This window comes from Spirochaetota bacterium (assembly GCA_017999915.1).
Lineage (GTDB): Bacteria > Spirochaetota > UBA4802 > UBA4802 > UBA5550 > RBG-16-49-21.
This window is the reverse complement of record JAGNKX010000020.1, coordinates 1-90,700: the sequence shown is the minus strand read 5'-3', so window position 1 is coordinate 90,700 and position 90,700 is coordinate 1. Positions and strand designations below refer to the sequence as shown.

At 56.9% G+C, this 90,700-nt stretch carries 68 protein-coding genes; 33 read left to right on the top strand and 35 right to left on the bottom strand.

Annotated features, from left to right (window positions below; translation table 11 throughout):
- Positions 1 to 711: 711 nt before the first annotated feature.
- Entirely contained in the window at positions 712 to 2,067 is a 1,356-nt protein-coding gene (locus KA369_22135; GenBank protein ID MBP7738691.1) for a butyryl-CoA:acetate CoA-transferase, read from the top strand.
- Positions 2,068 to 2,202: 135 nt separating this feature from the next.
- On the opposite strand, the gene KA369_22130 is transcribed toward KA369_22135, so the two are convergent.
- Positions 2,203 to 4,029 (bottom strand): long-chain fatty acid--CoA ligase, encoded by a 1,827-nt coding sequence (locus KA369_22130; protein MBP7738690.1) that lies wholly within the window; start codon positions 4,027 to 4,029, stop codon positions 2,203 to 2,205.
- Positions 4,030 to 4,476: 447 nt separating this feature from the next.
- Between KA369_22130 and KA369_22125 the strand changes: the two genes are divergently transcribed.
- The 7 genes from KA369_22125 (at position 4,477) to KA369_22095 (ending at position 14,866) form a co-directional block, all read left to right on the top strand.
- Positions 4,477 to 6,540 carry a SpoIIE family protein phosphatase gene (locus KA369_22125; protein ID MBP7738689.1) on the top strand — a complete coding sequence of 688 codons (2,064 nt, stop codon included), beginning with the start codon at positions 4,477 to 4,479 and terminating at the stop codon, positions 6,538 to 6,540.
- Positions 6,541 to 6,847: 307 nt separating this feature from the next.
- Positions 6,848 to 8,677 (top strand): AMP-binding protein, encoded by a 1,830-nt coding sequence (locus KA369_22120; GenBank protein MBP7738688.1) that lies wholly within the window; start codon positions 6,848 to 6,850, stop codon positions 8,675 to 8,677.
- Positions 8,678 to 8,824: 147 nt separating this feature from the next.
- Positions 8,825 to 10,651 carry an AMP-binding protein gene (locus tag KA369_22115; GenBank protein MBP7738687.1) on the top strand — a complete coding sequence of 609 codons (1,827 nt, stop codon included), beginning with the start codon at positions 8,825 to 8,827 and terminating at the stop codon, positions 10,649 to 10,651.
- Positions 10,652 to 10,927: 276 nt separating this feature from the next.
- Positions 10,928 to 11,152, top strand: coding sequence for a hypothetical protein (locus tag KA369_22110; GenBank protein MBP7738686.1), 225 nt, complete (start codon positions 10,928 to 10,930; stop codon positions 11,150 to 11,152).
- 171 nt (positions 11,153 to 11,323) lie between these two features.
- Positions 11,324 to 12,301, top strand: coding sequence for a WYL domain-containing protein (locus tag KA369_22105; protein MBP7738685.1), 978 nt, complete (start codon positions 11,324 to 11,326; stop codon positions 12,299 to 12,301).
- An 88-nt stretch (positions 12,302 to 12,389) separates the two neighbouring features.
- Entirely contained in the window at positions 12,390 to 14,393 is a 2,004-nt protein-coding gene (locus KA369_22100) for a cation:proton antiporter (GenBank protein MBP7738684.1), read from the top strand.
- Positions 14,394 to 14,437: 44 nt separating this feature from the next.
- Positions 14,438 to 14,866, top strand: coding sequence for a DUF3124 domain-containing protein (locus tag KA369_22095; protein ID MBP7738683.1), 429 nt, complete (start codon positions 14,438 to 14,440; stop codon positions 14,864 to 14,866).
- Between the two features lie 22 nt (positions 14,867 to 14,888).
- Here KA369_22095 and KA369_22090 read toward each other — a convergent pair whose 3' ends face one another.
- Positions 14,889 to 15,641, bottom strand: a complete 753-nt coding sequence (locus KA369_22090) for a DNA methylase (protein ID MBP7738682.1) — start codon at positions 15,639 to 15,641, stop codon at positions 14,889 to 14,891.
- Between the two features lie 166 nt (positions 15,642 to 15,807).
- On the opposite strand from KA369_22090, the gene KA369_22085 reads away from it, so the two are divergent.
- On the top strand, positions 15,808 to 18,006 hold the full coding sequence (locus tag KA369_22085; protein ID MBP7738681.1) for a hypothetical protein: 2,199 nt from the start codon (positions 15,808 to 15,810) through the stop codon (positions 18,004 to 18,006).
- Between the two features lie 183 nt (positions 18,007 to 18,189).
- Here KA369_22085 and KA369_22080 read toward each other — a convergent pair whose 3' ends face one another.
- Positions 18,190 to 18,813, bottom strand: coding sequence for a hypothetical protein (locus KA369_22080; protein ID MBP7738680.1), 624 nt, complete (start codon positions 18,811 to 18,813; stop codon positions 18,190 to 18,192).
- A gap of 224 nt (positions 18,814 to 19,037) precedes the next feature.
- On the opposite strand from KA369_22080, the gene gatA reads away from it, so the two are divergent.
- Together gatA and gatB are read left to right on the top strand one after the other, a co-directional pair.
- A complete protein-coding gene (gene gatA, locus KA369_22075; protein MBP7738679.1) occupies positions 19,038 to 21,926 on the top strand; it encodes an Asp-tRNA(Asn)/Glu-tRNA(Gln) amidotransferase subunit GatA in 2,889 nt (962 codons plus the stop codon).
- A complete protein-coding gene (gene gatB / locus KA369_22070; protein MBP7738678.1) occupies positions 21,923 to 23,692 on the top strand; it encodes an Asp-tRNA(Asn)/Glu-tRNA(Gln) amidotransferase subunit GatB in 1,770 nt (589 codons plus the stop codon). Before gatA ends, gatB begins: the two co-directional genes overlap by 4 nt.
- On the opposite strand, the gene KA369_22065 is transcribed toward gatB, so the two are convergent.
- From KA369_22065 to KA369_22030, 8 genes are all read right to left on the bottom strand, one after another.
- Positions 23,670 to 24,311, bottom strand: a complete 642-nt coding sequence (locus tag KA369_22065) for a hypothetical protein (GenBank protein ID MBP7738677.1) — start codon at positions 24,309 to 24,311, stop codon at positions 23,670 to 23,672. The genes gatB and KA369_22065 overlap by 23 nt on opposite strands.
- A 257-nt stretch (positions 24,312 to 24,568) precedes the next feature.
- On the bottom strand, positions 24,569 to 25,795 hold the full coding sequence (locus KA369_22060; GenBank protein ID MBP7738676.1) for an aminopeptidase P family protein: 1,227 nt from the start codon (positions 25,793 to 25,795) through the stop codon (positions 24,569 to 24,571).
- An 11-nt stretch (positions 25,796 to 25,806) separates the two neighbouring features.
- Complete coding sequence (locus KA369_22055) at positions 25,807 to 26,205, bottom strand: SCP2 sterol-binding domain-containing protein (protein ID MBP7738675.1); 399 nt, start codon at positions 26,203 to 26,205, stop codon at positions 25,807 to 25,809.
- 111 nt (positions 26,206 to 26,316) lie between these two features.
- Positions 26,317 to 26,961, bottom strand: coding sequence for a hypothetical protein (locus KA369_22050; GenBank protein ID MBP7738674.1), 645 nt, complete (start codon positions 26,959 to 26,961; stop codon positions 26,317 to 26,319).
- 371 nt (positions 26,962 to 27,332) lie between these two features.
- A complete protein-coding gene (locus tag KA369_22045; protein MBP7738673.1) occupies positions 27,333 to 28,964 on the bottom strand; it encodes a hypothetical protein in 1,632 nt (543 codons plus the stop codon).
- Between the two features lie 304 nt (positions 28,965 to 29,268).
- Positions 29,269 to 31,275 (bottom strand): Ig-like domain-containing protein, encoded by a 2,007-nt coding sequence (locus tag KA369_22040; GenBank protein MBP7738672.1) that lies wholly within the window; start codon positions 31,273 to 31,275, stop codon positions 29,269 to 29,271.
- A gap of 408 nt (positions 31,276 to 31,683) precedes the next feature.
- Complete coding sequence (locus tag KA369_22035; GenBank protein MBP7738671.1) at positions 31,684 to 32,397, bottom strand: ubiquinone/menaquinone biosynthesis methyltransferase; 714 nt, start codon at positions 32,395 to 32,397, stop codon at positions 31,684 to 31,686.
- Between the two features lie 125 nt (positions 32,398 to 32,522).
- On the bottom strand, positions 32,523 to 33,869 hold the full coding sequence (locus KA369_22030) for a M20 family peptidase (GenBank protein ID MBP7738670.1): 1,347 nt from the start codon (positions 33,867 to 33,869) through the stop codon (positions 32,523 to 32,525).
- Positions 33,870 to 33,929: 60 nt separating this feature from the next.
- On the opposite strand from KA369_22030, the gene KA369_22025 reads away from it, so the two are divergent.
- On the top strand, positions 33,930 to 34,130 hold the full coding sequence (locus KA369_22025; protein MBP7738669.1) for a hypothetical protein: 201 nt from the start codon (positions 33,930 to 33,932) through the stop codon (positions 34,128 to 34,130).
- 32 nt (positions 34,131 to 34,162) lie between these two features.
- On the opposite strand, the gene KA369_22020 is transcribed toward KA369_22025, so the two are convergent.
- A complete protein-coding gene (locus KA369_22020) occupies positions 34,163 to 34,642 on the bottom strand; it encodes a hypothetical protein (GenBank protein MBP7738668.1) in 480 nt (159 codons plus the stop codon).
- Positions 34,643 to 34,705: 63 nt separating this feature from the next.
- Entirely contained in the window at positions 34,706 to 36,052 is a 1,347-nt protein-coding gene (locus tag KA369_22015; GenBank protein ID MBP7738667.1) for an MFS transporter, read from the bottom strand.
- A 214-nt stretch (positions 36,053 to 36,266) separates the two neighbouring features.
- Here KA369_22015 and KA369_22010 point away from each other — a divergent pair, with 214 nt between their 5' ends.
- The 3 genes from KA369_22010 to KA369_22000 are packed head-to-tail and all read left to right on the top strand — an operon-like array spanning position 36,267 to position 40,506.
- The gene (locus KA369_22010; GenBank protein ID MBP7738666.1) at positions 36,267 to 36,704 is read left to right on the top strand and encodes a hypothetical protein; all 438 of its coding nucleotides are present in this window, start codon (positions 36,267 to 36,269) and stop codon (positions 36,702 to 36,704) included.
- Between the two features lie 54 nt (positions 36,705 to 36,758).
- Complete coding sequence (locus KA369_22005; GenBank protein MBP7738665.1) at positions 36,759 to 38,780, top strand: glycoside hydrolase family 127 protein; 2,022 nt, start codon at positions 36,759 to 36,761, stop codon at positions 38,778 to 38,780.
- Positions 38,770 to 40,506 carry a hypothetical protein gene (locus KA369_22000; protein ID MBP7738664.1) on the top strand — a complete coding sequence of 579 codons (1,737 nt, stop codon included), beginning with the start codon at positions 38,770 to 38,772 and terminating at the stop codon, positions 40,504 to 40,506. Before KA369_22005 ends, KA369_22000 begins: the two co-directional genes overlap by 11 nt.
- Before the next feature lie 21 nt (positions 40,507 to 40,527).
- Here the strand turns inward: KA369_22000 and KA369_21995 are convergent, their stop codons facing one another.
- On the bottom strand, positions 40,528 to 41,298 hold the full coding sequence (locus tag KA369_21995; GenBank protein ID MBP7738663.1) for an IclR family transcriptional regulator: 771 nt from the start codon (positions 41,296 to 41,298) through the stop codon (positions 40,528 to 40,530).
- Between the two features lie 158 nt (positions 41,299 to 41,456).
- Between KA369_21995 and KA369_21990 the strand changes: the two genes are divergently transcribed.
- Genes KA369_21990 through KA369_21965 form a run of 6 tightly spaced genes read left to right on the top strand, consistent with a single transcriptional unit; the run spans position 41,457 to position 48,892 of the window.
- The gene (locus KA369_21990; protein ID MBP7738662.1) at positions 41,457 to 41,852 is read left to right on the top strand and encodes a cupin domain-containing protein; all 396 of its coding nucleotides are present in this window, start codon (positions 41,457 to 41,459) and stop codon (positions 41,850 to 41,852) included.
- Between the two features lie 7 nt (positions 41,853 to 41,859).
- Entirely contained in the window at positions 41,860 to 44,010 is a 2,151-nt protein-coding gene (locus tag KA369_21985; GenBank protein ID MBP7738661.1) for an acetate--CoA ligase family protein, read from the top strand.
- Positions 43,998 to 44,834, top strand: coding sequence for a 3-keto-5-aminohexanoate cleavage protein (locus KA369_21980; protein MBP7738660.1), 837 nt, complete (start codon positions 43,998 to 44,000; stop codon positions 44,832 to 44,834). The genes KA369_21985 and KA369_21980 overlap by 13 nt, the downstream gene beginning before the upstream one ends.
- A 22-nt stretch (positions 44,835 to 44,856) precedes the next feature.
- A complete protein-coding gene (locus tag KA369_21975; protein ID MBP7738659.1) occupies positions 44,857 to 45,486 on the top strand; it encodes an RpiB/LacA/LacB family sugar-phosphate isomerase in 630 nt (209 codons plus the stop codon).
- A gap of 9 nt (positions 45,487 to 45,495) precedes the next feature.
- Positions 45,496 to 47,367: a thiamine pyrophosphate-binding protein gene (locus tag KA369_21970; protein MBP7738658.1), complete on the top strand. Its 1,872-nt coding sequence runs from the start codon at positions 45,496 to 45,498 to the stop codon at positions 47,365 to 47,367.
- A gap of 31 nt (positions 47,368 to 47,398) precedes the next feature.
- Positions 47,399 to 48,892: a Gfo/Idh/MocA family oxidoreductase gene (locus tag KA369_21965; GenBank protein ID MBP7738657.1), complete on the top strand. Its 1,494-nt coding sequence runs from the start codon at positions 47,399 to 47,401 to the stop codon at positions 48,890 to 48,892.
- 38 nt (positions 48,893 to 48,930) lie between these two features.
- Here KA369_21965 and KA369_21960 read toward each other — a convergent pair whose 3' ends face one another.
- Both KA369_21960 and KA369_21955 read right to left on the bottom strand, forming a co-directional pair.
- Positions 48,931 to 49,281, bottom strand: a complete 351-nt coding sequence (locus KA369_21960) for a hypothetical protein (GenBank protein ID MBP7738656.1) — start codon at positions 49,279 to 49,281, stop codon at positions 48,931 to 48,933.
- 60 nt (positions 49,282 to 49,341) lie between these two features.
- Entirely contained in the window at positions 49,342 to 50,091 is a 750-nt protein-coding gene (locus KA369_21955; protein ID MBP7738655.1) for a hypothetical protein, read from the bottom strand.
- 160 nt (positions 50,092 to 50,251) lie between these two features.
- On the opposite strand from KA369_21955, the gene KA369_21950 reads away from it, so the two are divergent.
- Complete coding sequence (locus KA369_21950) at positions 50,252 to 51,526, top strand: MiaB/RimO family radical SAM methylthiotransferase (protein ID MBP7738654.1); 1,275 nt, start codon at positions 50,252 to 50,254, stop codon at positions 51,524 to 51,526.
- A 142-nt stretch (positions 51,527 to 51,668) separates the two neighbouring features.
- Here the strand turns inward: KA369_21950 and KA369_21945 are convergent, their stop codons facing one another.
- From KA369_21945 to KA369_21935, 3 genes are all read right to left on the bottom strand, one after another.
- Positions 51,669 to 53,261 carry a sodium/solute symporter gene (locus KA369_21945; protein MBP7738653.1) on the bottom strand — a complete coding sequence of 531 codons (1,593 nt, stop codon included), beginning with the start codon at positions 53,259 to 53,261 and terminating at the stop codon, positions 51,669 to 51,671.
- A 51-nt stretch (positions 53,262 to 53,312) separates the two neighbouring features.
- Entirely contained in the window at positions 53,313 to 54,698 is a 1,386-nt protein-coding gene (locus tag KA369_21940) for an aldehyde dehydrogenase (protein ID MBP7738652.1), read from the bottom strand.
- 78 nt (positions 54,699 to 54,776) lie between these two features.
- Positions 54,777 to 56,732: an APC family permease gene (locus KA369_21935; protein ID MBP7738651.1), complete on the bottom strand. Its 1,956-nt coding sequence runs from the start codon at positions 56,730 to 56,732 to the stop codon at positions 54,777 to 54,779.
- A 451-nt stretch (positions 56,733 to 57,183) separates the two neighbouring features.
- Here KA369_21935 and KA369_21930 point away from each other — a divergent pair, with 451 nt between their 5' ends.
- Positions 57,184 to 57,354, top strand: coding sequence for a hypothetical protein (locus KA369_21930; GenBank protein ID MBP7738650.1), 171 nt, complete (start codon positions 57,184 to 57,186; stop codon positions 57,352 to 57,354).
- Positions 57,355 to 57,714: 360 nt separating this feature from the next.
- Positions 57,715 to 58,077, top strand: a complete 363-nt coding sequence (locus KA369_21925; protein MBP7738649.1) for a hypothetical protein — start codon at positions 57,715 to 57,717, stop codon at positions 58,075 to 58,077.
- 18 nt (positions 58,078 to 58,095) lie between these two features.
- On the opposite strand, the gene KA369_21920 is transcribed toward KA369_21925, so the two are convergent.
- Positions 58,096 to 59,376 carry a response regulator gene (locus KA369_21920; protein ID MBP7738648.1) on the bottom strand — a complete coding sequence of 427 codons (1,281 nt, stop codon included), beginning with the start codon at positions 59,374 to 59,376 and terminating at the stop codon, positions 58,096 to 58,098.
- A gap of 177 nt (positions 59,377 to 59,553) precedes the next feature.
- Between KA369_21920 and KA369_21915 the strand changes: the two genes are divergently transcribed.
- The gene (locus tag KA369_21915; protein MBP7738647.1) at positions 59,554 to 60,018 is read left to right on the top strand and encodes a C40 family peptidase; all 465 of its coding nucleotides are present in this window, start codon (positions 59,554 to 59,556) and stop codon (positions 60,016 to 60,018) included.
- A gap of 48 nt (positions 60,019 to 60,066) precedes the next feature.
- Here KA369_21915 and KA369_21910 read toward each other — a convergent pair whose 3' ends face one another.
- Positions 60,067 to 60,690: a TetR/AcrR family transcriptional regulator gene (locus KA369_21910; protein MBP7738646.1), complete on the bottom strand. Its 624-nt coding sequence runs from the start codon at positions 60,688 to 60,690 to the stop codon at positions 60,067 to 60,069.
- Between the two features lie 734 nt (positions 60,691 to 61,424).
- Between KA369_21910 and KA369_21905 the strand changes: the two genes are divergently transcribed.
- The 4 genes from KA369_21905 to KA369_21890 all read left to right on the top strand — a co-directional run bounded on the left by KA369_21905 (position 61,425) and on the right by KA369_21890 (position 67,845).
- On the top strand, positions 61,425 to 62,969 hold the full coding sequence (locus KA369_21905) for a hypothetical protein (GenBank protein MBP7738645.1): 1,545 nt from the start codon (positions 61,425 to 61,427) through the stop codon (positions 62,967 to 62,969).
- Between the two features lie 183 nt (positions 62,970 to 63,152).
- Positions 63,153 to 64,340 carry a galactokinase gene (locus KA369_21900; protein ID MBP7738644.1) on the top strand — a complete coding sequence of 396 codons (1,188 nt, stop codon included), beginning with the start codon at positions 63,153 to 63,155 and terminating at the stop codon, positions 64,338 to 64,340.
- Positions 64,341 to 64,448: 108 nt separating this feature from the next.
- Positions 64,449 to 66,461: an alpha-galactosidase gene (locus tag KA369_21895; protein MBP7738643.1), complete on the top strand. Its 2,013-nt coding sequence runs from the start codon at positions 64,449 to 64,451 to the stop codon at positions 66,459 to 66,461.
- A 79-nt stretch (positions 66,462 to 66,540) separates the two neighbouring features.
- Complete coding sequence (locus KA369_21890; GenBank protein MBP7738642.1) at positions 66,541 to 67,845, top strand: glycoside hydrolase family 1 protein; 1,305 nt, start codon at positions 66,541 to 66,543, stop codon at positions 67,843 to 67,845.
- Between the two features lie 5 nt (positions 67,846 to 67,850).
- On the opposite strand, the gene KA369_21885 is transcribed toward KA369_21890, so the two are convergent.
- The gene (locus tag KA369_21885) at positions 67,851 to 68,795 is read right to left on the bottom strand and encodes a hypothetical protein (protein MBP7738641.1); all 945 of its coding nucleotides are present in this window, start codon (positions 68,793 to 68,795) and stop codon (positions 67,851 to 67,853) included.
- A 151-nt stretch (positions 68,796 to 68,946) separates the two neighbouring features.
- Positions 68,947 to 70,281: an MFS transporter gene (locus KA369_21880; GenBank protein MBP7738640.1), complete on the bottom strand. Its 1,335-nt coding sequence runs from the start codon at positions 70,279 to 70,281 to the stop codon at positions 68,947 to 68,949.
- A gap of 133 nt (positions 70,282 to 70,414) precedes the next feature.
- On the opposite strand from KA369_21880, the gene KA369_21875 reads away from it, so the two are divergent.
- On the top strand, positions 70,415 to 71,122 hold the full coding sequence (locus KA369_21875) for a DUF2459 domain-containing protein (GenBank protein MBP7738639.1): 708 nt from the start codon (positions 70,415 to 70,417) through the stop codon (positions 71,120 to 71,122).
- Positions 71,123 to 71,161: 39 nt separating this feature from the next.
- Here KA369_21875 and KA369_21870 read toward each other — a convergent pair whose 3' ends face one another.
- Entirely contained in the window at positions 71,162 to 72,793 is a 1,632-nt protein-coding gene (locus tag KA369_21870) for an alpha-glucosidase (GenBank protein MBP7738638.1), read from the bottom strand.
- Positions 72,794 to 72,903: 110 nt separating this feature from the next.
- On the opposite strand from KA369_21870, the gene KA369_21865 reads away from it, so the two are divergent.
- Entirely contained in the window at positions 72,904 to 74,349 is a 1,446-nt protein-coding gene (locus KA369_21865) for a serine/threonine-protein phosphatase (protein ID MBP7738637.1), read from the top strand.
- Positions 74,350 to 74,612: 263 nt separating this feature from the next.
- On the top strand, positions 74,613 to 75,809 hold the full coding sequence (locus KA369_21860) for an iron-containing alcohol dehydrogenase (protein MBP7738636.1): 1,197 nt from the start codon (positions 74,613 to 74,615) through the stop codon (positions 75,807 to 75,809).
- A gap of 98 nt (positions 75,810 to 75,907) precedes the next feature.
- Here the strand turns inward: KA369_21860 and KA369_21855 are convergent, their stop codons facing one another.
- The 7 genes from KA369_21855 to KA369_21825 all read right to left on the bottom strand — a co-directional run bounded on the left by KA369_21855 (position 75,908) and on the right by KA369_21825 (position 82,738).
- Positions 75,908 to 76,666 carry an enoyl-CoA hydratase/isomerase family protein gene (locus KA369_21855; protein ID MBP7738635.1) on the bottom strand — a complete coding sequence of 253 codons (759 nt, stop codon included), beginning with the start codon at positions 76,664 to 76,666 and terminating at the stop codon, positions 75,908 to 75,910.
- A gap of 303 nt (positions 76,667 to 76,969) precedes the next feature.
- On the bottom strand, positions 76,970 to 78,094 hold the full coding sequence (locus tag KA369_21850; GenBank protein ID MBP7738634.1) for a M48 family metallopeptidase: 1,125 nt from the start codon (positions 78,092 to 78,094) through the stop codon (positions 76,970 to 76,972).
- Positions 78,095 to 78,112: 18 nt separating this feature from the next.
- Positions 78,113 to 78,502 carry a hypothetical protein gene (locus KA369_21845; GenBank protein MBP7738633.1) on the bottom strand — a complete coding sequence of 130 codons (390 nt, stop codon included), beginning with the start codon at positions 78,500 to 78,502 and terminating at the stop codon, positions 78,113 to 78,115.
- A gap of 55 nt (positions 78,503 to 78,557) precedes the next feature.
- On the bottom strand, positions 78,558 to 79,127 hold the full coding sequence (locus KA369_21840; protein ID MBP7738632.1) for an indolepyruvate oxidoreductase subunit beta: 570 nt from the start codon (positions 79,125 to 79,127) through the stop codon (positions 78,558 to 78,560).
- Between the two features lie 10 nt (positions 79,128 to 79,137).
- Positions 79,138 to 80,697, bottom strand: coding sequence for an indolepyruvate ferredoxin oxidoreductase subunit alpha (locus tag KA369_21835; GenBank protein MBP7738631.1), 1,560 nt, complete (start codon positions 80,695 to 80,697; stop codon positions 79,138 to 79,140).
- A gap of 179 nt (positions 80,698 to 80,876) precedes the next feature.
- On the bottom strand, positions 80,877 to 81,308 hold the full coding sequence (locus KA369_21830) for an ACT domain-containing protein (GenBank protein MBP7738630.1): 432 nt from the start codon (positions 81,306 to 81,308) through the stop codon (positions 80,877 to 80,879).
- Positions 81,309 to 81,433: 125 nt separating this feature from the next.
- The gene (locus tag KA369_21825; protein ID MBP7738629.1) at positions 81,434 to 82,738 is read right to left on the bottom strand and encodes a phenylacetate--CoA ligase; all 1,305 of its coding nucleotides are present in this window, start codon (positions 82,736 to 82,738) and stop codon (positions 81,434 to 81,436) included.
- Between the two features lie 501 nt (positions 82,739 to 83,239).
- Here KA369_21825 and KA369_21820 point away from each other — a divergent pair.
- Entirely contained in the window at positions 83,240 to 84,280 is a 1,041-nt protein-coding gene (locus KA369_21820; protein MBP7738628.1) for a glycerophosphodiester phosphodiesterase, read from the top strand.
- Positions 84,281 to 84,404: 124 nt separating this feature from the next.
- Here KA369_21820 and KA369_21815 read toward each other — a convergent pair whose 3' ends face one another.
- The 4 genes from KA369_21815 to KA369_21800 all read right to left on the bottom strand — a co-directional run bounded on the left by KA369_21815 (position 84,405) and on the right by KA369_21800 (position 90,429).
- Positions 84,405 to 85,892, bottom strand: coding sequence for an OmpA family protein (locus KA369_21815; protein ID MBP7738627.1), 1,488 nt, complete (start codon positions 85,890 to 85,892; stop codon positions 84,405 to 84,407).
- Between the two features lie 261 nt (positions 85,893 to 86,153).
- Entirely contained in the window at positions 86,154 to 87,710 is a 1,557-nt protein-coding gene (locus KA369_21810; protein MBP7738626.1) for a helix-turn-helix transcriptional regulator, read from the bottom strand.
- Positions 87,711 to 87,712: 2 nt separating this feature from the next.
- Entirely contained in the window at positions 87,713 to 89,935 is a 2,223-nt protein-coding gene (locus KA369_21805; GenBank protein MBP7738625.1) for a penicillin acylase family protein, read from the bottom strand.
- Positions 89,936 to 90,000: 65 nt separating this feature from the next.
- Entirely contained in the window at positions 90,001 to 90,429 is a 429-nt protein-coding gene (locus KA369_21800; protein ID MBP7738624.1) for a hypothetical protein, read from the bottom strand.
- Positions 90,430 to 90,700: the final 271 nt, after the last annotated feature.

Genomic DNA, 90,700 nt, shown 5'->3' with positions numbered 1-90,700 from the left:
TCTTCATCGTGGGGAGCAAAAAGGTATCTGAATATGGATCATCTCAAAGATTTGCTTATTGATATAGCATAGGAAGTAACGTCAGTTAGAGGAAAAAGAAAAAAGCGAAAGATTATTGACACTATCCCCCGCCGGGCAGGAGGCCCGGCGTCGCGAGGATGGCCCAGGATGGGCCTTCCGGAGCGAAAGGCGTAAGGCTCTTATGGTCATCGCCTTAAAACGAGAAATCAACTCAATCTTCCAAAAACAGAAAAACCTGAAAACCATAACAGGCATCAAAAGTTAGCCCGTCGCGGCATTTGAGCGACCCGGAGGGGGGAGCGCGAGGCCGCCTTTTTCTCGACCTCCTGTCGAGTGGCGGCAGGGGAGCATCCTGCTCCCTCGATGTCGGCCGGGGGGGCGCCTGACAGGATGTCAGTAGTGCCGGCGATTACACGGATGTAGTATCGCCGGCCCTTCCCCCTCGCACAACCCCGCCCCGGTACGGGGCGAATCCCCCTGCCCTGGAAGGGCATAAATAAAACACAGCCCCGGTCCGGGGCAATATGCCGACCCGCTCCGGATCAATCTGCCCCCTCCCTGAAACAGGGCATTAAAATGAAACATCATCCCGGTTCCCGGGATGCCTCTAATAACAAATTCCCAGCCTTGACATCATTCAGAATCGCTATATCTTGAAGACAGGCACTAAAACAAAAAGGAGGCACCGCCATGCAAAGGATCCCCCAGAAACTCCTGGACGAATACAAGAGCAAGCTGGCAACCCCGTCCGAGGCAGCGTCAAAAATCAAATCCGGCGACAGGGTCTTTTACGGCGAGTTCGCCCTCTTCCCCGAAGCCGTTGACGGGGCCCTGGGCGACCGGGTGGGCGAACTGGAGCGCGTAGACATACGCAGCATCTGCTTTACCAGGGTCCCCAAAGCGGTGGAAAAGGACCCGGAGCGGCGCCACGTGATCATGAACGACTGGCATTTCGGCAAGGCTTCCAGGAAGCTCCACGAGCGCGACCTGTGCAACTATATACCCATCTCGTACCACCAGGGGCCGCGCATCACGCGCAAGTACCTGGACATCGACGTCACCGTCATCACCACGGCGCCCATGGACAAAAACGGTTATTTCAATTTCGGCCTGGCCAATTCGGTCACCGGGGCCCATCTTTCAAAATCGAAAAAGATCATCGTCGAGGTCAACGAGCACGTTCCCTATTGCCTGGGCGGCAACTTCGAATCGATCCATATCTCCGGGGTCGATCATATCGTCGAAGGGAAAAACAATCCCCTGGTGGAGGCTCCCCCGGCGCCCCCCGGCGGCGTGGACTGCCAGATAGGAGGCCACATCATGAAGGAGATTGAGGACGGGTCCACGCTCCAGCTCGGCATCGGCGGTCTGCCCAATACCATCGGCCAGCTCATCGCCGAGAGCGACCTGAAAGACCTGGGCATCCACACGGAAATGCTCGTCGATTCATGCGTGGACCTGTACAGGGCGGGGCGCATCACCGGCCGCTACAAGACCGTGGACCGGTACAAGATGGCCTACACCTTCGCCCTTGGCACGCAGAAACTCTATGATTTCCTCCACATGAACCCGACCTGCGCGTCATACCCGGTCAACTACGTGAACGACCCGCGCGTGATCGCCTTCCAGCCGAAAATGGTGGCCATCAACAACGCCGTGGAGATAGACCTCTTCAGCCAGGTCTGCTCCGAGTCGGCGGGGACGCGGCAGATATCGGGCACCGGCGGCCAGCTTGATTTCATCCTGGGGGCGTTCCAGTCAAAGGGCGGCAAGGGGATCATCTCCCTCAGCTCGACCTATACCAACGGAAGCGGCGCCGTGCGCTCCCGCATTGTGCCGACGCTCCAGCCGGGCTCCATCGTCACCGTGCCCCGCTCCATCGTGCAGTACGTAGCCACCGAATACGGCATCGTCCAATTGAAGGGATGCTCCACCTGGGAGCGGGCCGAGCGGCTAATCAGCATCGCCCATCCGGACTTCAGGGATAGCCTTATCCGCCAGGCCGAGGAGATGAGGATCTGGGTCAGGAGCAATAAAATTCCCTGAGTTGCCCCTCCGGTGACCGGGACCATGACGTGCGTTTACCTGTGCAGGCGAATACCTTTTTGGCCGGGGATGCGGAAAGCATGGGGAAAAACGAGGGCGGGGTTACGAAACCCCGCCCTCGTTTTATAATTGGGTTTATTCTTTATACAATCCATCGATCGTATCCTTGTAGTTCTTCAACACGATCTTTCTCTTGACCTTGAGGGTCGGCGTGAGCTCGCCCGATTCCTGGGTGAAGGGCTGCTCAAGAAGCGCGAAGTTCTTGATCTGCTCGACCCTGCCGAGGGGCCTGTTCAGTTCGTCCACGATTTCCTTGAACTTTTTCAGAACCTCGGGGTTCTTTATAAGCTTGCCCGGTTCGGTATCGGCGATGCCCTTCGATTTCGCCCACTTCGCCACCTCGGGGAAGCAGGGAACGATGAGGGACACGAGGAACTTCATCTGGTCCCCGATTACTGCCATCTGCTCGATAAAGGGATGGGCGATGAACATGCCCTCGATCACCTGCGGGGCCACGTTCTTGCCGCCGGCGGTGATGATGATGTCCTTTTTGCGGTCGGTGATCTGGAGATAGCCGTCCTCGTCGATGAGGCCGATGTCGCCGGTGTGGAACCAGCCGTCCTTGGTCAGGACCTCCTTGGTGTCGGCGGGCCTGTTGTAATATCCCTTCATGACCTGGGGTCCGCGGATCATGACCTCGCCGTCATCGGCGATCTTGCACTCGGTCCCCGGGAAGGCCGGGCCGCAGGTGGGAAGTTTTATCGGCTTGATGTAGCTGAAGGTGTTAAGGTGCGTCACCGGCGTGGTTTCGGTCAGGCCGTAGCCGAGGTGCACCTCGACGCCGATGGCCTGGAAGAACTCATTGATGTTGACGGCCAGCGGCGCGCCGCCGACGCCCAGGACGACCATCCGGTCAAGGCCGAGGGCCGCCCGGAGCTTGGAAAAGATCACCTTGTCCGCCAGCTTGTACGTCACGCTGTTGGGAAAGGGTATGGGCCGGCCGGAAATCTTGTACGGTACCGCCTTCCTGCCCGCCTTCATGGCCCAGTTGAAGAGCTTCTTCTTGCTCTCCGGCGCCTCCCGCAGCTTCGCCATGATCCCTTCGTGGAGCTTCTCCAGCACCCGCGGGACGTATACGCAGGCGTAGGGCCTGATGTCGTTGAGGTCGGCCACGAGGGTATCAGCGCCCTTGGTGTAGGCGATCGTGCCGCCCTCATGGATGAAGGAGTTATACCCGATGGTCCGCTCCAGCGAGTGCGACAGCGGCAGGAGGGAGACGCAGAGGGCCTCGAAGTTTTCCTTCGGGAAGGGATGGTGCTCCAGGAACTGCTTCACGTTGATGACAAGGTTGTTATGGGTGAGCATGACCCCCTTGGGATTGCCGGTGGTGCCGGAGGTGTAGATCAGGGTTGCGGTCTCTTCAAGGTTGATCTTTCTCAGCCGCTTGTCGATCTCCTTCTGGTTCAGGTTCTTCCGGCCGATGGCGAGGGCCTCGGAAAACTTGGTCACCATCTTGTCCTTGTAATCGAGGTTGTCGAAAACGATGATCTCCTTGAGGTTTTTCAGGTTCTTCTTTTCGCCCAGGAGGTTGTCAACCTGGAACTTGCCGGAACACATGCAGATTTTCGCCTTTGAATCGTTCAGGATATAGGCCGCTTCGGGGCCGGAGTTGGTCGGGTAGATCGTGGCGTCCGCCGCGCCGATGGCGAGCGATGTTATGTCTGAAATGCACCATTCGGGCCTGTTATTTGAATAGATGGCTATTATATCTTTCGGCTTGATCCCCTTCTTGATGAAGTATGACGCAAGGGCGTCAACCTGCTCATTGGTATCTTCATAGGTATAGTCTTTCCAGTCTTTACCTTCCCGGATCTTTGCGAATACTTTTTTAGGATGTCTTTCCACCCTGTTCTTGAAAATGCCAGGGATAGTCGTTTCATCATAAGGCTTAAATGCACCCATAGGGGACCTCCATTTTTTATTTATAGATATATATCATCCAGCGATTTACACCGTGGAATCGGCCAGCACTATCAACATGAATAGTCCTGTAACCATTTTTGACATTGGCAATAGTATTGTCAATGAACAACCGGCCTGATTCAGGAAAAGATTGATCATAAATCAAAATTTCTTACGCCTGTTCAATGAAATCCCGATTTTACGAGGGACCCTTAATTGTATTGACAAGCCTGAAACTTTTAACATAACCTGTTTACGATTATCCATCTTACCAATAAATATATATATTTTCTTAAAATAACTGTCCGAATCTTAAAAACATGATGCGTAACAGCCATCCCGCTCCCGGGAAGGCCCTGCAGGGGTAGTATATGTTTCTTCGCCCCTTGATTAAAGCATACAGAGAATAATGCGCCAGGCCCATATCTCATCGAAAGGACTGTCTTAATGACCAAGCTCGCACCGCCAATTCTCTGCTTTATCATCATGGCGCTCCAGGCTCCGGCTTTCGCGCTGAAGCCCCTCGGCATCGATGGTCCCCTTTCGGGAATATCGATGGGTAGGCATATTGAATACTACGAGGACAGGACGAAAAATTTCACCATAGGCGACCTCACGGCACCGGGAAACAGGATACAATGGACCGCGTCAGACAGGACAGCCCAGGGCTTCGGATATTCCCGGAGCGCCTACTGGATCCGTTTCACCGTGAGGAACGGGGCAGGCCATGATATTACCTGGCTCCTTCAGCAGCGGTATCCCCTGATCCACCACCTCAGCCTCTATATGCCGGCCGGACCGGCGCGGCAGGGATACCGGGAAACCAGGACAGGCACTCTCGCCGCCTTTGCCGTCAGGCCCCTCCGGCACCGGACCTTCGTGTTCCCCATTACAACGCCGGCCAATTCCGTTGAAACCTATTACATGAGATATGAAAGCGAAGGGGCGGTGAACGTCACCCTCCATGCCTTTTCCCGGGATGAGTTCCAGAGGAAGTGCGAGAACGAATCGATATTCATATGGATACTGGTCGGCATCTTCCTGATCATGATCGTGTATAACTTCATACTCCTTATCTCGTTCAGGGACATGGGCTATCTCTACTACGCGCTCTATATCGCGTCGTTCCTGGCCCTGTTCATGTCCCTCGAAGGGATCGCCTATCAATACCTGTGGCCGGACGCGATATGGTGGGGCACCTATAACAGGCCCATATTCGTCGGCATGACCCTCGGCAGCTTGGGTCTTTTCATGCGCCGTTTCGCCGACACGAAAAATTCTTTTCTATATATCGATCGTGTTTTCAAGGCATTCATCGCGACGGCGGCTCTGGCCGCGGCGGTATCGCCTCTTATCGGCTTCCGCCTGAGCATGTCCGGCATGGCCTTGCTTACCGCCCTGTACGCGGCCTTTTCCCTCGGGGCAGGCATCTACCTGTCGATACGAGGGTCGCGCCAGGGACAGTTCATCCTCGCGTCGTTCTGCCTCCTCATGGTCGGGGCCTTTCTCTACGCGCTCAAATCCTTCGGGTTTCTGCCGGACACTCCCGTCACCAACTACAGCGTCGAGTTCGGCGCGGTCATCCAGATCACCATACTCTCCCTGGGACTCGCCGACCGGATCAACTCCATGAGGAAGGAAATGGAGGGGCTCACGCGGACCATGGACGACAAGGTGAACGAGCGGACCGAGGAGCTCCTCTCCCTCAACGACGAGATGGCGGCCATGAACCAGGCCCTCATCAACGCCCGCGACGAGATATGGGGCGAGATGGAGCTCGCGAAAAAGATCCAGACCGTCCTGCTCCCGGTCAATCCTGTTGTCCGGGGCTACGAGATCTCCACCTACATGAAACCCGCCCAGGAAGTCGGCGGCGATTATTTTGACATCATAAACATCAGGGAGAGCGACTGGATCGTGATCGGCGACGTGTCCGGCCACGGTGTGCCGGCCGGCCTGATCATGATGATGGTCCAGACCGCCATTCACTCCGTCCTCGAGCTGCGGCCAGACGCGAGCCCCTCGGAGCTCCTGGTGCATTTGAACAACGTCATCTCGGAGAACATACGGAAGGTCGGCGGCGACAAGTACATGACCATAACCGTCATGGCCTGCATCAGGGACGGCAGGTTCTTCTACTCGGGCCTTCACCAGGACATCATGATTTACCGGCTGCAGAGCCGCTCCGTTGAGATCTGCGAAACGGACGGGATGTGGCTTGGCATTTACAGCAACATCCAGGGCATGGTGTCCGACAGCACCCTGACCCTCGGCGTGGGCGACACTCTCCTCCTGTTTACCGACGGCATCACGGAGGCGATGAAGGCCGACAGTCCGGCCGGCCCGTCGCCATCGGAAAGCAACATGTTCGGCCAGGACAGGCTCCGGGAGATATTCTTGCGGCTCGGAGACCGCGCCACCGGGGAGATCAAGGCCGGCATTCTGAAGGAATTATCATCCTATACCACCTACGACGACGTTACCATGATGATTCTCAAGCGAAGGGAATAGAAACCTGTACAAAGCAGCGCGCCATGTCGTGGTGGACATCGCTATGGTTGATCACAAAGAGCGGCTACCATCACGGAAATTAATTAGCAAAAATTGGCGATATACTATTCACAGCCTGTTGCATATTATTATATTTGGATATATTAGATTTGTTGCGTAACTGCGTCTCGCGCTCGCGGTCCCGACTAGTCAGGATGCGGGGGCTTGCAAGGGCTTTGCCCCTTAACCCCGATTATACGATTATGATTTGCAACAAGTCTATCAAGATACATCAGGCAACCTATAATACGATACAAGGGAGGTCCCCATGATTCAATTCACGAAGGAACAGATCGAGCAGCTTGATAAATATTTCTACGAACCGAGGAACCTGGTGGACCTCTTTGAAGGAACCGCCGCGAAATGGGCGGACCGGCCCTCGCTGGGCCAGAAAGATCCGAAAACCAAGGAATTCATATTTCTCACCTACCGTCAGCTGGCGGAGCGGATCAACAACATGAGGGGCGCCCTGAAAAAGCTGGGCCTTCAGAAGGGCGAAACCGTGGGGGTCATTCTCGGCAATTCCGTTGAATGGTTCATTCTTGAAAACGCGACCCACGGCCTGGGGGGCCGCTTCATCCCCATGTACGAGAAGGAGCTGGTGAACAAATGGCGCTACATGATAAAGGACAGCGAGGTCAAGTTCCTGTTCGTGAGAAACCAGCCCATCCTGGACAAGGTCAAGGGCTTTACCGCCGACTGCCCCGCGCTGAAGGAAATTTTCCTTGTGTACGGCGAGGGCGACAGGGCCATGGAGTCCCTGGAAAAAATGGGCAGGGCCAATCCGACCCCGCCCTACAAGCCCCACTGGAGCGAGGTCGCCGTCATCATCTATACGTCCGGCACCACCGGCGACCCCAAGGGCGTGGTGCTCACCCACGGGAACCTGACACACTGCTCCCAGGCCGGGTATAAAGTCTATCCGGAGCTGAACGAGACGTCGGTGGCCCTTTCGATACTCCCCTGGGCCCACTCCTACGCCATCAGCGGCGAGCTGCATAATTTCATCCAGTTCGGCGGCTCCATAGGCGTCATGGAGTCCCTGGACACCCTGTCACAGGACATCAACGCGGTGCGGCCGACGCACCTGATAGCTGTGCCCAGGGTGTGGAACAAGATCTACAACGGGATACAGATGACCATGGAGGAGGCGGGGGGCCTCAAGAAGAAGCTCTTCGACGCGGCCTGCGCCGAGGCAAAAAAATGCCGCGGCAAGCGGAAGAGCCTGAAGCTCACCATCCTCGACAAGCTGGTCTTCGACAAGGTCCGCGCCCGCTTCGGCGGCAGGCTCATCGGCTCCCTGACGGCGAGCGCGGTCATGAACCTGGACATCGCCCTCTTCTTCCAGGACATCGGCGTGAAGATATACGACTGCTACGGCCTCTCGGAGACCTCTCCGGCCATCACCATGAACGCTCCCGCGTGGGGCAACAGGATCGGCAGCGTGGGCAAGCCCCTCATGGACTGGCTGGTGAAGATCGACAAGTCCCGCGTCGGCGAAGACTCGAAAGACGGGGAGATCCTCGTCTACGGTCCCCAGGTGATGATGGGGTACCTCAACAAGCCGGAGCAGAACGCGGCCATCTTCACTTCGGACACGTGGAACGGCTTCCCCGGCATCAAGACCGGCGACCTGGGCCGCTTCGACGAGGACGGCTTCCTCTACGTGACGGGACGGTACAAGGACGAGTACAAGCTCTCCAACGGTAAGTATGTGCACCCCGAATCGATCGAGACGGACATCAAGCTGGTGCCCCACGTGGCCAATGCCTTTGTGTACGGCATGGGCAAAGAATACAACGTCGGCATTCTCATTCCCGATTTCGCGACCATTCGCAAGGATCCCCACACCGCGCAATGGGCCTCTCTGAGCCCGGCGGAGCTGGTGAACAACCAGGATTTCAAGGACTTCCTGATCATCGAGGTGAACGATCAATTGAAGAAGAGCTTTGCCAGTTACGAGATTCCGAGAAAATACGTCATAACCGACCAGGATTTCACCCTGGAGAACGGCATGCTTACGCAGACCCTCAAGGTCGTCCGCGGCGAAGTTGAAAAAAATTACAAGGGCACGCTGGACAAGCTGTATACCGAGTAGATCCCGTGTTCCCTGCCGGCAACCGGCAGGGAACACCCATCTCATGCCAATCGCCGTTCCCGGGAAGCCGGTTTTGAAACCGCGCGATTCGTCGAAATGACAGTGTTTGAGTAAATTCATTTTATTATACATATTAGGGAGCACACTATGATCAAGTACACGCAGGAACAGATCAAGCAGCTGGATCAGTATTATCCGGCGCCGAACAACCTGGTCGACCTCTTCGAGCAGGGAGCGGCAAAATTCGCCGGAAGGAACGCCATCGGCCAGAAAGACCCCGTCACAAAAGAATACCGGTGGACGACCTTTGCCGGGCTGGCGGAGCGGATCAAGAACGTCAGGGGCGCCCTGAACAGGCTGGGCCTGGCGAAAGGGGAATCCGTCGGCGTCATCCTGAGCAATTCGGTGGAATGGTTCGTCCTTGAGAACGCGACCCACGGCCTGGGAGCCTGCTTTGTCCCCATGTACGAAAAGGAGCTTGTCAACACCTGGAGGTACATCATCAGGGACAGCTCCCTGAAATTTCTCTTCGTCCGGGACAGGGCCATCTATGACATGGTGAAGGGATTCAAGGACGAGATCCCCACCCTGAAGGAGATATTCCTTGTCTACGGCGACGGCGACTCGTCGCTGGCCGCGCTGGAAGCGATGGGCGCGAAAAACCCGGTGCCGTCTTACAAGCCCCACTGGTCGGAGATCGCCGAGCTCATCTACACCTCCGGCACCACCGGCGATCCCAAGGGAGTGCTCCTCTCCCACGGCAACCTGACCGCCTGCACGAAATCGGGCGTGTATGTGTTCCCCGAGCTGAATGAAAACACGGTGCTCCTCAACATCCTCCCCTGGGCCCACTCCTACGCCCTCTCCGCCGAGCTCCATGCCGTCATGGTTTTCGGCTGCTGTGTCGGAATCATGGAATCGGTCGACACCCTGGGCCAGGATTTTCTCGCCATACGGCCGACCTATATCGTCGCCGTCCCGAGGATCTTCAACAAGATCTACAACGGCATACAGCTCACCATGGAAGAGGCGGGGGGCCTCAAGAAAAAGCTCTTCGACGCGGCCTGCGCCGAGGCCAAAAAGCGCCGGAACAGGAGGAAAAGCCTGAAGCTCATCATCCTGAACAAGCTCGTCTTCGACAAGATCCGCGCCCGCTTCGGCGGCAGGCTCGCCGGCGCCATGACCGCCAGCGCCCTCATGAACCCCGGCATAGCGGAGTTCTTCAGGGACATAAGCATCCCCACCTACGACTGCTACGGCCTCACGGAAACAGCCCCGGCCATCACCATGAACTCCATGCGCCTGGGCAACAGGTACGGCACCGTCGGCAAGGTCGTGCCCAACATGCACGTGAAGATCGACAGGTCGCGCACCGGCGAGAACAACCGCGACGGAGAGATCGTGGCCTACGGCGCCCACATCATGATGGGGTACCACAACAAGCCGGAGCAGACGGCGGCGATCATGGTGGAGGACACCTGGAACGGCTTCCCCGGGATCCGCACCGGCGACATGGGGTGCTTTGACGACGACGGGTTCCTCGTCATCACCGGAAGGTTCAAGGACGAATACAAGCTCGCCAACGGCAAGTACGTCCATCCCGAATCGATCGAGACCGACATGAAGCTCATCCCCCTCATAGCCAACGCCTTCGTGTACGGGGATGGAAAGGAGTTCAACGTCAGCATCGTGGTGCCGGACTTCCAGGTCATAAAAAAGGACCAGCGCACGGCGAAATGGGCCCAGATGAGCCCGAAAGATATCATCGCGGACAGTGATTTCCAGGCCTTCATGACCGGCGAGATAAGCAACCATCTCCGGAAAACCTTCGGCGGCTACGAGATACCCAAGAAAACCCTTTTCATCGAAGAGGACTTTACCAGGGAGAACGGCATGCTCACCCAGACCCTAAAGCTTATACGCCGCGAGGTGCTGAAAAAATATGGCGATGAGCTGTCGAAGCTCTACAGCTGATGAAACATGCCCGCGGGAAGGCGCCGGACGCAGTCCCGCGGGCCCATGTTTTCCCCGTCATAATCCGGCATCCTCAGTCATATGACATAATTAACATCTCAATGCACACACGGCAAAAATAACCCCATCACAACTAAGAAATAGTCCTACGGCTGCCTGCGAATTTTTCTTACAAGAAATTAGGATGCTCTCCCTATTTATTTTTTTTTGATTTATATGTATATTATCAATACATTATGTCTATGCCACATAAAAAGAATTTCGGGGGTGCGGGATATGGGCTACTATATTGATTTCATAGAAGCATTGCGAGCGGACAGGCTACTGGCCAGGGAATTCAAGAAAATGATAAAGGACCATTCGTCCGAAGAATTGAATCTCTGGTTCGAGACCAAGGGCTACGAGGTGGGCATCGAGGAATGCAATATCATCATTCAGAACAATAAACCCAATTTTTATGTAATGGAAGAGGCCATACCGTATCTGTTTCTCACCCACTGACTCCCTTCAGGGCAGAAGCGCGCTTTATTTTACCCGGCATACCGATAGCATAGAGCAGAAAACCGCTTAAACCTTCATGAAATCCCGGTTGACATCTCCTTCCGGCGACGGTAGATGCATAAAAGTGAAGGATTACAATCATCCGCTCCCCGGGGCGCCGAGGTTTAAGCCATGTCAAAGTTCAAACCGCAGTTCGGGAGGCTCCTCTTCATCGATAAAAAGCTGAGGGCCGGCCTCTACCCCAACAGCACAAGCCTTGCACGCGAGTACGAGGTGAGCCCGCGCACCATCCTGCGCGACATCGACTTCATGCGCGACATGCTCGACGCGCCCATCGAGTATGACGCCGAGAGGCGGGGCTTCCATTACACGGAGGAGAGCTATTCCCTTCCCAACATCGCCATCAGGGAGAGCGACCTCTTCGCCATCTGCATCGCCGAAAAGGCCCTGGAACAGTACGCCAACACGCCCCTCTATGACAAGCTCTCGTCCGTGTTCGAGAAGCTGCGGTCCTTCCTGCCGGACAGCGTGACCGTGCGGCCCGGGTGGATCGACAACCGGTTCACCTTCCTCTCGGAAAGCTTCACCGCCATCGACCCGGCCATATGGGAAACCGTGGCGGAGGGTCTCCGCGCCTCGCGGCGCGTCGTCATCACCCACCGGAAGGCCGGCGGCGAGGCGACCACGCGCGCCGTGTCCCCCTATCACATGGTCAACTACCGCGGCGAATGGTACCTGGTGGGCCGCTGCAGCGTCAGGGAATCCGTCCTCCGCTTCGCCATGTCCCGCATCAGGAGCGCCGTCCTCACGGACCAGGCCTTCGACATCCCGGCGGACTTCGACTTCCGGACATACCTGGGGTCCCATTTCGGCATCATGACCGAGGACGAGGACCGGAGGGTCACCATTGAATTCTCCCCTGCCCAGGCGCCCTACGTGGAGGAGCGCACCTGGCACAGCGGCCAGACCGTGACCAGGAGGGACGACGGGTCGATCCTGCTTTCCTTCACGACCAATTCGCTCTTCGAGGTGAAGCGCTGGGTCCTTTCCTGGGGCGCCGGCGCCCGCGTGATCGAGCCTGAGTCGCTGGCGCGCCAGGTCCGGGAGGAAATGGAATCCGCCCTGCGCCGCTACGATCATCAGCCGTGACAGACACCCGCTGTCAGGCGCCGCCGTTAAAAAATATTTGACATTACCCCTTCCGCCGGTCACCTTCAGATGAGGCAACGCACGCATCATGGGAATCGCCGAAGACATCATCATCATAATCATCGCGGGTCTGATCGCGGCCTATGCGGCGCACCGGATGAGGCTCCCCCTCCTCGTTGGATACATTGTCGCCGGCATCATCATCGGCCCCTTCACCGGCGGCGTCACCGTGACCAACGCGCACCAGATCGAGCTCCTGGCGGAGATCGGCGTGGGGCTCCTCCTCTTTTCCATCGGCCTGGAGCTCTCTTTCAAGGAAATACAGGAGGTGCGCGCCATCGCCCTCATCGGCACGCCCCTGCAGCTGCTTATCACGATCCTCTTCGGTATCGGCATCGGCTACTGGATGGGGCTCCCCTGGACGGCGTCGATCCTCCTCGGAACGGTGATCTCCCTTTCCAGCACCATGATCGTCATCAAGACACTCATGAGCCGGGGATTCATGGGGACCCTGTCCAGCAGGGTCATGATCGGAATGCTCATCGTCCAGGACCTGGTGGCGGTGCCGATGATGGTCATCATACCTCAGCTAAACAATATCAGCGGAAGCCTTCCCCTGGTCGGCATCACCCTGCTTAAAGGCGTGCTGGTCCTCGCAGTGGTCATGATCGCCGGCACCCGCGTGATCCCGTACATCATGAAGCAGATTGCCCGGCTCAATTCGCCGGAACTTTTCCTGCTTTCCATCGCGGCCCTGGGCCTCGGCACCGGCTACGCCACCTACCGGCTGGGCCTCTCCTTCGCCCTGGGGGCCTTTGTGACGGGACTGGTCCTGAACAGGTCGGATTACGGCCACAAGGCTCTCCATGACATCATTCCCCTCCGCGATATCTTCGGCCTCATCTTCTTCACCTCCGTGGGAATGCTCATCGACCCATCGTACCTGATCGGCCATTACGGCACGGTCCTTCTCCTCGGCGCCGTCATCATGGCCGGCAAGTTCGTCATCTTCGCGCTCCTGTCGCGGGCCTTCGGCTATTTCAACATCGTGCCGATCGCGGTGGGACTGGGCCTGTCCCAGGTGGGGGAATTCTCCTTCGTGCTGGCGCGCCTGGGCCTCGGCGCCGGTGTACTGACCGGCGAAATATACTCGCTGATCCTCACCACGTCCGTCGTGACCATGGTGGCGTCGCCCCTGCTGTCGATGCTGACCACGCCCCTCTATTCCCTGAAAAGCCGCTTCTTCAGGAAAGAGCGGTTCCGGGTCGATAATATTCCCCGCGAAGGCCTGCGGGACCATGTCATCATCGCCGGCGGCGGCCGCGTCGGCAATGCCATCTCCTCCGTCCTCCACCGCCTGGAGTACCGGTTCGTCATCCTGGAGCAGGACTTCGGCAGGTTCGAGGCGTCGAAGCGGAGCGGCTACCCGGTCATCTACGGCGACGCCTGCCAGGAACCGCTGCTGGCGGCTGCCAGCGCCGGATCGGCGCGCCTTCTCATCATCACCGTGCCGTCCCTCATGGTGGCGCGGGGAATCATCGGCATCGTGACGCGGGTCAATCCGTCGCTGAAGATCGTGGCGCGCGGCAACAGCATGGAAGAGATGGAGGAGCTCCGCGCCCTGAACGTGCACGAGGTGGTGCAGCCGGAATTCGAGGCCGGCCTGGAGATACTGCGGCAGGCCCTGCTCCATCTGGACATCCCGGCCCTCTCGATCCTGAAATACACCGACGACATGCGCCGGCTGAGCTACTCCCCCGCGCCGGGAGAAGGAGACGCCGGCCGGCTGCTGGCGAACCTGAAAAGCGCCTCCTACCTGCTGGAGATGGAATGGTTCACCGTCATCCCCGATAGCCCCGTTATCGGGAAATCAATCGCCGATCTGAAAATACGGACCGCCACCGGCGCCACCGTGGTGGGCGTGTTCAGAAACGACAGATTCGAGCCGAACCCGGAATTCAACTTCACTTTCATGCGGGGCGACGTGGTGGCCGTCATAGGCCAGTGCGAAAACAGGAAGAGATTCGAAGAATTGATAGATCCCGCCGCCCGTCGCGGCGAAACATGCGACAATCACGGAGGTATGGTATGATGCAGAAAAAAAACCTGGCGCTCTGCGCCCTCGTCCTCGCCCTCATGGCAGGCCCGGGCGATCATGCGGCATCAAAGATCATGTTTAAGACAGGGCAAACCGTTTACGTCCCGGCATACTCGTCCATATATCACGGCGACAGGGAGCGGGAATTCAATCTCGCCGTGACCCTAAGCGTCAGGAACACCGACGTGTCCAATGCCATCATACTTGAAAAGGTCGACTACCATGACACGGCGGGTAAAATACTGAAACGGTACCTGCCGGTGAAGCAGGTCCTGAAGCCCCTGGAATCGACCCAGTACGTGGTGGCGGAATCGGACATCAAGGGCGGGTCAGGGGCCAACTTCATTGTAATATGGCATTCCGCTAAACCGGTGAGCGAGCCGGTCATCGAAGCCATCATGATAGGCACCGGCGGGCAACAGGGGATTTCCTTCACGTCCCGCGGTGTGGCGATCAGGGAGAAGTAACCTCCCGCGGCCCCGGCCGCCGTCAATACGATTCGATCAATCCGCGGACCTCGCCGCCGTCCCTCCGGTCCGCCGCCGGCTTCCCGCCGGCTTTCGCCTTGCGCATGATGAAGAGATAATGGAACCCCCGCAGGAAATAATTGTGCTCGATGGCCGCGGTATGCCAGTTCCGCTTCTGGAGCTTCGCGTTATGGCGCTTCACGGCGATAATATCCACCGGCTCGAATTGCTTCTCCATGATGGAAAAGAGCCTGAACCCGATCGGCATGAAGGGCTTCCCCTTTTCAAAAGAATCGGACACGTAGAGGGCCATGAAGCGGTCCGGCCTGAGGATGCGGTGGATCTCCCGTATCACCCCCTCCATGGCGCGGAAGTATTCATCGCCCCGTGCCGAGAGCTCGCCGATGCACTCCGGCAGGCCGCTGTAGCGGATATGGTTCGAATAGGGCGGATCCACGAAGACGAAATCCGCCTTTTCAGACTCCAGGGGGAGCTTCCGGGCGTCGGCCCGAAAGATATCGTCCCGTATCGGCGCAAGATCATAGCCGAGGGCGCGGCGCCCCAGGTCGCGGGCCACCTCAAGGGTGGTGCCGCTTCCGCACATGGGGTCCACCACCAGGTCCTTCGGCTTCGTGTACCGCGCCAGGAGGTTCCAGATGATGTAGGCCGGGGTCGCTCCCTGGTAATCCTTATGCGATTCCATTTTACGATCATACTGCTGGGAAGGATAGTCCCAGAAGGTCGTTGTCTGCGGCTTCAGTTCCGGTTTTGCCATAGGTTCCCGCCTCGTGTCGGTGAAATTAGTTGCCACCCCTCGGCGCAAGAAGTCAAGAGTATTTCAGAACTGCCCCGGTCAGTGGGCCTGACTATTTTGTATTGACAGCATGATTGAAATGATATATTGCATATCGTTATGGTTCAATAGCTAACGGGGGTAGAACATGACACGCCAATACGACCGTTCCCTTCTTCTGGGTCTTCCCCGACGGATGTTTCTGACCACGGATTTCATCACCTACTTCGTGACCATCCCCTTTACCTCGATAATGTCATACCTGATGATCGATATCACAGGCACACAGACGATCATCTATTTCTCAGCCATACTCCTGATCATCGGCGCGGCCTGCACGGTGACCCTGGTGAGCTACCGGAAGCTCTTTTCACCCATCATGGCCTATTTCAAGGGGGCCCTGGAGTCAAGCGATGTGAGCGACGAGGTCTTTTACAGGGCCAAGAAGAGCTTTTTCTCGCTCTCACGGAAACGCTCCCTGGAAGCGCTCATATCGTGGTGCGTTCTCATGCCCGCGGCGATGCTCCTGGTGGCGCTCCTGTTCAATCCGACCCTGAAAGCCATCGTTGTCATCACGTCCCTCTTCTTCATAAGCGCCATGACCATGTCGTGCATCTATTATCTCACCATCGAGCACCACACCCGGCGCATCGCCCGAACCGGCATCTTTTCCCGCATGGCCGAGGGAGAGGAGAAGATGAAAACGCGCATGAGCACCTCCCTCTCCCTGGTGATCATAGCCTTCGTGGCGGTCTTCTGCGGCCTCCTGGTGCCGATATCCTTCACCATCATGAACAATACCATGTACCGGGACCGCCTGGAGCAGATGAAAAGCGCCCTGTCCCTCATCAGCGGCCGCGCCGCCGCCATCTATGACTACGAGGGCGACGATATCACCCGCCTCCAGGCCGGCCTGAAAGAGGCCATGGCCGAGGTGAAGCGGGACGGCCGGTACGCGGTCATCATCGAAAAGGACGGCACCGTCATCGCCCACCCGGTCGATTCCATGGTCTACCGCAGGGCCTCCGAGTTCTCCTGGGGCCCCGGCGTCCTTTCCCGGGACAGCGGCTGCTTTGAATTCAAAGATGGGAAAAGCGGCGCTCCCATGATAGCCTGCGCCTTGACGAACAGCGCCTACGGATTCAGGGTCGCCTACATGACCGGCCGGGCCGAGATCGACAACGCCGGCAGGACCATCGCCGTCTTCATGCTGGCCTTCGCCGTCCTCTGCCTCGCCCTGATGGGATTGGGCATCTACCGCCTCGTGGCCTACCGCCTGGCCCCCCTGGAGGAATGCCGCGCCGTGATCCAGGAAACCGGACGCGGGAACCTGAGCCAGGACGTCATCAGCTACTCGACGGACGAGCCGGGAAGCATACTTCTGACCATGAGCGCGTTCCTGGCCCAGCTGCGCTCCATCATATCGAACAACCAAGGGGTATCGAGCAACCTGGCCAGCGCCTCCCTGCAGATGTCCACCACGGCGGAATCCTTCTCGACGAACGCCCAGCACCAGGCGTCGACGGCTGAAGAGGTCACCGCCACGGCCGAGGAGGTGTCGGCCGGGGTGGACAAGGTCGCCGACGACACCCAGCGGCAGTACGAGGGGATCACCCAGCTCCTCACCCTGATCAGGGAGCTCGACCGGAGCATCAACGAGACCGCGGCGATGATACGGGAGACGGCGGAAGCCTCGTCCCGGATTTCCCAGAAGGCGCGGGAGGGGGAGCAGTCCCTCACCGGGATGAACGACGCCATGACCAGGATCAACCAGAGCTCCGACGAGATGACGGGGATCGTCAAGATCATCAACGACATATCGGAGCGGATCAACCTTCTGTCGCTGAACGCGGCCATCGAGGCGGCGCGGGCCGGCGATGCCGGCCGCGGCTTCGCGGTCGTCGCCGACGAGATATCGAAGCTCGCGGACCAGACCGCCACCAGCATCAAGGAGATCGACCGCCTCATACAGGCCAACACGGAGCTGATCCGGAACGGCATGGTATTCATCGGGCAGACGACGCAGAACATCGGCGCCATCATCGACGGTGTCACCACCATCACCGGCCGCATGGGAACCCTCACGGAAAACATTCGCCACCAGGTGGAGATAAAGGACTCCGTCACGACCGAGGGGGACGCGGCCCAGGGGCGCTCCGACCAGATCCGGCTCGCCACAGACGAGCAGAAGCGCGCCATGGAGGAGATTGTACGGTCCATAACGCGTATCAACGAGCTCACCCAGTCCATTGCGGCCGGCTCCGAGCAGATGACGGCGAACCTGAAGGACATTGAGCAGATGGCGGAGACGCTGAAGGAAGGGATCGAGTATTTTAGGATTAATTAGCAGGCGCGGTCACGTGACCGCGCCCTCTGTTTAAATTACCCTCACCTCGCCTCCGGCGCGCCCTCTCCTATGAAGCTTGGGCATAAGGAGAGGGCTCCGCAATAAATACCTTTGTCTTTTCTCCCCTCTCCTTTTTTCAACTTTTAATGGGAGAGGGGCCGGGGGTGAGGGCGCAAGTAAGGTCTACGAAAAATACCCATGTATCCGGTGAAGCTCCCGACGCGCGGCGACACGATCCTCCAGCTCCCGGTAAAAAACCTCGCGCTTCGACGGAGGTACCCGCTTCGGAGCGGGGATTTCCCGCATCAATCCGCGGAGCAGTTCCGGCTCATGGATAAGGATGCCGTAATAATACCAGTCACCGGCAAATTGCGCCGCGTAGAGGACTTCCTCATCGGCCAAGTCATCCCGGGCCGGGCAGGTAAAAATCTTTCCCCTGTAATTGAGAAAGCATTCCTGGCGAAGGTCCGGCGGCTCCTCTTCCCGGCCAAGAAGGCACCCGGCGATTCTTTCCCTGCTGATAAATCCGACGAAGGGACAGCGGGGACAATCCTGGAAGAGCGCCGGCGTTGTAATATGAAAAAGCGCGTGAGAAGGATCGACATAATAAGATCCGGTCATGGCGCTCCGGTAGGCGATCATTTTTCTTATCAGGAAATCCCTGCTGTAGGCCTTCATAATCCTGGCGCGGCGGATGAAGAGCCCTTCAATTTCCTCCCGGCTTGCCCGGTAGTTGTGGCTGCCGCAGCAGAGGGAGCATGAGGCCCCGAAGCCGGGCCTGCAGATGTTGATAGATGGAGTTATCATTTCGAATTAATGCACAATCGTTTCATCTGCCTGTCAACAATCTTCCTCGCAGAAAAATATTATTAGCAACACTAAACAATGAGGGTAAAAATGTTAAGTCCGTGTAAAATAACTCTAATAATTACCATCATCAATGAAACAGCTATTGACAGCATAACGCCATAATAATTATTTTACCTTTGTTCATGGGTACGTCGCCAAATTAACGATAACGAGAATCGCCGATGATTGACCTGAGCGGAAAAACATCTGAAGAGATCATAGGATTGGTGGAAAAACGGGAACTCTCCTGCGAAGAACTGGTAAGGAGCAGCCTTTCTCTCTATGAAACATACGATCCGGTGCTGGGGTGCTTCATCTCGGTATACCCGGAAGATGATCTCATCAACCAGGCCAGGGAAAGCGACCGGCGCAGGGGATCCGGATCCCACCGGGGCCCCCTGGACGGCATTCCCGTGGCGATAAAGGACAACATGCACTCCCGGGGCATCGCCACCACCTGCGCGTCGGAAATACTGGGGGGATATCTCCCTCCCTACGACGCCACGGCCGTGGCCCGGTTGAAAGAGAGCGGCGCCGTCATTTTCGGCAAGACGAACATGGACGAGTTCGCCATGGGCTCCACCTGCGAGAACTCGTCGGTAAAGATAACGCGCAATCCCTGGGACACGAACCGCGTTCCCGGCGGCTCCTCCGGAGGATCGGCGGCGGCCGTGGCGGCCGGCATCGTGCCCCTTGCCCTGGGCAGCGACACCGGCGGCTCCATACGCCAGCCCGCGTCCTTTTGCGGCATCACCGGGCACAAGCCGACGTACGGCCTGGTCTCCCGCTACGGCCTCGTGGCCTATGCCTCCTCCCTCGACCAGATCGGGCCCCTGGCCCGCGACACCTACGGCTGCTCCCTGCTGCTGAGCGCCATCAGCGGCTTTGACCCCCATGATTCAACGTCCCTGTCATCCCCTGGGTCCGGCGGAACGGAGACTCCCGGCGCGACCCTGAAGGGAGCGCGGATCGCCGTCCTCCCGGAGCTTTACCAGGAAGGTATATCGCCGCTCGTGCGCGAACAGTTCGAGCACGCCCTCATGGTCCTGAGCGGCCTCGGCGCGGCCGTAGAGCAGGCGCCCATGCCGTCGCTCCATTACGCCATATCGGCGTACTACTTCATCGCCTGCGCCGAAGCGGCCTCCAACCTGTCGCGCTACGACGGCGTGAAGTACGGGTACCGGGGCGGCAGCCAGCGCGACTACCAGGAAATGCTCTTCGACACGCGTTCCCGCGGATTCGGCAGGGAGGTGAAAAAGCGGATCCTCCTCGGGAACTTCGTGCTCTCGTCGGGCTACTACGACGAGTATTACCGCAAGGCCCTGAAGGTGCGCGCCTACATCAGGGACGAGATGATGAAGCTCCTGAAACAATACGACGCCATCGCCATACCGACGACGCCGGACATCGCCTTCCCCCTGGGGGAAAGCCAGAGCGATCCGATGAAGATGTACCTCTCGGACGTGACCACGGTCATCGCGAACCTGGGCGGGCTCCCGGCCCTGTCGGTGCCGGCGGGCCTGGTCCACTCCATGCCCATCGGCCTCCAGCTTATCGGCCGTCCCCTGGACGACGGCAGGCTTCTCGCCATGGCCGGCCTTTACGCGAAGGAGCGAGGCCCCCTCGCCGCGCCTCCCCTTGATAAGATACTGGACAGCGACGCACCATCCGGTGAAACGGCGAAAAAAGGGAACGGCCGCGAAACCCCGTCGGTGTCCGCCTACACGACTGAATTCATAGGCTCAATTTCGAAATCATACATGAACCGCGAAAGCACAATGGAGGACCGCGTCTTCTGCAGCGGTCTCGCGGGCCACCTGGACAGGCGCGTCACCATCGGAGGATGGATCCACCGTAAAAAGAGCCTGGGCGGCATCGAGTTCTACGAGCTCCGCGACCGCACCGGCTTCACCCAGCTGGTCCTCGAGGGCGGAAAACAGGACGAGCGCATCGGCCTCGAGACCGTGGTGGAGGTCACCGGAAAAGTGACGAAGGAGGAGCGGAGCCCCTTCGGCAACATAGAGATAAAGGTCGAATCGTTCCGCATACTGGGCAAAGCCGATGCGGCCCTGCCGGTGCCGTTGAACCGGCCCCCGGCGAACGTCAACCTGCCGACCATCCTGGACAACAGGACCGTATCCGTGCGCAACCCGGACATCCTCAGGGCCTTCCGCCTCCAGTCGGAGATCGTCAGGCTCTTCACCACGTATCTACACGGCCACGGCTTCACGGAGATCAAGACACCGAAGATCATCTCCTCCGGGACCGAGGGGGGCACCAACATCTTCAAGGTAAACTACTTCGGCCGCACGGCCTTTCTCGCCCAGTCGCCGCAGTTCTACAAGCAGATCATGGTGGGAAGCGGCCTGGAGCGCGTCTTCGAGGTCGGGCCGGTGTTCCGCGCCGAGCACCATGACACCATCCGCCACCTGAACGAGTACATCAGCATGGACTTCGAGATGGGCTTCATCAGGGACGAGCAGGATGTAATCGACATGCAGGAGGCCCTCCTCCGCGCCATGTTCGGCGAGCTGATCAGGACCTGCGGCGACCTCCTGGACGACGGGGGCGCGTCCCTCACCTTCCCCGGAAGGATCCCCCGCATCCACTACCTGGACGCGCTGGAGATCATCCGCTCCGCCGGCGGCCGCCTCGAAGAGGGAGACATCTCGCCGGAGGGGGAAAAGATCCTCTGCAGCCATTTTGAGAAGGAGAAGGGATCCCAGTTCCTGTACGTTATCGGCTACCCGGTCAAGAAGCGCCCCATGTACACCATGCCTGACGAGCGCGTGCCCGGCTACACCCGGAGCTTCGACCTCCTCTACCGCGGCATCGAGATCACCACCGGGGGCCAGCGGATCCACGACTACGAGATGCTGAAGGAAAACATGAAGATGCTCGGGTTCAACCCTGCGGAATTCCGTCCCTACCTGGAGACCTTCCGCTTCGGCATGCCGCCCCACGGCGGCCTCGGCCTCGGCCTGGAGCGCCTTACCATGAAGATCATGAATCTGAAGAACATCAGGGAAGCGAGCCTCTTCCCCCGTGACATCAACAGGATAACGCCATGACAGACAAGACCCCCGTTAACATAGACCGTCTCATAGACCTCGGGTCCTTCGAGGTGACCGGCGCGGAGAAGCAGCAGTTCCAGGGCGAGCTCGCCGATTTCCTGGAATACGCCCGGGTCATCAACGGCGCGCCGCAGCACCTGCCGCCGGCGAGCCACGCCGTGGACAAGGAACAACACCTTCGCGACGATACGGCGGCGCCATGGCTGGACCGGGAGGTCCTCCTCGGCAACGCCCCAGCGCTCCAGGGCACGAGCTACCTGGTGCCGCCCCTGGGGGGAAGCTCCGGCACCGAAAAGGAGCAGGAGCCCCGCAAGGCAAGAGCGGGGAGCGGGGACTACGAGGTCGTCATCGGACTGGAGGTGCACGCCCAGCTGAACACGTCGACCAAGCTCTTCTGCTCCTGCCCGACCTCTTTCGGGAAGGACCCCAACAGCAACACCTGCCCGGTCTGTTCCGGGCAGCCGGGAGCGCTCCCGGTGATGAACCGCGAGGTTGTGACCATGGCCATCATGGCGGGCCTCGCCATGGGATGCGCCATCAACAGGCGCTCCCTTTTCGCGCGGAAGAACTATTTCTACCCGGACCTTCCCAAGGGCTACCAGATATCACAGTTCGAGGAGCCGATCTGCAGCGGCGGCTCCGTGGAGATCGAGGTTGACAAAACATCGAGAACAATCCGCCTCAACCGGATACACATGGAGGAGGACGCGGGCAAGCTGGTCCACGTCGGGGCCCCGGGGATCTGGGGATCCAAGGCCAGCGCGGTCGACTACAACCGTTCCAGCGTTCCCCTGATCGAAATCGTTTCCGAGCCGGATATAACATCGCCGGCGGAGGCCCGCGAATTCATGGTGATGCTCCGGGCGATACTGGTGACCCTGGGGATCTGCAACGGCAACATGGAGGAAGGAAACCTCCGGTGCGACGCCAACGTGTCCCTGCGCGAACGGGGCGACACCGAGCTGGGCGTCAAGGTGGAGATCAAGAACATGAACTCCCTGAAGGCGATCGAGCGCGCCCTGGCCTACGAGATCACGCGCCTGGAGCAGATGAAGCGTACCGGCACGCCCATCGAGCAGGAGACGAGGCTCTGGGACGACAGCTCACAGAAGACGGCCCTCATGCGGAGCAAGGAGGAGTCCCACGACTACCGCTATTTTCCCGATCCGGACCTGCTGCCCCTTACCGTTACCGATGAATGGATCGAGTCCGTGCGCGCGAAACTGCCTTCCATGCCCCTGGAAAGAAAAATGCGGTTTGAGCGCGAATTCTCCTTCACCGAATCGGAGGCGCGCCTCTTCATGGTCAATCCAGCTTACGCGGATTTCTTCGAGAAAACGCTTGAGCACTACGGTAACGCGCGCAACCTCGCCAACTGGCTCTTCTCGGAGCTCCTCTCCCACGAGGACGATTTTGAAAAGCTCCATATCACCCCGGATGACTTCGCCCGGTTCCTCGCGAAGATAGACAGCGGCGATATCAGCGGACGGCAGGGGAAGGATATCCTCCGCAAGGCCTTTGATGGCAGGGTAACACTGCAAGAGATCCTGGAAGGAGAGGATCACGCCCAGATCACCGACCGGGCATCGATCGAGAAGGCGGTGGAAGGGGTCATGGCGTCGCACCCCGGCCAGGTTGGGGAGTACCGGAACGGCAAGACCAGGGTGCTGGGTTATCTTGTCGGCGCGGTCATGAAGGCCACCGGCGGTAAGGCCAACCCCGCCCTGGTGAACGAAGTTCTCACAGATAAGCTGAAAGGCTGACCTTTTCCTCCCGCCCGATCTCCCGCGACACCGTGTGGATATAGACACCCACCCATCCATACACGAAGGGAAGCCACGACGGCGCGCGGCCGAATAGCTCCTTGTGAGCAAACTCATAGTACCCGACGGACGGGGCCAGGAGCAGCGCCTCGGCGAAGGTCCCCGCGTAACCCACCAGCAGAAAAGCCGTTACAGAATGACCTGAATAGTAGAGCGCGACATACAGGAGCGACGCGGTATAGAGGGTAAAAAAAACCGTCGGCTGATGCTCGTAACCGAGAAGGGCAGCGGAGAGGAAGTATCCACCCGAAACCATTATGATGGCAAGGATGATGGTTATCCAGTCCGGTATGCGCCGGCCCTTTTCCGCGCCCAGCAGCCGGTCTGCTACCAGCATCCTGAATATTACCCATAAAACAAGCACACCCATTCCGATGCAGGCCATCTGCAGGGGCAGATACCAGGGCCAATTCGCGTCTGTTATGGTGAAGTTGCTGATGAGATAACGTTCGACCCCGGTCCAGGCATGGAACAGATTAAGGGGCCCGATAAGAATCGCCCCTGCGGCGGCAGCGGCGAGGAGCGGTTTCTTCCACTGTTTCATGGTCAGGTTAACCATACAAATCCCCCATTGTGTTCAGCTGAATATTGCTCTGACCCCTATGGGGCCGATAGTTATCGGTACATCCGGAATTCTGAGGCTTTGATGTAAAATCCCGACAATCCGGGCTCTGACCCAGTAATAAAAATATACCGATAACAATCGGTATATATAATACTTATCAAGACCAGATTTACTCTGACACTGTAAAAAAGACAGATAGTTATCGGTGCCAGAGCAACCTTATGCTTACTCTGGCACCGGTCAGTACCGCATCAGGACACCAATTCAATCCCCAGGGGATATTTCGACAGCTCCTCACAGCCATCCTTACCGATAACTATCGGGTTTTCATAGCGGAACCCTATGTTTTCCTCAGGACAGGCGTACTGCATGGCGCAGATAAGGACTTCATTCTCACGGTAGACATGGTCCGGGTTGGTCCAGTAGGGGAAGGGCCCGTCGTTCAGGCCGATACGCCACTCATCTCCCATCATGCCGATGCCATGTTCAAAGCCGGGTACCATGTAATCGGAAAAGCCGCCTTCCTCGGCCAGGGCCATCATCTTTTCGGCCAGCTGCGACGGCGATATGCCGGCCCGGTAGGTAGCCAATGTAGCCTTCACGATCTTCAGGAAATTATTGGCGTGCCACCATTGCCGGTCCGTGGCCTTACCTATGAAATAGTTGTGCGAATGATCGCCCAGGCCCAGCTTGAACATGGCGTGGATATCCACCATGAGGGGTTCTCCTTCGGCGAGCTTTTTCCGGGTCGCCGGTGTGCAGGCGCCGCCGGCAAGGCCGGTTCGGTAGCCGCAGGCGATCTCGTTGCCGCCGGTGAAGGACCACTCCCATTCGCTACCGGCGCGGCGCATCGCCAGGGCGGCAATGCCGGCAATCTCGGTCTCGGTCAGACCTTTCCATCCGCCCTTCTCAAGGGCTGCCCGGACGGCCCTATGGCCCTCGTCGACGATGCGCGAAGCCTCCCGGAAACGATTGATGGTACCCTTGTCCTTGATGAGGGCCAGGGCGTCGATGATGGTATGGGCATTGACCAGCTCCGACCCTGAAAGGGCGTCACGGTACTGCTCGTATTCATAGTGGGTGAGCCACCCTTCCGGCAGGTAGTTGGACATGCCGCTCTCGATGCCGACCCTCCCCTTTCCGCCTGGGATATGGTCCCTGATGAAATCGGCTATCTGCTCGATCTGGTCCTGGCCCCCCATGGGCGCGAAACCGCGCACATGGTCCTCGTCGACCCAGGTATCGTCGGCCACGCGGGCAGCGTCGATGACGAAGGTGAATGCCGTGGGCATCCCCTCGGCCGGTATCACGACGAAGCTCCGCCAGGGGCAGAAGGCATCCAGGGTCCAGGAGAGGGTGCGGAGGCGCGAGCCGAGGTAGCAGTCGATCTTCTGCTTCGCCATCTCGGCCTGGATGTCCCGAATCCGCTTCGGGAAATCGATGTAATAGGGATCATTGGGATTCAGTTTTGTCGTCATGGCCCCCTCCTTTAATATTCCGCTTCGATCGTGGCGATGACCTTGTTCAGCCGGTCGACCACCGACGCGAGCTTCAGCGCCTTCACCATGTTTCCCTTCAGCTTGAGCTTGCCGGTCATGAGGGCCTTCTGCGCGCCCAGCTCGGCGCGGGATATTTTCGCGAAAACCTCGTAATCGCCGGTGATCACGAACTCCGCTTCCGGGGGCGTTCCCTCCCCCACCTCGACCGCGGCAAGGGCCCCGTCGGCGAATTTGACGTGGAAGAAACGGTCCTTCCCGCCGGGGCAGTTCTTGTAGATATTGGACATGGATGAGGAGATACGGTTCATCTTTTCAGGAGAGAGCTCCGCCGCAAGGAGCCTCTTCGCCTCATCCCGCCATTCGGGACTCAGATATTTGACTTTAGCCATGCCAAACCTCCTGGTGAATTATAAATGAATTATTGAAGATAATATTCATTTATTCATTTAAAAAATCAGGGTGCTATTTTGTCAAGAGATTAATACCGGGCCCGAGAACCGCTATTTGCCCTCGGCCCGCTTCTTGACGCCCTTCATGTATCCTTCCAGTCCCTGCTTGGCCAGGAGCCGCTCGATCCATTCAGGAACGCCCCGGGCCTCGATTACGGGCGCATAGTAGTAGAGGGTTCGCGACCCGCCGCCATACGGTTCAATATATTCGAAACCCTCGACATTTTTTATATTCCATGCCGGCATCTTAAGAGGTATACCCTTATCATTATAGGCCTTGATTTCTTCGGGACTTATAAAACTCCACTCCTGCGTAAGCCTGGCACGGTCAAACTTAACGCGAAGCGTATAGAGTATCTTCATGAGACCGGCCTTTACCACGCCCTCGATGAGCAGGTCGTCCCTGGTGATCCGGTGCATTACCTTATAATACTCGAGACCGGGCACAAAGGCGGGCATCGCCTCCCAATCTTCCAGAATCTTCCACACTTTTGCCGGGGGAGCGTCGATGACCACAATGCCGATAACGCGCTTCTTCACGGCGCCGGCCGTTGTCTTCAGTTCGGTGATCCGGGTCTGCAATTCCCCCTTATCAAGCTTTGCCTGGTCGACATTGACCGTGATTTTACTTACCTCTGCCACAGCGGTGAATTGAACCAGGAACAACAGAACAAACAATACGCTCAATCGTTTCATAATCCGTACTCTCTCCATGAATATAGTGCAGCCATAAAAAGCCATCTCCATAATAGCAGATAATGATCAAACCTGCCATTGCGAGGATTCCCGATTCCATCGGGATAACGAAACATGCCCCGGCTTCCCCTCGACTACGCTCGGGGCGAGCGCCCGGCAGCCAGTTGGTCCCCGAGTAAAGCGATGCGGTGAGCCCTTCGACGTCGCTCAGGACAAGCCTGTCGAACCGTCGAGGGGCGCTTCGCTTTGCTCGCGATGACATATCCATAAATATACTGCATCACCTCGGTAAATATTCAAGTATAATTATAAAAAAAGCCCCTCGTTAAAACAAGGGGCCTCACATGGATACAATCAAGTTAAAAGCGTGTTTACTGATAGTTATACGGGATTTGTGTCTCGGCGCCGCCATTCTGGCTCACATAGTAATAACCGCCTGCCGGCTTTCCGCTCTTGATGACCAGGTCATAGCGGACGTAACCGGTATAAACGCCGGCAACGTCAATCTGGCAGCCGGAGAGGGTCCCGTTCTGCGACAACACGTCTGTAATGACCGTATGCTGGCTGCCATTCATGGTCATATAGAGATCGCAATAATCGGTATAGGCGATCAATATATCAGCGCCCGAAAGTCCTCCTGAGGCGGTATAGACGCAGGTGCCGCCGCCGTTAATGTCGGTGATGGTCTGGTTGCCGAGACTGCCCATCTTCGTGAGCCGCTTCGACGTGTAGTTAATGGATGTCATGAATTCCGTGAAGAATTCATGATCGGTCACGGAACGATAGCCCTGGTCCGGATCGCTGTGAACGCCTTCAAGGGTGTCGGCGAAGGGAACCACCTTGTATTTGAACGCGCCGGCGGGAACGCCGGTATCCTCGCAGGAAGTGCCGGTGATATCGCCTCCCACCTGGACAGAGGCGTTATTCCAATCCGTGCGGAACACCCTGTACTTCGTGGCCCTGTCAACGGCGGTCCAGGCAATTGAGACCCTGTCCGCATAGGAGCCGTCACTGGCGGTGACGCCGGTCACTTTACCCGGCGCGTTCGGGTCAGCGGAGAATCCTTCGTCAACGGCGCTGTACACGCTTTCCGCGTCATTCTGATCGATGGCTGTGACAGCGTAAAAATAATGTGTCCCGACGGTTATGTCTGTATCGGTAAAACAATAGCCGGATTGCTCGGTGCTTCCGCCGTCTCCGGCGCCGCTGCCGTCATCGCCATCATCTTCGCCGTCATCCACTACAACCGGCTCAACGGTGATAACCGTGGATTTTGTCGCGTCGCTTTTCAGGAGATGCTTCAGGGGCACATAGATGAGTGGATCGTTATCGTTTTCCAGGGTGATGGCGCCCCCGGTGCTCACTATCTTGACATATTTCGCGTCGCCATCGTCAACGGCATAGCAGACCGTTGTGCCGACCGCGGCATTGATCAGATCGACCACTTCGTCCTGGGTATAGAAACTCCCCCAGGTATGGCCGGAAAATTCCACCACCGTGTCAATGGAATCGCCGATAACGATATGTATCTTGCAGGTGGAAAGCCCTATGATATAAACGCCGATGTTGCCGAACCAATCCGCGGCACCGAGGTCCACATCGGACTGGAACACGGCCTGTGTCGTTGCGGTGGAATCGGACGAATAGAGGGGCTTAACCGCGACAATGGACTTTTTGCTGGATACCTGGGTCGCTGCCAGGTCGGCTGCAAGGACGGTGCCGATTGATGTAAAGGTCCCATCCTTTGTATCGGAACGATATACCTTGTAGCCGGCCGCTCCGTCCACAACTTCCCAGGTTATCCCGATCTTATCTGAGTGGACGCCATCCGTTGCTGTCACGGACGCGGGCGCGTCTATCGACGCTCCTCCGATTCCCGAATCCCCGGTTAACAGGCCCAGGAGTGACGAATTCTTTTTTGAGTTGTCACCGCCCTGTTCGCAGCCCAGGGCCGCGCCAAGGCAGGCGCATAGCAGTACAGTCAATAATACTGATTTCTTCATTCAGCCTCCGATAATACTTCTTTGAGATTAGACTTGTTCCAAATCTGGCGTCTCGGCCTCGCAGGGAACCCCTGCGGGGCTTATAAGGGGCTTCACCCCTTATACCCCATAAAAAATAATTTTAAAACAAGTCATTTATTTATTTGTTCCGGATGTCAATAAAGGAAACTATTAACTCCTCTATCATGGGCCGGAATTAATGCACAATATAATTGTAGAAACCAAAACAGCTATAAGATAAAAACCGGGGCGCGCCGCAGCGCGCCCCGGGCAGTTATTCTATCTCGTTCAATACAACCGATAATTAAGGCACGTAATCATAGGGGATCGTGGTCGCAGACCCGCCGGTCTGCGTCACCGTATAAGTGCCGCCGCTGGCGTTTTGGTTTGTAAGCGACAGATTAAAACCCACAGTCCCGGAGTATAAACCGGTTACGGTTAACGTACCCGTAATTGTTCCCGTTCCTGATGAATTTGCCACAGTGGTTTGAGTACCGTTAAGCGTTAATAAGTAATCAGAGTAATTGGTGAAGGTTATGAGCACGGTCGCCTTATCTGACCATAAGTCATAGGCGGCATTGTAATTGCAAGTGCCATTACTACCCTCTGCTAAATCGTTAACGGTTTCAGTTCCGATCATATCAAGTCCGCTCGCCTGCAGTTTGCTTATCCTGCTCAGAGCCGATTCCTCTTCCATATAAACCAGATCAAAGAATTCGTATTCAGTGGCGGCCCGATGCCCCTGGTCAAGACCGCTGCTGCCGCCCGCCCCGGAGGAGTTATAGGGCGTCACTTTGTAAGAGTATACGCCAACATCAACCGTTGTATCTGTATAGGAGGTGCCGGTAATATTGCCGCCTACCTGGACCTGAATGGAAGAAGAGTCGACACGGTACACCCGGTAATAATCCGCGCCTGTCGCCTCTCCCCAGGTAACCGTTATTCCGCCGGCCTGACCCTTGGAAGCGGAGCAGATCGCCACCTTGGAAGGCACATTGTCGTTGGCCTTGGTGGATCCCTCTTCACCCAGCGTGGGCATGACGCTTTCATTGCCGTCGGCATCGACGGCGGTGATAGCGTAGTAGTAGATGCCGCCCTGGGAAACATCGGAATCAATATAATAATATGACACGGAGGAACTGGAGGAAGCGGCGCAGGTAGTGAATTTCCATACGTAATCTGATTCAAGGTGATTCCCGGCCAGGTCGGTCACGGCAGTGGTTATGGTGGCCGTATACTCCGTGCTTGGCGCCAGCGCAGCCGATGGCGTAAAAACGCCGGTGTTGGAAACCGTGCCCGCCACAGCGGTTTCGCCCGCAGAGAGTGTAAAGCTTGAGCTGTTCATGGTGGCTGTGTCAATGGCCTCGCTGAAGGCGACGGAAACTTTCGCGTTCAGTGCGATATCCGTGGCGCCGTTTTTAGGGCTCACTTCCGATACAGTGGGGCTGGTGAGATCGCCGCAGGAGATCAAAACCGGATTGGCCGTTACCACAGTGGAAGAATTGGAGCTTTCATCAAGAAAATCGAGACCGACCCAGAGGATATTACCGGGCAAATCATAATCGCTGGAAAGAGTAATTGCATAAGAGCTTACAATCTTGATATACTTTTTCCCATTGACAGTGACAGCATAACAGGTGCCGTAACTGCCCAGGGCATTGTTGAATTCCGCCACAATCATGGTCTGGGTCCAGGTGGTTCCTGTGAACAAATTTTTACCGATAAACTCAATTACGGTATCAACTACACTGCCCACCCGCAATCTCACAGAATAGTGCTCAGATGTATAAGTCCAGCCCACTCCAGGCAACCAGATTCCGGTTGTATAAGGAATGTGTATTCCATCGCCGATATCTCTCGCTGACTGATACGTGGCCTGATATACCGGATTGTCGCAGTCGCCGCCGGTGGCGGTGGTCGTAACAGTGCCCGGGTCAGTGCTGGTCGGCGTGGTGGTGGTCACAACGGTGGAATCTGCATTGACCAGGTTATCGGCATCAACGGACCCGATCTTGGCGGCGAAGGGACCCCCTATCTTATCGGAACGGTATACATTATAGCTCACGGCCTTGTCAATGGTGGACCAATTAATACCGACCTTGTCTTTATAATCCGCGTCAGTGGCCTCTACGGTGGCCGGACCATGGAATGTGTTCGTGGCATTATCGGTATCTGCACCATCTGTCGTAGAATCTGTAGAAGTGCTATCAGAAAAAGGCCATACTCGTTTTTTGTTCCCATCGTCGCCGCAGCCGGTCATGACAGCAAGGCAGCTGATGAAGATCACCATTATCATGCCAAGTCGTTTCATAATACCCTCATTAAAATAATGTCGGTTATTTACTTAAACACGCACTGATCCATCAGGAACCAGCTATGATGTTTAAAAAATAGAATTATTGTGGAACTACCGTTGGCCATCCTGCCGGATTCTTAAGAATCATTGCAAAATGACAAACATCTAAAAGAGGCAACCCCCCGGAAAACTCTTAAATATCCTTATAATTGGATATAATTCCACAATAACTCAATACTATTTTATATTTTGCTGTCAGTATTGCTGAAATATATACTATAATTAGAATTATTAATCTGGCCATAATCTGATATGTCAAAAAGTGGCCATGAAAAAGGAGTGAATTTATACAAATAATTTAACAAAACTATTGCATGTGTCTACTTTTTAATTCCCGATTTATAAATCACTATTAATTTGCGATCATTTATATGCTATATGCAAGGCTGCGACCCCGCCAAGGAGCGGGTGATGTTCAACCCTGCTGAAGCCGGCGGATCTGAGCAGATCCGACAACTCCTCAGGACCGTAAAAATTAACAGCAGAATGGGCAAGATAGTTATAGGCTCCCCTCTGGCCGGAGACAATACCGCCGATGAAAGATACGACAATCTTTGTATAAAGATGAACCAGTGCCCTGAAGATGCCTGAACGAGGCTGGCTACTCTCAACGATAACAAACCGCCCTCCAGTTTCGAGGACCCTGAGGATTTCCGCCAGGTACCGGTCCCTGCCAGGATTCCGGTAGGTAAGGTTTCGGAATCCGAAGGCGATGGTTATGACGCCGAAGGCGCCATCTTGAAAGGGAAGCTCTGATGCGTCCCCGGCCGCGAAAAGGGCCGGCACGCCGGCGCGGGCTGCCTTTACCCGCGCATACTCCAGCATCGCCATGCTGAAATCGACGCCGTACACATCGGCCCGCTTTCCCGCAGCTGAGGCGACCCTCACCGCCAGGTCGCCGGTGCCTGTGCAGAGGTCCAGGACCCTCGCCGCCCCCGCGGCCAGGCATGCCTCAGCGGCCCTGCGGCGCCACCTCTCGTCGAGGCGCAGGGTGAAGAGCCTGTTGATCAGATCGTAACTCTCCGGCACTTCCGAGAACATCTTCTGCAGGGGTCTGTTCTTTTTACTGATGCTCAACGATTTCCTCCGGCGGACAGGGTCAACGGCGAGGCGCCCGATCTTTCCGGCGCTTCTATGTGTCAGATAGAATATTATCGCGGGGGACGCAATTATTTTTTTTGCGGCCCTCCCGTACCCGGGACTTACAGGGCCGTTTTTCTTATAAGGGCGGCGTAAAAGGCGATGATGTCGGCGAAATTGTCGATGCATATCCTCTCGTCAATGCCGTGGACCCGTCCCATGTCGTCAGCGCCGATCCGGGCCGGCGTAAAACGGAACACCTGCCTGCTCACCGCGGCGAAATGACGTGAGTCTGTGGCGCCCACCATGAGAAAGGGGGCCACGACGATGCCGGGGAAGAGGGAGATGATGACATCTCTCAGTGCGCCATATTCCGGAGATCCCGTATCAGACACCGGCGACGGATCGCTTGAATTCTCCCGCGCCGCGATTTCCACGTCCGGATCTTTGATGACGGCTCTCACCCGCGACAGGACACCTTCCCTTGTTTCACCCGGAAGGACCCGGAGATTCACAACCGCCATGACCCTTTGTGGCATTACGTTCTCTGTCTCGCTTCCCTCAAGCATGGTAGGGGCGATGGTGGTACGTATCATGGCATCCGTCTGCGGCGACGCGGCAAGCATTTTCAGAAAGATCTTTCTGAAAAGCCCGATGTTCCTGTAAAAAATTCGGAAGGGCTGAACGGCTTCCGATCCCAGGGTCCGAAACATCGCCTGCACCGGCCCGGTAAGGCGCGGGGGGAACGGTTTTTTCTCGAGGCGGCAGAGAGCCCTGGCTATCCTGCCTGCCGCGGTACGGCGCGGCGGCATCGACGAATGGCCGCCTGCGTCGCGGGCCGACAGTTCCAGGCTCAGATATCCCTTTTCAGCAATCCCCACCAGCGCTGCCGGCTTTTTCAATCCCGGCATGACGGCATCACGGATAAAACCGCCCTCGTCCAGGGTAAAGGCGAGCCTGACGCCACGGCCGGCGAGGACCCGGCTGATTTCCGCAGCACCCCGGTTGCCGAGAACCTCCTCGTCGTGGCCGAAGGAGATATAAACCGTCCGCTTCGGCTTGAAACCATCGGCAATGAGGCCTTCCGCCGCCTCCATGATGCCGATGACAGCGTCCTTGACATCCAGGGCCCCCCGCCCCCATACGAACGCCCCGTCCATGTCACCGCCAAAGGGGGAACGGGTCCAGGTCTCCCCGACGCCGTCCTCGGCCGGAACCACATCAAGATGGGCCATGAGAAGGATCGGTTCCGCCTGTCTGTCCGATCCCGGCCATGTATAGAGAAGGCTCAGTTCATTGATGGTCTCGCGCTTCATCACGTGGTGAACCTTGGGATAGGTCTTCTTCAAATATCCATGGAGGCCGAGAAATGCCTTCCGGTCTGTCTGTGCCGGGTCCCGTTGGGATATGGTCTTAAAGCGTATGGCCCCGGCAAGGTGCTCCGCGGCTAAATCTTTGTTGATTTTCATGTAACCTCTGTGAATCCTGTATCACTCAGGTATTACCAGTTATATAAGGAGCTTTTTGATATGATAAAATTTCTGCTCTGGCTCATTCTCCTCGTCTTCTGCTGGCCCCTGGCCATAATCGCGCTCATACTCTATCCCATAGTGTGGCTTCTGCTCCTGCCGTTCAAGATCCTCGGCGTAGCCGTTGAAGGTGTTCTGGGACTGGTTAAATCAATTTTTATGCTCCCGGCGCGGATTCTGCGCGGGCCGGGTAAATTCTGACAAACCGGAGCGGTTAATGCCGGGGAGCCTGATCACACCCTGAAAGCTTCCCGGTAATTCCCGATATGATTGGTTTTGATCTGCAGCCATTCGGGGATATCGCCGCCCCGTGTCGTCGCGGGCTCTATCCTTACAACATCATCCCCGATGAATGATATGTTCTTTATTTCAATGTTGAATGATACATATTCTTTTTTCCCGTCTCCCGGCCCGCCTGATGATTTGCCCGGAACCGTTTCGTAATATACCACATATTTAAGCAGGTGCTTCCGCTTACCACCGAGACCGATCACGATCCGCTTGTTCGTCACTCGCAGAAAAACGCTTGTCATCGGCTCCGTGGACGACCCGGCCGGAAGCTCGACGCTGCAGGTATCATCATCGAAGATCATCTTTTCCCCATAATGAAGGCCGAGATCCTCCACCGTCGTCTTTTTAAACCATTTGAAGAAGACAAAGGCGGCAGCGATAATGATCGCTACCACAAGCACCAGCAATCCAAACGCTTCCATAAAGGACAATCCTCCCGATAGTGCTAATTAGAGCCGGCTCGCGGCAGCGGCAAGGCCGGCTGGTTATTTCTTCTTTTCCATTTCGGCTATCTGCGCAATGATCTCGTTATATCGCTTTTCATTGATGGGGTAGAGATAGAGGACAACGACCCCCAGAACAAATATAACAGCAGTTATTGGTCCAACCAGAAGCCGTATGCCCAGCTGCGCCTCGGCGCTCTGGACCGCGTCTGGCACATAACCGACCAGGGAGAGCACGGCGCCGGTGATCGCCAGGGCTATGGCCTGGCCTATTTTTATGCCGAAGGTCCAGATGCCGTAAAAGGCTCCCTCGGTGCGCTCTCCCGACAGAAGATAATCGTACTCAACCGCGTCCGGCACCATCGCGTAGGGCATGACATAGGTGAATCCGAGACCGATACCTGCGGAGCACATCAGCGCTATGGAAAAACCGACCGGATACAGGTGCCCGAGGAAAAACAGGATCATTATATTAAGCGCGAATATCAGCATACCCGCGCCATAGACTATCTTTTTCCCGAATTTCTTTGACAGGATGACGCTCACCGGGATGAACACAAAGGCCGTAACCAGGAGCACCAGCATGGCCGTGGTCGTGGCCTGCTCATCGTTATGGATATACTTGAAGTAATAGGCTGCAACGCTCATGATAATGGTAAGGGCCGTCACGTGCAGAGCGTATGCGCCGAGAATAAGGAGGTACGGCCTGTTCATGAAAACCTTTCGGTACGTCGCGAAAAATCCCTTGCTGAAAGGCTCGCGCTCTGTCGACGGCTCCCTTACTGAAAAAAAGGTTATAAGAGCGGTTATCAGCATAACACCGCCGAAGACCGCTCCCATGGCGGAAAAACCCGCACTCTTTGTTTTAAAGAGACTGACGAGGGGTAGCGCCAGGCCGGCGCCGGTCAGCGTGCCGACAACGGCGAACCCGAACCGATACCCGTTAAGGCTGGTGCGCTCATGGTAATCCTGGGTCAGCTCGGGGGTCAAAGAATTATAGGGGATATTGACCGCCGTATAGGCCGTATTGAGAAGGCAGAAAGCGACAACCCCCCATATGAACAGGGCTGCCTGGCTTTCCAGGTGGGGATTGGTGAACATGATAATCATGGTTACAAACAGGGGAAATGACCCGAAGAGCATCCAGGGCCTGCGCCGTCCCCAACGAGTTTTGGTGCGGTCGGAAAGGAATCCCGCGACAGGATCGGTAATGGCGTCCCATATCTTCCCGATCGCCACCACAATGCCTGCAAGGCCGGCCGCTATACCGACAGTATCTGTCAAATAGATCATGAGCCAGAGACCGATTGCAGTGAAGAACAGGTTGCCTCCCAGATCGCAGATTCCGTATCCGATCTTGCTTCTCATAGACATTCCTGATCCTGCCATGAACAACCTCCCTGGATCGCTTGTTAGGTACAAATTGTAAATTGCATGTTATCACCGACCGATTAAAATTGCAATACATTTCAAGCAGTAATATAAAAATAATGATCATTGTCAGCCCTAATGAGTGACATCATCATTAATTAAAAATTTTTTTATATCAATCAGGATCATTCGTTTAATTCATTAGAACCGATCAATCAAGGATGTGATCTGGATGGAAACAACTCTCAATATCGATAAAGACATACTGAATAAAATGACACGGGCGGCGCAATTGAAAAGAATTTCCCGAACAGAGCTTATAGTCATTCTGATGAATAAAGTCATGGGGGAAACAATGAATCCTTTTTTCTTTGGGAGGATGGTACAGTATCAGGAAAAAAGAGACCCAGGAGAGTGGCACAAGTTTCATATTATCCTGAGGCCGGATGAGTATGAGTTTTTTCTTGATCTGAGGAAGCTTCTCAAAATGTCTGTTTCGCATATTCTCGCCTTTGCTGTTGAGAGATATTTGAGCAAATTGATTAACGAGGTTATAACCGATAACTATCTTTATAAAAACTATGTGATGATCAGAGAATTGATTAATAATATACAAAGCTGGAAATTAATCTGGGGGTACCCACCCGACATTAAAAAACATGTCACATAATTTAATACTTGAAGTATTTCCATCACCCTGATTCCCTCATACAAGGAGGTCCCAATGCCTCACACTCCTTCAACCTATGATCGCATGAAAGAACTGCCCCTTTCAAAGGTGAAGGTCACGGGCGGATTCTGGGGAAGCCGGTGCGCCATGAACCGGAACAATGCCATACTCTACCAGTGGGACCAGCTGGAGCAGACAGGGCGCATTGACAATTTCCGCATTGTTGCCGGGACAAGGCAGGGATTCCGTAAAGGCTTTTTCTACAATGACTCCGATGTTCACAAGTGGGCCGAAGCTGCCGCTATAATTCTGGATGAAGGCCCCCATCATCGTCTTAAGAAACTCCTTGATGAATACATTGACATCATCCGCGGTGCCCAGGCAGAAGACGGCTACTTGTTCACCTATAACCAGTTCCATTTCCCCGAAGACCGTTGGAAAAATCTGCAAATAGAACACGAGCTCTACACCCATGGCCACCTGATTGAAGCAGGCATAGCACATGGGAATGCAACCGGTGGGAATAACCTCATGGAAATAGCGTGTAAAGCGGCGGACCTGGTAGTAAGCGATTTCACCAGCGCAGGGGCCGCCATGACGCCGGGTCATGAAGAGGTCGAGATCGCCCTGATACGTCTCTATCGCGCAACGGGAGAAAAAAAATATCTTGAAACGGCCCGTCATTTTCTGGAACAGCGCGGCAGGACGAGCTTTTTCGGCCTGCGGCTGATAGGACAGTTCCTGAGCCAATCCCGGCGCGCGGGCTTTATCAGGAAGCAGGAAAATGAAATCAACGGCAGGGCATCAACACCGGCTGGATTTGATTTCACGGAGAACCTTACGGCAACGGAGCCGCCCTTCCTGAAGTTGCGGGCCCACTGGTCCTTTCTCACCGGAAAATTCTTCCAGCAGCATCGCCCCATCAGGAAGCAGCGCATTCCCGAGGGGCATGCGGTCCGATGGGGATACCTTGCCACCGCCATGGCGATGCTCTTCCGGGAAACCGGCGACCGGTCGATCATCGGGACCCTGACGGCGGCATGGGACCGCATGGTCCAACGCCGCATGTACGTCACCGGCGGCATAGGGTCCCTTCCGGTCATTGAAGGTTTCGGCAGGGATTACGAGCTGGACAATCGCTACGCCTACTGCGAAACCTGCGCAGCCCTGGCAAGCATTTTCTGGAGCCATGAAATGCTCATGGCCACCGGTGAGGCCCGCTATGCGGACCTTATCGAATGGCAGCTCTACAACGCCGCCTCCGCGGGCATAGCCCTTGACGGCCGCTCCTACCTGTACCGCAATCCCCTTGAATCGGAAGGGCAGAAACGCAGGCCCTGGTATGCCACCGCCTGCTGTCCGAGCAATGTGTCCCGTACCTGGGCTTCTTTGGGCAAATATATTTATTCAATTAACAACAGCAATATTTGGGTGCACCAGTACTTCGACAACAAAGCAGAGATCGATCCCCAGGACGGTTTCCCGGCGGCAGCACAGATCATAATCGACTCTAAACTGCCCTGGGAAGGCCCCGTATCGATTAAAATTGAGATCGACAATCCTGATGAATTCACATTACATCTCCGCATTCCCTCATGGTCCGGAAATCCTTCTATTATGATCAACGACAATCAGGAGAAGATAGTTATCCCCCCAAGGCCTGAAATTGTCTCAGCCTCAGGATATTTTCCCTATCATTCATGGTATATTTCCATAAAAAGAAATTGGGATAAGAATTCCACAATCGAAATCTCTTTCCCCATGGCCATCGCGATTCACCGGTCACATCGCAAGGTCAAATCGAACCGGGGGAAGATCGCCCTGTCCCGGGGCCCCCTGGTTTACTGTCTTGAAAGCATTGATAATCCGGCCACAAAAATTCCGGGAGCGGCTATTGATATAACTAAAGAACTAAAGCCGCGTTTTTCAGAAAAGCACTTCGGCGGTACCTGGGTCCTTGAAGGTTCGGACCCGGCAGGGAATCCTCTCACCTTCATCCCCTACTTCTGCTGGGCCAACCGGGGTCTATCCAACATGGAGGTGTGGGTGCAGGAGGTTACAGGCGATGCCAGATAAACACCACCCGCGGCCTGACATGGCCCGCGACCATTGGCTTTCCCTTGACGGAACATGGGAGTTCGAGTTCGGGGCTGATGGAGCGGACAGCGATAAGATTCTCCTCCGGGAAACCCTGGGCGGCTCTATCACCGTCCCTTACTGCATCGAAAGCGAGGCAAGCGGAATCGGCATAAAGGACCCGCCACCGGTCTCATGGTACGCCAGAAGCTTCCGCCGCCTGGACCTGCCCCCGGGCAAGCGCTTTTTCCTCACTTTCGGCGCCGTGGATTACGAAGCAATGGTCTGGCTGAACGGAGCGTTCCTCGGATCCCACCGAGGAGGCTATACATCCTTCACCTTCGAGATAACTGATCATATCGCGGATAACAATCGCCTCGTTGTAAAAGTCCTAGATCCCCGGTCGCGCAGAACCCTCCGGGGGAAACAATATGTATGGAAAAAAATGAGCCCCATCTTCTACACGCCGGTGAGCGGCATCTGGCAGCCGGTCTATATCCACGCCACGGGGAATTCCAGCATTGAAAAGATCATGATATCCACCAACACGGATACCATTTCTATTTCATGGACCATCGACCATGGCGCCCGCCTGGTCATAGAGGCCGCTGGTCCGGACGGGACCGCCACGGCAGGAGCAGACATTGCGGACCCCGCCCGGGACAGCGCCATATCACTCACCATAAAGGAACCCCGCCTCTGGTCAGTGGACAATCCATCTCTTTATACCGTGACGGTATCGCTCCATGACGGCGACGGAATCAGCGACCGTGTTGTCACATTCGTCGGCCTTCGCAGCATCGAAGCCAGGGAGGGAAAGATCTTCCTGAACGGCGATCCGCTTTGTCTCAAGATGCTCCTGGTGCAGGGCTACTATCCGGCGGGGCATTACACGCCTGTTAATGGCCTGGAAGGATATGAACGGGACATTCTGCTCATCAAGGCCATGGGATTCAACGGCATCAGGATCCACCAGAAGATCGAGGACCCGCGCTTTCTCAACCTTTGCGACCGCCACGGCCTCCTGGCATGGATCGAGATGCCCTCGCCGTTCCTCTTCAGCATCGTAGAGGAAAAGCAATTTGAAAACGAGCTATGGGACGTCCTCGACCGGGACTGCAGTCATCCCTCGGTAATGGCCGCGGTGCTCTTCAACGAGACCTGGGGCATCGCCGACCTCCTTTGGAGCCGCGGGAGAAAAAAATATATACGAGACCTCTACCGCCGCGTGAGGGAACGATATCCCAATCTCCTCGTGGTGGACAATTCCGGATACGACCATATCATGACAGACATCGTCGATATCCATCATTATCTTTCAGATGAAACAAAGATCCGAAAGCTCTACGAAAGCCTGGGGAACCCAAAGAAAATGACTATGCGCTTTTTCAGTATCCCCCGCGCCATAGCCTACCTTGTTCTGACCCACCGGGTGGCGCGCAAGCCCTATCTTGCAGGCGGGACCTACCGGAGCTTCGAACCCTTCATGGTGAGCGAATTCGGCGGCGCCGGATTCTATAAAACCGAAAAAAGTATACTGGAAAGCTTCGAGGACAATCTGCGAATCATGAAGGAATACCCGGCAATCGCCGGCTACTGCCTGACCCAGGCCTACGACGTGGAGGGAGAACAGAACGGCCTCCTCACCTTCCAGCGCGAATCGAAGTACGGCATTGAAGAGATCGCGGAAGTCAACTCACTATTACAAACCAATCTTCCAAAATAACCCGGTCCTTTTTCCCGATGATTATTCCATGCCGCCGGTGTATCCGTATTTCGAAGAAGCTTCGATCCCCGCGTCCCGGACGATCCGGGCAAAATCATCGATGCGCGGCATCATCAAACCGGACGGCCCCGATATGCCGATCGAATACAGGGCTTCGCCGCGATAATTGACGACTGGCGCCGCGATGCACACGATGCCGCTTTTGTATTCCTCCCGGTCAAAGGCTATCCGTTCTTTCCTCGCCCTGGCAAGTTCATCGAGCAGGGTTTCTTTCGAGAGGATGGACCGCTCCGTGTATGGCCGCAAATCGGCGCCATCGAGGAGAGTCGACAGGCTTTCGCCATCTCGAAAGGACAGAATGGCCTTGCCGAGGGCCGTGGCAATCGCAGGCTCACGGGTTCCCACCGCGATGTTAACGCTGATGCTCTCACGGGGCTGCTCCACGGCGAGAAACACCACGTCGGCGCCTTCGAGAACGGCCAGGTGGGTGTTCTGTTTCGTGGCGGCGCATATGCGCGATATGATCGGCCTGATGACGCTTTCGATTTTTGCCTGTTCGTTGAATGAACCGGCAAGCTCCATGAACCTGAAACCGAGGGTGTATTTCTTGGTTTCCGCGTCCTGCTGTACAAAATTATTTCGCACAAGGGTTGATATCAGCCTGAATACCGATGAGCGGTCGATGGTAAAATGGCCCGCAATTTCATTTAGCGATAGGGGCTGATCGGACGAGCCAAGGATGGTTAGAATCTTCAGGCCCCGGTCAAGGGATTGTATTGTATTATTTGCCATTGTGATTATATTTATTTCAGATATATAAAGATTTTTATTAAATTAAAGATTCTTATATACTATGATATAAAAATTTTTAAAAAAATCAATTAATTTATTGCAAATTATGCAATAATATTGTATATTATACATATAAAATTAACCAAAGGGAGGTTATCATGCCCTTTATCGATTTTTCCGAAATCAATGGATCAAAAATTGATAGGCCCTTTGAACGGGAAATAAAATTCCTCCTCTCTCCCGACATCGACCCGTCTGTAAAGGGCTTCACGTTCCTTCTTTCCACCCTGGCCCCCAACGGCGGCTGCACTGATTTTCATACCCACGCTGAAGCGGGGGAACTCATGATTTTCATGTCAGGCAATGGAAAGGCATGGCTTGACGGCGTCGAGCATGATCTTAAACCGGGCGTCGCCATGTACGCTCCTCCCGGGGTCCTTCATAAAACCATGAACACCGGTTCGGAACCACTGCAGATAGCATGCGTATTCGTCCCGGCCATTTCAACCGATTACATCAGGCAGAACATTGAAGACGCCCGGAAAAAAAAGTGAGCAGCCAATGAATAACAGCGCCAGGCAGGCATTGGATAATATATGCGGGGAATCTCTCTCGGCCGGAAGCGTCATACTTCCCGAGCCGGTGATGAAGGATATGCTCCGCCAGTACGGAATACCGGTCCCCTCCGGCCGTCTCTGCCTCTCTCCGGGTGAGGCTGTCCGCTTCAGCAAAACCGTTCGGCCACCCTACGCCATGAAACTGGTCTCCGACATGGTGCTCCACAAGACAGAGCTGGGCGGCGTCCGCCTCGGCGTCGAAAGCGCGTCCCGCCTGAAATCGGAATTCGCCGCAATGGACACTATCTTTAAAAAGAAAAAAGTCGCCGGGTACGCGGGGATACTCGTGGAAGAGCAATGCCCGCCCGGTGTTGAGATGATCGTCGGCCTCCAGCACGACGAGGTATTCGGCCCGGTCATGATGATAGGACTGGGCGGCGTCTATACGGATTTATTCAAAGATGTATCCTTTCGCCCCCTCCCCGTTTCAAAGAAAGACATCACCGCCATGATAGATGAGCTGAAAGCCCGTCCCCTCCTGGCCGGCTTCAGGGGATCCGAACGGATCGACATGAAGGCCCTTGCCGGTACAATCGGCGCCATCGGCCGGTTCGGCGCGGACGCCGCTCACTGGTATGAATCGGTCGATTTCAATCCGGTCATCGCGCGGCCCGACGGCTGCGTCGTCGTTGACGCGAAAATGGTCCTCCGCCGGGGCCGTGACCCTCACAGCGCCGCCGGGGGAACGATCAGGACCGGCCACCTGGAGAATTTTTTCAGGCCGAAGAGCATCGCCGTCCTGGGAGCTTCGGCGACGCCGGGAAAGATCGGCAACATCATCCTTGACTCGCTGACGTCCGCGCCGGGCGAGAGGACCATATATCCCGTCAATCCCAACGCGCGGGAGATCCTCGGGATGACCTGCTATCCGTCCCTTGACGCGCTCCCCGCGGCTCCGGACCTGGTCATTGTCATCGTCGACCTGGCCATGCTTCCCGATGTCATCCGCGCCATGGCCGCCCTGGGCTGCCATAACGCCATCGTCATTTCCGGGGGCGGGCGGGAACTGGGCGGAGGCCGCGCGAAGCTCGAAGAGGAAATCCGCTCCCTGGCCCGGGAGCACGACGTGAGGATCATCGGGCCCAACTGCATCGGATGCTTCGACGGCGCGAGCCGCTTTGATTCCTTCTTCTATCCGAAAGAACGGCTGGAGCGCCCGCCCCGGGGAGCCGTGAGCTTCATCACCCAGAGCGGGACCTGGGGCTGCGCCTTCCTTGAAAAGGCCTGCCGCACCGGCATCGCCAAGATGGTAAGCTACGGTAACCGCGCCGACGTCGATGAGGGAGACCTCATTTCCTTCCTCGCCGGTGATCCCGACACGTCGGTGATCGGCAGCTACATCGAGGGGCTCTCCGACGGAAATAAATTCCTCGCAGCGGTCAGGGAATCTGTCGCCCGGGACAAGCCGGTGGTTGTGTTCAAGACCGGCAGGAACCCGGTTTCGGCGCGGGCGTCGGTGTCCCACACCGGCGCCTACGGCGGCACCTATCACGTCTACAGGGGCGCCCTCGGGACCGCGGGGGCAGTCCTGACCGACAGCTTCCATGAATGCTTCGCCGCCTGCGAGGCCCTGTCTCTTCAGCCGGCCGCCCGCGGCAACCGCGCCGCCCTCGTATCAAACGGGGCCGGTCCGATGGTGAACGCCATCGACCTCTTTCCCGACAGCGGCATCGAGCTGGTGAAGCTCTCCCGGGCCTCGGTGGACCGGATGCGCAGCCGATTCAGCTTCTTTTACCTGGTGGAAAATCCCGTTGACGTCACCGGCTCGGCCACAGCCGCCGATTACCGGCTCGTCTTGGAAACCCTGGCCGGCGACGATAACGTCGACATCATCATGCCTTTTTTCGTTTTTCAGAATTCGCCCCTCGACGAGACTATCGTGGACGTCCTCGCCTCCCTGAGCTCCGCCCGGGCAAAGCCGATCGTCTGCTGCGCCGCCGGCGGTCCCTACACGGAGCTCATGCGCGGGCGCCTCAACAGGGCGGGCGTTCCCCTGTACGATTCCGTGATCGAGTGGGTGGCGGCGGCCCGGGCCCTGGTGCGCTGGGGAGCCGTCAGAAAATCCAGGAGGAACCCTCTGCCATGGAAAAACTGATCATAACGGCCGCCCTGACCGGCGGCATACACGGCAAGGAGGCCAACCCGGCCCTTCCGGAGCAGCCTGACGAGATAATCAAAGACGCCGTGGCCTGCTATAACGCCGGCGCCGCCATCGTGCACCTTCACGCGCGCGACCGGCAGGGCAAAGGCGTGGGCGACCCGGCGATATTCTCGGAGATAAACAGCGGCATCCGGGCCCGTTGCCCCGTCGTCATACAGAACACGACCGGCGGGCCCGGCATCCCCATCAAGGAGCGCCTTTCAGGCCTGGACGCTGCCCCGGAGATGGGATCGCTCAACATGGGATCCATCGTGTTCTTCACCGGGAAGGAAAAGGCGGAGCTGCCGTTCATGAACCACAGGCCGGAGATCGAGGCCTTCGCAGCGGAGATGCTCAAGCGCGGAATCAAGCCGGAGATGGAGGTGTACAACCCGTCGATGTTCGGCGAAGTCGAAAACCTTATCGCGAAGAACCTGCTGGCGAAGCCGTACTACATCAACTGCGTCATGGGCGTCGACGGCATGGGCGGATACAAGGGTACGCCGAAAAATCTGATCACCATGATCGGGCACCTGCCGGAAGGGTCGGTATTCAACGTCACCGGCATCGGCCGGTGGCAGATGGGAATGAACGTGATGGCCATCCTGACCGGCGGCCACGCGCGGGTAGGGCTCGAGGATAACGTCTATTTCCGGAAGGGTGAGCCGGCGTCAGGCAACGCGCAGTTCGTCGAAAGGCTTGTAAAAATATCGAGGGAGATCGGCCGCGACATCGCGACACCCGATGAAGCGCGGGCCATCCTCGGCTTGAAGCGTTAATTATACTATAAGGAAAACAGCCATGAACATCGCAGTCGTAAATGAAATCAGCGCCGTGGCGCAAAACCCCGCCATCGTGGCGGCCCTGGAGGGGCGGGGCCACAGGATAATCAACGCCGCCATGAAATCGGCGGACCAGAAGCCGGAGCTCACCTATATCAACACCGGCTTCCTGGCCGCCCTGCTCCTTAACGCGGGCCGGGCCGATCTCGTCGTGGGCGGCTGCGGCACCGGCGAGGGCTTCCTGATATCGGCTTCCCAGTATCCGGGCGTATTCTGCGGCCTCATCGCAAGCGGCCCTGACGCCTGGCTCTTCGGCCAGATCAACGGGGGCAACTGCATCTCCCTTCCCCTCCTGTACGGATACGGATGGGCCGGGGACGTGAATCTCCGTTTCATCTTCGACCGGCTCTTCAGCGTTGAATTCGGGGCCGGATACCCGGCGCACCGGAGCGAATCCCAGAAAAAAAGCAGGGCCCTGCTCGCCGCCGTATCAAAGACGGCGCACCGGCCCTTTCCTGAGATCGTGGCCGGCATCGACGAAGCGGTCATCCGGCCGGTGCTGGAATTTCCCGGCGTCATGGAAACCATCGGTCTCGACACCCTGGCCGATGCCGCCCTCAGGGACGCCATTAGCTCACGGTTGAAATAAGGAGGACCCATGGAGATATCCGCACGCATCGAACGGGCCCGCGCCCTCGCCCGTTACGGCACGATAGACGCCGCGGTGAAGGCCGGCGCCATGAGCCAATTCGCTGACATCAGCGTTTCCGAGGCGATCGTCCTCGGCCTGCACCGCCAGGGCGTCACCCGGTACTGCGCCATATTCGGCCACGGGAGCACTGACATCGCCGAGGTTCTTCGCGTGTACGAAGCGGAGGGAGTCGTGCGCACCTTCAACTTCCGCCACGAGACAGCCGCGTCCCACGCCGCCACGGCACTGAAACTGCGCACCGGCGAAACCGCCGCGGTCATCACCTCCATCGGGCCCGGAGCCCTCCACGCCTTCGCGGGCTCCCTCTGCGCCGCCTCCAACGGCGCCGGCGTATACCACATCTACGGCGACGAGACGACCCACGGCGAGGGCTTCAACATGCAGCAGGTGCCCAGGGAGGAGCAGGGACTCTTCCTCAGGCTCTGCGGCGTCATGGGTGACGCCTACTCCCTCTTCGAGCCCTGGAGCGTAGTCGCTGCCCTCCGCAGGGGAGCAGCGGCGACCGGGAACCCCGGTTTCGGCCGTCCCTTTTTCCTCCTCGCGCCAATGAACGTCCAGCCTGTGTTAATGAAGAGCTTCAATATACTCGAGCTTCCTGAGGCCCCGGCGCCGCAGCGGTTGGCCTGCGCGGACGAAGACTTGTTCCGGCGCGCCTCGGAAGCTGCGGAACACGGGCGGCGCGTCACCATCAAGATCGGCCAGGGAGCCAGGGGCTGCGGCGCCGAAATAACCGAGCTCGCGAGGCTCCTCGACGCGGCCATCGTGGCCGGTCCCAACGCCAGCGGCATCGTCCCCTACTCCGAGCCGCGCCACATGACAGTGGGCGGCTCCAAGGGGTCCCTGTCGGGGAATTTCGCGATGAACGAGGCCGACCTCGCCGTCATCATCGGCGCCCGCGCCGTGTGCCAGTGGGACTCTTCGGGCACGGCATGGAGGAACGCCCGATCCGTAATCAACTTCAACACCGAGCCGCTCCACGCCGGGCACTACAACAGGTCGGTGAGCATAATCGGTGACGCCAAAACGAACCTGCGTCTCTGGATCGAGCGCCTGAAGGGCCTCGGTCGCGTGCAGCGGGACGGCTCGTCCCAATGGGCCAGCGAGCTTTTTTCAAAACGCGCCGAGTGGGAGCGCTTCAAGAAGGCCCGCTATGAATGCCCGCCCCTGTACGACGAGGTCTGGAAAAAAGAGATACTCACCCAGCCGGTCGCCATCAAAACCGTGTGCGAACACGCTGACGCGATGGGCGCACTCAAGCTCTTCGACGCCGGCGACGTGCAGGCCAACGGATTCCAGATCGTCGAGGACGAGCGCGAGGGCATGACCATGACCGACACCGGCTCCTCCTACATGGGGTTCGCGTCTTCCGCGGTCTTCCTCTCGGCCCTCTGCGACGTCTATCCGGTCGCCTTCTGCGGCGACGGCAGCTTCATGATGAACCCGCAGATCCTCATCGACGCTTCCCAGCACGGCGCCCGCGGCTGTATCGTGATATTCGACAACCGCCGGATGGCGGCCATCACCGGCCTCCAGCTGGCACAGTACGGGAGCGAATACCGCACCAGCGACGCCGTTGCCGTGGACTACGCCGCCATGGCGAGCGCGGTCGGCGGCGTCCGGGGGATATACGGCGGCGACACCGTCGCCGCTCTCCGCGCGGCCCTCGCCGAAGCGGCCTCGCACCGCGGCCTCTCGGTGGTCCACGTGCCGGTGTACGCGGGGCCCAACGAGCTTTCGGGCATGGGCGTCTTCGGCGACTGGAACGTCGGCAACTGGTGCGAACGGGTGCAGGCCGAGCATCACCGCATCGGCCTGTAATCGGTTAAATAACGCCAATGGAGTCACGGATATGAAAAAAATACGGGTGGGATTCGCCGGTGCGGGAAGGATCGCCGATGTGCATTTTCCCGGTTATGTGAAAAACCGCGACGCGGTACTCCTCGCGGTGTGCGACACCGACGAGGGAACCGCCCTTCGCAGAAAAAAGGAATGGGCCGTGAAAAAGCATTACACGTGTTACGAGGATATGCTGGCGGACCCGGCCATCGACGCCGTTGAGATACTCACCCCGACGATGTTCCACGAGGAGATGACGATCCAGGCCCTCAGGGCCGGCAAGCATGTGGCGGTCCAGAAGCCGATGGCCAACACCCTGGAGAGCGCCGACCGGATGATCAGCGCCGCGAAAGCCGCGGGCAAAGTGCTCAAGGTGTCGGACAACTACGTTTTCTATCCGCCCATCGTTGCTGCAAAGCGCATGATCGCCGAAGGGCAGATCGGGACGCCCACCAACATCCGCATAAAGCTCATCAGCGGCACCGGCGGATGGCTAATACCGCCGTCAGCGTGGGAATGGCGGGTGCGCGAAGCCCAGGAGGGACGCGGGCTCCAGACCTTCGACCACGGTCACCACCTCTGGGCCACGGCGTGGTTCCTCATGGGCGCGGCCGAGCGTGTCACCGCCTGGATCGAATCCCTGGACGGCGTCGTGGACAGCCCTGCCGCGATCATGTGGAAATACCGTGATACGGCCGCCTTCGGGATGTGCGAATACTGCCACGAACCGGACCTTGCGATCCCTTCACATTATTATGCCAATGACGAATGGATAGAGATAACCGGCACACAGGGGATCATCCTGATCAATCGCTGCACCGGGAACATAAAGAAATGCCCGGCCATCAGCTATTTCAACGGGAAATGGAAAGATATAGCGGTGCCTGGCGACGATTGGGTCGAAGGTTTCAAGGGATCGACGCGCAACTTCATCGGGGCGATACTGGGCAGGGAAGCGCCGAGCCTTTCGGCCGTTGAGGGGCGGGAGATACTGAAATTCTCCCTGGCAGTTCAGAAATCGAACCGCCTGCGCCGCGAGGTTTACCTCGAAGAGCTCGATAGCCGTTTCCCCGGACGCTTTACCCGCCGCATGATCAGCAGGGATATTAAATCCAGGACCCCCCGCAAGGGGCTCCTCGAACGCCTTGGCATCGGGAGCGGAGATTCGCGGTACGCCGCCCAGGCAGGGAGCCTGGTCATGGATCTTCCGGAACGATACGATCCCGGCGCGGTCGAAGGCTGGGAAACGGCCTTCGGGATCCGGCTCCTCCCCGACGGCGGCCAGCCCGAGAGGCGCTATTCCCTCATCATTAAGAATGGAAAAGCCGTCGTGACCGAAGGGGCCATCCCGGAAAACCCGGTCTGCGTCATGGCCGCGCCTGCGGGGACATGGGGCGCCATTCTTTTAAAGAAGAAAAAAGTGCAGATGGCCTTCATACAGGGGAAGCTTAAAATCGAGGGAAAGGCCGAGGAAGCCCTGAAGCTGCTTCCCTCGTTCAAGTTTTAACTGCTATTACAATACGAATCCGGCGGTACGACCGTGCGTTACACTCCAAGGTTTCGCATGAACTCTTCCTTCGAAACATGATTCGACTCGGCGACCAGCTTTCCGCCGTTGTAATAGCGAATGTAGGGGATAAGGCCGTTCTTCCACGTTCGTTCCTTGAAGTTCCTGAACTCGTTGAAAAAGTCCACCTTGTTATAGATCAACTCATAGAGATCGCAATCCGCTTCCAGCGAATAGAACCATTTTTTCATGTCAGCCCACTGGGGGCACCAGTCCTGGGTCATGAGCACCGCCACCTTCCGGCTCGACGCGGTCACGTCGCTTCCGAAGTCGCCGCATTCAATGGCCGTCATGGCCTGTTCCCGTGTAATGATCCGCACCGGCGTCATATCATACCTGCCTTCATTATATTATCACTTCCGCGGCATCCTTCATCCAGCCCGCAGTGTCTATTTTACCGCCCCGCCCATGGCGAAGTAGATAATGACGCCGATAAGCTGGATCGGTGACGAGATGATATCCGCCATGACCGGCGCGACATATCCCACCTTGATCAATCCCAGGACAAAGGGGTTCCTCTCCTTCCACCTGACATCGATCAGGGAATAGGGCTGTTCAAGGTGAAAGCCCTCCCTGACCGCGGCGCCTCCCCCGTCTTTCAGGCTCCAGATAACATAATGGGCGCTGAATTTCTTCACGTTGGAAAATGCAAGCTTGAGAAAAAATACCGGGAAATCCTTATCCCCCACATCGGCATGAAAGTTGTTTTTTATATCCCCCCGGGGATCAGCCACGGCCGTGGCATTGTACTTCTCGAAAATCTCCTTGTATCCATCGCTGCAGCAGTATTGCTCCACCAGCAGGAAGGCCTTTTTCGGGCCCGCCAGTTTTTTTGAGGTTTCAGTTATGATTATCTTTTCTTTAAAATAATCAACGGGCAGGTAAATATCCAGGTATCGTCCGGGCCCAGCCAGGGGCCCCTCGAACTGGAGGTGATGATATTTCTTGTTCTTTATGATGATCTCCTCTTCAGCCACGCCCTGGTACGCCTTGTCCCTGGATTCGATGTTCTCGAATTCCCGCGACTCCCTGCCGTAGTCCCCCAGCCGTTCGTGGTACGTGATGGTGGCGCACCGGAGAAATCCCGCGCACAGCGCGCAGATCATTATCACCCGAACGATCCTATCATTCATGTTCATACAGCGCAACTCCTCGTCATCCGATGCATGATATCGCCGCTCAAGGGGGCTGTCAAATCTAATATTGCCTGATAGAAAAGGTGGGAGAGGATGCAGCCTGGAAAAAATACTTGTACTGCGCAGCGCCCCTTTCATTATTTGGATACCTGGGAACAGAACAATGAAGATCAAGATATCATCCCTCGGATGCCGCCTGAACCAGTCGGAGATCCAGTCGGTCTCGACGGCCCTCCAGGACATGGGCCACGAGATCGTCTGCGGCGACGAAGCGGACGTGTTCATCATCAACTCCTGCACGGTCACGCAGCGGAGCGAGGGAAAGACGCGCCGCCTCGTGCACCATGCCGCGGAAGCGGCGCGGAACAGGCCAGGCGCCAGGATTATCGTGACCGGCTGCTCCGCCCGGACACCCTCCCGGGAGGGAAACACCTTTTATCTTCCCAACGACTACAAGTTCATGATCCCCGACCTCGTTGGAAACTGGGACATCTTCGAAAATCTTACTCCGCCGGCGGACGCGCGCTTCCATTTCCCGGCGCCCCTCAAATCCTCCACCAGCCGCGTGAACCTGAAAATACAGGACGGGTGCGATAATTTCTGCTCCTACTGCATCGTGCCCCTGGTCCGTGGCCTACCCCGGAGCAAGCCCTCCGGCCAGGTCACGGAAGAATTCAGGCGCATCATCGGCGCCGGGTACCGGGAGATCATCCTCACCGGCGTGATGATCGGAAAATATGACGACGCGGGCCTGGACCTTGCCGGCCTCGTCCGCCTCCTCCTGTCGGTGGAGGGGCGCTACCGGATTCACCTCACTTCCCTCATGCCGGTCTATGTCACGGCGGAGCTCATCGAGCTCTTCGGCCACGGCAACATGGTGAAGCACCTGCACCTCTCCCTCCAGAGCGGGAGCGATTCGATCTTGAAGAAGATGAATCGACCCTACACCCGGGACCGGTATCTCTCCCTGACCGGCCGTATCAGGGAGGCGGTGCCGGACTTCAATTTCACCACGGACGTCATCGTCGGGTTTCCCGGCGAGACAGAGGGGGATATTCTCGAGACCCTTGGCCTCATCGGCGATGTAGGATTCTCCCACGTACACACCTTCCGCTACTCGCCGCGGCCTGGCACTGCGGCGGCGTCAATGGGCGACTCGGTGCCGGAGCAGGCAAAGACGGAGCGTAGCGGCCGGGTGATCGAGCTCTCGGAGCGTCTGAAGCATAACTACTACGGGCGGTTCAACGGCAGGGAATCCATATTCCTGAGCGAGCGCACCCGGGGCGGCGTCACCACCGGCTTCAACGAATACTACGCCCCGGTGGAAGTGGGCGAGAAGCTTCGCCGCAATGAATTCTTCACGGTGAAAACCCATTTAGAAGAAAAACAGGTCCTCAGCGGGATAGTTATCGGTAACCACCCCGATAGTTATCGGTAACCACCCGATAGTTATCGGTAACCACCCGATAGTTATCGGTAACCACCCGATAGTTATCGCTTCAACCGCTTAAATTACGACACTGGGGCCGTCCTAAAAAGCCCCCCACTGGGGGGGTGGGGGGGCAGAGCCCTTTAACGGATCAGAAAACAGCCAGAATCCGCTCCGATATGGCACAGAACACGATAATAGCAACAAACCAGACGACAAGCATTGATCCATAGCGGATAACAATCTTCCTCTCAAGGGCGGAGAACATCACGGTCCCGGTTGAGGCCCCATCGCTCCTGAAAACCCCGGAAGCAATCCCGACAAGGGCGGTCGCCATGACTCCGATAACATTCCACCACATCCAGGAAACCTGCCGCTCAAAAAAAACCCATAGCATGAGATTAGTTCCTATGCCGCAGGCCAGGCCAGCCAGCGCCCCGGCTCCGCCAATCCTTCTTGAAAAAATCCCAATGATGAACACCGCCGCGATTGGCCCGTACAGGGCCGATCCGATCTTGTTGATAAGCTCGATGATGGTTTCGGACCGCTCCGCCATGGCCAGGGCAAAGGCAATGGAGGCTGTTCCCCACAGTATTGTTATCAGGCGCGAGAGCCACACAATCCTGCGTCCCTTGAGTTTCCCCAGGTCGGGAAATATTCTCAATAGAAAATCCTCCCAGGTGACGGCGCTCAGGGAATTGATGGTGGAGTCGAGGCTCGACATGGAAGCGGCCAGGATCCCCACCACGATGAGGCCCAGGAGCCCATCCGGCACATAGGTCATGAAAAAGAGCGGCATCAGGTAATCGGGAGAAAGGCCTTTCATTCTCGCGGCAAACTCAGGGTTCCCCGCCAGGAAAATGATCATCAGTGCCCCCAGGGAACAGTAGGTAATGACCAGTGGGAACCGCGCGATGCCGTTTATCAGGAGGGCCTTCCAGGAGCCTGCCATGTCCTTCGTGGCCAGGAGACGCTGGGCCTGGCTCTGGTCGCACCCGTAATAGGAAACATAGAGGAAGAATCCCCCGAAGAGCATGGGCCAGAAGGAAAATGTCTCTCCGTCCCCCAATCCGGAAGAGTGAATATTATAGACCAGCAGCCGCCCTGCCTCAGAGGCGGGAAATCCGGCAGGACCGCCGAGGTGCTGGATGATGATGACGATGCAGGCCACGCAGCTCCCCCATAGTACGACGAGCTGTATCAGGTCGGAATAGATATCGGCCAGGATGCCGCCGATGGCGGTGTATGTCATGGACACAACGCCCACCAGGAGAATTGTCGAATGGATATCCATTTTCAGGAGGACCGCCGTCACGTAGGAAGTGGCCAGAAGGATCACGCCGCCCCCCAGGGAGCGGTTGATCATGAAGATCAGGGAAAGTGCGAGCCGCGTGGGCCGGCCAAAGCGCTTCTCAAGGATTTCGTAGATGGAAATGCCGTCCGCCGCGCGGAACACTGGCGCCAGGAAGACCATGATAAAGACCATGGCCAGGGGCACGGCGACCTCGTACTGCAGCCACTTCAGCCCGCCGCCGCTCCTGGCCGCTATGAAGGCCGGCGCGCTCACGAGGCTGATGGCGCTCACCTGGTTCGCCAGCAGGGATGACGCCACCAGCCAGGGAGAGACCCTCCGCCCCCCGAGAAAATAGTCCTCCCTGCTTTTCTGTGAGCGCCCCGCCAGGTAGCCGATGCCCATGATGGCGAGGATGTAGACCGCGACGATGACCCAGTTGACAGGAGCCATTATCCCCCCGATGGTGTGCGTCAACGGGCATGAGAGGCCCCGATGGCCGCCTTAACCGATCAGCCTGAACAGGAACTTCAGCAGCCTCACCTTCTTGTTGTAGGGCGGGTAGCGAAGCTTCATATCGACAAGAATGTCCCGGGTGAGGATCCCCCGCTGGTGAGAAAAAGTGTCGAATCCCGATTTCCCGTGGTACCGGCCCATGCCGCTGTCGCCTATGCCCCCGAAGGGAAGCTCCTGGCTCCCCACGTGGGACACGGTGTCATTGATGCAGCCGCCGCCGGAGGATGTTTCACCGAGGACCTTTTCCTGCTTTTTGACGCTCTTCGAAAAATAATAGAGGGCCAGGGGCCGCGGCAATCTGTTCACAATGGCGATGGCGTCATCGAGCTTTCCAAAGGACATGATCGGCAGCAGGGGCCCGAATATCTCCTCGCGCATGATAGGGTCCTTCAGGGTGACGCCGTCCACCAGGGTCGGGGCGATGAAGCGGTTCTTGCGGTCGCTCTCTCCGCCGTGTATCACCTTCACGCCGTCAAGGAGTCCCGTGATGCGGTCGAAGTGCTTCTCGTTGACTATCCGCGCGTAGTCCTTGCTCGACCGGGGATCGTCCCCGTAAAATTCGACGATGGTCTTCTTCAGCTCCGCGACGAAGGCGGCCTTGACCGTTTTGTGCACCAGCAGGTAGTCCGGCGCCAGGCAGGTCTGGCCGGCGTTGAAGAACTTTCCCCAGCAGAGGCGCCGCGCAGCAGTCGGGAGATGGGCGTCCTCGTCCACGATGGCCGGGCTCTTGCCGCCCAACTCCAGGGTCAGGGGCGTCAGCTGCTCGGCGGCCGCGCGCATGATGATCCTCCCCACCGCGGTGCCGCCGGTGAAGAAAATGTAATCGAACTTCTCCTTGAGCAGCGCCCCCGTCTCCTCGATACCGCCCTCGATCACGGTAATGTAATTGTCGCCGAAGGTCTCGCGTATGATCTTCGCCACCAGGCGTGAGGTGGCCGGCGCAAGCTCCGAGGGCTTGATGACGGCGCAGTTGCCCGCCGCGATTGCGGCGATGAGCGGCGCGATGATCAGCTGGAAGGGGTAGTTCCAGGGGCCGATGATGAGGACCACGCCGTACGGCTCTTGGCGCACCGCGCTGGTCGAATAAAAATGAATGATGGGAGTCTTCACCGCGCGCTTCCGGGACCATGACCGGAGGTGCCAGAGGACATGGCGGATTTCCGTATAAAGGATGCCGATCTCGCTGGCGTAGGACTCGAATAAGGGCTTTTTTAGATCCCTTGCGAGGGCGTCCATGATGGCATCCTCGTTTTTTCGTATCGCCTTCCTGAGCAAGCGCAGCTGCTTCTTTCTGAACGATACGTTTTTCGTATCGCCGCTTTCGAAGAATTTCCTGAGCCTGAGAATTTTACCGGCAATGGCTTTCTGTGACATGATATTCCCCCCTGGGAGTGATCACGGCGGCGAAACATCTTTCATGAAGTGCGCCGTGTATTGATCATCAGAGACGCATTACACCCTGATCGGCAAAATGACAATGGGAATTCCCTGCTGATAGAAGCGCCGCTGGATCGCAAAGGCCGAATAGTTATGGAGCCATCGCGAGAAAAACGTATCCTCCGGGAACACCAGCTGGCCCGCGAAGAAAATGGCATTGGGGAACTTTTTTAAAATTCCCGGCGCCAATCGTACCGTTTCCTCGATTACGTCTACGGCGATGGCGGTGACGCTTTCGGCGTAGTGATTGTGGGCCACCATGTATTCCACGTAGCGGTTGCAATCATTCTTGATGTGGTCGCGCAGGGCAGCCAGCTCTTCCGTTCCCTTGAACACGCCGGAATCGACAAGGCCGACCTGGACGAAAACGAAATTCTTGTACATGTCCTGGAATAGGCGTATGATGTTAAAAAGCGTATGGAGCCCTGTCCCGGTAAACCCGTTCACGAAGAGCACCGCCGTTTTATCCTTGGGATTGTACTGCGGCTCGGGAGGGGGATTCCCGCCGCTCTGCAGCTTTGACTCTATGTTCTTCATCTCCATGTCGGCGACTTCCACCAGCCCGGAGAGGCGCTTCAGGAGCTTCCCGGTCCTCCGGTAATGCCGTCGGATGATGATGGCAACTGCCACCAGCGAGCCGGTGATGAATATGGTGATCCAGCCTCCCTCGTTGAATTTCAGCACCACCACCGTGACGAGGATGAACGAGGTCAGCACCAGGCCGATGCCGTTTATCAGGATCTTCTTGCGCCAGTGGCCCACCTTCGCACGGGATTGCCACCAGTGGCGGACCATGCCCATCTGCGACAGGGTGAAGGTGACGAAGACGTTGATACTGTAGAGTATGACAAGGAACTTGACCGATCCCCCCGAGTAGATCATGAGCATGACGGAGCCGATCCCCATGATGAGTATCCCGTTCTGCGTCACCAGGCGGTCATTGAGGGAGGCGAAGCGGCCCGGCGCCCACCGGTCCAGCGCCATGTTCGCGAGAATGGCCGGCCCGCCCAGAAAACCAGTCTGCGCGGCGACAAAGAGCAGTATCGCCTCGGAAAAGAGCGTGACGAAGACAAAGACGACGCCGCCGGTCCCCCACCCGGTCGTTAACTGATCAAACAGGACCGCGTTGAGCGTCTTCCCCTTGACATGGTGAACGTTATACAGGAGGTAAGCAACCATCAACCCCGCCACGACGATGGCGAGGGAGGTGGCCATGTAATTCATGGTGCGCTTGGCCGTCTGCACCTTCGGCTCCCGGAGTATGGACATCCCGTTGGACACGGCCTCGATGCCGGTGAAGGTCCCGGCGCCCATGCTGTAGGCCCGCAACACCAGGAAGACCATGCCGGCAAAACCCAGCTCCGCGCTGGACGCCCTGATCCCCGCGGCGGTGGCGTCGACAACGACCGGCACATTCATGGCCTGCGATGAGATCGAATAGATGATGACAAAGGAATGGGTGATGATGAAGAGGAGAAATATCGGGACCAGGGGAAGGACCGATTCTTTCACGCCGCGGAGATTGAGGATGATGAGAAGACCAACCCCGCCGACCGCCACCGGAAGCTTATAGGGGAGCATTGACAGGGGCAGAAAGCTGAACAGGGCGTCGGCGCCGCTGGCCACCGACAGGGTGATCGTCAGGAGATAGTCGATGAGAAGGGCGCTACCCGCGACCATGCCGACCGACGGTGAGAGGAGCTTGCTCGCCACGAGATATCCCCCTCCCCCGGTCGGGAAGAGCTCGATGATCTGGTGATAGCTCGCGCTGATGACGAAAATCGTGATCACCGTTCCCAGGGCCACGAATATGCTCAGGTGGGCGTGTCTGCCCAGGGCGAGGTAGGCCTCCTCGGGACCGTAACATGACGAGGTGAGGCCGTCCGCGCCGAGGCCAACCCAGGCGAAGAAGGCGATCAGGGACAGCTTGTGAAAAATGCCCGGATCGGAAATACTCCGGGCGTCTCCCATGACAATGGTCTTCAAACGATTGAAAATCGATATTGGTGAATACTTCTTGCTCAATGCGATACTCCCAGGGGAAAAGCGGTTGCCGCACACAAGCGGTCCGGTTCGTTCTGCAGAAATGCGATCTATGAGTCAACGGATTTCATGAAAAATCAAAGCAGGCTACAGGTACTGATTTTTTTTGTCAATCATTATGCGGGTCACGGCCCAGGGACGATGCCTAAACTGCTGCCACGATGCCTCGCATACTATTTAAGAGTATACCATATTTCCCCAATATAAACTTGTATAAATTTGAAAAAGAGACCATTTAACGGCAATTTTTCACAAATTGAAAAAAATTTACATGGAATAATTTTTTTTGATTTCTGATGGTTTATTGCTATATTACTAGTGAGGGCATAGTTCGTAGAGACATTTTAGTTCTCCGCGTAAACATTTTAGGGAGGTAATTATGAATCTCGAATTATCGAAAAACGACGCTGATTTTATCGTTCTCCTGCTGGAGAGGGAGCTCAAGACAGCCATGGTCGAAAGGCACCATACGGCGACTAACGAGTATAAGGAAATTGTGAAAGCCAAGGAGAATCAACTGGAGAGTTTGATAAAGCAATTCAGGCATTAAGCTGATCCTGGCCGTCGCAACACATTTCCGGATCACAAAACAGAGCGGGGTGCATGTCAGGTAACACGCCGGCCCGATGATCCAGGGGGAACACTGAATCATGGCAGGCCGGTGCGACGACCATGGGATGTGCCCCGTGATACAATACCGCAGGCGTCGTATTTTCTCCATCGCCGCATTTACATGCGTCAAAATTTACCCATTATGTTCTTGATTGTTCCGTAGAGGCAATTATTCCTGTAACATGGATTCATAAGATACCACTGAATGGTATCGACAGCTCAGCTCCCATGGGCAGGCAGAGCCGCAGTGGGACTGTCAGCAATTAGCATTATGATGGAGTAATACATGAGATCATTTATGATAATAGCATTGTCCTGCGTAGCCCTGATGCTTGTACTATCCTGTTCGCGTCAGGATCATCGCACCGCCCTCATCGGCGAATGGGAGTGGACCGGAGATTCATGCAGGAGTGACGGGAACTGCAAGAAGGAAATCATAACCGATGAAGAGAACAGGGAGGTTTTCACGCGAGAGGGCCTCTATATCTCAAAACGGGCAAAAATCGGTTATGTCGTTGAAGGAGCGGAAATACGCCTTGCATCGGACAAGAAATCATTCAAAACGGTCTATGGCGAAATAGTATCGATAGACAAGAAGATCATGCTGCTGAAAACGGGGGATACCATCCGGCGCTATGCCAGGGTCGGCCCCGCGAAGTGATCGATCACCGGGAGCGCCCTAATCCCCGCCGGCGCCCCCGATCCTCTTGACCAGCATCACCCTGTTTCCCCCGTCGCTGTAGCGGACCTCATCGAATATTTTCGCGGCCAGGAGAACGCCACGGCCGTGAGTGCCCATGGCCATGTTTATATCGGCGATATCACGCTTGAACAATTCCTCATGGTCGAAGCCGGACCCGTCATCGGTAACCATGTACCAGGCCTCATCGGGAGTGATGGAATACTCGACATGAACCCTTCGGCCACGGAATGACGGATTGGCCTGGCGATGGTTGATGAAGTCGAAATAATTGCTGCTTTTCAGGGCCTCCGATTTTTCCTCGAATGAAATCTCCAGGTTGCCGTGCTCGATTGCGTTGACGATCATCTCAACCAGGGCCATCCGCATCAACTCCACGGTGTCGGCGTCGAGATAGCGCTTGAGGTTTCTCGTCATCCGGAACGTGATATCCCCCACCAGGAACAGCTGGTTTCCCATTACCAGGTTCTGCTTCTCGGATACGAAAAATTTCAGCAGCTCGTCCTCCACGACCCTGAACGCCCTCCCCATGATGAGCCTGCCGTCCGGTATGTTGATGAATTCAAGGCGCACATTCATCTCGACGGGCTCGTGATTGTATTTGACCTTGAACACGGTCTTGAAATTCTGCGGCCGCCTGGACTTCGCGAAGGAATCAAGCTTTTCCCGGGCAAAATCCATCTGCATGGATTCCCCCTCAGCAGGAAAGGAAAGAAGATCCATAAGGTTTCTCGATATGACCTCGTCGGGACTCAAGCTCAGGTAGTTCATGATCGCGCCGTTCACGGTCAGTATGGTGAAGTTCTCGTCGAGAGTGAATATGATATCGCTCGATCCCTCGAAGAGGCTCTTGTACTTGGTCTCGCTTATCTCAAGCTTGCGCTCATACTCGTAGCGGGTGAAGGCCGTTTCGATGGCCACCAGGAGGTCCTTTTCACGGTAGGGCTTGATGACAAAACCGAAGGGATACGATTTCTGGACTTCCCTGACCGTATCACTGTCCGAATAGGCGGTCGTGTATATGACCGGTACATTGATGTGCTTCCGGATCTCCCGCGATGCCTCGATGCCATTCAGCTTGCCCGGGAGCTTGACGTCCATGAGTATGAGTTCCGGCGGGGACGCAAGGCACATCTCGATGGCCTCATCCCCGGAGCCCGCTATTCCGCAGACGTCGTAGCCGATACTCTCGAGGATCCTGCGCAGCTCCATAGCGACGATACTGGCATCCTCGACAATGAATATTTTTTTTCGTTCCACCAATGCAGTCCCCAATGAAATGAGCACACACGCTGTCCGCTATTATACAGCGCCGTTCAATCATGTCAATTGATAATTATTCAGAGTGTATCCAGAATGGGATGCACAATCACAGAAAAAATGCTTGTCCGCCCGCCCCATTATAGTAGACTATCGGCATTACATGGGGAACATGGCATGGCATTACATACACTAAAACCGGCCCTGGCAGCGGCGGCCCTTGTCGCCGCCATCGGTTTCGCCGGCCTATGGGCCGGGGACTCCGGCACCCTGCGGACCGGCATCCTCGATACGGCGAAAAAGCATATCGGCGACCGTTACAATTACGGGGGCATGGGTGCGAAGGGATTCGACTGCTCAGGATTCGTGCAATTCGTGTATCGGGAAAACGGCATTACCCTGCCCCGGTCAACGGTCGACCAGTACGAGGGCGGCAGGAAAATCGACCTGGATGAGGCGCGGCCCGGCGACCTTGTTTTTTTCAAGATCTATAAGCGCCGGATCTCCCACGTGGGTATTTTCATAGACAAGTCGCGGTTCATCCACGCTCCATCATGGGGAAAGCGCGTCGGCATCGCCGATATGAACCTGGCATACTGGCAGAGAAGCTTCGTCGGCGCAGTCACCTACATAGAACGGTAATGGCCATGGGCCTGATAACTTTCTGCAGGAAGACGTCCGGGGGCGCGATCATGCGCTCATTTTAAGCAGGTTGGCAACCAGGCGCAGCACCTCGTTTTCCATATCCTCCCTGTTCATCTTCTGGAATTTTTTTCTCTTCAGAACATAGAAATGATAGGAAAGCCTGAACACGACGCCGAGAATGGCGTTGCCGGCGATTTCGACATTTATATCCTTGGGGACGTTGCCCCATTTCTGACCCAGCTCGATGTCTCCCATGATGACCCTGACTATTTTATCCTCGAAGACCCTCATGACCGATTCGAACTCGGCGTTGAGGCCCACGGCGATCCTGAGGATGATATTCGTCCTATCCTGGTTCTCACCCCAGTAATCAGAGGTTTTTTTCAGACGGTGCCGCAGGAACTCCATGGCATAGTATGAATCCGACTTGCTGCCGCCGAAGACGCTCAGGTCCAGGGCGATGGCCTTCTCCCACTGGCGGAGATAATTCCCGAGAAGAGTCTTGAAAACGGCGTCTTTATTTTTAAAATACTGGTAAATGGTCCCCTTCGCAACATGGGCCATCTTTACAATGTCGGAAACCTGCGTTTCATAATATCCGTTTTTGGAAAACGCTTTTTCCGCGCATTGTAAAAGACGCTCCCTGGTCTGCTCTCCCTTTTTCAGCATATTTTTTTTCTCCAAGCTCTTGTATGCAATGCATTGTGTACAATAAATGAATATCACGTAAAGCACTATTTCATTTCGCTTGTTTCATTATGCGACAAACCTCATCACAGCTATTATCTGCTGCATGGTGTACATTTTATTCTTACACATTAAGCAACAGGATACTGTTAAATGCACCGATAACTATCTGGAGAAAATATTCAAGCTTCAATATTTGTAAAATGTCAATATTTTTCCATTATTCTTCTATTAAATACGACTCAGAAGAATCAAACCATTTGAAGAAAACAAAACATCTTACATGTTTTTGAAACTGAAGTGTCAGTTTTAATTGACAAATTTATGTCGATCTATTATGTGTACTTACACTTATATATTAGTTTATAGGTATTATGCATGTATAAGAAAACGAATGTTGAATTCTTAATCTTTTAAATATCAAAAGATTTGTTTTCACATTCACAATTCCTATTCCATTACAAGAAGATATAACAAGCAGAAAAAACAAAACAATCATATGAAAAAAGAATCATTAAGATTTTCACTATAAAATAAAATTTATATTATAAACCGTCCAGACGGTTTATAATATTTCATCAAAATGGGACCTTGGGATACAAAATATGCGGCATGTTTGTATCCTTAAGTTGTTATATGGAGGAATATTGTTTAGGTAAATCAGCCTTAAACATGTTCGGAAAAAACAAATAATTCAGGAGATAATGGGTGCGGCAATGAAATCAAAACATGCATTAGTTATCATGACAGCTCTTTTTTCAATAGGCATATCCGCAAACCTGTTCGCGGGTGGCTTCCAAGACACCTACGGTTTTTCCGCGGAGGGGATGGCTCGCGGAAATGCCATGACGGCGGTCGTCAACGACTGGTCATCGGTATATTATAACGTGGCCGGTCTCGGCAAGACCAGGAACCTTGCAGCTGAAGCGCCCGCCAAAGAAGGGGAAATGACCCTTAAGCTCAGAAAAGCCGAGGGCGATGCCGAGGCGCCTAAAAAGGATATCTATCCCAACCAGTTCGCCATTACCGTGCTGGCGACGATTCCCAAGCTCAAATTGGACATCAGTCGCTATAACAGGACCAGCGGCTCCAATCCCCAGTATTACCCGGAAAAAACCAACGCTACCAAGATGGATCCCTATGGATTCATCCTCATCGGCGGCGTCCTGGACATCAATAACGTCATCAAGCTGCCGGAATTCATTTCATCATGCCGCCTTGGCATCGGGATGGGAATGAACTGGGATTTCAGCCTGGTCAAAGTGAACGATATCGACCCGCGGACCCACAACTATATACGTTATGGAAGGGAAATCCAGGGAGCCACGGTCCTGATCGGCCTCGGGTTTGGACTCCTGAACGACGCCCTGGGCGGCGGCGTGGGCATCAACGCCGCCTTCGGCGGAAAGGGAAAGCTCTACATGGAAGCCCAGCTGACCGGAGATCCCCAGATCCCCATCGGCCAGACCAACATGGACCTGAGCATCAATCCCGGCGCCATAGCCGGCATCTACCTGAGCCCGCTGCAATTCGTATCCTCCCTGCGGGGCCGCCACATTCTCGATATCGGCGCCTCATACCGCCAGGCAACGAAACTGAAAATCGATCCCTTCGATGCCGCTGCCGGCATTCTCGGCGGGGCCATCGGCATGAACCTCATGCTGGCCATCTTCGACTACTATACGCCCCATGTCATGACCGGCGGCGTAGCCTATACCTACGCCAATGTCTTCTCCATATCCGCAGACCTGAATTATGAATTGTGGTCTAAGAGCGACTTCTCCAAGGTGATGAAGTTCCACTATCCCAAGATGCTGCCCAAATTCCGCGATACCATGTCGTTTAAAGTCGGCTTCAAGTATGACACGCCCCTCAACTGGCTGTCGGTCATGGTGGGATTCGGCTACGTGCCCAGCGTCCTTGACAAGAAGGCCGGATCCATGGCCGCCATACGGATCGGCACCACCTCGACAAAGTATGTCACCGGAGTATACAACCTTCTTGACAACGACAAGATCAACGCTTCCCTGGGGCTTAAATTCACTGTGCCGAAGATGTGGAGGCTCAACGGCCAGGTCATCATCGGCCTGGCGTACCAGTTCCAGTACCTGGTGCCAGTGTCTGTCAAAAAAGACGGCATCAGCTACAACATAACCACCAATTCATTGGATGACGTCGCCCAGACATACATGCTCAATCCCAGCTACAAATACAGCGGGATGAACCACACCTTCATGGTGGAGCTGGGCATGAGAATATAACAGAACAAAGAAACTGCCATAATAAAGCCGGGCTTTATGCCCGGCTTTTTTTATTATCATATCCCCAAAATCCGTGATTTTTAAATAGATTTAACACGTTTCGCCCCCATTTAAGTATATTACATCTATTATTATAATGAATCGTTTTACATTGCGACCTTTTCAGACCAGTGAGACGGAATAATGCCGAACCTGACATACAGCGATAATCGGAACAGCGGCTTTTTTTCCAATAGAGGACCAATCCGATCTTTCTTCTCTCCCGGCAGAATAAATCTCATCGGCGAACATCTGGACTACAACGGCGGCTTTGTGTTTCCCGCGGCCATTTCCCTGGGCATTACCGGCTCCATGCAGGAACGGGACGACACTGTGATCCGGATGAAGTCGGAGCAGGTCCCCGGCGATGTAACGGCCGACCTCGAAGGCAACATTTCCTCCGGCTCAGCGCCGGGATGGGCCAATTACACCCTGGGGGCGCTGCGGTACGTCAGGAAAAGCGGCGCCACGCTCTCACGGGGGATGAACATCCTCTACTCGAGCACCCTGCCCCAGGGATCGGGCCTCTCTTCATCGGCGGCCCTGGAGGTGCTCACCGCATTCATGATCATCTCCGCCTCGGTGACATCGGACCAGGATCGGGTCAGGCTGGCCCTCCTGATGCGCGACATGGAAAACGGCCACATCGGCGTCCAGTGCGGCATCATGGACCAGTTCACCGTGGCCCTGGGCAGAAAAGGCCACGCCATCCTCCTCGATTCAGATTCGCTGAAATACGAATACGTGCCGGTCAACACCGGCGACCGGAGCTTCATCATAATGAACAGCCACAAGCCCCGCGCCCTGGCAGATTCGAAGTACAACGAGCGCCGGGCCCAGTGCGAAGAGGCCCTTCGCCTGATCAGGGAGCGCAACCCGGCCGTAAAGAACCTGGCCGGCGCGGCGTCGGAGGACCTCGTCCATATCCGTGACGACGTCCTGATGCGGCGGGCGCGGCACGTCATCACTGAAAACACAAGGGTACTCCAATCGGTGGAGGCCCTGCGGAAAAAGGACCTTGAGCTCTTCGGCAGGCTCCTGAGCGACTCGCACCGGTCCCTCCGCGATGATTACGAGGTGACCGGATACGAGCTGGACGCACTGGTCGACGCCGCCGCCCGGGCCCCCGGCTGCGCCGGCGCGCGCATGACCGGCGCGGGATTCGGCGGCTGCGCCATAGCCCTGGTGCGGGACTCCATGGCCGGGGACTTCGAGCGAACGGTGAGCGACGCCTACCAAAAGGCGACAGGCCTCAGGGTCGACTTTTACAGGAGCGTTCTTGAGGATGGGGTGCACGAAATAACTGCCGCGGCCATGGATCATTGCTCCTGAAAGCGGTTATCCCGCATTTACCCGGCGATGGGTTTCGGGACGCTTTCAGAAAAAGACATGACAGGCTGCGGGATATTGTAGTATATTATACACTATCAGGGAATCCATATGAATATCCAGAAGGGAATCGTTCGTTACCAGTACGGAAAGAGGGAATACACCCTTGCCTTCAGGCCCGGGTCCGAGGCGCGAGCCACGGGGATGGACCTCCAATCCGAATTGTCCCCCATCGACCTGGGATGGCGCGCGACCCTCACCCTGCTCCCCCAGGGCCCGGTGGAGATCAAGGAAGTATACTTCGAGACGAATTACCGCTTTACCAGGGACGACCGGATATTCTGCAACGGCTTCCAGTCATGGACCGAAAGCCGTGAGTTCACCTGGACCGATAAGATCAAGAAGCTCCCGCTATCGGCAAAGCGCTTCAAGGTCGATCGGTTCGGCGACTACCACTTCTATCCCTATACCGGCGCCACCGGGCACCTTCACAGCTACGTGTACCTCTACATCAGGCAGAAAACGGGCGACCTGACGCTGCTCGGGTCACTCAACGAGGATAACGGCTACACCATCTGCGCCTGCGAGACGAAAAAAAACCGCATCCTCATCGCGAAGGACGTCCAGGGCCTCGCCCTGTCGGAGCCCCGCGTCGTCATGGACGTCCTCCTGCTGCAGGGGCCCGAGCAGGAAACCCTGCGGACCTATTTCGAAACGCTCTGCCCCGGCCTTGAGACGAAGGAGCCGGTCACCGGCTGGACCAGCTGGTACAAGCACTACACGAACATCTCGGAAGGCATCATCGGCGAGAACCTGGACGCCCTGTCCCAAAACAGGATACCCATCGACATATTCCAGATCGACGACGGCTACCAGGCCGCGGTGGGGGACTGGCTCGCCATCAAGCCCTCCTTCCCCGGGGGCATGAAGAAGATCGCCGGCGACATCAAGTCAAAGGGCTACCGGGCGGGGCTGTGGCTGGCGCCATTCATCTGCGAAGAGAATTCGGAGATCATGAAGAGCCACGGCGACTGGGTGCTAAAAGAAAACGGCGAGCCAGTCGCGGCGGGATGGAACCCCAACTGGAGCGGCACCTTCTACGCCCTCGACGTCTACAACGACGAGTTCATGTATCACATCAAGGAAGTCTTCGACACCGTCTTCAACCAGTGGGGCTTTGACATGGTGAAGCTCGATTTCCTCTACGCCGCCGCCATGGTCCCCCGGAACGGGAAGCCCCGCGGCGCCATCATGGCCGACGCCATGAAGTTCCTGCGCCGCTGCGCCGGAGACCGGATTATCCTCGGCTGCGGCGTTCCCCTGGGATCCGCCTTCGGCCTCGTCGATTACTGCCGCATCGGGAGCGACGTCGCGCCGAAGTGGGAAGACCGTCTCCTCGCGGCGATACACTACCGCGAGCGCGTATCGACCCGGAATTCCATAACCAGCACCATCGGAAGGAGCCACCTGGACGGCCGTGTCTTCGTCAACGACCCTGACGTGGCCATCCTCCGGGACGAAGACAACACCCTGACGCGGGAAGAGCGCGCGACCCTCTTTTTGCTGAACAATGTCTTCGGCGGGGTCCTGTTCACCTCCGACAGCGTCGGCGCCTATCCGCCCGACATCATGGACCAGTACCGTTCCATCTTCCCTTTCCGTAAAAAAGAACATGTGACACAGTCATGGGCCGGCGAAACGCTGAAGGCGACCTTCTCCATCGGGGAGAACGACTACGTCGCCTATGCCAACCTCTCCGGCCGCAAGGCGAAGGCGGTCCTCGACGAGGGGCTCTTCTTCAGCGGCGGCCTCCCCGAAGAGGAGCGCTTCATACCGGGCGGCACCGAGATACTCCTCAAGGCCCATGAATCGCGCTGCTTCCTCGCCGTTAAGGAGGACTTCTTCACCGTGTCGGGCACCACGGCCCATCTTTTTCCCGGAAGCGAGATCGTTTCCTGCGTCCAGAAGGGCGATACCGTAACCGTGACCCAGCACGACCAGGTGAGGAACGGCAACACCGTGTACATCCGCACTCCCAACGCCGGACAGTTTTTGCTGAACGGGAACCCTGTCCATTCGCAGAAGATCAGGGACAAGTTCTACGTCATAAAGATGGAATTATAAGGGAGCCTCGAAAAATCACCTGTGGAAGTTCCCGTTCGGGCATATCCAATGTTTTACGATAATCACCGGAGGGGGGACCATGACGCCATTCAAACTGCCTGATACTTTTCTCCTCGGAACAGCCACCGCGTCCCTGCAGATCGAGGGGGGCGACACCAACAACACCTGGTACCGCTGGTCTCGGCAGCCCGGCCATATCGCCGACGGCACCGACTGCAGCGTGGCTGACGACCACTGGAACAGGATTCCGGAGGACGTGGCCATAATGAAGAAGCTGAACGTCTCGGTCTACCGGCTGAGCCTGGAGTGGAGCCGCATCGAGCCCTCGGAGGGAAACTTCGACACAAAGGCGCTGGACCATTACCGGGACGAGATACGCCGGCTCAAAAAGGCGGGCATCGAGCCCCTGGTGACGCTCCACCATTTTTCCAACCCCCTCTGGATGGAGGACTCCGGCGGATGGATAAGCGAGAGCGCCATTGAGCGCTTCGTCCGCTACACCGAGGCCGCGGTGCGCCACCTGGGCGACCTGGTGAGCGACTGGGTCACCATCAACGAGCCGAACGTGTATCTCACCTTCGGCTATGTCTCAGGGACCTGGCCTCCGGGCGAAACGAACATCGGCAGGTTCCTCAGGGGGGCGCGCGTCATGATTCGGGCCCACATCGCGGCGTACCGGAAGATCCATGAAGCGCGCGCGGCGCTGGGCTACCGCGATACGAAGGTCGGGGCGGCGCACCACCTGCGCATCTTCGACCCGAAAACCGGGAGCGCCGGCGAGCGCCTGGCGGCTTTTTTACAGGACCGCCTCTTCCACGAGATATTCATCACCGGCATGTCGGAGGGAAAATATATCCTCCCCCTCGGCGCCGGGTACCCGGAGGGAAAGGGGAATTACCAGGACTTCTTCGGCATCAATTACTATTCACGCGAGATGGTCAGCTTCAACATTAAAAACGTCGGGCAGATGTTCGGCGATATCAGCACGAGAGAGGGAGCGCCGGTGAACGATCTCGGGTGGGAGATCTACCCTGAGGGGCTGTACCGCTTCTGCGAGAAGTACTATCGGCGGTTCAAGCTGCCGATCTACATCACCGAAAACGGCACTCCCGACGCGAAGGACAGCTTCCGGCCGAGGTACATCTACGACCACCTCCTCCAGGTGAGCCGCCTCGTCGAGGCCGGCGTCGACGTGCAGCGCTACTATTACTGGAGCTTCATGGACAACTTCGAGTGGGCCGAGGGACTGGGGCCGCGCTTCGGCCTGGTCGCTGTTGATTACAAAAGCCAAAAGCGCACCATCAGGAAAAGCGGGCAGCTGTTCGCGGATATCTGCAAAAACAGGGGCGTCACCGCGGCGATGATAAAGAAGTACCTGGCCTGATCCCCTCACCGCGCCGAGGCCACGCTCCTGCCGGTGCCGTTCTTCAGGCTCTCCAGCGCCCTGAACACGCAGTCGTACTCACCCTTGGCGTTCCACGCGACCCAGCCGCGGGCCTCCGTAGATTCGGCGGCGACGATCTGCAGCTCCACGTACTTGTCAAGGGAGACATGGGCCCACTGGATGTTGTAGGGAAAGGCCTGGATGAAGGGCTGGATCCGCACTCCGGTACCCTTGACCCTTACGATGCCCCGGTTTGTCCCGTCCTTGATGGTCTCTCCCGGGTTCGCCATCCGGTAATTGTCGCCGGTGAAGTGGCTCGGGTAGAGCATCGGGTAGATGACCTCCACGTGCTTCGCGAAATTCTCCACCTTCTGGCCTATGATGTCGTCGCGGTTGTACACGACGCGGCCGAAGAGGTCCGCGGAGAGCTTGACGCCCCGGGAATCCGCCATGGCCCGCGCCTTCCTGAGGAGGCCGTCAATGAAGCCGTACTTGGCCGACAGGGCGTAATAGGGAGCGCCGTCGGGGAACCTGATATAATCGAGCTGGACCTCCTGGAACCCCGCGCGGGCCGTCTCCTCGATGACGCCGTAAAGGCGGTTCATGTACTCATCGGAGACCGGCAGCGACTTCAGGCCGTCCTGGAAGCAGACGATCCGGCCGGCTACATAGATCTTCTCCGCCTTGAGATAATCGAGGACTTCCAAGCTGATCCGGGACCGGTGCGCGCCGAAGGGATGGACATCCATGACCACCATGTTGATGCCCAGGGGCCTGCCCCGCTCGATGACCGAGCGCATGTACGCCGGGCTGTTGGCGTGACGGTTCGGGATGTAGAGGCCGCGGAGCACGCCCCCCTGGCCGGAGCGGGGGCTTCCCGTGGCGCACTGAAGGAGCGTCAGAGCCGAAAGCAGACAGATCATCCAGAATCGAATCAAAGTAGTACCCATGAATTATCCTCGACAAAATATGATAGCGTAAAGATAGCTCATCTTGGTTACCGGCTCTGTCCTGTCAAAAATTAAATTATTCAGCGGGCCATTTTTTCGCCCCTGGACCGCGCCTGGTTGTCGAGCGGAGACGAGACAAGCGCAGGCGTGCCTACTTCTTCATCTCCCTGGCGCGCTCCCCCATCAGCTTGATCAGGGCCGCCTCGTCCTTCGGGAATGTCATCATCATCACCAGGAGACCCGCGCCGCAAACGAGCCAGAAGAGATTGGCGATGTTGAAGGCCCAGAGCCTGCCGAAGTGAACGATCAGGAGGCTGATGACGACCGGCCCGACCCCCTTGCCCAGGTTGTCGGTCAGGTTGAAGAGCGAGAAAATGGAGCCCCGCGTCTCCGGGGAGTTGACGTTCAGGAGCATGGCCCGCACATTGGGGCCCGTAATGGAGACCATGAAGCCGGTGATGAACCCCAGGATGAGGGGACCCAGGGCGCTCGGATCCGCGACCCCGACCTGCGACGGGTAGTTCAGAAGCAGGGCCATCGGGATGATCCCGAGGAGGGTGCTGGTGCCGCAGAGGAGGGGCAGGTACTTCGGCTTGATATTGTAGAGCCTGTTCCCGGCCAGGCCGCCGAGGAACCCGCCGAGGATCGCGGCCGCGCCGACCGCCATGACGATGAGGGTCGCCACCTCCACGGAGTAGCCCTTGTCCTGGGAATAAAAATCATTGAGGAAGATGAAAAAGACACCCCAGGGCACGGTTCCCGGGATGCCCTGGACGAAGACCATGATATTGCTCTTGATCTTGAAAAGGTCCCGGTATCCCTTCCAGTTTATTTTCCCGGTATAGGCCAGGCCTTTTTCAATGAGCTCCTTCAGGCTCTCCTCGGTGACTCCCCGCGCCGGCTCCTTCACCGTGAGGAGGAAGAGCAGGCAGAGGGCGAAGTTCGGCAGGGCCACGATGATGAAGGGAAGCCGCCATCCCATGACCGGCCCCATGAAACCCGCCAGGAGCTGACCCGCGGCAATGCCCAGGCCCTCGGCAAGGCCGATCCATGCCGTGGCGGCGGCGCGGTTGCCGTGGGAGAAGTAGTCCCCGATCATGGAGTAGGTCAGCGGAAGCGCACCGCCGATGCCGATGCCGGTGAGGGCCCGCATCCAGAAGAGCTGGTCGTAATTCTGCACGAAGCCGGTCATGAGGCAGGGGATCTCGCCGATTATGATGACGATGAGGAAGAGCTTCTTCCGCGAGACCAGGTCGGTGAGATAGCCGATCCCCAGCGTGATCACGCTGCCCAGTATCCAGAAGACCGCGGAGATGTCGCCGCCCAGCATGACGTCCCTCTGCACGTCGTTCAGCCCCAGGTCGCGGGCGATCTGGGTGAGGTTGGGCGCCATCAGGTTCTGGTCAGCGAACAGGAACAGGTTCATGATGGCGAGGAGCACTACTGCGTAGAGCTCTTTTCCGACGAACCGGGCTTTCTCTTCCATGGGACACCTCCGATCAGGATGATAATGATATAGCATGGTGAAAATGTTTTGTCAACGATATAAGGGTTCCGGGACTGGCTATAAAAATATTTGATATTTCCCCATTGATGCCTTATGATATCCTCGAGGCGTTATGATGGTTTTTACACGGGGGCATTATTCGGCACGAAGCGGCCCATCGGCTGTCCGGTTCAGGCTGTGCCTGGCCTTATTGTTGTGCGCCCAGTGCGTGAGCGGCCAGAAGGCCAAACCGGCAGCCAGGGCCGAAGATGACCTCCGCGGCCGGACAGTCTATGTCATCCAGAGCTACTATCACACCGGCTTCGTCATCGAGCTGGACAGGGAGGCGCGCTCCTGCCTTGAATTCGCGCCGCGCTTCAGCCGCTTCAGATACGTCGACATCGGGTGGGGCGAAGAGGTGTTCTACCAGGACCCGGAATTCACCCTGGCCAAGGGTGCCCGGGCGATCTTCCTGCCGTCAAAGAGCGTCCTCAGGGTAGAGGGCTTCAACCTGGACATGGGCGGCGTAATCGCCTGGAGCGACCGGACCATGAAAATCTCAATGACGCGGGATGAATTCGCGAGGCTTTGCTCGTTCATTAATGGATCCCTTAAAAAAGACAGGGACAATGGACTGATAGAGGCCTCCGAGCATGATAACGGGGAAATCATTTTTTTCAAGTCGCCCCATACCTACTGCCTCTTCAACACCTGCAACACCTGGATCGCCAGGGCCCTGCGCCACGCCGGTTTCGACATCTCCCCGGTCTGCGTGGTCACTGCCCGGACCCTTTTCGGAAGGCTCAGGAGGGTGGGAGTTTCCCTGAAAGATCCCAAATAAATTGCCGCCGGGACAATGAGGGCCAATCCAGAAGCGAAGTCACTTCCCCTGGCTGGGGATTTCCTCCAGCACCAGGACCTCGTAGGGCTTCATCTCTAACCTGTTCCCCTGAAGCTCCGATGATATATTCCGGTCAGTTCCGCAGAGAACGCGCCATGAGGATCCTTCCATTGCAACATTCTTGCCCGTACCGGAGAAATTAAGCGCTACACATATCCTTTCCTTTTCATGCTCCCTGGCATAGGAGAGCACGTCCGGGTCGTCGCCGATAAAGCGCAGGGCGCCGCCGTGCAACGCCGGCCGCTCCTTCCGGATCCGCATCAGGCCGCGGTACCAGCTAAGGAGCGATGCCGGGTCCTTCTCCTGGGCAGACACGTTCACCTCACGATAGTTATCGGCCACCGGGAGCCACGGCTCTGCCGCGGAGAACCCGGCATTGGCCCCTGCGGACCACTGCATCGGCGTGCGCTCCGGGTCCCGGCCCTTGTTGAATGGCCAGTACTTGATCCCCACCGGGTCCTTGATCTGCCGCCGGGTGACCCGGCCGTTCTTCATGCCGATCTCTTCGCCATAGTAGAGGAAGGGAGTGCCCCACGCGGTGAGCAGAAGGGCCGCCAGGACCCTGGCCTTTTTATCACCGTCCCTGCCCCGGCACCACCGGGTGATGCTCCTCGGCTGGTCGTGGTTGTTCATGACCAGGGTCGGCCATCCGCCCTCGGGCATGAAGGCATACCACTGAGCAAGGCACTGGCGAAAGTGCCGGGCCCCGTATCTCGAAAAGAGGAGGGAAAAATCAAAGGTCAGGTGGAGCTCGTCCGTGCCGCTGCCGAGATATGACGCGGCCGTCTTCACGCTTTCCGGGGAGGCTATATAGGTTTCACCGACGCTCATCCTGTCGGTATATTCATCGAGGACCTTCCGGAATTCTCCCAGCACGTCGTGAAGCTCGGGCCGGTTCTGGTCATACACATGGGTCTGCAGATCGTAAGGCCGCGGGGCGTTGGGCCCCCAGCCGAAGGGATTGCTCCTGAAGAGGTCGTCCTTCACGTACCAGCTCACCGCGTCCAGGCGGAACCCGTCCACGCCCCGATCAAGCCAGAAGCGCACGTCATCGAAGACGGCCTTCCTGAGGTCCGGGTTTCTCCAGTTGAGGTCAGGCTGTTCCTTAAGGAATGAATGGTAATAAAACTGTTCCGTGGCGTTGTCCCACTCCCAGGCCCTGCCCCCGAAGATGGCCATCCAGTTGTTGGGCGGCTTCCCCTTCTTTCCATCATGCCAGATATACCAGTGCCGCTTCGGATTGTCCCGTGAGGACCGGGCCTCGACGAACCAGGGGTGCAGGTGCGAGGTGTGGTTGATGACCAGGTCCATGACGATCCTGATGTTGCGGCGGTGGGCCTCCGCGATGAGGCGGTCGCAGTCGCCGAGGGTGCCGAAGACCGGGTCAATGCCGCGGTAGTCCGAGATGTCGTACCCGAAGTCGAACATTGGAGAGGTATTGACCGGCGAGAGCCAGAGGGCGTCCACGCCGAGCCATGCCAGGTAGTCCAGCTTTTCGATGATGCCGGGCAGGTCCCCCACGCCGTCGCCGCTGCCGTCGTAAAAGCTCCGCGGATAGATCTGGTAGACGACGCCGTGCTTCCACCATGTGAAACCGCCTGAATTATCCATGGCCGTACCCCCGGTTAGGTTCGCCCGCAGTCTACCCGGATGCAAGGGGAAATGCAAGACTATTTTATCCGGGCACCGGAGACCTGACCGGGCGGGCGGATAAATAATCATTGAAAAAAAAGCCCCCTCACTGTAACATCAAGCCGATGAAGGACCTGTTCATTATTAATAAATTGAAAAATCTCACCGGCGAAAGGCCCGTGCCGCTCAGCGGGAGCGAGATGGCCGAATTCGGCCGGGAGAACACCGATATCAATTGCAGGCGCATCTTCATTTACAGCCTCTTCAGCACCGTCATATCCGCCGTTATTCTCATGATCATATATATCGTTTTCAGGCACCGGCAGGTCTATGTCGAACGGGAGCTTTATTTCTCCGGGCTCGAGCTGTTTCACAAGGCCCATATCGCCCTGTCGCTGGCGTTCATCGCCGCGTACCTGACAATCAACCGACTCGGAGCGAACCGCGCGTACATGAGGATCGCGCAGTACGCGGCGATCATGGCCATCACCCTCATCTACGTGCACCTCTGCACCATAACTCACCACTACCACGGCGACCTGGTTTTCTACGCCGTTATCTGCATCATCATCGCCGTGGCGCTGTACCTGGGTAAAGCCGGCCGGATTGTCCTGTACCTGTCCATGTCGGCCCTCATGATCATCGGGCTGCTGAGCGTGCTGCGCGATATCGACCTTATTATCATGAAAATCACCAACGTCGTCATCATCAGCGTGATCGGTTTTATACTTTCCACGATGATATACCGGTTCAGGCTGAGGGATTATCTCCACATGAACGGCCTGACGAAGCTGAACCTTCGGCTCCTGCACGATCTCGCCAGCGCCCGGAGCATGCAGAACCAGCTCATCCCATCTGTCCCACCCGTCACCGAGGGAGCGTCGATATACACTCTTTACCGGCCGATAGAGATGGTGGGGGGTGACTTTTTCGATTTCATTCCCTTCCGGAAAGACGCCACCGGCATATTCATCAGCGACGTTTCCGGCCACGGGGTAACGGCGTCCCTCATCACCGGAATGATCAAGACACTTATCGACACGGCGGACAATACCCGGGAGAGCCCCGGGACCCTGCTGAACTACATCAATTCCCGGTCGAACGGCCTCATGGCGGGAAATTTTCTTACCACCCTGTACGGCATAGTCGACACGGCGGGCATGACATTCACCTATTCCCGCGGCGGCCACACACTCCCCCTGCTCCTGAGGAACGGACGCATCGAGGAGCTGCACAGCCGGGGGGCTTTCATAGGCGTGTACAAGGATCTCACCTTCGAGGAAAAAGCCGTCACTCTTAATCGCGGGGACAGGATCCTGCTCTATACCGACGGCCTCACCGAAGCGACAAATGCCCGGGGCAAATCCTTCCAGGACGTGTTCATGCATGATGTCCTTCCGGGGATCGTCAGCCTCGATACCGACGATTTCGTCCGGCATATATACCACGAACTCGTGAGCTTCACCGGGGGAGAGACCTTCAACGACGACATCTGCATGGTCGGGATCAAGGTGGCCAGTAACGGCAAAGGTTGATAACGAATACGGGCCGAGACCGGCGGAATGATAGGGATATGGGGCCGGCCCCGGGACCCGCTTCTTAACAATAATTGATTTGATTCCCGCCGGACCCCTACAAAGGAAAATCAAAAATTCTCTATTAACGCGAATTGATTCCAGACCAACGCCTATTTTCATTGACAGGCCAAGCCATGCCTAATATGGTAACCACCAGTTACCATATATCATTCAATGAATTTCTAAGGAGCGTATCCATCATGATGCCGTTCAGAAAGCCGATGCTCAGGATCTTCAAAACCATCCTGGCCAACTCGTTTTACCTTGTTCCCCTGCAGATAAGCGAGGTGCTGCAGGGACCGGGAAGCATAAAAAAGCTGCCCGCCCTGATAAAGTCCAAGGGCTTTCGCAAGCCCCTGGTGGTCACCGATGCCATGCTGATAAAGCTGAATCTCCTGAAGAGCCTTTTCGCCGAGTTCGACGCCATCGCCATGGCCTACGCCGTATACGATGGTGTCCAGCCGGACCCCACCATTGACAATGTCGAGGAAGCCTACGCCATATACAAAAAGAACGGCTGCGACTCCATAATCGGCTTCGGCGGCGGATCCGCCATGGACACCGCCAAGACCGTCGCCGCCAGGGTCGCCAAGCCGAACCTCACCACCGACAGGCTGGGAGGATACATGAAGGTAATGCTCCCCATACCGAAAAAGCCTCCCCGCATATTCGCCGTGCCGACCACGGCCGGCACCGGGGCCGAAACCACCGCCGCGGCCGTTATATCCGACCCGAAAAGGAGCGCCAAGTACACGGTCAATGACTTCCTCATCCACCCCCACTATATCGTCCTTGACCCGGAGCTCACCACGGGACTGCCGCCGTTCTTCACCGCCATCACGGCCATGGACGCCCTTTCACACAGCACCGAAGGATATGTGGGCGGTGCCCGCTGCGCCTATACGAACTCGTATTCCGAAAAGGCCGTTACACTGATATTTGAAAATATCGACGCCGTCTATAAAAACGGCAAGGACATCGAGGCACGGAGCCGGATGCTCCTCGCGTCCTATTACGGCGGCCTGGTGCTCAACAGGGCTCTGACCGGCTATGTCCATACTTTCGCGCACAAGATCGGCGCCCTCTACCACCTGCCACACGGAAGGGTCATCGGCGCGGTGCTCCCCCTTGTCTTCGAGTACTACGGAAAAACCGCGGCCCGTCGCCTGGCACGGCTTGCCGATATCATCAACGTAACCAAGCCCGGCATGGACGATGCGCAGAAGGCGGCGGCCTTTATCGGGGCCATTCGGGGACTGAATAAAAAATACGGAATCGGCGAAACCATCCCGGAGCTCAGGGAAGAGGATTTCCCGGCTATAGCCAGGTCAATCCACCTGGAATGCATTCCCTATCCGGTCCCCAGGATCATGGATGACAACGACGTGTACTCGATACTGAAGCGGCTGCTGGCATAGGCGCGGTCTGCATGATCAGACAACAGGCGCCGGACTACTAAGGTCCGGCGCCTTCATTATACTGCAGTTTTCAAGCAAGTCAATACAGGGGAAGGATATCACCCCTTCTTCATGAAGATTCCCATTCCCAGCAGGGTCTGGTTCCGGTCCTCCATCTGGAGGGCGTGCTCAAGCCCCGGCGCGTCGATGTTCATGTTGATGGCCTCCTTGGTGAAACGGAGGGCCAGCTGGTTCTTCTTCATCATCGTGGTGGCGAATCCCATGGCGGTCTCCATGAGCTTGTCCTTCTCAACGATCCTGCTTATCAGGCCGAGGCGGTACATCTCCTCCGCGGGATAGTACTCGCCGGTGTACATGATCTCGTAGGCGCGTCCCGCGCCGATCAGGCGGGGAAGGAAATAGCTGCAGGACATGTCGGCCCCGCCGAGGCCGATGTTGATGTAGGCCGCGCAGTACTTGGAATCCGGGGTCACGACCCTGATGTCCGAGGAGAGGGTGAAGCTGAAGCCCTGGCCCGCGGCCGCGCCGTGGACGCAGCAGATGATCGGCTGCGGGCAGCGGCGCATAGCCAGGTTAAGCCGCGCGAACCGCGCCTGGAAGATGTAGAACTTCTCCATGTCCCACTGCGGCGCCATCTCTCCCACGTACTTCATGTCGAGGCCGGCGCAGAAGCCCTTGGCGCCGCCGCCGCTGAGTATGATGACCCTGGTGCTGCTGTCATAGAGGCGCTCGCGCCAGAAATCCTCAAGCTCGAGGATCATGGCCTCGTTCAGCGCGTTATACGATGCCGGCCGGTTCAGGGTCAGCAGGCCGATCCCGGTTTCCGGTTTTTCAAAGGTGATGGTTTCGTAGTTCATACATGTACCCTGGATTAATTATAATTTCAGAAACATGACACCTGTCATTTCTACAATTTGGCCCGCAATCAGTCAATCAATAACCGATATCGGCTGTGGCATAAAAGAAGGTTAATCTTGCAGGGGCGCGGAGACGCAGAGAAATGCAATTTATCCATTATTCTCAATACGGATGATTCGATTTTTAAATAAAGATTCACCAGTAATAAAAAGCCCTATGATATTCCAATTATTTTCGATAGTGCATGCGCTTTTATTAAATATAAAAGCACTCTGCATCTCAGCGGCTCTGCGAGAGACATCCTACAGCACGTGGCTCCGCGCCAGGGCGATCCGCTTCTTGATAGAAGGGTGGCTGTAGAACATGAACTCCGTCACCGGGTTCGGGTCCCGGTCGGCCAGGTTCAGGTCCGCGAGCTTGTCCATGGAGGAGATGAAGGACTCCCTGTCGTGGGTCGCGTCAAGGGCGTAGCGGTCGGCCTCGCGCTCGTAACGCCGGGAGAGGGCGTTGGACAGCGGCATGGTCACCAGGCTGAAGAGGGTCAGGTAGAAGAAGAGTATCGGTATCGCGGCGATATCGTGTACGGCGGTATAGCCGAGGTGTCCCAGGGTGATCCGGTAGAGCTCACCGCAGAGAAAGAACGAGAGGAAGATGCTGGCCGCCCCGAGGACGATGGACCTGACGATGTGGCGCTTTTTATAGTGGCCCATCTCGTGGGCGAAGATCACGGCGATCTCGTCCGGAGTGAAGCGCTCGATCAGGGTGTCGCTCAGGATGATGCGCTTGCTCCTGCCGATGCCGGTGAAGCCCGCGTTGGCCTTCTTCGTGTCCTTGCTCAGGTTGAAGGAATAGATCCCCCTGATGGAGATCCCCTTCCCGTCCAGGAGCCCGGCGATGCGCGCGCGGATCTCTTCCGATTCGAGCTCCTTGAACTTGTAAAAGAGGGGAAAGATCGCCACCGGCGCTATTCGCGCCAGGAACACGGAGATGAAGAACATGAAGGTGCTGAACCAGAGCCACCAGAGCCAGCCGGTCATTTTCAGGAAGAGGTAGAACACCATCGCCACCGGAACCCCCACCACGATCCCCACGGCCGCGCCCTTGATCTTTTCCAGGAACCACGCCGGCACCGTCTGGTTGGAAAGATCGAAGCGGTGCTCCACCACGTAGCCGCCGTAAAAATCGAAGGGAAAATCGAGGACCGAGTAGATGATCCCCACCACGGTGATGAAGATGAGAAAGGCCAGGTAGTCGTTCGCGACATATCCGGCCACGGTCCCGACGATGAGGGGCGATATGCCGCTGAAGGCCAGGATGCCGATGATGATCACATTAAGGATGATATCGGCGATGGAGAGGCGCAGCTTTATCGCGTTGTACTCTTTTTCCCGGGACGTCTTGAGCGCTGTTTGCTGCCGTTCGACCATGAACGCTCTCCGGTCCTGTCACTCTTCGTCGGCGTCGACGCGCCGGGCGTCGCCGCGGCGGAGGACGGAGGCCAGGTTCTCGCCGTACCGGACCACGATGAAGCCGAGGAGCAGGGCGGAAGCGCTGGCCAGGACGAGGGTCATGTAGGTGTTCACGCCGGCGGAAATACAGATGGGCGCCGTTATGAGCCAGTCGAGGACGCTGAAGACGGCGGCGGTGATCACCCTTCCCCGCCTTTTGAGGCGGAAGTAGGCCACGAAGGCCACGGCGATCGCCAGGGTGACGATGAGGATCAGCAGCGTCGAAATATAGGGGTTGTCCGTTTTCATGGATTCATCGGAGCTCTGCTGGGCCAGCGCCATCAGGGGAAACGATGCGAGGGGCGCGAAATAAATAAGTCTGTTCATGAAACGAAACCTCATCTGGCGACTGGATTGCGCGGCGAAATAACCGCGCCGCCGGTCACTTGTATTCCCTGCCCATCGTGAAGGCCTTCAGGTTCATCTCAAGGAACTTCTCCTTGACCAGGGACTTGATGGCCGCCTCCCATTGCGGCTGGGTGAACTCGAGATCCCGCGAAAGGATACCCAGCATCACTATGTTCAGCGCCTTGCGGGTGCCAACTTCTTTCAGTATGGGCTCGGTGTCAACAAAAATAGAGTTCTTCACGTTCTTCCCGACCCATTCCTCCAGGTCGGTCGGATATTTCATCGCCCCGGTCTGCACCGGCGCGGGGTCCACTTTCTCGCGGTTCACGATGAGCTTCCCCTGGGGCGCGAGGTATTCCAGCTTCCTCATGACCTCGAGCGTTTCGAGGCTCACGATGAAATCGGCTTCCTCCTTCGGGATCAGCGGGGAGAATACCTTCTCACCGTAGCGGACGTTGCAGTCGACGCTGCCGCCCCGCTGGGCCATGCCGTGGACCTCCGATTCCTTGACATCGTAGCCGGCATTCATGGCCACTTCCATGAGAATCTTGCTCGCCAGGATAACGCCCTGGCCGCCGACTCCGGCGAATATAACGTTCTTCATTCCCTGTTCCTCACTTCATCAAGATACATTTTCTCAGCGATATGATGACCGACGGCTCCGGAGCGGCAACCTCCTCCCGCACGATCCTCTCAAACTCGTCCATGTTCTTCGGGTCAGTCACCACGACCCGCTTCACGCCGCAGGCCTTCACCAGCATCTCCAGGTCAAGGGAGTGGGTCTCCTCGCCCATGAGGGTCTTCCCCGTGGCGGGATGCTCCTGGTGACCGGTCATGGCCGTGCCCCGGTTGTCCAGGATGATGACCGTACCGGTCCCCTTGTTGTAGACCAGGTCGATGAGCGGCGTGATGCCCGAGTGGATGAAGGTGGAATCGCCGATGACGGCGACGCTCTTGCGCGCCATCTCCGGGCCGTGGGCCTTCTCCATGCCCAGGTGCATGCCGATGCCCGCGCCCATGCAGCCCTGGGTGTGCATCGCCGAGTAGGGCGGGAGCGCCGCCAGGGTATAGCAGCCGATGTCGCCGTTCACGTTCAGGTCAAGCTTGCCCAGGACCGTGAACACGAAGCCGTGGGGGCACCCCTTGCAGAGCGCCGGCGGCCGGGGCGGTATCGGGCTGGTGTCGTATTTGGGATATTTTCCCGGGTGGGCCTTGCCGTTCAGGGCCTGGTCGACGATCTCCGGGGTGAGCTCGAAGCAGATCGGGATGATCTCCTTGCCCGTGCAGGGAATGCCGAGGGCCTTCACGTAATCTTCAATGAAGGGATCAAGCTCCTCCACCACGTAAAGCTTCTCCACACCGGCGGCGAACTCCCTGATGATGTCGTCCGGCATGGGCCAGACCATGCCGATCTTCAGCACCGAGTCGTCCGGGCAGACTTCCTTCACGTACTGGTAGGCGACGCCGTCGGTTATGATGCCGCGCTTCTTTCCGCCCCACTCGATCCGGTTGAGGCTGCTCATGTTGGAATATTCCTTCAGCTTCTTGTGCTGCTCCTCGATGAAGACGTGGCGAGGCCGGGCGTGCACGGGAAGCATGACGAACTTCTGGAAATTGCGCACGAAGGGCTTCACCGGGACATTGTCTTTCGGAAGGATCTCGACGATCCCCTGGGAATGGGCGATGCGGGTCGTGATCCGCACGATCACCGGCCGGTCGAATTTCTCGGAGATCTCGAAGGCGAGCTTGGTGAAATCCTTGCACTCCTGGGGGCTCGACGGCTCGATCATGAGGACCTTGGCGGCCCGGGCCATGTGTCGGTTGTCCTGCTCGTTCTGGGAGCTCCAGGCCATGGGGTCGTCGGCGTTGATGATGACGAAGCCGCCGTTCACGCCGGTGTAGGAAAAGGTGAAGAGCGGGTCGGCCGCCACGTTGAGTCCCACGTGCTTCATGGCCGCGAGGGCCCGCCCGCCGGCCACCGAGGCGCCCGCGGCGACCTCTAGGGCCACCTTCTCGTTGGGCGACCATTGCGCCTTGATATCGCGGTAGTCCCGCGCTATGGTTTCCAGGATTTCGGTGCTCGGCGTTCCGGGATATGCCGTGGCAACATGGCACCCTGCCTCGTACGCTCCGCGCGCGATGGCCTCGTTGCCCAGTAAGACCTTCTTCTCCATGATACTCTCCCTGATTGATGCTTCTTACCCTCCCCCTTGATGGGGGAGGACTGGGTGGGGGTGACATGATATTTCACCCTCCCCTATACCGCGTTCCCAGGATGGGGTTGATGCCAACGCAGGCACAGGATGTGCCGAATGCGTTGGCCTCCCATCAAGGGAGGGGAATACTCTACAAGTTAACTTCCAATGATATCTATCTTCTTAACGATCTGGTATCCTTCCTGCGCCATGGCCTTCTTGGCCGCCTCGATGTCGTCGAAGCGAAAGATCATGACCGCCTTGTCGCCCCGCTTTTCGGTGAAGGCGTACATGTATTCGATGTTGAGTTTGTTCTTCGCGAAGGTGTCAATGGCCTTGAAGAGCGAGCCCGGCGTGTCGTCGATCTCGATGGCGAGGACCTCGGTGGTCGAGCAGGTGAACTTCGCGTCGTGAAGGACCTTCTTCGCCTTGTCCGCGTCGTTGACGATCATCCGCAAAATGCCGAAATCCGAGGTCTCGGCGATCGTCAGGGTTATGATATTGATGTTCTGGTCGGAGAGCGTCTTCAGCACGTTCTGCAGGTGACCCGGTTTATTTTCCATGAAAACTGATAATTGCGTTACGTTCATTGTATTCCTCCATTATCGTATCTAACTGATCCCCTCCCCCTTGATGGGGGAGGGATAGGGTGGGGGTGATATCAGACATCCACCCTCCCCCGGCCCCTCCCATCAAGGGAGGGGAGTTCGAGTAATTATATCTTCCTCTTGTCCACGACCCGCACGGCCTTGCCCTCGCTCCGGGCTATGGTCATCGGCTCCACCAGGGTGATCTTCGCCGAGATGCCGAGGACGCTCCGGAACCGGTCGCTTATCTTTTTCTTCAGATTGTCGAGGACCTTCACCTCGTCGGAGAAGAGCTTCTCGTTCACTTCCACCATCACCTCAACGTCGTCAAGGGCGGCCTTCCTGTCAAGGATGATCTGGTAGTGCGGCTCGGTGCCCTCCACTTCCATGAGCACGTTCTCGATCTGCGACGGGAACACGTTAACGCCGCGGATGATGAGCATGTCGTCGGACCTGCCCGTCACCTTCTCCATCTTCACCAGGGTGCGGCCGCACTTGCACGGCTCGCGGTAGAGCCTGGTGATGTCGCGGGAGCGGTACCGTATGCCGGGGAAGGCCTCCTTGGTGATGGTCGTGTACACGATCTCGCCCTTCTCGCCCTCGGGAAGGATCTCGCCGGTCTCGGGATTGATGATCTCGACATAGAAGTGGTCCTCGTGCACGTGGAGGCCGGATTTTTCCTGGCACTCGCAGGAGACGCCCGGGCCGATGACTTCCGAGAGTCCATAGATGTCGAAAGCCTGGATACCGAGACGCGACTCGATCTCCTTGCGCATGTTCTCCGACCAGGGCTCCGCGCCGAGGACGCCCATTTTGAGCTTGGTCTTGCGCATGTCGTAATCGGGACGCTTCTTCTCGATGTAATCCGCAATGTTCAGGAGGTACGACGGCGTGCAGGCCAGCACGGTGGTGCCGAAGTCCTTGATGAGCATAAGCTGCCGGTCGGTGTTTCCGCCCGATATGGGCACCGTGAGGCAGCCCAGGAGCTCGCCGCCGTAGTGGAGGCCGAGGCCACCGGTGAAGAGGCCGTAGCCGTAGGCAACCTGCAGCACGTCCTTCTCGGTCACGCCGTAGGCCGCCAGGCACCGCGCCACCACCTCGGCGAAGACCCCCACGTCCTTCCTGGTGTAGCCCACGACCGTGGCGTTCCCGGTGGTGCCGGAGGAGGAATGGACCCGCACGACCTTGTCGAGGGGAACGGCAAAGAGCCCGAAGGGATAGTTGCCGCGCATGTCCTGCTTGGTGAGGAAGGGGACGCGCTTCATGTCGTCAAGGCTCTTGAACTGGTCCGGGTGGAACCCGGCGTCGTCGTACTTTTTCCGGTAAAATGCGTTGTTGTTGTAGGCATGGCCGATGGACCACTTGAGCCGCTCCAGCTGCAGCTCCCTCATCTTCGGCAATGGCATTGTTTCGATCTCTTTATTGAAGTACATCTCACACCCCTGGGTTTTTTATTAGACTTATTTCCTGACCGTTTATCATTTCTGATGAATGCTAATTATACTGTTTTGAAAAAGCCCGATATTATGTCGCAATAGGCTCCGATGGTTTTATTGATATAAAACGAATGGATCAACCTTAGAAAAGCATATACTTTTTTCAAGGAAAAAATGTCAGACCAGCCGGTTTGGAAAGGATATGGACGATATTATGTTATTCACAGAGAAGTATTATGACCCATCTTCCCGGGACTGCCGCGGAATCCGCGTCCCCGGGTCAGGTTAAAGAGCAGGCCCCGCTCCCGAACATAATTGACCTGGCGCTTTTCCGGAAATGTCTATCAGTTTCCTGAAAAACTCCCTCCTTGGATTTTTTCAGGAAACTGCTAAATGACAGTATAACGCCTTGTTTATTATTCTCTTGACAGAGGTTGCCAATCTCATTATAAACTTTCCCAACGCATCAGATCGCCAAACCTCCCGAGGTGGATACAGATGAAAACATCCCGAAAAGTCCTGATTGCTGCTACGCCGCTGCTGGCCATCCCGGCCCTGATAGTTATCGCCTCCATCGTCATGAGCCCGCCCTGGGCGGGCGGCGCCATTGCCGCGAAAAAGGGGCTGCAGCGCCCCCTGGCCATCGCTCACCGCGGCGCGTCCCATTACGCGCCGGAGAACACCATTGCGTCCTTCGCACTGGCGCGGGACCTCGGCGCGGACTACGTGGAAACGGATGTGCAGCGCACCAGGGACGGTGTCCTCATTGTCTTCCATGACGACGATCTCTCCCGAACGACCAACGTGGCGGAGGTCTTCCCCGGACGGGAGAAGGCCCCCATTGGCTCCTTCACCTGGCCTGAGCTCCGGCGCCTCGACGCCGGGTCATGGTTCAACAAGGAGCGCCCGGACCGGGCCAGGAAGGGCTTTGCGAAACTTGCCATCCCGACCTTCAGGGAATACCTCGCCCTGCTCTCGTCCGGGCGCAACAGGCCGGGCCTTCTCATTGAGCTGAAAAAGCCTGAGTATTATCCTTCCATAGAACGGGAGATCCTGGCGGAGCTCCGCGCCGGCCGATGGATTGACGGAGTGAACAGGGAGGTAATCCTCCCCGCGCCGGGGGACGGCGGGGACCGCGTCACCGTAGGCCTCGGCAGGAACCGGGTCATCCTCCAGAGCTTCGACGAGAAGTCCCTCGCCGTTCTGAAAGAAATCGCCCCCGCCATTATGCGGAACCTTCTTGTTGACGAGGACGACCAGAAGAAAAAAGGGAGCTTCGCCGCGCTCCTTGACGCGGCCCGGGCCCTGGACGCGGAGATCGGTCCCAGCGGCTACCTCGCCTGGCCGTGGAACGTCGGCGCGGCCCACCGCGCAAATAAATTTTTCTTCATCTATACGATAGACAAGGAGTGGCATTTTGTCCTTTTCACGTTCTTCGGCATCGACGGGATGATTACGAACCGGTGCGACACCTACCTTGACTTCATCGGTCGGACAGCACCCGGGAACCCTTCAACATTACTGAAGCTGTACGAATAGGCGATCAGGGCAATGGATGAAGGTAAAAAAACCCGGCAGCGGGAAAGGGGGCTTCCCGCCGCCGGGCAAGAGTTGGGTGCCTTGTTGCGGCAGTGATATTATGATATATGTCATCTGAAGGCACTTAGTTGATCGACAGGACCGTGATCTCCACCCTCCTGTTTTTATCGGTGCTCATGGAGCTCAGGGGCTTCGAGAATCCATATCCCCTCACGACAAGCCTTCTCTTGCTGATGCCGTGGTCCACCAGGTAGCCGCACACGGCCTGGGCCCTCTTTTCCGAGAGGGACCTGTTATGCACCTCGGTGCCGGACGAATCCGTATGGCCGCCGATCTCGATCTTCATGGCCGGGTTCGTCTGCATGAGCGTCACCAGGCGGCCCAGCTCGAACCGGGACTTCTCGAAATCGAAGACGTTGTCGCTGTTCAGCTTGAAGTAGAGGTTGTTAAGCACCATGGACGACCCCTTCTCTATCGGCGTCAGCTCAATGTCGCGGATGATGGCGTCGTACTTCGTGACGTCGCCCAGGTCGAACCGCGTGGAATAGAAGAGGTATCCCTTCCCGTTCACCGATACGTCATAGGTCTTTTTCTTGTTGAGCACGACGAAGTACTTGCCGTCCTCGTGGTTGCTGGAGACGACCTGGACGGCGCGGGTCTGCAGGTCGGTCACGCGGATCTCGGCGTCCACGGTTTTCTCCGGGTTGTTTCTGTCGGACACGACCCCGGCGATGGTGATGACCGATTTGTGCTTCATCTCCTCGGGGAGCTTCCCGGTCTTGACGCGGTACACCAGCCTGCCGCCCTTTTCCTCGGGATGCGAATAGTAGATGACATCGCCCGAAGCCGGCACGGAAACGATCCGGTCATCATGCCTGGTGTTGATCCCGCCGCCCAGGTTCACCGGCTCGCTCCAGGCGCCGCCGCTCATCATCTCGGTCTTGTACAGGTCGTACCCGCCGAAGCCGCCGGGCCTGTTGGAGGCGAAGATCATCGTTGCGCCGTCCGCCATGATGATGGGCGCGAAATCGGAGTATTCCGAATTGACCGGCGCGGCCATGCGGACCGGTTCCGTCCAGTGGCCGTTCGCCTTCGCCGATTTGTAGATGCAGAACTTGTCTTTTCCTTTCTTTTCGCCGCATTCGCGCGTAAAATAGAGTGTGTTGCCGTCCGGGGTTATGGACCCGAACCCCTCGTACCCGGCTGTGTTGACGGGGGCCCCCAGGTTCTCCGCCTTGCCCCACAATAATTTCCCTCTCTTCGCGATCCAGAGGTCCACGTCGCCCTTACCGCTCTTCTGGTCAGACGTTAAAAGAAGATAATTCTGATCATAGGTGATGAAGGGGCCCGCCGTGTTCATCTTGGTATTGGCAAAGAGGAGAGGGACCGGCGGCGTCCATCCCAGGGCCGTTTTGAACCTTACCACGCAATCATACTTGCCCGGGTTTTCATGGTTCGATTGAAAGATGAGTATCTTGCCGTCCGGCGAGACGGTGGGGCTGTGCTGAGAGCGGTACAGGTAGTTGGACCCGCATGACGTGGCCGCGGCCGCCAGGATGATAATGAAGCATAATAGGAACCCATTATGAAGCTTGTTTTTTTGTGTGACCATGGTGAAACACCTTCCTGTAATGATTTCGCAACACTGTATTTTTCGTTGCATGGTGAAGAAAATACACGATCCGACGGGGTGTTTCTTATCAATTTCACACAATGAACGATTTGGTTATTGCCGATTTTTCAATCTGTAGATTTGGTTAGTTTATTTTTAAGGGGCTTCGCCCCTTAAACCCCGGTATACCCCCCTGTCCCCCTGAGGGGGCATGAGAGACCAAGTCATTCCCACTGCGCCCCCTTCGGGGGCTGGGGGGGATTACGCCATGTCGCGGTATTCGGTGGGGGTCTTGCCGATGACGCTCTTGAAGACCCGGTTGAAGGTGGTGAGGCTCTCGAATCCCACGGCGAAGGCTATCTCGATGATCTTCTCGTCGCGCTTCGTGAGCTTCTTCGCAGCTTCCTCGATCCTGAGCTTGTTGATATAGTCATTGATCTTGTAGCCCGTGTATTTCTTGAAGAGGGTGCTCATGTAATTGGGGTTCAGTCCCACCGCGGCGGCAAGGCCTTCGCGGGACAGGTCGGAGGTGTAGTTTTCCTTTATGAACTGCACCACCTTGTCGAGCTTCTCCTGGGTCGTTTCGTTTATGACTGGCTCGTCCTCCTTGAGGCGGTCGTAGAGATGGCCGATCTCGGCGTTCTTTTTCATAAGATCACGGGCGAAAAAGGCCGCGAAGAGGAAAAAGAAAAAGGGCGAGCAGAAGGTCGCCAGGAGAAAGGTGAGGCGCCCTCCCTTGATCGAGAGAATGACCTCGAAAATGACCACAAGGCTGCCGACGACGATGGTGGCCAGGGAAAGATAATACTTGAACCTGTCCGGCTTGAGCCTGTTGAGCTTTACGGCGAGGAGCAGCGCCATCGGCGAGTTAACGCAGACCGTGAGGATGCTCAAGACATCTCCGGTATAATGGGTGAAGGGAATGTCAACCCGGTAGATGAGCAGGAGGGAGAGAACATTCAGCAGGGCGACCCCGAGAAGCGCCGGCACCAGGATCCTGTTGTAATTGGTGAGATAGATCCCATAGACCGACTGGATGATCAGGATCAGGGCGATGGAAAAGAACTGGACCGATGCCGAATGCATGAACTTGATAAAGAGTAAATCGACGTTCTTGAACGGATAAAAAAGCGACGCCAGATAGATGATATAGATTATGATGCTGAAAGAACTGTAGAGAAACTGCTTTTCTGTCCTGTTCCACAGGTAAAAAATGGTCATGAGAATGAGCATGAAAAAAGCGCCTATAATGATTACCACGGGAAAATAAATATAAAGCATGTCGCCCAGGATCCGCGCCCGGCTGAAGCGCTCTTCCTTCTGGACGGCGACCGTGGAGGGGATGCCGCCAAACTCGTTGGCGTATATGCCGATCCGCACATGCACCGTATTGGGGCCGCTCTTAAGGGATCCCGGTGGTATCTCGTAGCTGCGGTTGCGGCACATGATGTTGATATCGTGGGACGTCTGGGAGCCCACCGGTTTTTCATTGATATACACGCTGTCCGTGTAGTAGACCCGGCCCAGGGAAATCCCGTAATAGGCTGCCGGGTCCCCCGCCACGTCAAAGTCGCCCCTGAGCCACGCGTACTGCAGCCCCCTGGCGTTCCGGTAGGGGAGCCTGAAGGTCGATGGAATGGCGATAGGCCGCCATTCCCCGCCATCCCTGATCTTTTCGATGGCAGGCTCGCCGCTGTAAAGGATGCTCCATTTCGTCACCGGGATGGATCCGTCGTGACCGCCGCAGGAGGCGACGCAGAGGGCGGCCCATACCGGCGCGGCCAGGGTGAAACCCCGTAATACCTTGGATATGAACATTCCTATTTTTTCTCTGGAGATATGGTTATTACCGATCGTCCCTTAACCTCGTGGAACTTGGCGATGCCGAGGGGGCCCGCCGTTGCATAAAAATACTGTGACCGGGGATCGGTGGAATAGGCGTAATTCATCAGCATGAACGACTCGTCCATGCCGAAAAAGCCGGACAACGACGTGACCGTCGCCGGCTTCAGGTCAAGCCCGACGGTGCCCAGGTTGAGGGAGTCGAAGCTCCCGTGGAACGGCATGTCCCCGTGCTGCTTTTCCGAACCGGGTATGGTGAAATGACCGCGGTGCACGTTGCCCCAGCTCCAGTCGTTGATGTCATGGCTCACCTTCCTGTTGAAGAAGCGCATGGTTCCGAGGAACGAGCGGTCGAAAACGGTTTCGCGGTACTCGACCGCATAGGTGGTGGCGTCGTCAAAGAACGGCGATTTGCCTTCCTTGACCGCGTCGTAGAATTGGGGCACCATCAGGTCCCAGTGCTCCATCACGTCATTGATACGGTCCTTCAGCTCGTCCCGGTAGGTCTCGTACATGAATTTCTGCAGCAGCATGTGGAAGATCGACGGGCCGACGAAATCGGTCTTCATCCGGCACTTCCAGTTCTGAAAATAGATCCGCGTGAGCCGGGACGAAGCCATCGGATTGTCCCCCAGGATGGAAAGGAAGACCGGAAGGAAACGGCCGGCGGTGACGGAGTACTTGTCGGTGATGGCGTTCCCGATGTCCTGGTAGGTATAGCGCTTTTTCCGTTCCATGATCTGCTTTGCACGCTCATACCGGCCGTCCTGGCGGATGGCAAAGTCCCGCACCGGTTCGGGCGCCTCCGCGAGAAAGGCGCTTCCCGCCGCGATACCCTGCTCGGCCTTTTCACGGAAGGCGGAAAGGTCGGTCATGCCGTTCCATGCCGCGTCCGCCCCGGTCCTGAATACGGTATCGGTCTTCGGCCGATTCGGCGCCATGCCCGACCAGGCGCGGACCGCCGTTTCGTCCGTCGAGAACAGATACACGCGGGGATAGGAAATGACGCCCTTGATCCGGCCTTCAGCCTCTTCGATGCTCTTCGACAGGGGCACTTCGAACAGTGAGACGATATAATCCTCGTTACAGAAAAACGACCTGACCGTCACCACCGTGGTCCCGTAGGACGCGCCCTGGATCATGTCGTTGAGGACCGGGCCGTTCTCTGTGGCGTTGATCGCCGATCCGCGGTCCTTGATGATGTTGAAATTGCTCCATCCGCCGGGGCCCAGGTACTGATAGGTTTTCCCGGCCCTGGCGACCGTCTCCCCGATGAAGTCCTGGACGTCGACGGCGGCGTTGAAGCCGAAGAATGTCATGTAGAGATTGTTTCCCGCGAAGAGGAAGGGGAACCCGGCATGGGTGATCGCCTTGATGTAGCGGTCATCCGCCTGTATATGGACCGGATACCATCCGGGATAGCGGGAAAGCTCGTCGTCGAAATTGAAGGCCGTCACCGCGTACTTGTCTTTCATCTTCTGCTCCGGCAGGTACATGGCGAACCCGACATCGAAGGACCCGATATGGCGCTTCACGATCCTCTTAAGCCTGCGGATGACTTCCGCGCATTCAGACTCGTTTTCCGAATAGTAAAAGATCAGCTCCTCGGGAATGATGGTTTTAAGGTTGACGCTGATTTCGTCCCGGGAAAAGTAGAAGCGGGTCTCCCGGTTGTTGAGAAAGGCGTTGGCCCACTCCCTGAGGAGCAGGACCGCGATGACGTCTTCCGGCGTCCACTGTCTCTTCACGGCGTCCTTCTGATCGAGCCTTGCGCGGCCCGCGTTCACGCCGCGCACATAGTCCCTGAGGTAGCCGGCGTAGGGTTCCCTGAGCCTCGGCGCCATGTCGCGGCCCTTCCGGGCAAACCCCAGGGCGCGGGACAGGCGGTCAATGGACGGCCCGTCCTTCCCAATGATCTGCGCCGCGCTGCCCGAGGCGATGGCCCTGAAATACTCCATCATGGCGTAGCGGTCCTGGCAGTGGAGATAGCCGAGCCCGTAATAGGCGTCCCCCATCGTATTCGCCTTGATCAGGGGAATTCCAGCGGCGTCGCGCTCCAGCGCGACCTGCGACTTCACCGCGCCGGTGAATGAGCCCGAGTAGGATATCCTCCCGGTATGGCGGAGAACCAGCCACCCCGCGCCCGCCAGGAGGACGGCGGCGGCAACGCTTATTCCCGCGATTAATATTTTTTTCTTCATATGTAATTCGAGAGTAGCTCGTACCGGGCCGATCCCGGAATTGCGCCGTGGTTCATCTTCACAGCCTACTTTATTTTGATACAGGCCCGGATGATATCCACTTTCGTATAATAGTCATCCAGCAGCGAAAAGAACCTGCCGAACACGCCGGCCACATCGATCTTTGTCTTTCCCTTGACGAGCCTGGACACGGTCTTTACATCGGTCGAGTATATGTAGCATTCCACCGGCCCTTTCTTGGTCTGCACGTCGACCTTGACGCAGAAATCATATTCAACGTTGGTCGATTCAACGACGTCCTTGACGGTCACGTCAAAAAGCTTTATCCTTCTGTTGGCCAGGTCTTTCTTTATTACGAACTTCTTTGCTGGATTGTCAGCGCCGTCAATCTGTATCTTGTCGTCGATGACCTCGTCCATCCGGATCGGCTGTTTAAACAGGTCGCAGGACGAGCAGGCCGCGACGGCTACAAGCAGAATCAAGAACTTTTTCATCGTAAAACTCCTTTAACAGTAACTGCACCCCGCCGTGTCCCCTTCCGGCGAAGCGGTCCGACGTCATTGCGTATATATCTATGATCCGATTAATTTCGGTATTTTGTCAAATAATTATTTCTCATCATAGTTGCACCTATCCGACCTCACCCTGTTGGAACGGCCACATGGGTTACATTTTAAACTGGGCACATAGGTTACACTTTTAACAAGGTTCTAATAACTCTCTTTTTGTGTAAATCAATATAGCCCAACCTATAAAAACTAAAAT

Coding starts and splice junctions, on each gene's coding strand:
- KA369_22135 (MBP7738691.1), top strand. CDS start 712: ATGCAAAGGATCCCCCAGAAACTCCTGGACGAATACAAGAGCAAGCTG.
- KA369_22130 (MBP7738690.1), bottom strand. CDS start 4,029: ATGGGTGCATTTAAGCCTTATGATGAAACGACTATCCCTGGCATTTTC.
- KA369_22125 (MBP7738689.1), top strand. CDS start 4,477: ATGACCAAGCTCGCACCGCCAATTCTCTGCTTTATCATCATGGCGCTC.
- KA369_22120 (MBP7738688.1), top strand. CDS start 6,848: ATGATTCAATTCACGAAGGAACAGATCGAGCAGCTTGATAAATATTTC.
- KA369_22115 (MBP7738687.1), top strand. CDS start 8,825: ATGATCAAGTACACGCAGGAACAGATCAAGCAGCTGGATCAGTATTAT.
- KA369_22110 (MBP7738686.1), top strand. CDS start 10,928: ATGGGCTACTATATTGATTTCATAGAAGCATTGCGAGCGGACAGGCTA.
- KA369_22105 (MBP7738685.1), top strand. CDS start 11,324: ATGTCAAAGTTCAAACCGCAGTTCGGGAGGCTCCTCTTCATCGATAAA.
- KA369_22100 (MBP7738684.1), top strand. CDS start 12,390: ATGGGAATCGCCGAAGACATCATCATCATAATCATCGCGGGTCTGATC.
- KA369_22095 (MBP7738683.1), top strand. CDS start 14,438: ATGGCAGGCCCGGGCGATCATGCGGCATCAAAGATCATGTTTAAGACA.
- KA369_22090 (MBP7738682.1), bottom strand. CDS start 15,641: ATGGCAAAACCGGAACTGAAGCCGCAGACAACGACCTTCTGGGACTAT.
- KA369_22085 (MBP7738681.1), top strand. CDS start 15,808: ATGACACGCCAATACGACCGTTCCCTTCTTCTGGGTCTTCCCCGACGG.
- KA369_22080 (MBP7738680.1), bottom strand. CDS start 18,813: ATGATAACTCCATCTATCAACATCTGCAGGCCCGGCTTCGGGGCCTCA.
- gatA (MBP7738679.1), top strand. CDS start 19,038: ATGATTGACCTGAGCGGAAAAACATCTGAAGAGATCATAGGATTGGTG.
- gatB (MBP7738678.1), top strand. CDS start 21,923: ATGACAGACAAGACCCCCGTTAACATAGACCGTCTCATAGACCTCGGG.
- KA369_22065 (MBP7738677.1), bottom strand. CDS start 24,311: ATGGTTAACCTGACCATGAAACAGTGGAAGAAACCGCTCCTCGCCGCT.
- KA369_22060 (MBP7738676.1), bottom strand. CDS start 25,795: ATGACGACAAAACTGAATCCCAATGATCCCTATTACATCGATTTCCCG.
- KA369_22055 (MBP7738675.1), bottom strand. CDS start 26,205: ATGGCTAAAGTCAAATATCTGAGTCCCGAATGGCGGGATGAGGCGAAG.
- KA369_22050 (MBP7738674.1), bottom strand. CDS start 26,961: ATGAAACGATTGAGCGTATTGTTTGTTCTGTTGTTCCTGGTTCAATTC.
- KA369_22045 (MBP7738673.1), bottom strand. CDS start 28,964: ATGAAGAAATCAGTATTATTGACTGTACTGCTATGCGCCTGCCTTGGC.
- KA369_22040 (MBP7738672.1), bottom strand. CDS start 31,275: ATGAAACGACTTGGCATGATAATGGTGATCTTCATCAGCTGCCTTGCT.
- KA369_22030 (MBP7738670.1), bottom strand. CDS start 33,869: ATGAAAATCAACAAAGATTTAGCCGCGGAGCACCTTGCCGGGGCCATA.
- KA369_22025 (MBP7738669.1), top strand. CDS start 33,930: ATGATAAAATTTCTGCTCTGGCTCATTCTCCTCGTCTTCTGCTGGCCC.
- KA369_22020 (MBP7738668.1), bottom strand. CDS start 34,642: ATGGAAGCGTTTGGATTGCTGGTGCTTGTGGTAGCGATCATTATCGCT.
- KA369_22015 (MBP7738667.1), bottom strand. CDS start 36,052: ATGGCAGGATCAGGAATGTCTATGAGAAGCAAGATCGGATACGGAATC.
- KA369_22010 (MBP7738666.1), top strand. CDS start 36,267: ATGGAAACAACTCTCAATATCGATAAAGACATACTGAATAAAATGACA.
- KA369_22005 (MBP7738665.1), top strand. CDS start 36,759: ATGCCTCACACTCCTTCAACCTATGATCGCATGAAAGAACTGCCCCTT.
- KA369_22000 (MBP7738664.1), top strand. CDS start 38,770: ATGCCAGATAAACACCACCCGCGGCCTGACATGGCCCGCGACCATTGG.
- KA369_21995 (MBP7738663.1), bottom strand. CDS start 41,298: ATGGCAAATAATACAATACAATCCCTTGACCGGGGCCTGAAGATTCTA.
- KA369_21990 (MBP7738662.1), top strand. CDS start 41,457: ATGCCCTTTATCGATTTTTCCGAAATCAATGGATCAAAAATTGATAGG.
- KA369_21985 (MBP7738661.1), top strand. CDS start 41,860: ATGAATAACAGCGCCAGGCAGGCATTGGATAATATATGCGGGGAATCT.
- KA369_21980 (MBP7738660.1), top strand. CDS start 43,998: ATGGAAAAACTGATCATAACGGCCGCCCTGACCGGCGGCATACACGGC.
- KA369_21975 (MBP7738659.1), top strand. CDS start 44,857: ATGAACATCGCAGTCGTAAATGAAATCAGCGCCGTGGCGCAAAACCCC.
- KA369_21970 (MBP7738658.1), top strand. CDS start 45,496: ATGGAGATATCCGCACGCATCGAACGGGCCCGCGCCCTCGCCCGTTAC.
- KA369_21965 (MBP7738657.1), top strand. CDS start 47,399: ATGAAAAAAATACGGGTGGGATTCGCCGGTGCGGGAAGGATCGCCGAT.
- KA369_21960 (MBP7738656.1), bottom strand. CDS start 49,281: ATGACGCCGGTGCGGATCATTACACGGGAACAGGCCATGACGGCCATT.
- KA369_21955 (MBP7738655.1), bottom strand. CDS start 50,091: ATGAACATGAATGATAGGATCGTTCGGGTGATAATGATCTGCGCGCTG.
- KA369_21950 (MBP7738654.1), top strand. CDS start 50,252: ATGAAGATCAAGATATCATCCCTCGGATGCCGCCTGAACCAGTCGGAG.
- KA369_21945 (MBP7738653.1), bottom strand. CDS start 53,261: ATGGCTCCTGTCAACTGGGTCATCGTCGCGGTCTACATCCTCGCCATC.
- KA369_21940 (MBP7738652.1), bottom strand. CDS start 54,698: ATGTCACAGAAAGCCATTGCCGGTAAAATTCTCAGGCTCAGGAAATTC.
- KA369_21935 (MBP7738651.1), bottom strand. CDS start 56,732: ATGGGAGACGCCCGGAGTATTTCCGATCCGGGCATTTTTCACAAGCTG.
- KA369_21930 (MBP7738650.1), top strand. CDS start 57,184: ATGAATCTCGAATTATCGAAAAACGACGCTGATTTTATCGTTCTCCTG.
- KA369_21925 (MBP7738649.1), top strand. CDS start 57,715: ATGATAATAGCATTGTCCTGCGTAGCCCTGATGCTTGTACTATCCTGT.
- KA369_21915 (MBP7738647.1), top strand. CDS start 59,554: ATGGCATTACATACACTAAAACCGGCCCTGGCAGCGGCGGCCCTTGTC.
- KA369_21910 (MBP7738646.1), bottom strand. CDS start 60,690: ATGCTGAAAAAGGGAGAGCAGACCAGGGAGCGTCTTTTACAATGCGCG.
- KA369_21905 (MBP7738645.1), top strand. CDS start 61,425: ATGAAATCAAAACATGCATTAGTTATCATGACAGCTCTTTTTTCAATA.
- KA369_21900 (MBP7738644.1), top strand. CDS start 63,153: ATGCCGAACCTGACATACAGCGATAATCGGAACAGCGGCTTTTTTTCC.
- KA369_21895 (MBP7738643.1), top strand. CDS start 64,449: ATGAATATCCAGAAGGGAATCGTTCGTTACCAGTACGGAAAGAGGGAA.
- KA369_21890 (MBP7738642.1), top strand. CDS start 66,541: ATGACGCCATTCAAACTGCCTGATACTTTTCTCCTCGGAACAGCCACC.
- KA369_21885 (MBP7738641.1), bottom strand. CDS start 68,795: ATGGGTACTACTTTGATTCGATTCTGGATGATCTGTCTGCTTTCGGCT.
- KA369_21880 (MBP7738640.1), bottom strand. CDS start 70,281: ATGGAAGAGAAAGCCCGGTTCGTCGGAAAAGAGCTCTACGCAGTAGTG.
- KA369_21875 (MBP7738639.1), top strand. CDS start 70,415: ATGATGGTTTTTACACGGGGGCATTATTCGGCACGAAGCGGCCCATCG.
- KA369_21870 (MBP7738638.1), bottom strand. CDS start 72,793: ATGGATAATTCAGGCGGTTTCACATGGTGGAAGCACGGCGTCGTCTAC.
- KA369_21860 (MBP7738636.1), top strand. CDS start 74,613: ATGCTCAGGATCTTCAAAACCATCCTGGCCAACTCGTTTTACCTTGTT.
- KA369_21855 (MBP7738635.1), bottom strand. CDS start 76,666: ATGAACTACGAAACCATCACCTTTGAAAAACCGGAAACCGGGATCGGC.
- KA369_21850 (MBP7738634.1), bottom strand. CDS start 78,094: ATGGTCGAACGGCAGCAAACAGCGCTCAAGACGTCCCGGGAAAAAGAG.
- KA369_21845 (MBP7738633.1), bottom strand. CDS start 78,502: ATGAACAGACTTATTTATTTCGCGCCCCTCGCATCGTTTCCCCTGATG.
- KA369_21840 (MBP7738632.1), bottom strand. CDS start 79,127: ATGAAGAACGTTATATTCGCCGGAGTCGGCGGCCAGGGCGTTATCCTG.
- KA369_21835 (MBP7738631.1), bottom strand. CDS start 80,697: ATGGAGAAGAAGGTCTTACTGGGCAACGAGGCCATCGCGCGCGGAGCG.
- KA369_21830 (MBP7738630.1), bottom strand. CDS start 81,308: ATGAACGTAACGCAATTATCAGTTTTCATGGAAAATAAACCGGGTCAC.
- KA369_21825 (MBP7738629.1), bottom strand. CDS start 82,738: ATGTACTTCAATAAAGAGATCGAAACAATGCCATTGCCGAAGATGAGG.
- KA369_21820 (MBP7738628.1), top strand. CDS start 83,240: ATGAAAACATCCCGAAAAGTCCTGATTGCTGCTACGCCGCTGCTGGCC.
- KA369_21815 (MBP7738627.1), bottom strand. CDS start 85,892: ATGGTCACACAAAAAAACAAGCTTCATAATGGGTTCCTATTATGCTTC.
- KA369_21810 (MBP7738626.1), bottom strand. CDS start 87,710: ATGTTCATATCCAAGGTATTACGGGGTTTCACCCTGGCCGCGCCGGTA.
- KA369_21805 (MBP7738625.1), bottom strand. CDS start 89,935: ATGAAGAAAAAAATATTAATCGCGGGAATAAGCGTTGCCGCCGCCGTC.
- KA369_21800 (MBP7738624.1), bottom strand. CDS start 90,429: ATGAAAAAGTTCTTGATTCTGCTTGTAGCCGTCGCGGCCTGCTCGTCC.